This window comes from Shinella sp. R2-11, assembly GCF_055330205.1.
This window is the reverse complement of record NZ_JBVAPC010000001.1, coordinates 781,284-893,424: the sequence shown is the minus strand read 5'-3', so window position 1 is coordinate 893,424 and position 112,141 is coordinate 781,284. Positions and strand designations below refer to the sequence as shown.

Below are 112,141 nucleotides of genomic sequence, written 5' to 3'. Positions count from 1 at the left end.
TTCCTGGCCCAGAATTCGCCGAACTCACCCTGCGCGCGCAGCTTCACATCGCTGAGGAAGACCGGCAAGACCCATGTGTCGGGCGATCCATAGACACATTCCCTGAGCGGAGCCCATTCGGATTCCACATGGATCTGATTTCCGGCGGAAACCGTCGCGGCCTGGGTCGAAACAGCCATGCATTCCTCCACACATTGCATGGAGAGAAACGTTCACCGAAATCGAAGCGCGCAAAAGCGCAAAGGACGCAATCATACTTGCAGAAAATGAAAGTGAAGGAAGATCATCGCTGGCGGAAGCAGTCGAGCATGGCCCGGATCGCGCGCCGCTTCGCCGCGTCGCGCCGATAGGCGAAATGGAACTGGACGTCGATGGGCGTGTGCCGTGTCTTGATTTCGACCACATTCCCCTCGCCTGCGCTCTTCACCAGATGCGACGGCAAAAGCGCGCAGCCGACACCCGCCAGCACCGAGGCCAGGATGGCTTCGAGCGTGCTGCCGCGGGCGACAACCTGGAGCGGATATTCGCGCTCGAATGGCTTGAAAATGTCCGTCCGGTAGTCGCGCGCGATATAGGGCACACGCGGCTGCGTCTGGCCTTGCGGCCGCTGGTCGATATCGATAGCAAGATCGAAATAGGGTGAATGTCGGGCGATGTAGAGCTGGTGCGTCTCCACGAAAGCCGGTTCGTAGACCAACTGCCCCAGCCCTTCGGGTTGTGCCGTGATACCGACATCCAGCTTGCTATCGCGCACATACATGTCGATGATCGAAACCGTGTGCATGCTGACGCTGACCTGCATATCGGGGAACAGGCGATGCATCCTTGCAAGCGCCGCCACTATTCCCGCGTTCGGATTGGTGGTCACGCTGTCGATCGTGCCGAGCATCAGGGTGCCGCCGAGGGACTGGCGCGTGTTCTCCACGGTTTCCTCGAATGACTGGAGCGAAGAGCGCAGGCCGACCGCCGCCTGATAGACGTCTTCTCCCTGCGGCGTGAGCGAAAAGCCGGACCGCCCGCGCCGGCATAATTCCAGGCCGAGCCGCGTTTCGAACGACGTCAGGTCGCGGCTGATGCTGGAAAGGCTCACGCCAAGGCGATAGGCAGCGGACGACAGCCCGCCATGCTCGACAACGGCGAGGAAAGTACGCAGATGGCGCAGGTCGTAGCTGGATGTCAGGAAACGGGCCATTTGAATTCTCACTTGCGTAAAACAGCAAGTAAACTATCCATGTTGTCCCTTTCTCCGCAATATCCGACCGGTTAGGCTTCAGGCGGCACGCTTGCGGGGCTTCAAGAGCAGCACATTTGTACAAGGATCAGATCGTCAATGGCCGGCTTCACGATAGACACCCAGCGCATGCTCGCGGACCTGGATACGCTGCGCAGCATCGGCGCGGTGAAGACCGGCGTCGTGCGCCCGGCCTATTCCGAGGCCGACCGGCTGGCGCGGATATGGCTGGCGAAGCGCATGGAGGAGGCGGGGCTGGACGTTTTCGTCGATGCCGTCGGCAACGTCTTCGGCCTGCCGCCCGGAGACGAAAGATGCATTCTCGTCGGCTCCCATTCCGATACCCAGCCCGAAGGCGGCTGGCTGGATGGCGCCTACGGCGTCATAGTCGGCCTCGAGATCGCCCGTGCATGCCTCGAACAGGGCGGGCCTGCGGTTGCCTGCGTATCTTTCCAGGATGAGGAAGGCCGTTTTTCAACGCTTACCGGAAGCCGGTACTGGGCGGGCCTGATGTCGCTGGAAGAGGTCGACGAATGCAGCGACGACACGGGGTTGCGTGTCGGGCAGGCGCGTCTGGAGCGCGAGGGGCTGCCTGCGGCGCGCGACGTTCCCCCAAGCCGGTTCTCGGCGTTCCTGGAAATCCATATCGAACAGGGGCCGGTGCTCGATACAGCCGGTGAACGCATCGGCGTCGTGGAAAACATCGTCGGCATCCGCACCGAGAAGATGCGTTTCCTCGGGGAACAGAACCATGCGGGCACGACGCCGATGCATCTGCGCCGCGACGCGTTCCAGGGCCTGAACCGGTTCGTTTCCACGGTGAACGAGCGGCTTGCCGGCGTGGCCACCGCCGCGACCGTATGGACGGTCGGGCAGGTCGATCTTCATCCCAACGCCAATTCGATCGTTCCCGGCCGGGTGGATTTCACGATCCAGTGGCGCGACGCCGATGATGCGCGGCTCGACCGGATGCAGGAGATCATTCACGCCGCTGCGCGCAAGACCGCCAGCGCCCTTGGTCTGGAATGGCAGCGCTGCGGCTGCGATCTGATTGCGCCGACACAGGCGGATGCGACATTGGTGGAGGCGCTGGCAAAAGCCGCCGAACGCCTGGCCCCCGGTCTCTGGCGCCGTATGCCGTCGGGCGCCCTTCACGATGCGGCCAATGTATCGAACGTCCTGCCCATGGCCATGCTCTTCGTGCCCTCCAAGGGCGGCATCAGCCACAACTTTCTGGAAGACACGGACAGGGCGGACCTGGCGCTGGGCGCTGAAGCGCTCGCCGCAAGTATCGCAAGCCTTGGATAGAAAAGGACTTTCCTTCCGACACCACTTGGCTTCCTGAGCGGCGCCGTCGGCAAGGAATTTCAGGTCTTTCAGCGCCGAAAATCTCGTGGGCGGACCGGACGGATCCCCCTGAGCCATATCGTTATTCACCTCGCTGACGGCAAAGTTCTGAGCCTCAGGGGAAAGCGGCCGGCGGTTGCGGCAGGCTCGGCGGGCGGCTATCGTGCCGCACAAACCCAAAACAGGAGACACGCCGACACATGATCAAGCGCATCAGCCTCGTTCGCCGCAGGGACGGCATGAGCCGGGAAGAGTTCTTCGCCCACTGGACGGGGCCGCATGCCGAGATCGTCAGGGACCTGCCGGGCGTCCTCGGCCTGCGCTTCGGCAAGGTGCAGGACTGGATGCCGGAGGCGGCGGCCTGGGACGGTGTCGGGGAAGTCTGGTTCGCAAGCGTCGAGGCCGCGCAGCGCGCCTTCGCGAGCGAACCCCATGCCGCCCGCCTTGCCGAAGACCGCAAGAAATTCCTCGGCGAAGCGCAGTCCTGCTTCGTCGAGGAGCATACCGTGGTGGCCCCGCCCGAGGGGCGGTAGCCGCCGCTAGGGCATGAAGAACTGCTTCGGCAGCAGGTAGGGATAGTTCGTCGTGGGGTCGATCTCGATCTTCATGATCGGCGCCATCCATTCGCCCCAGCGCCTGTCGACGGGGTCCTTGGCGAGCTTCGCCTTCGTCGCCTCCAGGTCGTCCGTCTCGAAATAGCCGAACAGCGTCAGCCCGTGGCGGAAGATGTTGTAGTTCCTGATGCCCGCGGCGCGCAGGGCCTCGATCATCTCCGGCCAGATCTCGTCGTGCCGCTTCCTGTATTCCTCCTCGTAGCCGGGGCGAACCTCCAGCACCCATGCATAACCCGCCATGTCAGGCCTCCCTCTGCCAGTTGCGGAAACAATCGCGCATCGCGATGGTTTCGGTCAGCACGTCCTCGTTGCGCGTGTTCATGTAATCCTGGTGCACATATTCGATGGCGAGCGCGCCGCCATAGCCGGCATCCCGCAGCGTTCCGAACATCGCGGGGAAATTCAGCGTGCCCTCGGCGAGCTTCGCCTGCAGCACGCCCATGCGCGCCTGTCGCAGGTGCACATGCACGGCGTGCGGCGCGAGGGGGTCGATCTCCTCCTGCCGGTAGCCGAGACAGGCGAAATGCGCGTAGTCGAGGGCAAGGCCGACGCCCGTCTCGTCCACCAGCCGGCGAACGAGCGCCGGGCTTTCGGCAAGGCTGTGCACATGCGGCTCGATGCAGAGCCTGGCATCGTATCCCTTTGCCAGCGCCTGCATCGCCTTGAGGCTCTGGATGCTGACGTCTGCCGCCGCCTCGCGGCTCTGGCCGGGATTGACGACACCCGGCAGGATGAAGACCGTCTCGATCCCGGCCTTGTCGGCGAAGGCGAGGACGCGTTCCAGATCCTTCAGGTTCGCCTCCAGCGTGCCGGGCAGCGCGAGATTGCGGCCTTCGAGGCCTTCGCCGAACAGGTGGTAGTAGTTCGCGACCGGCAGGCCGAGGCCCTTGAGGCGCGCCACGACGCTGTCGGGCTCGTGAAGGATGGCGCGCTTGTCGAGCGCGGAGCGATAGAAGAGGCCGACATCGATCGACGGAAGGCCGATGGCCCGCGCGATGCCGGCGACCTCTTCGAGCGTGCAGGCCGGAAAGGACCATGAGGTGACGGAGAGCCGCATGTCAGCCTCCCACCGTTTCGGCCCGGCCGGAGGCCGCGGAGCGATACATGGCGTCGAGCGCCTCCGTTACCCGCGCGCCGACCTCGGCATCGGCCGGGTTCTCCACGGCGCGGCCGGCGCAAAGCTCGGCGAAGCGCTGGACCGGCAGGGCGCCGTCATAATCCGCCTCGCCCGGCGCGAAGGCGGCGCTGTCCTCGTCTCCGTCGAAACGGGAGATTTCGAGCCGGCCCCGGCCGCTCTCGCTGGCAAAGAAGATCATGCCCTCGGTGCCATAGATGCGGATATCGAAATGCAGGCCGCGCTGCTTGGGGACCGTCGAGGCGCCCGAGAGGGAAACGGTCGCGCCCTCCGTCGTGCGGCCGACCGCCGCGTCGTAGTAGTCGACGCCCGCAGGCGACTTGCCGTCGAGGCAGTAGAGGCTCGCAAAGCGGATGTCGGCGACATGCACCAGCCAGCCGAGCGCATGGGACAGTTGCCCCCAGCCGTAGCCGCCCGCCCGCGCCGGATCGGCCCAGGTGGAGGCGGGCGGGCGGATGGCGTGGTCCTTCGTCTCGGCCATCGGGGCACCGGCGAAGAGGTCGTCCAGCGCCGAGCCCATCTGGCAGACGGCATGGCGCACGCTGCCGATGCGGCCCTGCCGCACGGCCTGCGCGGCCTTCTGCGTGAAGCGGGTGAAGCTCATGGCGGTCGGCACCATCACCTCGCGCCCGGCCCTTGCGGCGGCTTGCGCGATCGCCCGCCCGTCGGCCGCCGTCGTGGCCATCGGCTTCTCCACGAGGACATGGGCGCCGGCCGCAAGGCCCGCCAGCGTCGGCGCGGTGTGCGCGACGTGCGGCGTGGAGACGATCAGGCCGTCGAGCCGCTCGGCGGCCAGCATGGCGCCGAGATCGGTGTAGCGCCCGGCAATGGCGAACTGCGCGCCGACGCTCTCCACCCTTTCGCCATCGAGATCGCAGATGGCGACGAGGTCCGCGTCGGGATGCGCATTGAGGGCGGGGATGTGATTGATGGTGGCCCACCAGCCGATGCCGACGATTCCGATCCGCCCTGCCATCATTCTTCCTCCGCTTTGATGCCTTGCTTGATGGTCGATCGATAGACGTTGCGCATATGCGCCTCCGCCGCCCGCGCTGCGGCCTCCGGGTCGTGCGCCTTCAGCGCGTCGAGGAGCGCCCTGTGGTCGCGCAGCGACTGCTCGAGCACACCGGGCGTTTCCGAGGCGCGCTTGCGGAATTCGAGGCCGAGCACGTTGAGGCTCTCGCCGATGCGCTTGAGGACGGCATTGCCGGCGGCGATCCAGATCAGCTCGTGGAAGGCGAAGTCGGCGTTGCGGAAGGCGATGGGGTCGCTCACCGTGTCCTGCTGCTTTGCAAGGCTCTCCTCCAGCTTCGCCAGCGCCTCCGCGGTGATGCTGACGGCCGCGCGGCGCGCGACGTCGGCCTCGATCAGCATGCGCACGTCGTAGAGTTCGGCGATGTTGGTCTGGTCGAGCGAGAGATAGAACTGGATGGGACCGAGCAGCGAATCCGGGCTGAGATCGCTGATATAGGCGCCCCCGCCCTGCCGGGTGCGCACCACGCCGAGCACGGTCAGGCCGCGCATCGCCTCGCGCACCGAGGGGCGCGACACGTTGAGCGTCACCGCGAGGTCCCGCTCGGGCGGCAGCGCGTCCCCCGGCTTCAGGACGCCGGCCTTCACCATGTCGAGCACCCGCCGCACGACGAGTTCCGCCACCGATTCCCTGACGATCGGGGCTTCGAAATCCTTGGCCGAGAGTGGCGATTTCATGTGCTTGCCTCCGATTTTGCCTGTCTGCCGAGGCTTATCCTGATTCGGGGAACGATCACCGAGGCGATCAGCAGGATGCCGATCACGCCGGTCTGGATGTGGCCGGTGATGTTGGCGAGCGCCATGCCGTTCCTCAGGTTCAGCACGATGAGGATGGCAAGGCCCGTGCCGACCAGCGTGCCCGCGCCGCCGAAGATCGACACGCCGCCGAGCAGGACGATGGTGATGATGTCGAGCTCGAAGCCGAAGGCGACGTCGCCACGCACGGCGCCGACCCGGGCGGCGTAGAGCAGGCCGGCGAAGGCCGAGATAACGCCGGAGCCGATGAAGAGGATCATCTTGTGGCGCGCCGTGTCGATGCCGGCGAATTCGGCGACCTCGCGGTTCGAGCCGATGACATAGGTCTTGCGTCCGAAGCCGGAATGCTCGAGCACGATGTAGAGCAGCACGAACAGCACCGCGAAGGAGACGAGCGCGAAGGGCAGCGGACCGATCAGCCCCTGCTGGCCGAGCGCGTTGAACCAGGCGGGAAACGCATTAATGCCGCGATCCTCGACGAGGACACGGGCAAGGCCGCGGAAGCCGATGAGCGTGGCCAGCGTGACGACCAGCGAGGGCAGGCCGAGCGCGGTGACGAACCAGCCGTTGACCGCCCCGCCGACGACGCCGATCGCCAGGCAGATCGCGATGGCGAGGCCCGCATCGACGCCCTGTTGCACCATCCAGCCGAAGGCGCAGGCCGAAAGCCCCATCATCGAGCCGACCGAAAGGTCGATCTCGGCATTGATGATGATGAAGGTCATCATCAGCGCGACGATGACTTTCTCGATCGATAGCTGGAACAGGTTGACCTGGTTGCCGACCGTCAGGAACTGCGGCGAGGTGCTGGCGCTGACCGCGACGATCACCATGAGCACGAGGAGGAGGAAGCCTTCCCAGCTTCGCAGGCGCTTCATCATGCCGAGGCTTCCTTCTTCTCGAGCGCGATCCTGTGGGCGCGCGCCGCCCTGAGGCTTGCCAGGCGACGGTTGAAGATCGTGTCGGTCGCGACCGAGACCAGGATCAGCGCGCCGAGAACGGCCTCGCGCCAGAACTCGGAGACCATCTGCCAGCGCACCAGGCTCGTCTCGATGAGGTCGACGAGGATGGTGCCGAGGAAGGCGCCGATGACCGTGCCCGAACCGCCGAAGATGTTGACGCCGCCGACGACGGCGGAGGCGACGGATTTCAGCTCGAAGCCGAGGCCGGCGACCACGGTGATGTTGCCGAAGCGGGCAAGGAACATGAAGCCGGCAAGCCCGGCCATGACGCCTGACAGCACGAAGGCCGTGAAGACGACGCGCTGCGCGTTTATGCCGGCCATGTGGGCGGCTTCCGGGTTGGAGCCGACGGCGAAGAGCTGGCGGGCCGGCCGGAAGCGACTGAGGGCAAGATGGACGAGCACGACGAGGGCGAGCGCCGCGCAGAAGCCGGCGCGGAACTGGAAATCGCCGATCGAGAAGAGCTGCATGTTGGGGAAATCGGTCAGCCATTGCGGAAGCTGCTCGGTGGCGATCGACTTGGCGCCGGAATATTCGACGAGGAGCGACCGGTAGATCGCCATCGTCGCGAGCGTGACGATGATCGACGGCACGCGGGCATAGGCGACGAGCAGGCCGTTGACGACGCCGAAGGCGCCGCCGACGAGCGCGGCATAGAGAACGAGCAGGACCGGATGGAGATCCGGCAGGCCGGCGATCAGGCTGCCGGTGGCGAAGGCGGAAAAGCCGATCACCGCGCCGACCGAAAGGTCGATGTTGCGGGTGAGGATCACCAGGGTCTGCCCGGTCGCCACCAGCGCCATCACCGCGACCGAAGAGGAGATGCGGTTGAAGAGCCGGCCGTTCAGGTAGTTCTCGATCTGGCTGGAAAAGAAGGCGACGAGCAGCGCGATGACGCCGACAAGGACGAGAAGGCGCAGCGCCTGCGGGCTGACGCGGTGGAGAAGGCCCTGCATCACGCCGCCTCCCTCTGGCCGGTGGCAAGAGCCATGATTTTCTCCTGATTGGCCTCGGCATGGTCGAGAATGGCCATCTGCCGGCCCTCCCGCATGACGAGGATGCGGTCGCCCATGGCCAGCACTTCCGGCAGGTCGGACGAGATGACGAGCGCCGCGCCCCCTTCGGCGACGAAGGAGCGGATCAGATCGTGGACCTCCGCCTTCGCCCCGACGTCGATGCCGCGGGTCGGCTCGTCGACGATCAGCAGGTCCGGCTTCATGTTAAGCCACTTGGCGAGCATGACCTTCTGCTGGTTGCCGCCCGACAGCACGCCGACGGCGATCTCCGTGTCGGGGGCGCGGATGTTCAGCCGCTTGCGAAACGCATTCGCCGTCTCCCGCTCCCGGCCCCTGTCGATGAGGCCGAGCGGCGAGAGATACTGCGAGAGGGTGGCCAGCGTCATGTTCCAGCGGATCGGCAGCGCCATGGCGAGGCCGAGCTTGCGGCGGTCCTCGGAGACATAGGCGATGCCCGCCTCGATGGCATCGCGCGGCGAGCCGACGACGAGCGGCCGGCCCTTGTAGCGGATGGCTCCCTCGGTGGCCTTGAGCACGCCGAACAGGGCAAGGGCGACATCGGTGCGGCGGGCGCCGATGAGCCCGGCCATGCAGAGGATCTCGCCGCGGTGGAGATCGAAGCGGATGCCGTCGAACACGCCCGAAACGCCGAGGTCCTGCGCCGAAAGGAGGACTTCCTCGCGCGCCGTCGAGGGCATCTTGGCGAAATAGTTGCCGACCTCGCGCCCGACCATCTCGGAAACGAGCGTCTTCGGATCGGTCTGCCCGATCGGCTTGGTGGAGATGTGCCGCCCGTCCCGGATGACGCTGACGCGGTCGGCGAGCTCGAAGACCTCCTCGAGGCGGTGGGAGATGTAGACCACCGACACGCCCTCGCCCGCAAGGCTGCGGGCGATGCGGCGCAGCTCGCTGGCCTCGTGGGCGGAAAGCGAGGCGGTCGGCTCGTCCATGATGAGGACGCGCACGTCCTGGCTGAGGGCGCGCGCGATCTCGACGGCCTGCTGCTCGGCAAGCGTCAGCCCGGAGGCGATGCGGTCCACGTCGAGCGACATGCCGATGCGGGCGATCAGCGCCTCGGCCTTGCGGCGCATGGCGGCGCGGTTGAGGAACAGGCCCTGGCCGGTCGAGGAGATGAAGATGTTCTCGGTCACGTCGAGATCCGGGAACACCATAGGTTCCTGGTAGATCGCCGCGACGCCGAGCTGGCGGCCGGCCCTGGAGCCGGACAGGGTCACCGGCCTGCCGTCGATCTCCACCCCGCCTTTGTCGGGCTGGTAGATGCCGGTCATGATCTTGATCATGGTCGACTTGCCCGCGCCGTTCTCGCCGACGATGGCGTGCACCTCGCCGGGATAAAGGTCCAGCGACATGTCGATGAGGGCCGCGGTCATTCCGAAGGTCTTGGAGACCGCGCGAAGGGCAAGGGCGGGGCTTTGCGTCATGCTGGGATCCGATCGGGCTGTAGACGGCGGCCGGAAAGCTCCGGCCGCCGTGCGGGCATCACTTGGCCGCCGCTTCCACATTGTCCTTGTTGTAGACGGTGAACGGCCCCATCAGGATGCGCTTGGCGCCCGGACGGCCGGCATCGGCCTCGATCGTGTAGTCGCCCATGCGGCCGGCGGTGAAGGTCTCGCCGATCTCGCCCTTGAGCTGGCCGGTGGCAAGGCCGTAGGCGGTGTAGTAGGTGAGGTAGCCGAGGTCGCGGAAGTCCCACAGGGCGAATTCCGGCGCGCAGCCGTTCTTGGTATAGGACACCATTTCCGACGGCAGGCCGAGGCCCGACACCTTGATCTTGTCGCAAAGCCCCTCGTCCTGCATGGCCTTGGCAGCGGCCTGGATGCCGACCGTGGTGGGCGACATGATCAGCTTGAGGTCGGGATGCTTGTCGACCAGCGCCAGCGCGCGGTTGTAGCTGACCTCCGACTGGTCGTCGCCGTAGACAACGTCGACGAGCTTGATGTCGGCGTATTTCGGATCCTTGGCGAGCGTCTCCTTCATGGAGGCGATCCAGGCGTTCTGGTTCGCCGCGTCGGGGCTTGCCGACAGCACGGCCATCTCGCCCTTGCCGCCGAGGATCGAATGCGCCATGTCGGCGAGCACGCCGCCGATGGAGCCGAAGTCGACCTGCGCGACGGATACGTCCTCGCCCTCGCCGGACGGGATCGGGCTGTCCCAGGTGACGATCTTCGTGCCCTTGGCCTGCGCGGCCTTGGCGGCCGGCACGATCTGGTCGCCGGCATTGTTGGAGAGCATGACAGCGCTTTCGCCCTGCGTGCCGGCGGTCGTCACCATCTCGATCTGGCCGGCGACGGAGTTTTCCGGCGTCGGACCCTGGAACAGCAGCTTGCCCTTGTTATCCAGCTCCTTGTGCGCTTCCTCGGCGCCCTCGTTGGCCTGGTCGAACACAAGGATGCCGAGGAACTTCGGCAGCAGCACCATATTGGTGGTCTTGCCGGCCTCGAGCTTGATCGCCTCGGCATAGGCGAGGCTCGTGCCGCACAGCATGAGCGCGGCGGCCGCACCCAAAAGGCTTTTCATTTTCATGGCTTCCTCCCAGTTTTAAACCGCGATCCCATATCGGGGTTTGAAATTCTGCTCCGGCCTACCGGCCGACCGGCCTGCGGGGTCCCTCGCCGCGCAGCGCCCGCGCGACGTCCTCCGCCACCAGCCCCTGCAGGCGATCGATCGCCGCGTCGGAATACCAGGCCGCATGCGGCGTCAGCAGCACGTTCGGCGCGGTGCGAAGCGGGCTGTCGGCCGGCAGCGGTTCCACGTTGAAGACATCGAGCGCGGCGCCGCCGATGGTGCCCGCCCTGAGCGCTTCGGCCAGATCGTCCTCCACGATCAGTTGCCCGCGCGCCGAGTTGACGATGATGGCATGCGGCTGCATGGCCGCGAGATTGGCGGCATTGAAGAAACCCGTCGTTTCCCGTGTGGCGGGCGCATGGAGGCAGAGCACGTCCGCCTCGCCCAGCAAGGTGGCGGTGTCGACCCGCCGGACGCCGAGGGCGGCGGCATCGGCCTCCGAAAGCATCGGGTCCGAGGCGATGAAGCGGAAGCCGAGGCCGGCAAGCCGCTGCTGGACCGCGCGGCCGATCTGGCCAAGGCCGAAGAAACCGAACACCGTGTCCGCGAAGGGCTTCATCGGCCGCGCCGTCTGCGCCGCCGCCCACGTGCCGGACCGCACCGAGGCATCAAGGGCGGGCAGCTTGCGCAGGAGCGCGAGCGCGGCGCTGACGGTGTGCTCGGCCACCTCGTCGGCGCAGTAATCGGGCACGTAGCCGACGCGCAGGCCATGGTCGCTGGCCGCGCCGAGGTCGATATTGTCGTAGCCGACGCCGTAGCGGATCACCGTTCCGCCCGGCTTGAGCGCGGCGGCGGCAGCGGGGCCGAACGGGGCGAACTGCACGAGCGCCACGTCGGCGCCGGCGACGGCGGCGGCGACGTCCTCGGCCGTGCGGCACTGGAAGGCCGCGAAGTCCGCCCCTGCCCGCCTTGCCGCGGCCTCTTCCCTGTCGAGCTTCGGGAAGGTGTAGTCCGTGACGACGACGCGGGCGTTCATGGCGCGCTCTCCAGATAGTCGTGAATGATCTCGCCGGCCACGAGCGTGAAATCGGCCCGCCAGTAGAAGCCGCGCAGCGGCTCGACGACCGGCAGGCGGTAGACGGGAAGCTGGGCGTTGGCACGCAGCTCCACCGTGCAGGGCCCTTCCCAGGCCTCGTGCACCGTGACCTCGGCAAGCCGGCGCGAGGTGAGCTGGCGGATCGCCGGCCGGCCGTCGATATGGTTGACGGCCTTCAGGTTGAGGTTGGTGGCGAAATCGAAATAGGGCTTGAGGGCGGCGGCCTCGACCGGCTTTTGCTTGTAGGGCAGCGTCGCGGTCAGGACGTCGATGCCGTTGCGTTCGACGCGGCCGACGATGAGGTCGCCGCGCATCTCTATGGAGGGCATGCCCAGCTTCTTCGGCTGGCCGTGCACCTCGCGGCCATGGGCGACGCCGATATCCGAGGACAGGACCAGATAGGGCGAATAGGCGCCTGAGGCCTTGCCCGGCAGCTCGGCGCCGAACATCACGTTCGCCTCGGAATAGGGACCGAGCCAGTCGGTGTCGTTCATCTTGTAGATGTGCACGCAGGCGACGTCGCCGGTGGGCTGCAGCGGCGGCGGCAACAGGAAGGCCAGGGCCTCGGGATCGGTGCGCCAGTAGAGCGTCATTACTTCCACGTTGCGGAAGCGGAACGGGAAGGGCGGGATCATCGGCGCATCCCACGGCGTGGAGAAATCGCCCTTGCGGATGTCGTCCTCGCTCGGGCGCGTCACGCCGTATCGTGTCTCGTTCGTCATGCCGCAAGCCCCCTCACCACGTCTTCCCTCACCTCGATGCCCAGCCCCGGCGCCGACAGCGGGCGCATCCAGCCGTCCGCGTGCCAGATCTTCTCGGCCACCAGCTCGTCCTGCACGACGACCGGGAACGGCTTGAGCTCGAAGATCTCCACATTGGGCGAGGCGAAGGACAGGTGCAGGCTGGCCGCGGTGGTGATCGCCGTCGACCAGGCATGCGCGTTGACCTTCTTGCCGTAGCGGCTTGCCAGCGCATCGACCTTCGCAAAGCCGGTGATGCCCTCGACCCGCGCGGGATCGACGCCATAGATGTCGATAGCGCCGATGAATTCCATCTGGCGGCGATAGCCGGCCTCGGTGAACTCGCGCTCGCCGGAGGCGATGCGGATCGCGGTGCCCTGCCGCAGGCGGCGGTAGCCGTCGTCGTCGGTCGGATAGAGCGGCTCCTCGTACCAGTCGACGCCGAGCTCCTGCAGCCGGTTGCCGACCGAGATCGCGGTCTCGACGTCCCAGCGCACGCCGTTGCCGATATCGATGAGGATGCCGGCATCCGGCCCGAGGGTGGCGCGCAACGCGCGGACGAAGCCGACGTCGCGGTCGGGATCGCCGCCGATGTCGCTCTCGCCCTTCTTGGCGAAGCCGAGCTTGGTGGAGCGGAAGCCGGCGGCGAAGAAGCCCTCGACCTCCGCCACGCAGGCCGCCTCGCCCTTCTTGTTGACATGGGCGGAGGCGTTGGCAGGAAGCCGCTCGTGCCGGCAGCCGCCGAGAAGCTCATGGACGGGCTTGCCCGCGATCTTGCCGGCGATGTCCCACAGCGCCATGTCGATGCCGGCGATCGCCAGCGAGGCGATGCCGCCCTCGCCATACCACCAGCAGTGCCGGCGCATCTTCTGCCAGCAGGCCGCCGTATCGACCGCCTCGCCTTTCAGGAGCGGATAAAGACCCTCGCTGACGATGAGGGCGACGGCCCGGCAGGCCTCCGGCCACATGGCGATGCTCTCGCCCCAGCCGACGATGCCGTCCGTGGTCTCGACGCGCACGAGAACCGTGCGGCGCACCGTGCCGAAATCGTTCGGATCCGGATAGGCGATCGCGATCGGCTCGATCAGCGCTATTGCAGTCATTCTCCACCCCGTCGCGCTGAGAGAAGGTTTGACAACACCCCTCGCCCGCTTTAATTTTGTAATTGGTCAGTCCAATTAACATCGCTATAAATCGAAGGTCAACCCGGAATGTTCAATCTGTCTCCCGTCGCGGTTCCCGATCTCTCCGGCCGGTCGATCCTCGTGAGCGGCGCCGGCAAGGGGATCGGCGCCGAACTGGTGCGGCTTCTCGATGCGGCGGGCGCCCGCATCTTTGCCGGCGTCCATGCCGCCGATACGGTGGAGGACCTGCCTGCGCGCGTGACGACGCTCGCCCTCGACGTCACCAGCCAGCCGGCGGTGGATGCGGCCCTTGCGGCGGTCGAGAAGGAGGCGGGCCGGCTGGACGTCCTCGTCAACAATGCGGCGACGATCTCGACCATCGCGCCGCTGGCCGCCCTGCCGGCCGCCGCGCTCGCCCACGCCTTCGAGGTGAATGTCGTCGGCGCGCACCGGCTGACGCTGGCGGTCCTGCCCTTGCTGCGGGCGTCGCGGGGAAAGATCGTCAATGCGGGAACCGGGGCGGCGACGACGCCGATGGAGGGCTGGACGGCCTATTGCTCGTCCAAGGCCGGCCTGCAGATGCTGACCCGCATGATGGCGCTCGAACTGTCCGGCGACGGCGTGAAGGCCTTCTTCCTCGGCATCCCGCCGACGGACACGGCCATGCAGGACAAGATCCGGTCCTCCAACCTCAATCCGATCAGCAAGATACCCAAGGAGAGGCTCGTCCCGGCCGTCGTCCCCGCCTCCTGCATGGCCTGGCTTTGCGGCCCCGGTTCGGACGGGCTGGAGGAGGTCCTGCTGGATGTGCGCCAAGACCTCTTCACCCGCCAGATGGACCTGGCGGGCAAGGCCTGATCCGACGCGTGCCTCATGCAATGCTCGATTTCGTAGGGGGCTCCTTCGTAGTCGAGCATTGATGAATGGGATTCCTGGCTCCGCGCCGCCGACGACTTCGCCAGCCAAAGGCAATTATCCGGGCAATGCCTTAAACGCGACGGAAGTCTGTCGATAAGGCTCGCCGCCCTGATAGAAGAAAGTCGGACGTGGATATAATCCTATGTCTGCGCCGCGCACGGCCATAACCGGGCGAGAACCAAAATCCCGCAAGGGGAGCATGCTCAATGAAACATTTTCTCATAACCATTGCCTCCACCTCGCTTTTGCTCTCCGGGCTCGCTCTTGCTCAGGACGGCAAATCGCCGCGACGTATACCGAGCGACAAGCAAAGCTGGACCAAGGCAGTGAATACGCAACTGCAGCGCCGAAGTGCCTATGTAGCGTCCAAGGCGCGTATGCAGGGCATCGAAGGCGAGCTCAAGCTGAAGCTGGGCTTCAAGCTCTCATCCGACGGGCAGGTTTCCAACATCCGCATCATCGAGTCGTCAGGCAACGAGGCGGTCGACAAGATCGCAAGTGAAATGCCTCAGATGGATATTCCTTTCCCGGACTTTACCCCCGACATGGGGAAGAACCCCATATCGCTCGTCGCACCGATCATATTGCATCTCGAACCGGAGCAGCCGGTTGAAGAAGGTATGGCACCGCCGATTGATCCAGGTTCGCACCCCCAGGACTTCAGAAATCCGAGCGGGTCTGAAATCCAGGGGCAGTGATCAAGGTATCGTAGCCGGCATGAACGACGCTCGCCGTCACGATGATTGCAGTGCGAGCGTCAAGATCATCGGCGTGCAGCGCCGTGTGCTGGCATCGGACGGGCCCGAAGCCTCATGCTTCCAGCGGTATTTCAGCCCGGGGATCTGCGTGTGACCAGCAGAGCGACCGTCACCATGCCGCCCGCAAGCAGGAAGGTGACGCGCAAGCCGCTGGCGATGGCCACGGGCGAGGCCAGACCGAGATCGTCCGTCCCGGCGGCGAAGGCGAAGACGGCTCCCATTGCGGAGGCGCCAGCGATCAGACCGGTATTTCGCGACAGGTTCAGCAGGCCCGAGACACTTCCCCGGCGCTCCCTGGGAACGTCCGCCAGTGCTGTGGTGTTGTTGGCGGCCTGAAAGAGCTGGTAGCCGGGCGCCAGGATGGCGATGCCCAACGCGTATCCGACGACGCCGATCGCCTGCGGTAGAAACGACAGCACAAGCGCTCCGGCAATGAGCAGGATCAGCCCGCCGGCGAGCACCCTTCCCGCACCCCAGGCATCGACCGCCCTGCCGGATGGGATGCCGCTGACGATCGAGGTCACCGGACCGATCGCCATCACCAGACCGACCGCCAGCTCCGTCAGGCCAAGTCCGAGACCGAGATAGAAAGGGCCGACAACCAGCGTCGTCATCATGACGGCGGCAACGAGAAGATTGGCGAACAGGCAGGCAAACGAAACTCCTGCCCCCAGCGAAAGCAACCCCGAAGGGCGATCCATCGCCCTTGGCGTATCCGGCGGCAGCGCGATGGCGGACAGGATCAAAGCCAGCATCGCCAGCGGGACCTGCACCAGGAAAATCCCCTGCCAGCCCGCCATCGTCAGCAGCAGGCCTCCAAGCGAAGGGCCGAGTGCCGTCCCGAGCGCCGATACCGTGCCGAGCAGACCCATCGCCTGCCCGATACGATCCTCGCTTGCCGTCTCGCGCACGAGGGCCATGGTCAAGCTCATGAGGAAAGCGGCTCCGACGCCCTGAAGCGCTCTCGCGCCCACGAGAAACCAGAGGTTCGGCGCAACGGCGCAGAGCAACGCCGCCGACGCGAACAGGCCGAGCCCCACGAGCTGCATACGCCTCAGCCCATAAGCATCGCCAAGCCGGCCGGCGATGACGACCGAGATCGTCAACGCCGCGAGATAGGCAATGACGACCCATTGGACATGCTGGAACGACGCAGAGAATGCCCCGGTCAGCGCCGGCAGCGCGATGTTGGCTATGCTGGTGCCGAGGGATGCGAGCAGCATCGAGAGCGCCAGCGCCGCCGTGACCATCCTGTTTGCCCTGTCCGACGTGCGTGATTCCGACTGCTCCATGTCCCTGCCCTCTTGCCTCAAACGCTGTTGGAGAGCAGTCTACGAATTCAAGTCAACTTGAGGTCAAGCATGAAGTTTCTCGACATTGGCGAGGTCTCGGCAGGCTCGGGCGTAGCGCCCTCCGCATTGCGGTACTACGAGGAGATCGGCCTGATCTCATCCGTTTCCCGGCATGGACTGCGGCGGCAATTTCCGCCCGAGGTGCTGTTGCAGCTCAAGCTGGTGGCGATGGGAAAGGCAGCGGGCTTCTCGCTGGAGGAGATTTCCGGAATGTTCGGCAGCAACGGGTCGCCGAACCTGTCGCGCGCGCTGCTGCATGACAAGGCGGACGATCTCGACCGGCAGATTCGCCAGCTCATGGCGCTGCGCGACACATTGCGCCACGTCGCCGACTGCCCGGCTCCATCCCATATGGAATGCCCGACCTTCAGGCGGCTCGTGGAGGTCGCGGGAAAGCGTGGCGGCAAGCGAGCAAGAAGAGGCGGGGCGAGAAAAGTCGTTCCTTAAATATGGTGACGGACAGCGGCCTTGCCGCAAGATCATGGGGACCGCGAACGACGTCCTGCCGCATCCCTTTGGCGGTGCCCTGTCAACGCTGTTCGCGACGAAGGCGCTGTGTTTCCTGATGGAGGTGATCCCGGCGCCGCGCGAGCGCATCCGTCGATCGGCGGCGGTGCCCGCTCAGGCGGTCTCGGTCATTCGCGGCGCGGCCTCTTGCCGGGCACTCTATCGAACCGACAGCATCCGGGCAAAAAGCGGGGAAAGACGCCGACAGATGGCGTCCGGATCGTGCTTCTCTGCGTAGATGGCATCGTCGACGACGCCGTGCATGCCGTCGAAGATCATGAGCGCGGCTGCGCGTATGTCGGGGAGCGTCCATGCTCCAGCCTCGATACCTTCGGCGAGCAATGCCGAGAGCTGCGCGATGACGATCTCCTTGTCCTTCGGGTTCCGGTTGCTGGGTCGGAATTCGTGGAACACGACGTCGTGCAGCTTGTAGTTGGCGACATAGGCAGAGACCGTTCCGCGCAGCCATGCCGCGAAGCGGGCCGGATGATCGTCGGGCGGACATTGCCCGATCGCATCCGCCACCGCGTTCGTGAAATCGCGAGAGAAGCGCTCGCGCAGCGCCAGGATCACGTCCTCCTTGGCCGCGAAGTAGTGGTAGAAGGTGCCCTTCCCGACGCCCGCCTTCTCCACGATGTCGTTGACGGTCGTCGCCTCGATGCCCTTATCGATGAACAGCCCGGCGGCCGCCGACATCAGATCGTCCACCCGGACCTCTGCGGGAAGGATCAGGCGCTTGCGGGCCGGACGAGCCCGCGCCGCACCACCGGTTTTCGCCCTGACCGCCATTAAAAATCTCCACGCCTGAATCGACCCTCGGTCGATAGTTGCCATATTACGACGGTTCTGGAAAGACTTACATGATTGACCGACGGTCGGTCTATCTGCATTAATGCCCGGGAATCAAAAAGATCGGGTGCATCATGCCTTCTTCCCGCAAGCCATTCGCCGTCGCCGCCGTCTATCTCGGAACCTTCATGGCAACGCTCGCGATCAGCATCGTCAGCGTCGCCCTGCCCGCCATCCAGGCCGATCTCGGAACAAGCCTTTCCGGCCTGCAATGGGTGGTCGGCTCCTATACGCTGTGCCTGTCGGCGTTCATGCTCTCGGCCGGCCCGCTCGCGGACCGCTATGGCCGCAAACGCACATGGCTGGTCGGGGTCGCCGTCTTCACGATCGGATCCATGATCTGCGCGGCCGCATCTTCGCTCGCGATGCTGATCGTCGGCTGCGCCCTCCAGGGCATCGCCGGCGCGCTCGTCATTCCTGGCGCGCTGTCGATCCTGACGCAGGCTTTTCCCGATCCGGGCGAGCGCGCTCATGTCATCGGCGGCTGGTCATCCTTCAGCGCGGTCTCGCTGATCCTCGGGCCGATGCTGGGCGGCCTGCTGGTCGATCATGTCGGCTGGCCGAGCATCTTCCTCGTCAACCTGCCGATCGGCATCGTCACGGTCTGCCTCGGCCTGTGGAGCGTCGAGGAGAGCGCCCATCCCGACCATGCTGCCCTCGATCCGGCCGGCCAGGCGCTGAGCATCGTCTTTCTGGGCGCACTGACCTTCGGACTGATCAATGCGGGCCATGCCGGCTGGCTTGCAGGCGCGACCACGCTCTCTCTTGCCGCTTCGCTATTCGCTCTCTTCCTCTTCATCCTCGTCGAGCTTCGCGCCGAACGGCCGGTCCTGCCCGTCGACCTGCTGCGGCAGCCGGCATTCGCCTCCGCCAATTTCGCCTCCTTCGTGCTTGGCTTCTCGGGCTATACGAGCCTGTTCCTGTTCTCGCTCTTCCTGCAACAGGGTCAGGGCTGGACCGCGACGGAAGCCGGCTGGCGCATGGCCCCGGTCTTCGCCATGATGCTCGCCGGCTCCGCACTGTTCGGCAGGCTGACCCGGCGCTTCGGGCTGCATCGGCTGATGATCGCAGGCTACGTTCTGCTCGGTGCGGCAATGCTGGCGATGACAGGATTTTCGCCGCTGACGCCCTACTGGATCGTCGCGCCGACCTTTGCCCTGCTCGGCATCGGCCTGGGCCTGGCCGTCCCCGCCACCGGCGCGGCGGCCATGGAAAGCGCGCCGCGCGAACGGACCGGCGCAGCATCGGCGACGATGAACGCGCTACGCCAAGGCGGCATGACCATCGGCATCGCGCTGCTCGGCACGATCATGAGCGGAAGGGCTGTGGCCTCGCTGGAGGACGCACTCGCAACGCTGGGCAGCGGCGATGCCCCTGTCCTCGCCGCGGTAGCGATCCAGCGCCACGAAATGCCCGCGGGCATGAGCATCGCACTGGATGCTTTCCGTATCATGCTGCAAGAGGCTTATTCGCAAGGCTTCGCAGTCGCGGCGGGCGTAGCGGGCATTCTCGGTCTTGTCGCCGCGCTGACGCTGGTGGTCTTCGTTTCTCGCTCAGCCGGACGAAAACGCTGACCTCCTGCCCCAAGTGAACGTCATGCCGAGGATACTCACGGCGGGCCAGTGAAATCCTCGCGCTTGGCACGGCGCGGCTTCAACGATACCCCGCCACGCATCGTCTGAAAGTGGCTGCATCCCGATCTCTTCGACAATCTCGATCCGGCGGGAATCCGGACGAGGTCAACGATCGCCTTCTCGCTGTGCCGATGCAAGGCACTTACTGGAACGGACTTGACGGAAGTCGCACAGCAAGGCGGCCCGTGCTCCGCCTTCGAACGTCGGGCACATAGGTGGAAATTCCACATCGCCTAACGCAAGCACTTCGGCCGTTTGTCGATACCGGCCGCCGCACGCCAAGACAGGTTCGACGCTCCCTCGTTCGGCAATTTCCAGCCCTCAAGTCTTGCAAGGATAAAACTTACCTCCCGCCGCCCAAGACTATGACACGCGGATCCTCCGCACGGTGCCCGGCTACCTGCTGGCGCAGACCTCGCTGCCGCCGTGCTGGCCGCAACCATGCCGGCGCCATCGACCATCCTCGTTGCCGGATGTGGCACGGGCAGCAAAATCCTCGCCATTGCCAGGGCCTTGCTGGGCGCCTGCATCACCGGCGTCGATCTTTCGCCTGGCATAATCGCCGCCGCGCGCCGGCGCATCGACGATACCTGTCTTTCCGGCCGCGTCCGTCTTGAGACCGCGACGGTCGACGCGCTGGACGACAGGCCGGACCACGACGCCTGCATAGTCTCGATGATGTTGCACTTCATCGCCGACGACGGCGGCAAGGGCGCCTTCCTCCCGGGCATCCACCGCCGGTTGCGCCCTGACGCAAGGCTCGCGCTGATCGATCCTGCCGCGGACGAAGGCCGTGCGCCAGCTTGCGGCGAACGGGCTCGACGCCGAGGTTGCAAGGCGATTTCATTTCGTCCCGTTGCAGCGCGATGGAACGTAGAGGGGGGCGAGGTCGGTCGTGGTCTGGTTCAGGGACCTGATCAGCTCCTCATCCTTCCGGCTCGGCTCCGGCCGTCCGTAGAAGAAGCCCTGGACCTCGTCGCAGCCTTCTTCGAGAACGCGGTGCAGGTGCGCTTCCGTCTCGACGCCCTCCGCCACGGTCGTCACGCCGAGACGCTTGCCGAGATCGGCAATCGCGCCGACCACGGCGGCCGATTCCGGCCGCTGGATCGCATCGCGGACGAACGAGCCGTCGATCTTGATCTTGTCGAAGGGAAAGGCGCGCAGGTGCGTGAGGGAGGAATAACCGGTTCCGAAGTCGTCCAGCGCCACGCGCACGCCCATGTCGCGCAGGCGACGCAGGTCACCGATCCCGCCATGTTCATCGTGCAGCATGGCGGTTTCGGTCACTTCGACTTCCAGCCGTTCTGGCGACAGACCGGCGCGCGTCAGCGCGTCCAGGACAGTGTTCGCGATCGTTCCCTTGCCGAGCTGGGCAGCCGAGACATTGACCGCCACGCGCGCGCCGTCCTCCCATTCCGCCGCGTCGCGGCAAGCGGTGTCCAGAACGAAATCGCCGATCTGGTCGATCAGGCCGCTCTGTTCGGCAACGGGTATGAACTCGGCCGGTGAAATCCAGCCGCGCTCCGGATGGTGCCAGCGGATCAGGGCCTCGCGCGCCGTGACCTTCTTCGTGTGGACATCGATGATCGGCTGATAGAAGACGAACAGCCCTTCCCGGGTCTGCAAGCTGTCGCGCAATTTCGCCTGAAGGCGCATGCGCTCCTGAATCCTGCTTTCCATGTCTTCCGAGAAGACGCGCCATGTTCCCTTCCCGGCGGCCTTGGCGGCATAAAGCGCCATGTCGGCGCGGGCGAGCAGGGACTCGCCGGTATTGCCGTGGCTCGGGGCAATCGCAATGCCGATCGACGCGCCGATCTGGATGTTCCGGCTGTGCTCGAGAGCGTAGGGTGCCGACACGGTCTCGATGATGCTGGTGGAGAGCTGTTCCAGCGCGCGTATCCGGCCATGGGGCACGAGCACGGCGAATTCGTCGCCGCCAAGCCGCCCGATCGTCATGGCCGGATCGTCACAGGTGGCGTGCAGCCGTTCGGCGACCTGCCGCAGAAGCTCGTCGCCGACGCGATGTCCCCGCGTATCGTTGACGAGCTTGAAGCCATCGAGATCGATAAACAGAAGACCCGGACCATCGCCGGGCGCGGCGATGGTGGTCTCCATTCGCTCCCCGAACGTGACGCGGTTTGCAAGGCCGGTCAGCGTGTCGTAGTGGGCGAGCTGATGAATGCGCCTTTCCGCTTCCACCTCCTGGGTGACGAGCGCCCATGTGAGCATCGGTCCGAGATAGCTGCCATCGTCGGCCATGATGGCCGCCACCTTCACGTCCAGCACTTCCGGGCCGAGATTCATGCGCCCGTGGAACGGCAGGTTGGCGGGATCGGAGAGAATGCGGCGCTGATGCTCCGGGTTCTTGTGGAAGACGTCGATCGATGAGCCGATCAGATCGTCAGCCTTGATCGGCATCAGATGTTCGACGCTGCGGATCAGGTTCTTCGAGGTTTCGTTGACATAGGTGATGGCGAGGCTGTCCGGATCGATGGTCATGACGGCGACCGGCATATTGTCGATCATGCGTAAAAGACGGCTCTGCTCCTCCTGTTTCCGGCGCGCCTCGGTCTGCGTGTTCACCATGCGCGCGAAGGTGTGATAGTTGATGTTGAGGACCACCAGCATGCCGATCGAGACGAGGGCAATGTTGATCGACGTGGCGATGAAGGTCGGTTGCCCGGTGGCAGCGAAGAAAGCGATGAAGGCGCCATTGACGATCAGGGCCACGATCAGGGCGGCCGAACGAAGGTGCATCAGGCTGAAGATGCAGGAGATCACCGTGATGGCCATGTAGAATGCCAGATGCGAACGGGCATAGGCATCGCCATAGGGAAAAAGGAGGAAGGACCAGGCGGTGAAGGCGACGGCAATGCCGCAGGCAAGATAATTCACCTTTCTCAGGGCACGCAAAGCCTCTTCCGGCGTCGGATCGACGTGGCGGGACTTGCGCCAGTGCAGGACGCGAACAACGCAAACGAGCGTGAGCAGGGCCGGAATCCCTGTCGTCAGCCAGAACGGGGCGATCGCCATATATGTCGCGGCGGCGGCCCACGTGCTCGACAGGAGAATGAAATACATCAGCGGCAACTGCCGCGAAAACGCGCGATATTGCGCTTTGAGCAGTTCCGGATTGCCCTTCGGAACCGACATGAATGCACGGATGACAATTACCGCCTGCTTCACTGACGCTCTCCCTTCCGCCTGAACGTCGGGAAGGCGACCAGTGGGCCTGTCTCAAGACCCAGGGAAAGGAGCGGGGAATAGAGGCGCGGATGCATGAAGGCGGCTCCAGCAGCTTGGTGTTCTAAAAGCTCGGTTGACCGAACCCGCCTTCATGCCGGAGCGATAATGTCCTATCTGTTCGGTCAGGCTAAAGTAGCGATGCTTTCTTTATGCTTTCGAATGCTTGCCTGAAGTTGGAGGTGCTTTCTCATGAAAATTTGCGCTTATTTTACGCAAATCCTCCCGGCCAGCCGGCAGGGCGCGAGGGATTGCGCAGAATCAACGCGGCATTTTCAATTCAAGGCTTATCTCCGATCGGTCGGCATCGCCTACAGGTTGATTATTCCGCTTCGGATCGCGAAGATCGTCATGTCGATGGCGGTATGGAGATCGAGCTTGCGCATCGCCGATGTTCGATGTGTATCGACGGTCTTGATGCTGACATTCAACCTGTCGGCAATGGCGCGGTTCGTTGCGCCCGTCGCCACCAGGCGAATGACTTCGATCTCCCTCGGGGTCAGCATGTGCAGTTCGTTCTTCGGCCGCGCCCCGAGCGGCGGCCGGCCGAGCGCCGCCGAGACATGGCTTCTGCCCGCGACGATGGCGTCGATGGCGGCAAGGAGCGCTGCATCCTCTTCGGTTTTCAGCACGTATCCGCGTGCCCCCGCCTGCACGGCTGCGGCGAGGACCCTCTCGTCGGTATGCATCGTGTAGATGAGGACGCCGATGCCCGGCAGGTCCCGGCAGAGCTGGCGGGTCACTTCGAGACCGTTGAGCACCGGCAGGGCGTAATCGAGAATGACGAGATCGGGCCTCAATGTATGTGCGAGCCGGAGCGCATCCTGCCCCGTCTCGGCCTCCGCGCAGACGCTCAGGCTTGGGCGCTGCGACAACATTGCCTTGATTCCGGTTCGAATGAGCGGGTGGTCGTCTACGACGAGCACCCGCAAATCCCGCCGCTCGGCGATGTCCATGTCATCCGTCACGGGTCATGCCTTCATCCAGCTTCGGCATGATTTCTAAACGAGATTGCAGCGGCAGGCGAATGCAAACCTTCGTCCCTTGACCGGGCTGGCTGGCGATGTCCATCCGTCCTGCGCTCTGCTGCACGAATTCCTGCACCTGGCTGAGGCCCATCCCGTGCCCTTCCTGGTCCTCTCTCGTCGTGAAGAACGGGTCGAAGGCCTGACGCTGCACTTCATCCGTCATGCCGGTGCCCTCGTCCTCGACGCTGATTTCCACCCAGCCGGCCTCGTCCGGTTTCCCGCTCTCCTTCACCGCGCCGACCCCTATGGTAATCCTGCCACCATAGGGCATGGCATCGCGGGCGTTCAGCACCAGATTGATGATGGCGGCCTGGAATTGCGCCCTGTCGACACGGCACGGGTTGTTCTCCTCAGAAAGAACCGTCCTGATTTCCACGCCAGGCCCCGCAGCCTGCCGGGCGATCGGCAGGACCTCCCTGACGAGATCGCACACGTCGGCGTGCTCAAGATGAAGGTCGGGATTTCGTGCATATGTCAGCAGGCGGTTGACGAGCGTCCTCCCCGCATCGAGCGTCGTGTCGATCTCGGCCAGAAGCCGCACTGCCTCCCTCCTGTCATCGACGATTGGACGCAGGACGACCGTGGCCGAGCGGATGATCCTCATGAGGTTCCCGCAATCATGGGCGATGCCGCCGGCAAAGCGCCCAAGCGCTTCCAGCCTCCGGGTCTTCTCAAGGCGCAGGCGCGCAGCCTCCTCGCGCCGGCGGCCGCGGCGGGCCAGCCATTCGAGAAGGACGAGCAGGGCGAGCAGAATGGCGGCTCCAATCGACACCACGAGAGCGTGGGCACGCCACGGCCGCATGACATAGTCTTCGTCGAGCGTCACAAGCACGACAATCGGCACTCTCTCCAGCCGCTGATAGCCGAGGATGCGAGGCACACCGTCAATGGGGCTCCTGTTCCAGCCGACGCCGGGATTGCGGACGGCGAGAAGGCTGCGAAACGGTTCGCTGTCTGCGAACGACCGGCCCATCGCCTGTTCCACCGCCGGCGAGCGCGCAAGCAAGGTGCCGTTGTCCAGGAACAGCACGGTCGTTCCCGCACCGACGGAAAGCTGCCGGTAGAAGCTTTCGAAATAAAGCGGCTCCACCGCCGCGACGACGATACCTATGAACCGGCCATCCGCACTTTCGATGCGCCGGCTCATGCTGATGAACCAGACCCCGCGAGAACGGCTCTTCAAAGGCTTGCCAATGTGGAGCCCGAGGGACCTATCCGTCTGATGGACCTTGAAATATTCCCGGTCCGCCAGGCTGACATGCGGCGTGGAGGGAAAATCGGTATCGTGAATAATGTAGCCGTCACGGTTGATGACGAAGATCGCGCGAACGAAAGGCATATCCGATAGCCTTCGATGAAGGTTGGCACGGAACATGACGTCATTGTCGCCAATCGCCGGATTTCTCTCCAGCTCCGTTGCGATATCCTGAAGGTTCACGTCGACCGACTGAAGCGTTCTCGCCACCTGCTCCGAAATGAGGTGAACCAGGTTGGATGCGTTGTCCTCCGCAGCACTCACCGCTTCGCCATGGCTACGCCAAAGTTCGTAGGAGAGGAGAAGCGCAATACACAATCCGAGCACCAGAGCGGGCCAGGATTGCAATATTCGCCGCGCGGACAGCCCGAATAGCCTTGAAATCCATGTGAACCGTAAGAGCATGTTGGTTATTCTAGTTTTCCAGTTCTTGCCTCCCAGCATCTTTGAATCACGTCTTCGATGTCACGCTATTGCGCGGCAATTGCTGGGATGAAACATAGCGTGAGCTTTGCCGGACCGCTTCGTTCCGGATCGCACAGCTATACCATCGCGCATAAACGGACAGGTGCGCATACTGTGCACGCCAGCCCTGCGGCGGCATGGCGCAGGCGCGGATCCTCGCAGGTTCTGCCGCTGGCGCCCGCCTCAACATACCGCTTGCCGGCATCGTCTTCGCCGCAGCCGGGTTTCCGCTTCATTTTCCCTCCTCCAGCCGTCCAGCCGCATCTTGTCCGAAATCGCCGTTGACCGGCGCGCTACATTTTCTATAACGGCTTCATTCACCCCGGACCCGGTGAAACTCCGGGTGGCTCTTCTGGCCGCCGATCCGCCAGACAACGCAAAGCATCAAACCTGTTCACAAGGCCGGACGCCATCCGGTCTGGATGCGCTTCTTTGCGGACTTTTCCATGTTCAACCTGACGACCTACAAGCGCGAGTGGTTCTCGAACATTCGTGCCGACATTCTCTCCGGCATCGTTGTCGCGCTCGCTCTCATTCCCGAAGCCATCGGCTTTTCCGTCATTGCTGGCGTCGATCCGAAGATCGGGCTCTTCGCCTCCTTCGCCATCGCCTGCGTCTCCGCCTTCGCCGGCGGCCGGCCGGGCATGATCTCGGCCGCAACGGCGGCAACCGCCGTGCTGATGGTCACGCTCGTGAAGGAGCATGGCCTCGAATACCTCTTCGCCGCCACGCTGCTGATGGGCCTGATCCAGATCTGTGCCGGCTTCCTGAAGCTCGGCCGCGTCATGCGCTTCGTCTCGCGCTCGGTCATCACCGGCTTCGTCAACGCACTGGCAATCCTGATCTTCATGGCGCAGCTGCCCGAGCTCATCGGCGTGCCGGGATTGACTTATGCCATGATCGCGGCCGGCCTCGCGATCATCTATCTCCTCCCCTATGTCACCAGGGCCATCCCCTCGCCGCTGGTCGCCATCCTCGTCCTGACCGGCATCGCCTGGTGGGGCGGCCTGGACCTGCGCACGGTCGGCGATCTCGGCGAACTGCCGTCGGCGCTGCCCATCTTCGCGCTACCGCAGGTGCCGCTGACCTTCGAGACGCTGCAGATCATTTTCCCCTATTCCATGGCGCTTGCCGCGGTCGGCCTGCTGGAATCATTGCTGACGGCGCAGATCGTCGACGACATGACGGACACGCCGAGTTCGAAGAGCCAGGAATGCATCGGTCAGGGCGCCAGCAACATCGCCTCCAGCCTGATCGGCGGCATGGGCGGCTGCGCCATGATCGGCCAGTCGGTGATCAACGTCACATCGGGCGGCCGCGGGCGACTTTCCACCTTCGTGGCGGGCGCCTTCCTGCTGTTCCTCATCCTCGTGCTGGACGATCTCGTGCGCATCATCCCGATGGCCGCGCTGGTCGCCGTGATGATCATGGTCTCGGTCGGCACCTTCTCCTGGCGCTCGATCCTCGACTTGCGCCGCAATCCGCTCTCGTCCTCCGTCGTCATGCTGGCAACGGTCGCAACCGTCGTTGGCACGCATGACCTCGCCAAGGGCGTGCTCGTCGGCGTTCTGCTCTCCGGCGTGTTCTTCGCCGGCAAGGTCGCAAAGCTCTTCCACGTCCGCTCGGCGCTGAGCGCGGACGGCACGGAGCGTACCTATCACGTCGATGGCCAGATCTTCTTCGCCTCGGCGGAGAGCTTTACCGCGGCCTTCGATTTTACCGAAACATTGCGCAAGGTGACGATCGATGTCACGCAAGCGCATCTCTGGGACATCACCGCCGTCGGCGCGCTCGACAAGATCGTCCTCAAATACCGCCGCCAGGGCGTCGATGTGGCCGTCATCGGCGTGAACGAGGCAAGTGCCCACATGCTCGACCGCTTCGCGCTCCACGACAAGGAACATGCGGCCTTCTCCGCGCCGGGCGGACACTGAAATGCAGAGGCCCGGAGTATCTCTCCGGGCCTGATAATCCAGGGTGTTGAACGACCTTGAGGCCCGTTTCGGCTCCGGGCGCTTCGCTGCCGGGTAGAAGTTCACGTGGCGGCGACGCGGGCGGCAGAGCTTCCCTCCCCCACCTGCCGCCAAGCTTCACGGACCCCGCGTATCAGCACGACATCCTGCCTCAGCTACACATGATTCAAACGCGCGATGCGTCTCCATTGGCAAGCGCGACCTCGACCAGATAATGACCACGGCGTGTTGTCCGTGACGGATAGAGTTCGGCCATCTTCTGATCGTGCGGGATAAGGACACGGCGTATGTCGTTGCCGACGGTCTTCATGATCTCATCGGTCACCAGCAGCAGCTTGGTGTTGCTGCCGTAGGACAATCCGTTGGCCACGTAGAAGGGATCGTCCGGCGTGCCGCCGTGAATGTTGTCGTGCCGATAGATGAGGTCGCCCGTGTAGATGTAGCAATCCTCGCTCACGGCCTTTCCGTCATTGCGCACGACGACATATTGCGAATAGGCCGTATGCGTATCGGGCGCGACGCGCAGGTCGATGTTCGGCAGGATGTCGTCGGCGTCGCCGTCGATGCCGAGCAGGCGGCCTTCCCGCGCGAGCTGCACGGCTTCCATCATGTCGTTCGGATCGGTTGCGCCCATCAGCCAGCGGAACTTGCGGTCCATGGCCATGATCTTGACCCAGGCCGCTAGCTCCTCCGACTGGATCATGAACGTCGCGTTCGGGAAGAGCGACAGGCCGCCCATGTGGTCGAAATGCGCATGGGTCAAGATGACGTAGTCGATCTCTTCCGGCGTGACGCCGATTTCGCCGAGCACGTCTCTCGGATGCGCCCATTTCTGCACGTTGAACTTTTCGACGAAGGCCTTGCCGTGCGATTCCGCGTTCAGGCCGCAATCGAGCAGGATCGTCTTGCCGTGTCCCTTCAGCAGCGTGTAGGCGTAGGGCAGCACCTGCGTGCCGGCATTGTGGCGGCCGAAGATGAGCGAGCTCGTCGCCGCATCCGGCACTTCTGCGAAATTAAGAATCCAGATTGAATATTCGGCCATGTCGTCCTCCGCTGTTAGCCGGCTTGATGTGCAGGGCACAGCAAGATTGTTGAAAATCGACGGTCTCGAAGCCGGGCATCGCACGCGATGCCGCTTCCATGTCGCGCCAGGCCGAGCGCAGGGACGGCAGCGGGTCTGCCGCCGCGACCAGTCCCGCCAAGCGGCCGTCGATATGGTCCAGCGATGCCGTGAGCTTGCCGAGGGCATCGGTGAGGTGATGATGAAAATGCGCCGCGACCGCCGGCGGCCGGAGCCGCCGATAGGCGGCCTGCGCGCTCTCCAGCCTCGCCCTTGCCGCGAGGCGGCTTTCGACGTCGAGCACATGCCGCGACTTGAGCATTTCCAGCGACATCAGCAGCCCTGCGAGCCGCGTCGCGACCTCGTGCAGGGCGTCGAACACCCGCTGCGCCTCGGTGACATAAAGGCGCGTTGCCTCGCCGTGCCGGTCGGCGGCCGTCATGGCGTGGCCTGCCGGCCGAGAATCATGTCGGCCGCCTTCTCGGCGATCATCAGCGTCGAGGCATTGGTGTTGGCCGAGGGCATGGACGGCATGATCGACGCGTCGCAGACACGCAGGTTCTCGATGCCGTGGAACCTCAGTTCATGATCGACCACGCTGTCTGGCCGATCCCTGGGGCCCATGCGGGCGGTGCCGATCATGTGGTAGACGGTCGTTCCCTTCTCGCGGGCAAAGGCGAGAAGTTCATCATCGCCTTCCAGCTCCGGCTTCGGGGACGTCTCGGCCTCGACATACCTTGCCAGCGGCGGCGCGCGGAACAGCTTGCGCGCGATGCGCATGCCGCCGAGAAGCGCCTTCTGGTCGCGCTCGTCCGTCAGGTAGTTCGGCTGGATCGACGGCGCCTGGAAGACATCGCTGCTCTTGACCCGGACATGGCCGAGGCTTTCCGGCCGCTCCTGCCAGACGCCGAGCGTCAGGCCCGGATGCTTGTCGAGAAGGCCGACAACACCCTCCCGGAAGCTGGCCGGCGCGCAGGCGAATTCGAGGTCCGGCCGGTCGAGCGACGGGTCGGAACGGGTGAAGATGTGGACGAGCGACGGGCTGATGGCGAGCGGGCTCGGCAGCCCGACCAGCCAGCGGGCGACCTGCACGGCAAGCGCCGGCCCCTGGACCTTGGCATTGATCGTCGGCGCCCCATGAATTCTCGACACCATGCGCACCGCATAGTGATCGCGCAGATTGGCGCCGACGCCCTGGATGTCCCGCAGCACCGCGATGCCGGCCGCCCTCAGCACGTCGGCCGGTCCGAGCCCGGAAAGCTGCAGCAGCTTCGGCGTGTTCAGCGCCCCGGCCGTCAGCAGCACCTCGCGGCGGGCGCGGACCGTCCGCGACGTGCCGCCCTGGATATAGCGCACCCCGCGCGCAACGCCGTTCTCGATGACGATCGACGTGCACTGCGCATGGGTACGGATCGAAACGTTCGGCCGGCGCTTCGCCTTGGACAGGAATGCCCTGGCAGCACTGACGCGCTTGCCGCGATGGATCGTGCGCTGGAAGAAGCCGACGCCTTCCTGCGTCGCGCCGTTGTGGTCGGGATTGCGGGGAATGCCGATCGCCACCGCGGCATCGATCAGCGCGTCGCTGACCGGGTTGTGCCAGTCGAGATCCGAGATCGGCAGCTCGCCCTCCGTGCCGCGGTATTTCGGATCCGGGTTTCCGAGCCGCCGCTCGGAGCGCCGGAAATAGGGCAGAATATCCTGGTAGCTCCAGCCCGGATTGCCGGCCGCGGCCCAATTGTCGTAGTCGACCGACTGGCCGCGCACGTAGTTCAGCCCGTTGATCGAACTCGACCCGCCGAGGACGCGGCCCTGCGGCAGCGAGAACGAGCGGTTGTTGACGCCCGGACCGGGCTCCGACTGGAAATTCCAGGTCAGAGTCTTGGAATAGATGTTCTTGATGTAGCCGGCCGGGATGTGGATCAGCGGGTTGATGTCCCGCGGCCCGGCCTCCAGGGTGCAGACGGAATGACCGGCGGCGCTCAGGCGCTCGGTCAGGACGCAGCCCGACGTCCCTGCCCCCACGACGATGTAATCGAAGACGTCTTCGCTATCAGTAACCATGATTTTCCTCCCCGCAGCTTTTGACGAAGCCGCGGCCCCTTTTCAAAAATGATCCGGCGCGAGGCGCCGGGCGATCAGGAAATTCCTCCGAGGCAGACGTATTTCAGCGACAGGAAATCATCGAGACCGTATTTCGAACCCTCGCGCCCGAAGCCCGATTGCTTGACGCCGCCGAAGGGGGCGACCTCGGTCGAGATCAGGCCCGTATTGACGCCGACCATGCCGTATTCGAGCGCCTCGGCCACTTTCCAGACCTGTTTCAGGTCATTGGCGTAGAAATAGGAGGCGAGCCCGAACTCGGTGTCGTTGGCAAGCGCGATCACTTCGCCCACGTCCTCGAAGCGAAAGATCGGCGCGAGCGGTGCGAAGGTCTCCTCGCGCGCGACCTTCATCCCTGATGTCACGCCGGTGACGATCGTCGGCGCAACGAAGGTCCTGCCGAGGGGATGGGGCTGGCCGCCGGTGACGATGCTGGCGCCCTTGGCCACCGCGTCGTCGATATGGTCCTTCAGCTTCACCATGGCCGCCTCGTTGATCAGCGGGCCGAGCTCGGTCGCCTCTTCGAAGCCGTCGCCGACCTTCATCTCCGACACGGCCTTGCCGAAGCGGCGAACGAATTCGTCGTGGATGCCCGACTGGACATAAAGGCGGTTGGCGCAGACGCAGGTCTGGCCGTTGTTGCGGAACTTCGACTGGAGCGCACCCTCGACCGCCGCATCGACATCGGCGTCGTCGAACACGATGAAGGGCGCATTGCCGCCGAGTTCGAGGCTGAGCTTGAGGATTTTCTGCGCGCCCTGCGCCATCAGGATGCGCCCGACTTCCGTCGAACCGGTGAAGGTCAGCTTCTTGATGATCGGGTTGGTGCAGACCTCGGTGCCGAACTCGCGCGCACGTTTGGTCGGCAGCACGCTGAGCAGGCCTTTCGGCAGCCCTGCCCGCTCGGCGAGCGTTGCAAGGGCGAGCGCCGAAAGCGGCGTTTCCGCGGCCGGCTTGAACACCATCGAGCATCCGGCGGCGAGCGCCGGCGCAAACTTGCGCGCCACCATCGCCGAGGGAAAATTCCACGGCGTGATCGCCGCGACGACGCCGACCGGCTGCTTCAGCACGATGATGCGCTTGTCGCGATGATGGCCGGGGATGGTGTCGCCATAGATGCGCTTGGCCTCTTCGCCGAACCATTCGATATAGCCCGCGCCATAAGCCACCTCGCCCATTGCCTCGGCAAAAGGCTTGCCCATTTCGGCGGTCAGGATAGTGGCGAGGTCCTTCTGGTTCGCCATCACGAGATCGTACCAGCGGCGCAGGATTACGGCGCGCTCCTTGCCAGTCGCCAGCGCCCAGAATTTCTGGGCCTTGTCCGCAGCCGTGATCGCGGCACGGATTTCCTCAAGGCCCATGTCCGGCACCTGCGCCAGGACCTCGCCGGTCGAGGGGTTCCTGACGTCGATCGTCTGGCCGTTGGCCGATGTCACCCAATCGCCGGCAAGCAGGGCCTGCTCGCGGACAAGCGTCGGGTCGGAGAGGCGGGAGAGAAGGTATTGCGCTATCATGTCTGCAGGTCTCAGATCTGGTTGCGGATGTGCGGGGCGCGGGCGTAGATCGCCACCATCGGAATGATCAGCAGGCCGACCACGGCCTGCTGCGAGGCAAAGCTCAGGCCGAGGCCGACCAGGATCGAGGTCAGCACGGTCAGGACCAGCACGCCGAGAACGGTGGCGCCATAGCCGCCGGCGCCACCGAGCAGCGACGTGCCGCCGATGACGACCGCCGCGACCGTGGTGAAGAGGTAGGGATCGCCGACGCCGACGAAACCGCCGCCGGAAAAACCGAGCAGCAGCATGCCGGCCGAGACCGAGGCCACGCCTGAAATCGCATGGACGGCGACCCAGAGCTTGCGCTCGGAGATCTGCAGCCGCGCCGCCGCGACACGGCTTCCGCCGAGCGCATAGATGCCGCGGCCGAACCAGGTGCGGTGCATGGCGAGGATCACGACGGCCGCCAGAATGGCCCAGATCAGGATCACCGGGGGCATGGGAATGCCGAGGGTGGTGCCGTTGAAGGCGGCGAGGTTGCGCAGCCAGTCGGGAATGGTGGCGAAGACCGTCCCGGCATAGATGGAGCCGAGCGTCGTATAGATCTGCGTCGCGCCGACCACGGCGAAGCCGACGGCGAGCGACATGATCAGCGCCTGCCCCTGGATCCTGAAGCTCATCAACCCGTTGATCGCGCCGACGAGCGCACCGAGCAGGAGGATCAGCGCGATCGCCACCGCCGGCGGCAGGCCGGACACCAGCAGGCTCGGCAGCAGGATGTTTGCCGAACCGATGACAAAGGGTATCGACAGGTCGAGCGCGCCGAGCAGGGCGCAGAGCGTCTGCCCCAGCGAGGCGATCCCGAGGAACGAGGCGAGCAGCAGGATCGACCGGGCGTTCTGCATCGAGACGAAGCCCGGCACCAGCACGGCACCGGCGACGGCAAGCACGGCCAGGAGGCCGGCGCCGATGGCGAGCGATCTCTGCAGGCGGATGCCGGAGGCGGAGCGGCCCGGGGAAAGCGTCGTGTCGGCGGTCTTTTCCATGTCCTTCCTCATGCCTTGCTCGCGGACGGAGACGTGAAGAGGTTCACCAGAAGAGAACATGCGAGGATCGCTCCGAAGGCCATCTGGGTGACGTAGCCCGACAGCGAGCCGAAATTGAACGTTCCCAGGAGGTAGTTGATGAGGAACATGTTGACCGCGCCGAGAGCCGCGCCGATCGCGCCGCCACGCCCGCCGGAAAGGCTCGCGCCACCCAGCACCAGTGCGGTGACCGCCTGAAGCGTATAGGTCGAGCCCTGGGTCGGATCGCCGGAGGCGATGAGAGCGGTATAGCTCAGCGCCGCCAGGCCCGCGAACATGCCGCCGATGGCAAAGGCGATCAGGCGGACGAGATCGACATTGATGCCGGCCGTGTAGGCCATGCGTTCGTCGGAGCCGACCATGCGCAACTGGCGATGGAAGCCGGTGCGGGTGATCGCGACCCAGGCCGCGAAGGCGACCAGCGCGAGCAGGAAGATCGGCGAGATCACCTGTGCGGCGCTGGCGGCGCCCCAGTTCATGATCCAGTCGGGCGCCACGCCACCCGGCCGCGACATGATCATCAGGTTGACCCCGCTCAGGACCAGATAGCCGGACAGCGAGACGATGATCGGCGCGATGCGGACATAGATGACGATCAGCGCCAGCAGGACCTGCCACAGCGCGCCGGCGAGAAGGGCCCAGCCGATGAACAGAACCGGATGCGTGATGCCCCTGGCAGACAGCCAGGTAATCAGCGTGACGTTGAGGAAGCCGATCAGCGGGCCGATCGACAGGTCCACCGCCCCTCGCCCGGACATGACGATGGGCGTGAGCGCCATGGTCGCGAAGAACAGCGGCGCTGCGACAAGGATGCCGTTGCCGATGCCGGACGGCGTGAACAGGTTCGGCGAGCGGATCGCGGCGATCGCGAGCAGCACGACGACGAGCGTAAGGGGGACGGCAAGCGACCCGAGTTTCTGGAACGTCCTGGTCGCGGTCATTGTGCCACCTCATGTACTGCTTCGAGTTCGACATGGGCCCCTGGCGGCTGCCCGAACATGGCGCCGAGGATTTCCCGCTCTTCGATGTCATCACCGCTCAGCGACCGGAACAGCGACCCGTTGACGAAGACATCGACGCGATGGGCAAAGCCGAAGAATTCCTCGATCTCGCTGGAGAGGTACACGACGGCACCGCCGCTCTCGGCAAAGCGCTGCAATTCCCGGTAAAGGTCGCGCTTGGTGCCGATGTCGACGCCGCGCGCCGGGTCATTGAGCACGATCACCCGCGGCGTGTCGGCGAAGGCCCGGGCGATCAGCACCTTCTGCTGGTTTCCGCCGGACAGCGAGGTGATGCGGTTGCCGGACGAGCCCATGCGGATGGAGAGCCGCCGCGCCTCGTCCTCGAACAAGGAGCGCGCGCGTCCGGCATCGATGGTCCCGAAGGCGCCGAGCTTGCGGCGATAGATGCCGAGGGCGAAATTGTCGAAGATGCTGAGCTGCGGGAAGATGCCCTCGCGCTTGCGGTCCCCCGACACCCAGGAAATATGATTCCGCCAGGCAGCCTCCAGGCCGTCGATGCTTTCCATCCCGCCGTCGCGGCCGCGGCACGAGACATCGCCGGAGGACGGCTGCAAGATCCCGGCGAGAATGCGGGCGAAGTGCTCCTGCCCGTGCCCGTCGAGGCCTGCCAGCCCGACGATGGTTCCGGGCTGCAGCGAAAAGTCGAAAGGCGCCGCCGCTTCGGACATGCGGATGTCCCTGGCGAGGATGATGGGCTGATCATCGGCATTGTCGCGCAGGCGCACGGTCGGCGCGGCGCTCAGCGTGCGGCCGGCCTGCGTCATCATTTCCAGAAGCCGGGCTTCGGTGATCTCCTCGCGCTGAAGCACGCCCACGGCCTTGCCGTCGCGCAGGATCGTGGCGCGGTCGGCAATGCTGACAAGCTCGGCAATGCGGTGCGTCACCAGCAGGATGGTATTGCCCGCATCGCGAAGGCGGGTGATTTCGGCAAACAGCCGCTGGGTCGCCTCAAGGTCGAGCGCGGCGGAGGATTCGTCGAAGATGAGCACGTCCGGCGACCGCAGGATGGCGCGGACGATGACGATCCACTGGCGCACGCTCAGCGGCAGGCCGCCGGCGCGCGCATCGAGATCGACGGCATATCCGACGCAGCGCGTCATGATCTCGCCGGCCTCGCACAGCTTGCGGCTGCGGCTCTTGCCGGTGCCGACCAGCCCTTCGCTGCCGACATAGAGATTGTCGAGGACGCTCGCCTCGTCGGCGATCAGCACTTCCTGGAAGATCGCCGCGATGCCGCGGTCGCGCGCCTGGCGCGGCGTCGAGATGCTGGCGCCGAGCACCTCGCAGTCACCGCTGTCCGGCACCAGGACGCCGGAAATGATCTTCGCCAGCGTGCTCTTGCCGCTGCCGTTCTCCCCGACGATCGCGTGGACTTCGCCCTTGCAGGCTTCGAAGTCGCAATCCGTCAGGGCGCGGGTTTCCCCGAAGCGCTTCGAAACGTTGCGCAAACGGATTGAAATCGTGCCCGCCATGCTTGCTCCAGTTCATCTGTGGCCGCGACAGGACGACCGGGCCTGCCTGAAGGCCCGGTCGCGCGGTCCGGTTACTTCGGGTTGGCGAAGAACTGCGTGGCGACATCCTTCGGCCACCAGGCATCCGCCGTCGGCTGTACCCAGCCGGTGGAGTTGAGGTCGCAGTCCTCCGGCAGCGCCGCCTTCACGTCTTCGATCGTGTAGGGCAGCACCGGGCGCAGCATGGACTGGATCTTCGGCCCCTCACCGCCCAGCGTGCGCAGCATGACATCCCAGACCTGGTCCATTTCGCGGGCCGGCGGCCAGATGTGGAAGGACTTGGAAATCCAATCCGGGTTCTTGCGCCAGTAGCAGGCGGCCGATGCCTCGCCGCCGAGCGTGATCGGCACCATCGGACGGCCGGATTGCAGCATGGCGTTCAGGACGCCGTTTTCCTGCGCGGCCTGGGTCAGGATGCCATCAACCTTGGCCGGGTTGATCGCCAGGAACTTCTGCAGCTCGGTCTGCGCGACCTGATCGGTCCACTTCCCGGCCACTTCGCCGATGATCTTGATATCCGGATAGCCCTCCAGCGCCTTCTTGGCGCCGGAATCGAAGGCGTCGGACGAGGCCGTGCCGGGAACGCCGGAGACGAGGACGACATTGCCCTTGCCGCCCATCTCGTCGGCCAGCCATTTGGCCATGTCGAAGCCGCCCTGCATGTGGTTGGCGGCGACGTTGATCGAATAGGGCGAGGTCGTGTAGCCGGAATAGGCGAAGACCGCGACGCCCTTAGACCAGGCATATTCGATGGTCGGATTGAAGGCCGTGACGTTCGAGCAGCAGATGATGATCGCATCGACATCGTTGTCGATCATCTGGCGCATCTGCTGAATCTGCACGGCGTCCTTGAAGTCGGCCTGCGTGACGACAAGCTCCGACACGAGGCCGGCCTCCTTGGCTGCCGGGGCCAGCTTGTTGACGATCTCGTCGAGAGCCGTGGCCTGCCAGGTATTGCCGGCATAGGTCGAGGCATAGCCGATCTTCCACGGCGGGCCCTTCTTGGCCTTGAAGTTCGCCAACGGCGATGCGCCGACCGGGATCTGGCTGTCGACCATGCTGTAGACGCTGCGGATATTCTCCGGCAGCGTATCAAGGCCATCCGCCTGCGCGCTGGCAGCCGTCATCATTGCCGCGACGGACACCGCCGCAGCCAGGGATTTCATCTTCATGTTACTTTCTCCTCCTCTAGAACCCTTTATGTCCTGGACTGAACCTCTTCCAGGATCGGCAGCAGATATTCGCGGAACTTCGTGTAGTCCTCGGTGACGGGGAAATGGCCGAGATCCTTCATCGCCCAGAACTTCGAGCCCTTCACCAGCTTGGCGAGCGCTTCGGTCTCCTTCGGCGATGTATTGGGGTCGTATTCGCCCGTCAGCATGTAGAGCATGCATTTCGACGTATCGATCGCACGCGCCTCGTCGTCGGACATGTTGTGATCGTAATAGTAGTAATAAAGGTCACCGGCGAAGATGCCGGGGCCGCCGCAACTGTATTCCCACTGTATCTCGCGGACGTTCTTCTCCGGCGAATAGGGCGAGATGTTCAGCATCATCGCGGCGCCGATCGACGTGCGGTTGACGTTCGGGTTGTCGAATTCCTTGCGGATGCCGGCCATCCCGACGTCAACATATTCGACGGCCGAGCGTAGCGCGCCTTCCACGGCAATCGTGGCGCGGTAGCGATCCGGGTGACTGGAGGCGATATCCACCGCTAGGTGCCCGCCCATCGAGCTTCCCATGTAGACGGGCCGGTCGAGCCCGAGGGCATCGGACAAAGCGTTCGGGAACGCCATCATCCGGCTCTTGGTCATGTTGTATTCCTGCTCCCACCAGTTGACGCCGTAGGGCGGCAGGGACTTACCGTGATAGGGAAGATCGAAGGCGATGACGCGGAAGCGCGAGGTGACCGCCTCGTCGCAGAGCAGATGGCGGTACTGGCGGCCGTCGGAGCCCGCCGTGTGACCGACGATTAGCGGAATGCCGGAGCCGGCTTCCTCGTAGTATACGCGGTATTCGATGCCCTCGACGGTGAGATAGACGTAGCGTCCCGTAATCGGATCGTGCCGGGTCATGATCAGGCCTTCCCGTTGTAAAGCTGGCGCAGCAGCGTCGTCATGCGGTTGAGTGCGGGCAGATAGGCGAAGGTCTCGTTGGCGACGTTGATCCTCATGCCGTGCTTGACGGCGGCCGACTGGATGCACTGGTAGAAGGGACGCGGCTTCCACTGCAGAAGCTCATGCCACTGGTCGGCGCCTCCGCCGACGATGATGGTGGCTTCCGCATCCGGCACGAGCGTGCCGTCGGTGATGCCGGCGAGCGCGCCATTGGCGAAGCTCAACGCCCACGACTGGGTGCCGAAATCAAGGCGGATAACGCCGGTCAGGTAGCGGGTTTCGCGGGTGAACTCGAAGTCGCCGCGCGCGATTTCGGCGAATGCCGATCTGTCGATTTTCTTCATGATGGTCTCCTCCCTCTTCACTTACTCGCTCAGCTCGTCGAGAACCTGCTGGGCGCTTCTGAAGCTGTCGATCGCTGCCGGCACGCCGCAGTAGATGGCGACCTGAAGGAAGATTTCGGTGATCTCATCGCGGCTGAGCCCGTTGTTCAGCGCGCCCCGGACATGGGTGCGAAGCTCGTGCTGGCGGTTGAGGGCCGAGATCATGCCGAGGTTAAGGATCGATCGCTCGCGGCGGCCGAGGCCCGGGCGATTCCATATCTCGTCCCAGCAATATTCGGTGACCAGCTTCTGCATCGGCCAGCTGAAGGCGGTGGCCTTGTCCAGGGAGGCATCCACGTAGGAATCTCCCAGCACCTCGCGCCGCGTCTTCAGACCGCGGTCGAACGCTTCGCTGCGTTCGCGCGCGCCTTCCCCTTCGAAGTGGCGATCATCGCCCGCCCCGTTTGGCATGCCTGTTCCTCCGTTTAGGTGTTTTCCGGCTGGCCGAAGCTAGCCGACCTGCCTTTTGAGATAATCGTAGAAGCGAGTGTGATCGACGGCGCCGCCGAGCGTGCGCGCCGCATCGTCCCAGAGATCCGCGGTCTGCGTCAGCCCCTGCTGACTGAGCCCGAGAGAAACCGAAAGATTGGCCGCGGTGCGGATGTCCTTCGCCATCAGCCCGAGCGCAAAGCCCGAACCGAAGGTGCCGGAGAGGATGAACTGGTTCATCTTGACCTCCGTGGCGTTGTTCTTTCCGCTGGATGCGTTGAGCACCTCGACGACCTTCGCCTCGTCCAGCCCGAAGGCATTGCCCAGCAGGACGGCCTCGACGGCGGCGATCACGCCGGCACCAGAAACGTAGTTGTTGATCGCCTTCATCGCATGGCCGGCACCGACCGGACCGCAATGGAAGATTTTGGCCGACATGGCCGCGAGCACCGGCCTGGCGGCAAGGAAATCGGCGTCCGCGCCACCCGCCATGACCGCAAGCGTGCCATCGACGGCGCGCTTGACGCCGCCGGATACCGGAGCATCCACCACGCGAAGATGACCGGATACGGCCTCCGCCAACGATCGCGTTTCTTCCGGCGCGGAAGAACTCATTTCAAGAATGAGCGCGCCATTGGGAGCTCGAAGGTAAGCCTCCCCCTCGACGAGGACATTGCGAACGACCTTGCCATTGGACAGCATCGTGATGATGACGTCGCTGCCTACTATGGCATCGGCGGCGCTCTTCGCGGCCTGCCCACCTTCGTTTACGAGTTTCTGCAAGGCCTCGGGAGACAGATCGAAGCCGGCAACCTCGTAGCCGGCCTTCAGCAGATTGGTTGCCATAGGCAAACCCATCTGCCCAAGCCCGATAAAGGCGATACGCGTTGCCGTCTGCATCAAAACCAGTCCTCCCGATTGCTGGAGCTGTGATTAGCAGATTGTCTGACAAACTGTCAAAGAAAAATGTTGCCGATATCTCTTTTTTCTAAGGCCCCCGCGATGAGACCGATTGGCACAAGTACCATAAAACACCCTGTTGCAGATAAATTATATCAAAAAAACAATACTATATGGATTTTTAGTGTTTCTCGTAATATGGACGCTTTAAAACCTCATACCCGTGACAGCCTTGCACGACCCAGCGACTCGGATTAGCTTTAAATCAGACAATCGTACCGTTCCCTTGAATTCAATCGGCAACGCTGCTTAGTATGGGGCGACAACGATACAGGACTGACAATGGCAGATTCGGAACTGCAGATTGCACGACAGAGCGCGTCACTGCGGATACAGGTGGAAGACAGGATCAGGCAGGCCATCGCCAATGGCCGTTTCAAGCCTGGCCAAAGGCTCGTCGAACGCGAGCTCTGTGAAATGATCGGCGTGGGACGGACCTCCGTTCGCGAGGCGCTGAGGCAACTCGAGGCGGAGGGGCTGATCACCAGCTACCCGCACAAGGGCCCCGTCGTCAGCACCATCACCTATGACGAGGCGGCGCAGCTATATACCGTGCGCGCACTGCTGGAGAGCTTTGCAGGTCAGCAATTTGCCGAGAACGGCACCCATGAGGACATGGCCACACTGCAGGCGGCGGTCACCGAGTTCGAGGCTGCGGCCGAAAGCGGTGTCGGAAGCCGGCTGATCGAAGCGAAGAATGCCTTCTACGACTGTCTGATGGACGGCAGCAAGAATGTGTTCGTCCGCCAGATGCTGACGTCCCTGCACAATCGGATCAACCTGCTGCGTATGACCTCCATGACCCAGCCGGGCCGCCTTCGCCACAGCATTGCCGAGATCAAGGAAATCGCCGACGCGATCAGCCAACGAAACGGCCCGCGCGCTGCAGCCGCCTGCAAACACCATATCGACATGGCCGCCAAGGTCGCGCTTGCCTATCTGCGCGAAAATCCACCCGCAGATCCGGCATGAAAGACATTGTCTGATTATCTGAAAATGCAACCCACCTTCACGGACAATTAGCTGCATAGCCTCACACTGGCAGTCCATTTTCCCGACGAGGCGGGAATCCGGGCCAAGGCTACGGCGCGCAAGGCCTTTCTACATGCGCTTGACGCAAGTTGTCCGGCTCATCTCTCAAGCATATTTCAGATGTGGCATGGGCTGGATCGACGGCAATCCGCAGAAGGGCGCTTTTGTCTGGAGATACCTCGCGCAGCTCGTGCTGCTTGCGATCACGCGCTGGTTCTCGCAAGACCCGTGTGAGCCTTGCGAGTTTTGTGGACGCGGGCGATAGGCCCTGGATCAAGCTAGTCGAACCCCATGCCCCCGTGACGGGACAGAGAGTGTGGCGTGGCTTCTTGCATCGTACCGGCCGGCCGGATCACCTCCCTCAACCGCCATAGGGCATGAGGCCGACGGGCGATGTGCCGGAATAGTTGGCATAGACGGTCTTCTTGCGCAGGAAGGCTTCGAGGCCATGGACGCCGTCGTCGCCGCCCAGCCCGCTGTTGCGGTAGCCATTGTGGAAGCCCTGCAGCGATTCCGGACCGACGCGGTTGATATAGACCTCGCCGAAATTCACGTCGTTGACGGCGCGCATGATCCTGCTGAAATCGTTGGTGAAGAGATAGGCCGACAGGCCGTAGCGGCTGTCGTTGGCGACGGCCAGCGCCTCTTCGAAATCGGCGACCTTCATGATCGGCACGACCGGGCCGAAGATCTCGTCGCGCATGATCGGCATGGCCGGCTCGACGCCGGTCAGCACCGTGGGCGTCAGCCAATAGCCGCCGGCCACGGGCGGCGTGTCCGGGCGGCCACCCTTCAGCACGGCCTCGGCGCCCGCGCCGATCGCCTCTTCCACGATGCGCTCGACCTTCTCCAGCTCCCGCGCGGAAACCTTCGGGCCGAGATCCGTCTGCTCGGATAGCGGATCGCCGAGGCGCAGCGAACGGCTCGCGGCGACGAACTTCTCCACGAACTGGTCGTAGACGCGGTGGTGCACCAGCGTGCGCTCGTTGCAGATGCAGACCTGGCCGCAATTCATGTAGCGCGAGGTGACGGCGGAGCGGACGGCAAGATCGATATCGGCATCGTCCATGACGATGAAGGGGGCCTTGCCGCCGAGTTCCAGCGACACGGGCACGAGATTGGCCGAGGCAGTCGCCATGATGCGCTTGCCGGTCGGCACGCTGCCGGTCATGGTGATGAGGTTGACATCGGGGTGCGAGGTCAGCGCCTCGCCAATCTCCGCGCCGCTGCCCGTGACGATGTTGACGACGCCCGCCGGCACGCCGGCCTTCTCGAACAGGCCCGCCATGTAGAGCGCCGAGAGCGGCGTCTCCTCATGCGGCTTCAGGACGATGGTGTTGCCCGCGATCATCGACGGGGCGACCTTGCGGCTGACAAGCGCTGCCGGATAGTTCCACGGGATGATCGCCGCGACGACGCCGACCGGCACGCGCTGGATCCAGATCTGCTCGCCGCGCGCATCCGAGGGCAGTATCTCGCCCTGGATGCGGCGGGCGAATTCCGCATAGTAGGAGAAGAAGCCAGCCGCGCCGCCAATCTCGCCGCGCGCCTCCAGGATGGGCTTGCCCTGCTCCTGCACGACGATGCGCGCCAGTTCCTCGGCATTCTCGGTGATCAGCGCGGCGATGCGCTGCATGATCGCCGCCCTTTCGAGCGGGGCCATCGCCGCCCAGGCGGGCTGGGCCTTGCGCGCGGCGGCCAGCGCCTCATGGGCCTGCTCCCGGCTCGCTTCGCCGACCACGGCGAGCACCTTGCCATTGGTCGGGTTGAAGACCTCGCGGGAACCGCCGCGGCCCTCGACCCGGCGCCCGTCGATCAGCATCGTGTTCGGATTGTCACTCATTGCATTCTCCCTGGAACTGGTGTCGCTCATGCGACGGCTTGGCGGGTAGCCGGGCGGGCGAGGTCGAGCGCGTAGTCGATCGCCTCCAGCAGGCTACTCGCCTGCGCCTTGCCCGTGCCGGCGATGTCGAAGGCCGTGCCGTGATCCACCGAGGTGCGGATGATCGGAAGGCCGAGCGTGACGTTGACGCCGCTCAGCGCCGTCCACTGGCCAGTCGCCGTGTCGACGCCGAAGCCGAGCAGCTTGACCGGGATATGCCCCTGGTCGTGATACATGGCGACGACGGCGTCGTACTGGCCGGCGCGCAGCTTGACGAAGACCGTGTCGCCCGGCACCGGCCCCTCCACCTTCAGGCCGCGCGCCCGGTACTCCTCCACCAGCGGCGCGGTGATGTCGATGTCGTGCCGGCCGAAGATGCCGCCCTCGCCGGCATGGGGATTGAGCGCGGCGACGGCGATGCGCGGCTCTGCGATGCCGAGCGCCCGCAACGTTTGATGCGTGAGATCGATGACCCGGCCGATGCGCTGCGGCGTCGCCTTCTTCGGCACGTCCTCCAATGCGCAATGGGTGGAGACATGGGTGACGCGGAAATTGCCGTGCGCCAGCATCATCACGCTGTCGCGGACGCCGGTGAGGTCGGCGAGAAGCTCAGTATGGCCGGCATAGTCGTGGCCGGCGAGATGCAGCGCCTCCTTGCTGAGCGGGGCGGTGACGATGGCGGTGACGGTGCCGGCAAGCGCCTGCTCGACGGCGATGCGCACCGCCTCATAGGCCTGCTGGCCGCATTCGGCGCTGACGCGGCCGATCTCGACGGGATGGGAAAGCGGCGTCGTGGGCAGGATTGCCGCCGGCGGGGCATCCGCGATTCCGTCCACGGAGATGACCGGCGGCGCGGTCGCGCCGAGGCGGCGGGCGGTCTCCTGCAGCGTGCCCGCGTCGCCGACCAAAAGCAGCCGCAGATCGCCCTGCTCCAGCCGGCCGGCGAAGGCATCCAGCGCCTTGATGCATATCTCCGGGCCGATGCCGGCAGGATCGCCGACCGTGACGGCTATGGTTCTTCTGTCCATTGTGTCTCTCACTTGATTATCAGGATCTTCGAGCGGTCGATCGTCAGGAAAACGGCGGCGATCAGCACCGCGCCCTTGATGATGTTCTGCAGGTAGGGGTCCATGCCGATCATGTTCATGCCGTTGGACAGGATCGCGATGATCATCACGCCCAGCACCGTGCCGCGGATACGGCCGATGCCGCCGGTAAGCGGCGTGCCGCCGACGACCACCGCCGCGATCACGTCGAGCTCCAGGCCCTGGGCGAGCTGCGCCGTCGCGGCCATGGTGCGCGCGGCCTGCAACAGGCCGGCAAGGCCGCAGAGCGTGCCGCACAGAACGAAGACGCCGAGCTTCACCCGGTTGACGGGGATGCCGCTCAGGAGCGCCACCCGCTCGCCGCCGCCGACGGCGCGCACCTCGCGGCCGAAGACCGTATGGTTGAAGACGATTGCCACCACGGCGAGCGCGGCAAGCGCGATCAGCACGGAATGGGGAAGGCCGAAGCTGCGCGACGCATAGACCTGCAGGAAGCCGGGATCGGAGATCGAGACCGGCGCGCCACGCGTATAGAGCAGCACGACGCCGCGATAGATCACCAGCGTTCCGAGCGTGACGATGAAGGAGGGGATCTTGCCATAGGCGAAGAGCGCGCCGTTGAGGAGCCCGCAGGCAAAGCCCACCAGCACTGCCGGCACGATGGCGAAGGCCCCCATGCTGCCCGAGGCGGCGGCAGCCGCAAGGGCGCTCAGCGCGACGGTGGAACCGACCGACAGGTCGATGGAGCCGTTGACGATGACGAAGGTCATCGCCAGCGCCGCCACCAGCAGCACCGTGCTCTGCTGCAGCACGATGAGGCCGTTGCCGACAGTGAGGAAACGGTCGGACAGCAGGGCGAAGATGACGCAGAGCGCGGCAAGCAGCAGGATGGGAAACAGGTCCCGGATGCCGGGCAGGCGCCTTGCGCCCGCGGATGCCACGACCGGGGTTTTTGCTACATCATCCACTTTACAACCTCCTCCTCAGAGGGCCTTGCGCCGGGCGCGAAGCGATGCGAGATCGCCCCCCGGCGCGTGACAATGATCTCGTCGGCCACGCCGATCAGCTCGGCGAGGTCTTCCGTCACCATGAGGATCGTCATGCCCTCGCCGGTAAGCTCGCGCATGAGGCGGTAGATCTCCGCCTTGGCGCCGACATCCACGCCGCGCGTGGGATTGTTGAGCAGCAGCATGCGCGGCCGGGTGGCGAGGCACTTGCCGAGCACGACCTTCTGCATGTTGCCGCCGGAAAGCGACGAGGTCGCCGCGTCGCGGGCCGCCGTCTTGATGCGCAGCCGGGCGATCATCTCGTCGGCCACGCGGCGTCCCGCGGTCCGGTCGACCAGACCGCCCGCCGTCCTTGGGCGCACCGCCATCGTCAGGTTCTCCTCGATGGGGAATTCCGGGATCAGGCCCTCGCCGGTGCGGTCGCCCGGCACATAGGCGATGCCCTGCCGCCAGGCGTCGCGCGGATCACCCGGGCGGAACGGCTGCCCGCCGAAGCGCATGGTCCCCGACAGGACCGGCTCGGCGCCCATGACCGCCGCCAGCATGGCATCGCCGCCCGAGCCCTTGAGGCCGCCGATGCCGACGATCCGCCCGGCCGGCACCGCAAGGGAAACCGGGCCGAGGCCGGAGCGCGTGACGACCTCCTCGAAAGCCAGTTCGGCAAACGCCTCCCCTTGCGCCGGCGCGGAGGCGGGCGGGAAGATACCGCCGTCGAATTCGCGCCCGACCATCAGCTCGTGCAGGCGGCTCTCGCTCATTCCGGCCGCCTCGAAGCTGCCGACGAGCGCACCGTCCTTGAGCACGACCAGCCGGTCGGAAATGTCGAAGACCTCGTTGAGGTGATGGGAGACGAAGGCGACGCCGTGGTCCTGCTCCCGCAGGTTGCGGATGACCGCCAGCAGCCGGTGCGCCTCGCGGTTGTTGAGGAAAGCCGTCGATTCGTCGAAGAAGACGAAGCGCGGATTCGCGGCGAGCGCGCGCGCCACTTCGATTATCTTCAACTGGCCGAGATCGAGGCTGTCGATGTCGGCCAAGACGGAAATGCCGGAGTCCAGCCGGTCGAGGATCGCCTGCGCATCCGCCTTCAGGCACTTCCAGTCGATGAGACCAAAGCGGCGGTAGGTGCGAAGCCGGTCGAGCATGACGTTCTCGGCGACGGTGAGCGAACGGTTGACGTTGAGTTCCTGGAAGACCAGTGCCACGCCCCGGGCTTCCGCCTCGGCAAGGCTCTTCGGCGCGTAGGACGCGCCCTCCAGGGTGACGGTTCCCGTATCCCAGGGAAAGACGGCAGCGAGTGCCTTGAGCAGGGTCGACTTTCCCGCGCCGTTCTCACCGACGAGCGAGACCACCTCGCCGCGGCTGAAATCGACGGAGACGCCCGAAAGGGCCCTGGAAGCACCGAAACTCTTGGAAATGTCGCGGGCGGATAGCATGAAGCCTCCCGGCCGGCCGAAGCGGGAGGAGAGCGCGCGGGCGCCCTCCTCCCCGGCGGGCTTTACTTGCTGTACTTCATCTCGAAGACCGCGCTCTCGGCATCCTTGTTATAGGTCTGCGAGTGCGCCTTGAAGTCGTAGACGGGAACACCGCCCGGGAAATCGGCCTTGAACTGGGCCACGCGGTCCTGCGTCAGCGGCAGGAGTTCGAGCTTGATGTTCGCCTTATCGGCCGGAACCTTGTGATCGTTCAGGAAGTCGTACATCGTCACCAGCGCGAAGCCGCCCTGAAGCCAATGGCCGCCGATGTCGAAGAGAAGCTGGCCAGCCTCCACCGCATCGATATTCTCGGGGTTGAGGTCCATGCCGACGACGATGATGTCCTTGCCGGGCACCTTGCCCGCGCCGGTGATGGCCGCCATGACGCCCGTTGCCGTGCCGCCGTTCGCGGCCCAGACGCCCTGGACGTTGGGATTGCCCTGCCAGAGGCTTTCGAACACCGTCTGCGAGGTGTCGCGCACGAAATTGCCGTCGACCTCGCCGACGACCGTCACTTCCGGATGGGCGTCGAGCGCATCCTGCAGGCCGGCCCGGCGGTCGATGGCGACGGACGTGCCGGCCGTGCCGTTGACGACGGCGATGTATTTCTTGCCGTCGGCGGCCGGCTCAAGCGCGGCGAAGAGCGCCTCGGCCATCTGCTTGCCGGCATCGCGGTCGCTCGGGCCGATGAAGGCGATATAGTTCGGGAACTGCTCCGACTGCGGCGCGAAATCGGCATAGGTATCGGTCAGGATGACCGGGATGTTGCTCTGGGCGGCAAGCGTCAGGCCGGGCACGGCCGTCGCCCAGTAGGGCGTGAAGATGATGCCGTCGACGCCCTGCGCCACCAGGTCTTCCAGGCTCTTGATCATCTGGTCGGGCTTGTTGTCGGCATTGAGCACGACGAGGTCGACGCCAAGTTCGCCCGCACCCTTCTTCATGAAGTCGACATAGGAATTCCAGAACTGCGCGTCCAGCGTCGGCACGACCACGCCGATTGTCGGCTCGTCCGCGGCCTGGGCCGGCGCGACGACGGCTGCGGCCGCCAGCATCAGGCCAGCCGCCATCGACTTGAGAAACGATCTCATACTCTCTCCTCCACCTTGATCTCCCTGACGGAATCTGGCGTGCGCCGATACCGGCATCATGCCCTTCCGCCCTCAATATGCACCCAAAAGCTATCAAGTTTTTTCAGTCCGGCAAGCTCTATTTGACATCTTTTGGATTCTTTCTGGAATTTTTTGGAATATCTTGACGAGGCGGGGCATCACTCCCTACCCTCGCGGCAACAAGGAGGATTCCCGCCGCATGCTGCCCGCCAAACGACGTGCCCGTATCATCGAGCTGCTGCGCACCGAGCATGCGGCATCGCTGCGCGACATGGCCGAGACGCTCGCCATCTCGCTTTCCACCCTGCGCCGCGACGTCGAATATCTGTGCGAGACCGGCCTCTTGCAGCGCACGCACGGCGGCGCGCTGCTGGAGCCCGCCGCGCTGAAGATGCTGGAGCCCTCGCCGGAGATCGCCTCGGCCATCGCCAGCGCCGAGAAGCAGGCCATCGGCCGCCGCGCCGCCGCCATGATCCAGCCCGGCCAGACGGTGATCTTCGACAGCGGCACCACGACGGCCGCCGCCGCCGCATCCGCGCGCGAGCGCAACGTGCCCTTCACCGCCGTCACAAACGATCTCGCCATCGGCTCGATGCTGTCCGGCAACGCCGCCATTCATACGACCGTCACGGGCGGCTATGTTCGGCCCGGCTCCTCGACGCTGCTCGGGGCCGGCGCGATGCAGACGCTGTCGCGGCTGCGCGCCGACATCGCCTTCATCGGCACGCATGCGCTGACCGGCGAGACCCTTTCCGATACGTCGATCGAGCTGGCGGAGATCAAGAGCACGATCCTGCGCGCCGCCGACCGCATCGTGCTGCTCGCCGACAGCGGCAAGTTCTTCAGCACCTCGTTCTGCACCTTCGGCCGGCTGGTCGACGTCCATCTCGTCATAACCGACGACAAGCTGCCGCCCGAGCATGCCGCCGTCATCCGCGCGCTCGGCGTTCCGGTCGAGACCGTCGAAAGCGCGCCGGCCGGTCTCAGGGGCGTGGCGTGAGCCGTCTGCGGCTCATTGCCGATGATCTCACCGGCGCGCTCGACAGCGGCTGCGCCTTCGCGGGCGCGGACACCCCGGTGCGGATCGCCGTTCCCGGCCGGCCGCTGCCGGCGGGAGAGCGGGTCGCCGTCAGCACGGAATCACGCGACATGGAGGAAGCGCAGGCGGTGGCGGCCGTCGCGGCCGCGGTGCGCGCCTTCGGCGCGGAGAGCCCGGACACCCTGTGGTTCAAGAAGATCGACAGCGTGATGCGCGGCCATCCCTTCGCCGAAACCCGGGCGGCGTTCGAAGCCGGCGGTTTTTCCGCCTGCGTCTTCGCTCCCGCCTATCCCGAAATGGGACGCATCACCCGCGACGGCCGGCAATACAGGGTCGACGGCGCGGGCGAGCCCGTATCCGCAGGGCCGGATTTCCGGCAGGCCTTTGGCCCGCTCGGCCCCACACTCACCATCATCGACGCCGAGCGGCAGGAAACGTTGCGCGCGCATGTGGCCCGCCTGCGGCTGGCACGCGCGGCCGAGCGGACGTTGTGGGTCGGCGCGGGCGGGCTTGCCGCGGCCCTTGCGGGCGCACGCGTGCCGGCCCCGTTTCCCCCGCTGCGCGGCGTGATCGTCGGCACTCGCCATCCCGTCACGCGCATGCAGGTCGAGCGCGCAATCGCGGACGGCACGGTTGCCGAAGCCCCGGCCGGCGAAGGCGTCGCCCGGCTGCTCGCGCCGGCCTTCACCGCCGCCAGCGCCGCCGAGACGCATGCCCTGCTGCGCCGGCACCTGCATGAGATCGACCTCGGCGCCGCGGACGCAGCGTCGCTCCTCGTCACCGGCGGCGATACGCTTTCGGTCGTCCTCGACGCAACGGGGGCGGAGGTTCTGGACTGCATCGGCGAGGCGGCGACCGGTGTTCCGGTCTCGCGCATCCGGGGCGGACGCGGGGATGGCGTCACCATCCTGTCGAAGTCCGGCGGCTTTGGCGATACGGATCTTCTCTCCCGGCTGGCGGCGCGGCGCGGGGAGGCATAGGCGGGGCAACCCTGCCGACGGGAACCGGCCCTCAGCCGGCATCGAGCGCAAGAGGCGGGCCTTTGCTCGCGTCTTGCGGCCGGATATCTATGCCCTTAATGTTCGGACGACGATCTGTTATGGTCGAATCGCGGCGCCAGCGCCGTTTACGGATCGATGTCCGTGATGTCGGTTCTCATCCGCGTAGGCATGTTGAAAGTCTGAAAGATGATCCCTGCCGAGGTTGTGCGTGATCTTTCCCTGATCGCCGAGATCGTCAATATGGGGGAAACCCCGGAAAAGCTCAGCAAATCCTGGATAGGCGACCTGATCGACTGCTACGGCATCACCTACAAGCCGGCGATAACCGACGCCGACCGCGACGACCTGTTGCGGCTGGCCGACGAGTTCCGCATCATCTTCTCCATGCAGGCGGACGACCTCGCGGATTTCTCCAACAGGGTCCTCGAAAAGATCCGCTTCTCGCCCCGCATTAAGAACCACGGCGGCTTCGGCTGGCACATCCATTATTTCGACGAGGATTTCTCGTTCGGCGGACGCACCCGCTCGAATGCCGCCATGTCCATCATGTCGCTGATCGTGCATGAGGAAGCCTCCCGCCTCAAGACCTGCAAGGCCATCACCTGCAGCAAGGTCTTCGTCGATACGACGCGCAATTCCTCCAAGGCCTATTGCGACGTGAAGACCTGCGGCAACCGTGCGCATGTCGCCCATTTCCGCGCCCGGTCGCTGAAACCGGCGCTGCAGGGCTAGAACCCGGTCAGCAATTCGATCTTCGAGCCGTCCATGAAGCGGGACAGGCGGAATGCGCGCGGATCGACGATCGGCGTGCGGCCGGTGACGATATCGGCCATCAGCCTGCCGGCGCCCGGCCCGATGCCGAAGCCGTGGCCCGAAAAGCCCGTGGCGATGTGGAAGCCGGGAAGGCTGTCAACCGCGGATATGACGGGGATCGCATCCGGCGTGACATCGATATAGCCCGCCCAGCGCTGCGCGACCTTCGCCTTTTCGAACACCGGATAGGCCGCCTTCAGCCTCGCAAGCGCGGTGTCCACCATCCTGACGGACGGTTTCGGATCGAGCACGCGGCAATATTCGAAGGGGCTCGGCTCGTCCAGCGCCCAGCGATTGGGGATGCGCGCCTCGTCGAGGAAGCGCCATCCGAAGCGGAAGGCCAGCGCGCGCCATTCCTTGCGATAGGCGGGCAGGAAATCGAGCGCATGGCGAAAGGCCTTCGGCACGATATCGACGATGTTGCCGTGGCCGGAGGCGACCGTGTAGCCGCCGTCCTCGCGCCGGCGTAGCGCGAAATCGTCGCCCCAGACCGCCGGCCCCGGCCCGCCCTCCAGCGGCTCGGTGCGCAGCACCGAATTGAGGACCTTCAACTGCGGCAGGTGGAGGCCGAGCGTGCCGGCAAACAGGTTGGACCACGCCCCGCCGGCCAGCACCACGGCCTTGCAGGCGATGGGCCCGCGCTCGGTGACGACGCCGCTGACGGCGCCGGCGGCGGTTTCGATGCCGCGCACGGCGCATTCGGTCAGTACCGCCGCGCCTCTTGCACGCGCGGCTTCGGCGATGGCGGGCGCGGCTCTCTGCGGCTCCGCCCTTCCGTCGATGGCCGTATGGAGACCGCCCTTGAGAGCCATGTTCCAGCCCGGAAACATCTCGCGCAGCCCGGCGGCGCTCAGCAGGCGGCACCGGAACGGATAGCCGTCGAGATTACGGCTCCAGCGCTCGTTCGCGGCGCATTCCGCCTCGCTCGCGCAGGTGAAGACGATACCGGCGCGGCGATATCCGAGGTCCCGGCCGGTGCGCTGGCCCAGCGTCTCCCATATCCGCAGCGCCTCGGCCATCAACGGCACCTCGCGCGGGTCGCGCATCGAGATGCGCACCCATCCCCAGTTCCGGCTCGACTGCTCGTGCCCGATGCCGCCCTTCTCGCAGAGCGCCACGCGCAGCCCCATATCCGCGAGTTCCAGCGCCGTCGACGTGCCGATGATCCCGCCGCCGATCACGACGACGTCCACCTCCTTCGGCAGTTCGGCATCTCCGTGGACAGGCACGACATAGGGTCCGGGCATCGAGGCGCTTCCATCTTTCCGGCGGTTGATCGAAATCCGGGCGTGCCCATCAGACGGAATGAGAGGGCAGGTCGAAAGCACCGTGCCGCCCGCGCAACGTCACCCGCAGCTCCGGCCGCTCGGCCAGGACGACCGGGATATCGAGACCGAGGGCCTCGTAAAGGGGCCGGATCTCGTCGCATAGCGGATGAGCGACCACGAAACGCTCCAGGCTGCACCCTTTCGGCGCTTCGGCGGAGGGGTGATTGGGCGTATCCCATTGAGACACGAGCGGCAATGCAATGCCGAAGCGCGTGGGCTCGACGGCGAGATAACGCCATTCCAGCATCTCGCCGCGCAGCGTCCGGCGGCTGCCGGCGCGGATTTCGGCGGACAGGCCGAAGTTCTCCAGAACAGCCTTCGCCGCATGGATGTCGTCCGTCGACACGACGAACAGGTCCATGTGATAGCCGGGCTGGGCGGCCATGCGTGCCCCGTTGCCGATCACCGGCTGGTCGGGATCGGGCGCGTCGATGGCGAGATAGAGACCATCGGCCAGCGACAGGAGTGCGTTGCGCGTTCCCATGCCCGGATGCGAGCCGCCGGGCGCGGCGCGAATGCCGCTCCAGGCTTCCACGGCGTCGACGGCGTCATCCAGCGAGGGGGCGGACCAGGCGAAATGGTCGAGTTTCATGTCTTTCTCCAGATCGGTAGCGTCACAGGACGTTTTGCGGGGCGGCGAAGAAGCGCTCGCGGAACCGCTGCAGGCGGAAGGGTTCGAGCGGGATCGTCGTCGCGCCTGTGTCGATCAGTTCCGCAAGCGTATCGCCCACGCCCAGCGATATGCCGAAGCCGTGGCCGCTCATGCCGGTCGCGATCACCAGATTGCCGCGATCGCTCACCTGGTCGAGAACCGGCACGCCATCCGGCGTGATATCGATGCGACAGGCCCATGTCTCGACAAGCGCCATGTCGTCGGTGATGCCGAAGGCGGCCTTCGCGGCGGCGCGGCTGCTTTCAAGCACGCCGCCACTGGCCGGAACCTGCGGGACGCGCAAGGCCTCGTAGCGGTCGGGCACGCCGGAGAGATAGGCGCTCACCATCCTGCTGTCGTCCCGGAAATGGCGGCCGATATTGACGCGCGTGCCCTCACGGCTTGCAAACAGCGTGCGGACATAGCGCGGCGCGTAGCGCAGGCTGCGGAACGCCGCGTCATAATCGAGCGGCCCCTGCAGGCCGGGCGCGATGGTGAGGCCTCCGTCGTGGCGCGGCCGCACGAGCGCCTTGTCGAAGATGGTCGGTAGGGCGATTCCATGATCGAACGGCGCGGTGCGGCCCACCGAAACGCGCAGGTCCACCTGCGGAACGGAAATTCCGTAGCGGCGCAGGAAGACACTACTCCACAGCCCCGCAGCGACGACGACCGTTTCCGCGCGCACCTCGCCCTGCTCGGTGACGATCCCCGCCACCTTGCCGGCCTGCATGAGCAGCCCCTCGACCAGGCAGTTTTCCCTGACATCGGCGCCCTTGCGGGCCAGCGCCCGCGCGATGGCCGGGGCAGCGAGGCTGGGCTCGGCCCGGGCGTCGCTCGGCGTGTAGAGGCCGCCGAGGAACGGCGCCTGCAGGCCGGGATTGACGGACCGGATGCCGGACGAGGCGACAAGCGTGCTGTCCACGTCGAATTCGCGGGCGATCTCCAGCCAGTCGCGCATCCGGCCGAGCTTGTCCTCGTCCGAGGCGAGCGCGATGATGCCGCTGGCGCGGAAGCCGGTGACGTCGCCGATCTCCGCGTCGATGCGGTTCCACAGATCGAGGCTGCGCTTGATGAGCGGCATTTCGCGGCGGTCGCGGCCCTGCTTGCGCACGAAGCCGGAATTCTTGCCCGACTGCTCGCCCGCGATCCGTCCCTTCTCGTAGACGCCGACGGAAAGGCCCCTGCCGCTCAGATACCAGGCGATGGCGCATCCGATGATGCCTCCGCCGACGATTGCGACATCAACACGCTTCAGTTGTTTGGATGACATTTTCTCTTTCCGGCGGGAGCGATCAGAGGATCTGATCGAGGAACAGTTTCAGGCGGTCGGACTTCGGATTGTCGAAGATCTCGGCGGGGGTGCCCTGCTCGATGATGCGGCCCCGATCCATGAAGACAACGCGGTCGGCGACGCGGCGGGCAAAGCCCATCTCGTGCGTGACGACCGCCATGGTCATGGGGCTGCCATCCGCGGCGGGGCGGCGGGCAAGGCTTTCCATGATCTCCAGCACGCCCTTGACCAGCTCCGGGTCGAGCGCGGATGTCGCCTCGTCGAAGAGCATGATCCTCGGGCTCATGGCGAGCGACCGGGCGATGGCGACACGCTGCTGCTGGCCGCCCGACAGGCGGGCCGGCAGCGAATCCAGCTTCTCGCCGAGCCCCACGCTGCGGAGCGCGCGGATGGCGATCTGCCGGGCCTGCTCGTGGTCGATATGGCGGACCTGCTCCAGCGCGAACATGACGTTGCTGAGGGCCGACATGTGCGGGAACAGGTTGAAGCTCTGGAACACCATGCCGACATCGGCGCGCAGGGCGTTCAGCGGTCCCTCCCTGGTCGGGAAGGGCTGGCCGAAGATGTCAAGCGTGCCCCCATCCACCGGCTGGAGCCCGTTGATGCAGCGCAAAAGCGTGGACTTGCCCGAGCCGGACGGCCCGATCACGCACACGACCTCGCCGGTCCTGATCTCGAAGCTGACATGGTCGAGGGCGCGGAAATGGCCGAAATCGACCGTCAGGTCCTTCGCCTCCACCAGCACCTCGCCGGCAGCGGCGGCCCGGCGCGCCGCCTGTGGTACAGGCAGAGCCGGCGTTTCCGCGCTTTCGGCGGCGGGGGCGGCGGCTTCCGCCTGCCGCCTGCGGGCGAAGAACGCGCGCAATGCCGCGGGCAAAACGGGCCGGCCGTTGCGCATTTCCCTGTCGAGATAGTTCACCAGATGCGTCATCGGGACGGTGATAACGAGATAGGCGATGCCGACGGCGACCAGCGGCGACAGGTTGCCGGTGCGCTGGGAAATGTCCTGGCCGATGCGGTAGAGCTCGCGCTCGCTCACCATCAGGCCGAGCACGAAGATCAGGCTCGAATCCTTGATGATGTTGATGAACTGGTTGGTCAGCGCGGGAATGACCCGGCGGATGCCTTGCGGGAAGATCACGCGGTACATTGTGCGGTGCTTGTCCAGCCCGAGCGAGCGGGCCGCTTCCGTCTGGCCCCTGTCGACGCTCTGGATGCCGGCGCGCAATATTTCCGCGATATAGGCGCTGGCAACGATGCTGATCGCGATGATGCCGTAGGGATAGGGATTCTGCCCGAAGGGCCGGAAGCCGGCGAAGGGCAGGCCCTGCCCGACGATGAAGATCGTGACGATGGCCGGCAGGCCGCGGAAGACATCGATATAGACCTTGGCGGCGACGCGCACGACCGTCACCTGCGAGATCGCCATCAGCGACAGGGGCGCGCCGATGATGATGCCGATGATCGTCGAATAGAGGGAGATGGTGATGGTATTGTAGTAGCCGACGCGCAGGATATCGGGGACCACCTGCAACATGTAGGAGAGATTGAAGAATGTATCGAGAATCCCTGACATGTGGTCTCCTGCGGGAACGGGCATCGTATCGTACGACGGCCCCGCGCGGGCGTGGCCGTCGTAGTGCGAGGATCAGCGGGTCGGCATGAAGTCCGGGCCGGGCAGCGTGGGAACGCTTTCCCCGACCCACTCCTTGTAGATCTTCGCGTAGGTGCCGTCCTCGATCATGTCGGCGATCGCCTTGTTGACGGCGGCCAGCAGGTTCGGGCGATCCTTGGCCACGCCGATGCCGGCCGGCTGGTCGTCGTTGGGGATGGAGACCACGACCGAGAGCGGACGCTGCGAGGACGCGACATAGGTCGCCGCCAGCCCACCGTCGAAGAAGGCCGTGTCGACCTGGCCGGACTGCAGCGAGATGAGGAGCGCGGCCGAATCCGGGAATGGAACGATCTGCGTGTCCTTGTAGGTCTCGTTGGCATAGGTCTCCTGGATGCTCGCGGCGATGACGCCGAGACGCTTGCCGGCAAGGCCCGCCTCGTCCTTGATGCCCGAATCCGAGGGCGTCAGGATCGTGTAGGAGCCGACGAAATGCGGGCTGGAGAAATTGATGATCTCCTTGCGCGGGATAGTGATGGAGTGCGAGCCGGCCGAGATATCGCAGACATGGTTGGCGACCGCCGCGAAGATGCCCTCGAAGACGGAGATGCGGTATTCCGCCTTCAGGTCCAGCCGCCGGGCGATGTCCTTCGTGAAGGACACTTCATAACCCTGCATTTCGCCATCGATGACCGACGACATCGGCGCATTCGCATCGGTGACGCAGACGGACAGCGTGCCGGGATTGTTCAGTTCCAGATCCGTGCCCTGAGCGAGAGCCTGGCCGGACCAGGCGACCAGGATCGTGCCGGCTGCGAGACGAAGAAGTCCATTGCTTGCCATGTGCGTATTCCCCTTTTTGATGGCGTGCGTTGGCTGCTGCGGCCACGGCCTCGACCGTGCGAGCGGTCACAACGTAACATCAGTAATTAGCGTGTCAACATTTGATAATTACATTGCGCTGCCGCTTTCCCGGGACCTCGTACGGCCTGCAGAGCAGCGCGCGGGCCGGGGCTGGGCGGCCTCGAAGCAGCCGTGGGAAAAACAACATGTGGCTGGTGCAAGTGACGAATAGCGGAAGTTGACAACGTCGCCGGGGATGACCTATGCGTTACCCACGGTAATGGATTCTGCCGGGCATCACGCCGAACCGCTTCCCAGACGAAGCTGATGACTCCTACTCAACGCGAGCCACGCGAAGGAGTAGAGTCGTGCCCGGAATTCATCTCTCATGTTTTCTGAACCTGCCTGCCGGCTTTGACGGAGCGTCCTTCGCATGACGCCCGCATCGATCTTCGGCCTTCGTCTTCAGCAGATCCGCAGCCTTGCCAAATGGATCGTCATCGTTGTTCCGATGGCGATTGCCGTCGGGTCGCTGGTCGCCCTGTTTCTCTGGAGCCTCGACCGGGCGACGGCGCTGCGCTTCGAATTCCCTTGGCTCATCTACTGCATGCCCGTCGCGGGCTTCGCGATGGTCTGGGCCTACGGCAAGTTCGGCAAGGCCGCCGAGGGCGGCAACAATCTCATCGTCGACCAGATCCATGAGCCGGGCGGCGGCGTGCCGCTGCGCATGGCACCCTTCATCCTGGTGACCACCGTGCTGACGCATCTGGTCGGCGGCTCGGCAGGGCGTGAAGGGACGGCCGTCCAGCTCGGCGGCAGTCTGGCGAGCGCCTTCGGCAAGCTATTCGGGCTGACCCCCGGCGATATCCGCATCCTGCTGATGGCGGGCATCGCGGCGGGCTTCGGCGCGGTTTTCGGAACGCCGATCGCCGGTGCGATCTTCGCGTTGGAAGTCCTCACCATCGGCCGGATGCAGTACGAGGCGCTGCTGCCGTCCCTGCTCGCCGCCGTCGTCGCCGACTGGACCTGCCACGCCTGGGCAATAGGCCATGTCCATTATTCGATTTCCTATCTGGGGGGCGCAGGCGAAGGGATGGCCTTCCATCTCGATGCCCTCCTGATGCTGAAGGTGGTGATTGCGGGAGTGGCCTTCGGACTGGCCGCGCATCTGTTCGCGGAACTCTCCCATCTCGCATCGTCCGCCTACAAGGCGATCCTGCCCTACGCGCCGCTGCGGCCGGTGCTGGCAAGCGCCATTCTGATCGGTCTCGTCCATCTTCTCGGCACGCGCGAATATCTCGGTCTCGGCGTCTGGTCTCCAAACCCCGAGGACGCGACGATCCTCGGCTTCTTCAATCCCGACCATGTCGACTACGGCAGCTGGGCCTGGAAAGGGCTGTTCACCATCGTCACCCTGAGCGCCGGCTTCAAGGGCGGCGAGGTCACGCCCCTGTTCTTCATCGGAGCGGCCCTCGGAAGTGCGCTCGCCGGCGTCCTGGGCGCACCCCCGGACCTGTTCGCGGGCCTCGGTTTCGTGGCCGTCTTCGCAGGCGCGACCAACACGCCGCTCGCCTGCATGATCATGGGCATCGAACTCTTCGGGGCCACGCATTCCGTCTATCTCGCGGTCGCCTGCTTCGTTGCCTATCTCTGCAGCGGCCATTCCAGCATCTATCTCTCGCAACGCGTCGGCGTGCCGAAGACCGCGGCCGGCAACGACATCCCCCCGGACATTTCCATCCGCCACATGCGCGCCATGAACGCCCAGGCCATGGGCGACCTCATGAGTCGGGCGCGCCTGCGCAGCCTCCGCACAACCGCAAACCTCCAGGAAAGGCCCATCGTCATGACCAGCCACAAGCTCTCCTCCCGCGAGGTCGGGATGGTTCGCATCTACATGAAGCCGCGGGAAAAGGCGGTCGGCCAGGGCACATGGTTCGGCGGCGGCAGGCCGCTCTACCGCGAACTCGTGATGCAGGCGAGAGCGTCCGGCATCATGAATGCCGTCGCCCACCATACCCATTTCGGCTATTCCAACAGCGGCAAGCTGCAGGACGAGGGTTTCGAGATCCCGAACCCGGACCTGACCATGTGCGTCGAACTCATCGCCGACCGCGGGCAGCTCGAACATTTCTGCCGGACCCACGGCACGCTCTTGAAGAACAAGGTGATCATCTACAAGCACATCGAGCACTGGGACGTTCTCGGCCACGAGATAGCGACCGAAGAAGCCTTGAAGGAAACAACGCTCTAGGAAACGTCACTCAAGTCGGCCGCATTACGGGCAACGGGCACGTTCCCTTAGCGGAGCCGTGCCAGCGCATCGGCGATGCGGTCGATGGCCAGCGTGAGATTGTCGCGCGAGGTGGCGAAGGAAAGGCGGATATAGGGCTCGACGCCGAAGGCGGCGCCCGGCACCGTCGCGACCTTGCCCTCCGTCAGCAGATAGGAAGCGAGCGCCGTATCGTTGGCGACGACCGTGCCGTCCGGCGCGGTCCGGCCGATATAGGGCGCGCATTTCGGGAAGAGGTAGAAGGCTCCTTCCGGTGCACGCACCTCAAGGCCGGGGATCGCGCCAAAGCCCCTGGCGACGAGTTCGCCGCGCGCCCGGTATTCGGCGACGGCCGACGTCACGAAGTCCTGCGGGCCGTTCAGTGCCGCCGCCGCCGCGACCTGCGTGACCGACGAGGGGCAGGTGGTGCTCTGTGACTGCATCTTGTTCAGCACCCTGGTGAGGTCCTTCGGTCCCGCCGCATAGCCGAGCCGCCAGCCGGTCATCGCATAGGCCTTCGAGACGCCGTTGATGAGGAGCGTGCGGTCGCGCAGATCCGGGCAGGCATTGGCGAAGGAGGTGAAGGGCACGGAGCCGCAGACGATGTGCTCGTAGATCTCGTCCGACATGATGGCGACATGGGGATGACGGGCCAGCACCTCGCCCAGCGCCTTCAACTCGTCGGCGGCATAGATAGCGCCGGTCGGGTTGGAGGGTGAGTTGAAGAGGAACCAGCGGGTCTTCGGCGTGATCGCCGCCTCCAGCCGTTCCGGCGTGATCTTGAAGGCATCCTCAACGCCGCAGGGCACGATGACCGGCTTGCCGCCGTGCAGGATCACGATATCCGTGTAGGACACCCAATAGGGCGCGGGCACCACGACCTCGTCGCCCGGCTCCAGCGTACCGAGGAAGGCGTTGAACAGGATCTGCTTGGCGCCGTTGCCGATGGAGATCTCGTCCATGGCATAGTCGAGGCCGTTCTCGCGCCTGAATTTCCGGACGATGGCCTCGCGCAGTTCCGGCAGGCCGTCGGGCGCGGTGTAGCGCGTGATGCCGCGCTTCATCGCATCGACGGCGGCGTCCACGATATGGGCGGGCGTATCGAAATCCGGCTCGCCGAGCGAGAGGTCCACCACGTGCTCGCCCCGCGCCCGCATCGCCTTGGCGGCGGTGGAAATCGCCATGGTGGGCGAGGACTTGATGGTGGAAACCCGTCGGCTTTCAAATGCGATCACGGTCGTGCTTTCTCTTAATTGCCGCAAGGGCGGCCTGTTCTTCAATGGTTCAGGATCTGGCCGAGGAACGCCTTGGCGCGCGGCGATTGCGGGTTCGAGAAGAACTCGTTCGGCGGTGCGCTTTCGATGATCTGGCCACCATCCATGAAGATGACGCGGTGGGCGACGGCGCGGGCGAAGCCCATCTCGTGGGTCACGCAGATCATCGTGATGCCGTCCTCGGCGAGCGAGATCATCGTATCGAGCACTTCCTTGACCATTTCCGGATCGAGGGCGGAGGTCGGTTCGTCGAACAGCATGACCTGCGGGCCCATGCACAGCGCCCGGGCAATCGCCACGCGTTGCTGCTGGCCGCCGGAAAGCTGGGCAGGGTATTTGTTCGCCTGCTCGGCGATGCGCACCCGCTCCAGGTAGCGCATCGCGGTTTCCCGCGCCTCCTTGTCGGAAACGCGCTTCACCCGCTTCGGCGCCAGCATGCAGTTTTCCAGCACCGTCTTGTGCGGGAACAGGTTGAAGTGCTGGAACACCATGCCGACATCCCGGCGGATATGATCGGCATTCGTGCCCTTCTTGCCGAGCTCGATGCCGTTGACGGAGATGCTGCCGCCCTGCGTCTCCTCCAGATAGTTGATGCAGCGGATCAGCGTCGATTTTCCCGAGCCAGAAGGGCCGCAGAGCACGATATGCTCGCCCTTCTTCACCTCCAGGCTCACCTTCTTGAGAACGTGAAGAGGCCCATACCACTTGTCGACGTCCACCATTTCAATCGTCTTGTCTGCCATTGGCGTCTCCTTTTGCAGTATGGGCCGTCTGATGCTTACTTGGCCGTGAAGGTGATACCGTCCATGGCTGCCGGCATGTCGGGGAACGGCGCGCCGAAGTGCTTCTGGTAAAGCTCGTTCAGGCTGCCGTCCTTCTTGTGGCGGGTCCAGAAATCACCTGCCCATTCGCCCAGTTCCTTGGACTTCGGGCTGACGGCGATGCCTTCATATTCGGTCGACAGGACGATCTTCTGCTCATACTTGCCGGGCGCGGCCTTCTCGACGCCGCCGAACTGGTGGCTGTAGCTACCGAGATATTCGACCTGGCCGGACAGCAGGGCCTGTACGGCGGAGGACGCGTCGTCAAAGCGCTGGATGGTCGCGTCCGAGGGTGCCGCTTCCGTGACGGCCTTGTCCATCGAGCTGCCCTTCTCGACCGCGATCGTATGCCCGGAAAGCTCCTCGATCTTCGAGACGCCGTCCTTGGGGCCGTAAATCGCGGCATTGATCTCCGCATAAGGCGCGATGTACTGCACGACCTTCGCGCGGTCCGGGTAGATGCCCATGACGCAGATCAGCATGTCGACCTTGCCGGTCATCAGCTGCGGAATGCGGTTGGCGCTGGTGATCGGCACATAGGCGACATCGACGCCGAGTTCCTTTGCCATCATCCGGGTGATGTCGATGTCATAGCCTTCGTTCTTGCCGTCGGCGTTGATGTAGCTGAAAGGCGGCTGGTCGGTGACGATGCCGAAGGTGATCGTGCCCTTCTGCTTGATCTCCTCCAGGGTCGCGGCCTGCGCCGCACGGATGTTGGACATGCCGGCGGCACCCGCCACGAGAGCGACGCTGGCGAGAGCGAGGAAGCTGCGGCGGCCCAGGCCATTTTTCAAGGATACCATTCTGTTCACCTCTATATTGTTGATCGGCATAGCAATTCTGGTCAGCGTGCCGAGTTCGCCGATTTCTTAGCGTCCGAAGGACATCTTCCTTTCCAGCCGGCCGCTCAAAAGCGAGAGGGGCCAGCAGATCGCGAAATAGACCGCGCCGACGATCCCGAAGACGAAAAGCGGCTGGAAGGTGTTGTTGGAGATGATCTGGCCGGCGCGCGTCAGCTCCGTGAAGCCGATGATGGCGACCAGCGAGGTGCCCTTGACGAGGCCGACCATGAAGCCGATCGTCGCCGGCAGCGAGATCTTGAAGGCCTGCGGCAGGATCACGTCGATCATCCGGTGACGGTAGGGAAGGCCGAGGGCGCGCGCCGCTTCGGTCTGGCCGCCCGGCACCGCCTCGATGCCGCCGCGCCAGATTTCCCCGAGAAAGGCGCTGGTATGTGCCGTGAGGCCGATGGCGGCCGCGACCCAGGCGCTGACATCGAGCCCCACCAGCGCGACGCCGTAATAGAAGACGAAGAGCTGCATCAGGAGCGGCGTTCCCTGGAACACCTCGATATAGAGATAGGCGAACCACCGCGGGATGGCATAGCTGCTCGTCCGCATCAGGGCGACAAGGACCCCCACAATGCCGCCGCCGACGAAGGCGACGAGCGACAGCAGGACCGTCCACCTGAGGCCTTCGAAGAGCATCCACAGATCGTTGACCGAAAGTTCTCTGATCATGGTCCCGGCCTCACTTGATCGGATAGGAGAAGTAGATGCGGCCGAACAGCCGGAGCAGTGACGACAGGCAGACGGAAAGCGCGAGATAGATCCCTGTCACGACGAAGTAGACTTCGAAGCTGCGGAAGGACTCGGCCTCGATCATCTGCGCGGAATAGGTCAGCTCCGGCGCGGAGATCGACGCCACGACGCTCGAGGTCAGCAGGAGCAGCACGAACTGCGAGCAGAGGCCGGGATAAACCGAGCGGACGGACGGTTTGAGGACGATATCGAAAAAGATCTGCCGGCGGTTGAGGCCGAGCGCTTTCCCAGCCTCGATCTGCCCCTTCGGCAGGCCGTCGACGCCGCCGCGCAGGACTTCCGCGATATAGGCCGCGGTGTTGATCGTCAGCGCGGTGATCGCCGCCGCCGAGACCGAGAACTTCAGCCCGACGGCCGGCAGGCCGAAGAAGATGAAGAAGAGCTGCACCAGGAAGGGCGTGTTCCGGATGACTTCGATGAACACCTGCGCGGAAAAGCGGGCCGGCCAGACGTCGCTGCGCCGCATGACCATCACCACGATCCCGAGTACCAGCGCAAGGGCACTGGAAATCCCCGTGTAATAGAGGGCGACCAGGGTACCGTTCAAAAGGGTGCGCCAGGCATCCCATACCGCAGAGAAGTCGAATTCGTATCCCATATCCGTGCTCGCCATTCCCTCTGTTTCAGACCCGCCGGAAATTCCGCCGCCTCAACGGTCGATTTCGAAATCCGCGTCGACCTCGACCGCGACACCGTGCGGCAGCGAGCCGACGCCGATGGCGGTCCGGGTATGGCGCCCCCGCTCGCCGAAGATCTCGACGATGAGATCCGAGGCGCCGTTGATGACGGCGGCGTGCGCGCCGAAATCCGGCGCGGCATTGACGAAGCCGCGCACGCGCGAGCAGCCGGCGACGCGGTCGAGATCGCCATCCAGCGCGGCGTGAAGCTGGGCGACAATGTTCAGCGCGCAGACCCGCGCGGCCTCTCTCGCCTCCTCAGGCGAGATCGTATCGCCCACCTTGCCGACGAAGCTCATCTTGCCGTCCACCCGCGGAACCTGACCGGAAACGAGAAGGCTGGAGCCGATCCGCTTCGTCGGAATGTAGGTCGCCGTCGGGGCAGATGCGCCCGGCAGGGTGATGCCCAGGTCTTTCAATCGGTCTGCTACGGAGGCACTCATCTTTTCAATCCTGTTTTCGTTCAGCCGAAGAAGGTCCTGAGGACGACGCTGACGGCGCCCTTGTCGTCGAGGCCGAAAATCACGTCATGCTTGTCGATCGTCGTGCAGGGATGGTTCACCCCGAATTCGATCACGTCGCCAAGCGCCACGGCCGGTTCGGGCACATGCACGAAGGCGTGCTGGTCGTTCAGCCTCATCACCACCGCGCCCTCGCCGAGCACGGCAAGACGCTTTCCGCCGCGCCAAAGGGCGAGTGGCGTCGGAACGCCCTGATCATGGGCGACATCCCGCATCCCCACGCCGCAGATGACATCGTTGGGCCCGTTGGCCGACAGCACCTCCGCCCAGAGCCGCAGTGTCGGTTTGAACGCACCGGCGATGCGGCTGCTGACTTGGGGGCCGAGCAGCCCACGTCCGACGATGGCGCCGAGACGGGCGCGGATCGGCCCATTGTCGCTGAAGAAGCAGGCCCCGCTCCTGAGAAGCAGCGTCGCGCCGCCGTCTTCGTCGAGGATGTCCCGGCAGCGCGTGATCACATGGTCGAACAGGCTCGATCCGCCCATCGACAGGATCAGAGGCATGCCTGCGCCGACAAGCTGCCGCACCGCCTTGAGAGCGTAGGAGACACGGGCGAAGAGATCGTCCAGCGCCGCGGCAAGCTCCGCTTCGACCGGGCGGTTCGCCGTGCCCTCATAGGCGGCGACACCGGCTAGGCTGATCCGCCGCTCCTTCAGGTCGCCGATGGCGGTGAGCAGACGGTCCAGCTCCGCGTTCGAATTCACCCCGCCCCGGCCGCAGCCGACTTCGACCAGCAGCTTGAGCGGCGGCAGGCCCGCATCGTCGCCCCAGGCTTCCGCAAGCCCGGCAACGAGTTCGGCGGAGTCCACGAAGAGATGGATATCCGCCCGCGGAAAGGCGCGGAGCAGGCGGGCCAGCCGCACGGCGGCGTAACGGCCGCCGATCTCGTTGGCGATGAGAAGCTTGCGCAAGCCGCGGCGCAGCATCACCTCGGCCTGCCGCAGGTCCGCGACCGAGACGCCCCAGGCCCCGCTTTCCACCAGGTCTTGCGCCAGAACGGGCGACATCGGCGTTTTCGCATGCGGAGCGATCTCGCAACCGAACGCCCGGCAGACCGCAAACATCGCCGCCTTGTTGTCGACATAGGTCGGCAGGTCGAGCGAGAGGAGCGGCAGGCTCATCGCGCCGTCCGCCGGATGCCACCCCTGCCCTTTTACCGCGGCGGAATCCGTCACGGTCGTGCCGATCGGGATGCCGCGCAAGCCGGGGGACAGTTCAAACCGACCCATCTCCGCAGCCAAGGTCTCGATTGCTTTCATCGCCATGTCCTTCAATCCGCGATGACGTATTGATCGAGACGGTCACGCTCGCGCGTCTCGCCGGGCCGCTCGGCCGGGTTGCCGTAGCCGCCTCCGCCGGGCAGCTCGATTACCAGGCGCCTGCCTTCCGGCACGAACTGGCGGCCCTTGGTCTTCAGCCGCGTGCCGTCGTCGAGATGGACCCGGCCGGCCGCACCGTCATGTCCGCCTTCGCGGCCGCGCGCCGCGTTCTCCACACGGTCGAACATCGCGTTGAAGTAGAACTCATGGCCGTGCGTCGGCGCGATCTCGACCACCTGGCCAAGCCCGCCGCGCTGGCGGCCCTCGCCGCCCGAACCGTCGCGCAGTTCCTTGCGCCAGACGATGATCGGCCCGACATGTTCCGTCGCCTCGACCGACATGCTGTGCACGCCGCTCGGGAAGGCCGTGGCGTTGAGACCGTCGAGCGTCGGCCGTGCGCCGCTGCCGCCGGAATTGAACATCAGGATTTCCGTGCGGTGCAGGTCCAGGCCGTTGGCGACCTTGCCGCCGGACGGACGGGCGCTGAGATGGATGTTCCAGAGCGCACCAGCCCCTTCCGCAGGCACCGTGTCCGGCAGCATCTTGTGCACCGCGCCGAGCACCGTATCCGGCACGAAGTGGCCGAGCACGTGGCGAACCGCGACCGGCGCGGGACGCTGCGCATTGAGGATGCAATTGTCGGGCGCGACGATCCTGAAGGGCTTCAGCGAGGCCGCGTTGTTGGGGATTTCCGGCGCCAGCGAGCATTTCAGGCCATAGGCGGCATAGGCGGTCGTGTAGATCAGCGGCACGTTGATGCCGAGCGGGCTCGGGCCGGAGGTACCGTCGAAATCCGCGATGATCTCGCCCTTGCGCACATCGAGCTTCACCACCATGTCGATCGGCGTGCCGTAGCCGTCGACGCGCATGGTGTTGCGATAGATACCCTGCGGCAGTTCGGCGATGCGATCGACCGTCGCCTGATAGGAATGGTCGAAGATGAATTTCGCCAGATCCTCGATGTCGTCGATCTCGAATTCGGCGAGCATCTCGATGAGGCGCTTGTGGCCGGTTTCGTTGCAGGCAGCCAGCGAATAGAGGTCGCCGACGACCTGGTCGGACTCGCGCACATTGTTGCGCACGATATTGATGAGATCGCGGCTAACCGTGCCCCGTTCGGCGAACTTCATGATCGGGATGAAGATGCCTTCTTCATAGACTTCGTTGGCATCCGGGCCGAAGCCGCGGCCGCCGACATCCACCACATGGGCGGTGCAGGCGAAGAAGCCGATCAGCCTCCCCTTGTGAAAGGAAGGGCTGACCACCGTGAAATCGTGCAGGTGGCCGGTACCTTTCCAGGGGTCGTTGGTGATGTAGACATCGCCCTCGAAAAGGTTGTCGCGGCCGATCGTCTCGATGAAGTGGCCGACGGCCTCGCCCATGGCGTTTACGTGGCCCGGCGTGCCGGTCACTGCCTGCGCGACCATTTCGCCAGCGATGTTGAATACGCCCGCCGAAAGGTCGCCCGCCTCGCGGACCGAGGTGCTGAAGGCCGTGCGCACCAGCGTCAGGGCCTGTTCCTCGACGACGGAAATGAGACGGTTCCACATGATCTGGAGACGCATCTCGGCGATGGCATCGCGCTGCTTCGTCATGGTCGTGTCCTTTACGCGTTCTTGGGCGTTACGAGCAGGCAGCCATCGGGCTGCATGATCGCTTCATAGGAGGAGGAGATGATCGTGGTGGTCTCACGCTCGACGATCGCGGCCGGGCCGGAAACATAGTCCCCGGCGGAAAGCGAGATGCGCTCGACGATGCCGGAAGATAGATATTTTCCGGCGCGCGCATCGAACATATCGCGCTGTGCCGACACCGGGGCCGCCTTGCCCTTCGCCGCCCGCATCACGGGCGCCGCCGAATGGATCGGCGAGCTCGCGCGTAGCGACCAGCTGATGATCTCAGCATCGAGGCCGTCGATCGCGCGGCCGAAATAGGCGGCATAGGCCTCCTCGAAGGCTGCCCGCAACGCCGGGCCGTCTGCATCGCTGTAGGACTTGATGTCGACGACAACGGGGATCTCCCAGCCCTGTCCGACATAGCGGACATAGGCGATGCACTCCATCTCGACCTTCGCATCCGGGTCTGCGGCATGGACGAAGCGCTTGGCCTCGTCCTGTAATTCCTTGAGCACCGCGTTCACCTTGACCGCATCGAACCGGGCGAAGCGGATATAGGCGCTGCGAACGGATTCGAAGGCGATGGGCGCGCGCAGGAAGCCGATGGCCGAGCCGACGCCGGCGCCCGGCGGGATGAGCAGTTCCTTCATGCCGAGCTTCTCGCAAAGGCGCGAGGCATGCAGCGGCGCGGCGCCGCCGAAGGCGATCATGCTGTATTCCGCAAGCTCCTTGCCGTTCTCGACCGCATGCATGCGGGCCGCATTGGCCATGCTTTCATCGACCACCTCGCAGACACCGAAGGCGGCGGCATTGTTGTCGATGGAGAGCTTTTCGCCGACCTCGCGGGCAAAGGCGGCTTCAGAATGTGCTGCGGCGAGCCTGATCGAACCGCCTGCGAAATTGTCGGCATCGAGCCGGCCGAGCAGCAGGTCGGCATCCGTAACAGTCGGCTTGTCGCCGCCGCGGCCGTAGCAGGCCGGGCCTGGCTCGGAGGCGGCGCTGTGCGGCCCGACGCGGATCTGCTTCATGCCGTCGACCGAAGCGATGGAGCCGCCGCCCGCGCCGATCTCGATCATCTCGATGACCGGAATGGAGATCGGCATGCCGCTGCCCTTCTTGAAGCGGTAGGTGCGCGCCACCTCGAAGGTCTTGGCGGTTTTCGGCGTGGCGTCGTCGATCAGGCAGATCTTTGCCGTCGTGCCGCCCATGTCGTAGGAGAGAACGCGGTCGAGGCCGTAGCGCTTGGCGACCTCGGCGGCGAAGATGGCCCCGCCCGCCGGGCCCGACTCCAGCAGGCGCACCGGAAATTCCGCGGCGCTTTCAATGGTGATGATGCCACCGCCCGAATGGATCATGAAGACCGGGCAGTTCGCGCCGGCTTCGCGCAGCTTGTCGACGAGGCGGTTGAGATAGGATGCCATCAGCGGCTTGACATAGGCATTGGCGCAGACGGTGTTGAAGCGCTGGAATTCGCGCATCTGCGGCGAGACCTCGCTGGATAGCGAAATCGACAGGCCGGGGATCGCGGCAAGCAGGATGTCGCGCACCTTCCGCTCGTGCACATCGTTGACATAGGCATGCATCAGGCCGATGGCGACACTCTCATAGCCGCCGTCCCGGATCGTCTCGGCGAGCGCGGCCACCTTCTCGTCATCGAGCGCATGCAGGATCTCTCCCGATGCGCTGACGCGCTCCGCGACGACGAAACGGTCGCGGCGCGGGATCAGTGCCGGCGGCAGGACGATGTTCAGGTCGTACAGCTCGAAGCGGTTCTCGGTGCGCATCTCGATGACATCGCGAAAGCCTTCGGTCGTCACGAAGGCGGTCTTCGCGCCGCGACGTTCTATCAGCGAGTTGGTGGCAAGCGTCGTCCCATGGATGATCGTCCCGACCTCCGAGAAGGGAAGCGCGGCATCTTCGAGAACAATGGTGATGCCCTGGATGATGGCCGCCTCGGGGGCGGCGTAATTCGTCAGGACTTTCGTCGAGAAGATCCTGCCGCGGTATTCCATCGCGACGTCGGTGAACGTCCCGCCGATATCGACGCCTATCCTGGCCTTTTCGCTGTCCATCTATCCATGCCCTGTGCTGGAAAACAAATCCGTTGACACGTTCAGCCGCGGTTCCCGTTTTACTTATGCGTGTATGATCGCTTTGCGGCTAAGATCGTATCTTGAACGTGATAGAGATATGATCACCTGTCAAGAGGATTGTTTTCGATGGTGCAAAAATATAGTCTGCTGACCCAACGGTCCTTCAGCACAATCCCATTGCCGAGGCCGAACGATAACGACAACGGGACGGGAAGACAGGAATGTCGAAAGATATGACGACAAGCGGCGACACGGCAGCCCCACCAGCCGGCACGAAAAAGAACACGCTAACGCTGAAGACGACGCACGCGCTGAGGGAACGGATCCTCGATGACGCGACCAAGGTCGGCGACAAGCTTCCGACGGAAAAGGCGCTGGCTCAGGAATTCGGCGTCAGCCGCACCGTCATTCGCGAGGCCGTCGCGGCCCTTCGCGCCGATGGCCTCCTCGAGGCGAAGCACGGGGTCGGCGTCTTCGTCTCCCAGAAGACCGAAAACGGCGGCGTTTCGGCGGAAGCCGTTGGAAATCTTCATTTTTCAGCGTCCATGCTCGACATTCTCGAATTGCGCATGGCCGTGGAAATCCATGCCGCAGGCCTGGCCGCCGCACGGCGATCCTGGGCGCAGGAAGCAAAGATCTGGGAGGCCGCAAGCCGCTTTCGCGAGGCCCTCGCACAGAACGAACCCACTGAACAGGCCGACTGGACATTCCACCGCGCCATCTCGGAAGCCACCAACAACGAGGCCTTCGTGGAATTCTTCGATCGCCTTGGCCTTGCGATCCTTCCCCGCCGCGCCCTGGAAGGAACGAAACGCGGATCGCTCATCACCCCGCAATATCTCGAAAAGACGGCTGGCGAGCACAATGCGATCTGTGAGGCGATTGCCCGCCAGGACGTCGAGGCGGCGCGCGAAGCCATGAAGAATCATATCGGCAGAAGCCAGATGCGCTACCGCGGCCTCATGGTCCAGGCCGGGAAATCGACGGAGAATGCCGATAACGGCCTTGACGGACAGGGATAAGATATGATGACTATACCGAAGTGATCTTATGACGCTTCGGTTGTGCGAGGAATCCTTCCTCCGGCCCCGGGCCGGATGCCTTGCTGATATCGACCAGGCATAGGACGCGTCCGCTCTCTTGCAGCCGCCGCCCGCAGGGCCAAGGCGATGCTGCATGAGGCGTCTGGAACCTGTGTCCGGCAAGCCGCCGGCGATCAAGGAAGCACGGCCATGTCCTCGAATGCATCTCCCATCGAAACCGACGTCGTGGTCATCGGCCTCGGCGCCATGGGCGCTTCGGCCCTTTACCAGCTTGCCAGGCGCGGCGAGCGCGTGCTCGGCATCGACCGTTTCGTCCCGCCCCATGCCAACGGCTCCAGCCATGGCGGAACACGCGTGACCCGCGAGGCCGTGGGCGAGGGTCCGGCCTATGTGCCGCTCGCCATGCGCTCCCATGAGATCATCGCGGAGCTGGAGGCCGAATTCGGCCGCACCTTCCTCGTGAAATCGGGCACCCTCATCGTCGGCTCGCCGATGACCGGCGCAACGCCGCTTCACGGCGCACAGGACTTTCTGGCCAGCAGCATCGAAATGGCGGAACGCTTCGGCATCGAGCACGAAATCCTCGACGCCGATGCGTTGCGCACGCGCTATCCGCAGTTCCGGAAATTCCGCGATACCGACCGGGGCTATCTGGAGCCGAACGCCGGCTACATGCTGCCGGAAGCACTGATCGAAGCACAGGTCGAGGGCGCTAGGACCCATGGCGCACAAATCCTGACCGACACGACCGTAGAGAAGATCGACCAGATCGACGGCAAGGTCATCGTCGAGACGAGCGGCGGCACGGTCCACGCGAAACGGGCCGTGGTTGCAGCCGGCGCCTGGACGCGCCGCCTGCTCGGCGCGCCCTTCGACAGGCTGCTGACGGTCACGCGCCAGACGATCCACTGGTATGACGCGGACGATTTCACGCCCTTCTCCCCGGAAAACATGCCGGTCTTCATCTGGTTCGTCACCGATCGGCTCGAGGATTATTTCACCGGCTTCCCCGTGACGGATCCCGGCGAAGGCGTGAAGATGGTCGCAAGCCGCGACACGCCCGACTTCGACCACGAACAGGGCACGCCTGCGGCCGAGCGCTGGGAGACGGAAGACTTCTACACCCGGCATGTCGGCCCCAACATGGTGGGCGTCAAGCCCGACATCGTCAACAACGCGACCTGCCTTTACACCAACACGCCCGACAACGGCTTCATCATCGACAACCACCCGGAGATGGACAAGGTCATCGTCGTCTCCGCCTGCTCGGGGCATGGCTTCAAGCATTCGCTCGGCATCGGCGAGGCGGTGGCCGAAGTCATTCACGACGGCAGGAGCAGGATCGACCTCTCGCCCTTCAATCTCGCCCGCTACCTGTAAGGCGACCGCCATGGATAACCTTCAGGACAGAGTGGAAGAAGCAGCGGTGCTGATCCGCGACTTCGTGCTGCGCACGCCTTTGTTGGAGAGCGACACGCTCAACGACGAACTTGGCCTGCGCGTCCTCATCAAGGCCGAATGCCTGCAGAAGACGGGATCGTTCAAAGCCCGCGGCGCGCTGAATTTCGTGCTGCGCCGCCGCACGGCGCGGGATGCGCATTTCGTCGGCTTCTCCTCCGGCAATCACGCGCAGGGGCTCGCCTATGCGGCGCGCATCGTGGGCGCGAAAGCGACCGTGCTGATGCCGGCCTCCGCGCCGGCCCGCAAGATCGCCGGCACGCGTGCCCTCGGCGCGGACGTGGAGATCCTCGCGGATTTCTTCGCCGTCCGGGACCGCCGGGCAGGCGAATTCATCGCGGAAGGCGCGATCTTCGTGCCGCCGTTCGATCATGAGGACATCGTCGCCGGCCAGGGAACGGTCGGGCTGGAAATCGCCGCGCAGGCCGCGAGGCGGAAAATCCGGCCGGACGCCCTCTTCGTTCCGGCAAGCGGCGGCGGCCTTCTCTCCGGCTCGGCGAGCGCGGTCCGGCACGCCTTTCCGCGCTGCCGCATCGTCGCAGTCGAGCCGCGCGGCTTCGACGATTTCGCACGGTCGGTCGCGGCCGGCGAGCGCATGGCCAACGAAGCGGGCGCAGGCACGCTCTGCGACGGCCTCATGTCGCCGCAACCCGGCAAGATGCCCTTCGAGATCGTCAAGACGCTCTCGCCCGATTTCGACACCGTCTCCGACAGCCAGGTGGCGAATGCGGTCCGGACCCTGTTCGAGCGCTTCAATCTGGTCGCAGAGCCGAGCGGAGCGGCGGCATTCGCCTCCATGCTTTCGCAGGCGAAGGCGATGCAGGGAGCGACGGCCGTCGTGGTCGTCTCCGGCGGCAATGTCGATCAAAGCCTCTTCACGCGCCTTCTCGGCGAGCCTTCATCCCACATCTGAAAATGCAAGGAAGACGAACATGCTCTACGATCGCATCCTGTTGACGGGCGCTGCTGGCCTGCTGGGCACCGAATTGCGCAAGCGCCTCGCCCCCAAGGTAAAATTCCTTCGCTCCACCGATATCGCCGCCATGTCCGATCCGGCACCCAACGAGGAGCTGGTCACGGCCGATCTCGGGAATCTCGCCGCGGCCGAAAGCCTCGTGAAGGATATCGACGCCATCGTGCATTTCGGCGGCCTGTCGAAGGATGCGGATTTCGCCTCGATCTGCCGCGTCAACATCGTCGGTTTCCAGAGCCTCTACGAGGCCGCCCGCCTTGCCGGTGTCAAGCGCGTCGTCTTCTCCAGTTCCGTCCATGCGATCGGCTTCTATGACCAGATGCACGTTATCGGGACGGACGTGCCCGCAAGGCCCGATTCCAACTACGGCGTCGCCAAGGCCTTCGGGGAAAACCTCGCTCAGCTCTACTGGGACAAGCACGGTCTCGAAACCGTATCCGTGCGCATCGGCTCGTGCGAGCCGAAGCCGAGCACGCGCCGCCATCTCCTGACGTGGCTCTCCTTCGACGACATGTGGCAGCTCGTCGAGCGCTCGCTGAGCGTACCGCGCGTCGGCCATACGATCATCTACGGCGCCTCCGACAACAGTGCCACCTTCTGGGACAACCGCCTTGCCTCCCATATCGGCTACCGGCCGAAGGACAGCGCGGACGCCTGGCAGTCCGAGATCCATGCCGCCGATCCCCATCCCGGCCGCGAGGACATCGTCAACCGCCTTCAGGGCGGCATCTTCGCCAAGTGACGGAGGCTTTGCAATGAACATCGGATTCATAGGCCTCGGCGTCATGGGCGCGCCGATGGCGGGGCATCTTCTCGATGCGGGCCATACCGTCCACGCCTCGATAAACCGCGCGCCCGCGCCGGCCGGCCTTCTCACCAAGGGCCTGCAGGTTCAGGCAAGCCCGCGTGAGGTCGGCGCGCGCTGCGAGGTGGTCATCGCCATGCTGCCCAACACGCCCGACGTGGAGCGCGTCCTCTTCGAGCAGGGGCTCGCGGAGGCACTCGCCGCCGGCAGCCTCTTCATAGACATGAGCTCCATCGATCCCGTGGCGACGAAGAAATTCGCCGGGAAGCTGCGGGAAAAGGATGTCCTCTATCTCGACGCCCCGGTCTCAGGCGGCGAAGTCGGCGCCAAGAACGCCACGCTCTCCATCATGTGCGGCGGGCCGGCCGAAGCCTTCGAGCGGGCGATGCCCCTGCTGCAGGCCATGGGCAGGAACATCACCCATGTCGGTGCGGAGAATGGCAGCGGCCAGACCTGCAAGATCGCCAACCAGATCGTCGTCGCCCTGACGATCGAGGCCGTCGGCGAGGCCCTCGTCTTCGCGCGGCAATCGGGCTGCGATCCCGCAAAGGTCCGGGAGGCGCTGATGGGCGGCTTTGCCGCGTCCCGCATTCTGGAGGTGCACGGCCAGCGCATGATCGACCGCGCCTTCCAGCCCGGCTTCCGCATCTCCCTCCACGCCAAGGACCTCGATCTCGCCCTGAAGGCGGCCGGCGAGAACGGCATCCCCCTACCCGGCACCGCGCTCTGCCGCCAGTTGCTGGCCTCGGCCAGGGCGAATGGCGACTGGGAGAAGGATCATTCCGCGATCGTGAAATCGCTGGAGCGGCTTGCCGGCGCGGACCCACAATGAGATCGGGAGGCTGACGCCTTGCAGATGGAAAAGCGCCTCACCGCCGGCGGATGAAGGTAGGGCGTGGGATCGTTCCGCTCCATCATCGTGAACGGAACCGGCCGCGCCTTTCATCCAGCACCGTGGACCTCCTCCTCGACCTGGGATCACGAACCGGAACGGCAGAGACCGGCCTTTCCGCCGCGCAAGCGGGAAGGCGAGCGGGCATGCACGACCGCGTAGCTTCGCCTTTCACCGATCACATCGAAAAGGGTGCCTATCAGAATCTACCGGAAGCACGGCTTTCGGCCGACTACGGTAGGCAAATACCGCGCTGACAGCACGCCCGGGGCCCGCGCTGGGCGTACCGGGATATAGACGTCATATGTCGCCATCAATTTTGTTCCTTGAGCATACAGCTTGAGCTTCGCCAATGGCTTCATACCACCCTAATCATCTTGGCAAAGCCTCTGAATACCCGCAGATTTTGCGAGCACACTGGCCCCACATAAAGATATTATCTCTCTTCAAGTTTCCACATAGAGATATGATCACATATTGACTTGCATGGCCTTGCTGGTAATCTCGCGCACAGTATTCAAATCGGAGACACAGAAATGACCCCTCAGGAACTCAAGGCCGCCCTTGGCTCCGGCCTGCTCTCTTTTCCCGTCACGCATTTCGACGCGGAGGGCCGCTTTGCAGAGGAGAGCTACAAGGAGCATGTGGCCTGGCTGGCGAGCTACAAGGCCCCCGTGCTCTTTGCGGCCGGCGGCACCGGCGAGTTCTTTTCCCTGAGGCCGGACGAGATTCCGGGCATCGTCTCCGCCGCCAAGGACGTCGCTGGCAAGACGGCAATCGTTTCCGGCTGCGGCTATGGCACGGAAATCGCGGTCGATATCGCGCGGTCGGTGGAAAAGGTCGGCGCGGACGGCATCCTGCTCCTCCCCCACTATCTGATCGATGCGCCGCAGGAAGGCCTTTACGCGCATATCAAGAAAGTCTGCCAATCGGTCGGCTTTGGCGTCATGGTCTATAACCGCGACAACTCAGTGCTCCAGGCCGATACGCTTGCGCGGCTATGCGACGAGTGCCCGAACCTCATCGGCTTCAAGGACGGCACGGGGGATATCGGCCTCGTGCGCCAGATCACCGCGAAGATGGGCGACAGGTTGATGTATCTCGGCGGCATGCCGACGGCCGAGCTTTTCGCCGAAGCCTATCTCGGCGCGGGCTTCACGACCTACTCGTCGGCCGTGTTCAATTTCGTTCCCGCCCTCGCCAATGAATTCTACGCCGCGCTGCGCGCCGGCGAACGGGCGACCTGCGAACGCATCCTGAAGGACTTCTTCTATCCGTTCATGGCGATCCGCAACCGCGGCAAGGGCTATGCGGTTTCCGCGGTAAAGGCCGGTGTCCGGATTCAGGGCTTCAAAGCCGGGCCGGTCCGTTCGCCCCTGACCGACCTCACCCCGGACGAGGTCGGCATGATGGAAGCGCTCATCGCATCCTATCGCCGCTGATGCGCGCATCGGCGTCCGGCACGAGCCGAACGCCGCCCTCTCCCTGCGGCAGCCCCATCCTGCTTGATAGTGAGAGAACCACAGCGGAACGATCGAAGGAGAAGGCAATGAAACCGAACAGGCTGAAACGGATCTGGACCGAGGGGCGGTGCGCGCTCAACGGATGGCTCTCGATACCGAATGCCTTTTCCGCGGAGATCATGGCCGAACAGGGCTATGACAGCATCGGGATAGACCTCCAGCACGGGATCATTGATTATCAGGCCGCCGTCGGCATGCTTCAGGCGATGCGGGCGAGCGACGTCGTGCCGATCGTCCGCGTGCCGTGGCTCGACCCTGCCCACATCATGAAGGCGCTCGATGCTGGGGCTTACGGCATCATCTGCCCGATGATCAACAACCGGTCCGAGGCCGAGCGTCTCGTGTCCTATGTGAAATACCCGCCGGCAGGCGTGCGGAGCTACGGTCCCTCGCGCACCGTCTTCTCCGCCGGGGACAATTACTTCGTCGAATCCGAGGAGCAGATCATCTGCTTCGCCATGATCGAGACGGCCGAGGCCGTGGACAATCTGGCCGAGATCGTCGGCACGCCCGGCCTCGACGGCGTCTATATCGGGCCGGCGGATTTGACGATCGGGTTGACGGGCAAGACATATCCCCCGGGTTTCGACCGCGAGGAACCGGAGATCGTCGATGCGATCCACCGCATCCTCGATGCGGCCCATGCGGCCGGCATCAAGGCCGCCCTCCATTGCGGCACGCCGGCCTACGCGGCCAAGGCAGCCGGCTGGGGCTTCGATCTCGTCACCGTCTCCAACGACGTGCGCCTGCTTGCGGGAGCGGCCAAGGCGAATGTCACCGCATTCCGAAGCCTCATGAAGGAAGAAGGAAGCCATGCGACGAGCTCGAGGCACGGATATTGACAAGATATTGGATAGCCTCGTGGCTACCGGAGTAGATGCTTAACGCCCGAAGCGGGCCCGCTTGTCTTTCTGCTCTGAACACGTAGCCAACAACTTGGCTCGCACCTTATCCCTTTCACGCTAGCCCCCCTGCGGCGACATGGGAACGCGGCGGAAGAGCGCGCGGGTGCGTGCCGCCTGGAGCGGGCCCAGCGGGGCATTGGCCGCCGCGCAGAGATAGAGCTTTTCCGAAAGACGGCGATTTTCCAGCTTAGCGAAGCGGAAGCGGCCCTCGGCGACGCCGGCCGCCGCATCCAGCCAGGTCAGGAAGCTGATGCCCTTGCCCGCCGCGACATATTCCATGATGAGGGCGATGGAATTGCTGCGCAGCGCGATGCGCGGCTCGGCGTGGATGCGGTAGACCTCCGCGTCGAGCCGCGGCCAGACCGAGAGGCTGGTATCCGGCAGGCAGAGCGGACGGCCGAGGCAGCTTTCGATGCGGAACGGCGGCTCACCCGACGGCGCCAGCGCCGCCGCATAGACCACGCCGAGATCGTAGCTCCGCTCGTCATAGACGCGGAGCTCCGGCAGGCGCGGCACGTTGAAGGCGAGCAGCGCGTCGATCTCGTTGCGGCAGAGCTGGCCGACCAGCGTGCCGGTGTCCCCCACGGAGACCTTCAGCGCGGACAATCCCGTCTCCGCCTCCAGCCCCGGAAGGATATAGGGCACCAGGCATTCCATGACACCAAGCCGCAGCGTCCCGGCCCCGTCACCGCCGCTCTGCTGCAGGGCGGCGCGGAGCGCGCTTTCGTCGTCCAGCCAGCGCTCGGCCTGGGTCAGCAGCACCTGCCCTTGCTCCGTCAGTTGCACACCCTGCGGCATGCGGACGAAGAGGCGTGCGCCAAATGTCTGTTCGAGGATCTGCATCTGGCGGCTGAGGGCGGAGGCGGAGAGGTTCAGCTTTTCCGCCGCGCGGCGGATCGAGCGCTCGCGCGCCACTTCCACGAAGGTGAAGAACTCCCGCGAGAATGCCGACACAGCCGCCTCCCTGTGCAGTTTTTTCGCACACTATGCGCAATTCATTCTAATTGGCGCAAGCCCCCTTCTCGCGCACTCTGAATGCGGGAGTTTCACGCGTTGAGGAGGAGTGACGCATGCTCGACAGACAGAATAGGGGACAGGCAACGGAGATCGATCTTCGCAATCTGCGCGAGACGATGAAGATCGCGGAGGAAAGCCGGGCGGCGGGCAACCATCCGTTCGGCGCCTTGCTGGCAGGGCCGGACGGCGCGGTGCTGCTCACCTCCGGCAACACGTTCAAGGACGACAAGGGCGTCGGCCATGCCGAGATGAACGTCGCGCGCGACGCTGCAAGGACCTATTCGGCGGAATTCCTCGCCGAATGCACGCTCGTCACCTCGGTGGAGCCGTGCTGCATGTGCGCGGGCGGCACCTACTGGGCCGGCATAGGCCGCCTCGTCTACGGCATGACGGAAAAGCGCCTGGCGGAACTGACCGGCGACAACCCGGAAAACCTGACCATGGACATGCCCTGCGAGCACATTTTCGACGCCGGGCAGCGCAAGGTGGAGGTCGTCGGGCCCGTCCCCGCTCTCGAAGGGGAGATCGCGAAAGCGCATGAGGGCTTCTGGTGAAAACCGGAAGCCGCCGTCCTTTCCCTTCCCTTCAGGAGTTCAGCCCATGTCCCGACAAGCGGACCATGGCGCGGCTGCGGCCGGCGCCAACCAGACTGCACGACACGTCCATCCCGTCGACGAGATCCTGCCGCCCGCCCGCATGGCGGTGCTCGCGCTCCAGCACGTGCTCGTCATGTATACCGGTGCCATCGCCGTTCCCTTCATCATCGGCAGCGCGCTCAGCCTCACGCAGGCCCAGATCGCCTATCTCATCCAGGCGGACCTCATCACCTGCGGCCTCGCCACGCTGATCCAGACCGTCGGCTTCTGGCGCTTCGGCGTGCGCATGCCCTTGATGCAGGGCATCACCTTCGCCGCGATCTCGCCGGTCATCGCCATCGGAAGCAATCCGGCGATCCTCGAAGCCGGGCCGAATGCCGGCCTGCAGGCGGTCTATGGCGCCGTGATCGCGGCGGGGCTCTTTGCCATCTTCATGGCGCCGCTTGGCCGCTACATCGTGCGGGCCTTTCCGCCGGTCGTCGTCGGTGCGGTGCTGACGGTCATGGGGCTCAGCCTCCTGCCGGTCGCGATCCAGTATGCCGCCGGCGGTTTCGTGCCCGACGCGGGCAAGCCGGCCTATATCGGCCTTGCCTTTCTCGTGCTTGCCGTCATCGTTCTATTGAACGTGTTCGGCCGCGGCTTCATCAAGAATATCTCGGTCTTCGTCGGGCTGGTCGTCGGCGTCGTCTTCGCCGCCGTTCTCGGCATGCTGGATTTCAGCGCGGTCAAGGATGCGGCGCCGCTGGCGATCGTCACGCCCTTCCACTTCGGCCTGCCGACCTTCCATCTCGTGCCCGTCCTGACCATGTGCCTGGTGGTCGCGATCACCTGGGTCGAATCCGTCGGCGACACGATCGTCGTCGGCGAGATGGTCGGCCGTCCCGCAACGGAACGGACCATCGCCGACCTGCTGCGGGCTGACGGGCTTTCGACGATGCTCGGCGGCATCCTCAACTCGTTCCCCTACACGGCCTTTTCCGAGAACGTGGCGCTGGTGAACATCACGGGCGTTCGCAGCCGCTGGACGGTGGCGCTGGCGGGCGGGTTCCTCATCGTGCTCGGCCTCTCGCCGGTGCTGGCCACGGCCATCGCCTCGCTGCCCAAGCCTGTGGTCGGCGGCGCCGGGTTCGTGATGTTCGGCACGCTGGTCGTCGTCGGCATGAAGACCCTGCAGAAGATCGACTTCGACACGACCTTCAACAACTTCATGGTCGTGGGGCTGAGCGTCGCCATGGCGATGATTACCATCGTCAAGCCCGACTTCTTCCAGTTCATGCCGGAATGGTCGCAGGTGGTCTTCCACTCCCCTGTCATCATGGGGGCCGTCACCGCCATCGTCATGAACGCCGCCCTCAACGGGCTGCGCATGCAGGGACAGGTCGCCATGGCCCACTAGGCTCTCTCCCCCGGAGCCGATGTGGCGCCTGTTGAGGGCCGAGGCCGAGAGGTCCCGGCCCTCAAGCCGTCTTTCACCGGCACTCAAGGCGAGGGTTTCGTCGATTGAAGGTCAGGCGGATGGTGTGCGGAAAAAGCGGTATTCCGTTTCCTGCACGCGGATCTCGCCGGGCCTCAGCACCGCATCCGGGAACCCGGGCCGGTTGACGGCATCCGGCCAGACCTGCGTTTCCAGGCATAATCCGGCGGCCGGCCCATAAACCTCTCCTTCCAGACCCGGAACAGGGCATCGAAGCATTGGGGCGGTGAAGAACTGCACGCCCGGTTCAGTCGTCGCGACCTCCATCCGCAGGCCGGTGGGTGCGGAGACCCAGGCGATGGGGCGCAGAGGCATGCGATCGGGCGAAAGGCAGAAATTGTGGTCGAACCCGCCGTCCAGTTCCTTGAGCCGCTCGCCAAGCAGGGTATCCGCGCGCAGGTCGAAGGGCGTGCCGGCGACGGCCTGCGGCGCGCCGAGGGGGATCTTGCTGCCATCGACGGGCAGATAGGCATCCGCGGCGATGCAGACGGTGTGATCCCGGATGTCCGGCCCGCGCCCGAGATTGAAATAGCCGTGGTGGCACAGATTGACCGGGCACGGCGCGTCGCTCCGGCTCTCGTAGCGGATGGCGAGCACACCCGCCTCCGACACGCGGATCGTGCAGGTCGTCTCGACTGCGCCGGGAAAGCCGGCATTGCCGGCCGGATCGCGGATCCAGAGTTCGACATGGTCGGGCGTCAGCGCGCGGATCGCCCAGGGCGACCGGCCCATGCCGGCGCTGCCGCCATGGATATGGTTCACGCCGCCGGGCTCGTTGCGCTCCAGTTCGTAGGCCTTGCCGTCGAGGACGAAGCGGCCGCCGGCAATGCGGTTTGCGCAGCGGCCCGGCGATGCGCCGAAATTGCGGGAATGGGCGAGGTAATCCTCCATGCTGTCAAGGCCAAGCACCAGCGGCCGCCCATGCCTCTCGAAACGAAGGTCCCTGACGACGGCGCCATAGGTCAGGATCTCGGCCCGGAGCGCGCCCCGGCCGATCCTGACAGCTTCGACGGCCCGGCCGTCGGGAAGACGGCCGAAGAGCGAGGGCCCTTGTTCCTGCGGGATCATGGCGTCACCTTTGCCTGTCGCTGAAGTCGAGCGTGCTCCTGACCGCCGCCCGCCAGCCGAGGACGCGCCTTTGCCGCTCGCCCTCCTCCATGGCGGGAACGAAGCTCCGGTCGCGCTTCCAGCTTCGCGAGAAGCCCTGCATGTCCGGCCACGCCCCTGCCGCATAGCCCGCCAGCCACGCGGCGCCGAGCGCCGTCGTCTCGTTCACGACGGGGCGGTCCACCGGCACGTCGAGAATGTCGGCCAGCCGCTGCATCGTCCAGTCGCTCGCCGCCATGCCGCCATCGACACGCAGGAAGGTCTCGCCCGTGCGCGGCCAGTCCTGGCGCATCGCCTTCAACAGGTCACGCGTCTGGAAACAGACCGATTCCAGCGCGGCCTTGGCGAGTTCCGCGGGGCCGGTGTTGCGGGTGAGACCGAAGAGCGCGCCGCGCGCATCGGGGTTCCACCAGGGCGCGCCGAGCCCGGTAAAGGCCGGGACGAGGTAGACGTTCTGGCTCTCGTCCGCCGCATCGGCGAGCGCGCCGGAGCGGTCCGCCCGGTCGATGACGCCGAGCCCGTCGCGCAGCCATTGCACCGCCGCGCCGGCGACGAAGATCGAACCCTCCAGCGCATAGTGCATCCGGCCGTCGATGCGGTAGGCGATGGTCGTCAGCAGCCGGTGCTGCGAGACCACCGGCTCCTCGCCGATATTGAGGAGGGTGAAGCAGCCCGTGCCGTAGGTCGACTTCACCATGCCGGGCGCGAAGCAGGCCTGGCCGATCATCGCGGCCTGCTGGTCGCCGGCAATGCCCCGGATCGCGATACGGCCGCCGAACAGGGCCGCGTCCGTCTCCCCGAAATCGCCGGTGTTCCCCACGATCTCCGGCAGGATGGAGCGCGGTATGCCGAAGAGCGACAGCAGGCTGTCGTCCCATTCGGCCGTCGCGATGTTGCACAGCATGGTGCGCGAGGCGTTAGTGACGTCGATCACATGGCACCGCCCGCCCGTCAGCCTGTAGACGAGCCAGCTATCGACCGTGCCGAAGGCAAGGTGTCCCGCCTCCGCCGCCGCCCGCGCGCCGGGCACATGCTGGAGCAGCCAGGCGATCTTGGTGGCGGAGAAATAGGGGTCGAGCAGGAGGCCTGTCCTGCGGCCGATATCCTGCTCCGCGCCGTCGGCGCGCAGGCGCGCGCAGTGCTCGGCGGTCCGCCGGTCCTGCCAGACGATGACGCGGGAGACGGGCGCGCCCGTCCGCCGGTCCCACAGCACGACCGTCTCGCGCTGGTTGGTGATGCCGATGGCCGCGATCTCGCCGGCCGAGACGCCGGAGGCGCTCAGCGCCGTGCGGGCGGTCTCCACCGCCGTGCGCCACAGGTCCTCCGCGTCATGCTCGACCCAGCCCGATTGCGGGAAATGCTGCGGGAATTCCTGCTGGCCGCTGCCGGCATTGCGGTATTCCCGGTCGAACACGATCGCCCGCGTGGACGTCGTGCCCTGGTCGATGGCTAAGACATATCCGCTCATGGCCGCTCCCGCTCAGCTGGTCGCCGTCTTTCGTTCTCTTCCGGCGAGGAACGCCGTCAGGGCAGCCACCTCGTCCGGCGTGCAGCGCAGGCCGAGCTTGGAGCGCCGCCACAGGATGTCCTCGGCCGATTTCGCCCATTCCGTTTCCACGAGATGGCGGATCTCGTTCTCGCCGAGATCGGCCGCGACGATCCGGCCGAGGCTGCCCTCCGGCCCGAGGATATCGAAGGCCTTCGTGCCGTAGTTGCGGGCGAGCCGGCGGATCGTCGGCCTCGCCACGGAAGGCGCATGGGCCGCAAGCCGCCCGACCAGCGCCTCGAACCCGTCGACGGGAAAATCCCCACCCGGCAGGGTCGCGCCGGCGGTCCAGCGCGGCTTGCGCGCGCCGAGATATTTCTCCGCAAGATCGACGACCTCCTCGGACAGGCGCCGATAGGTGGTGATCTTGCCGCCGAAGACGTTGATCATCGCGCCGCCCGCCGCATCGCCCTCGGCCTTCAGCACGTAGTCGCGCGTTGCCTCCTGCGCGCTCCCGTCCCCGGTCTTGTAGAGCGGGCGGATGCCGGAATAGGACCAGACGACATCCGAAGGGGCGATCTGCCGGTGGAAATATTCGCTCGCGGCGGCGCAGAGATAGGCCGTCTCCTCCGCGCTGATCGCCACCTTCTCCGGCTTGCCGGGGAAATCGCGGTCCGTCGTGCCGATCAGCGTGAAATCGCCCTCATAGGGAATGGCGAAGATGATGCGCTTGTCAGCGTTCTGGAAGATATAGGCCTTGTCGTGATCGAAGAGTTTCGGAACGACGATATGGCTGCCCTGGACGAGGCGGACATTCGCCGCCCTCGCCCCGCCGGCGGAAAGCCCGATCACCTGGTCCACCCAGGGACCGGCGGCGTTGACCACGAGCCGGGCGCTGACCGTCCGGCGCGCACCCGTGTCCCGGTCGGCGATCTCGGCGGAAAAGCCACCGCCCTGCCGCTCGACGCGCACAACCTCGCTGCGGGTCGATATCTGCGCGCCGCGGTCGGCGGCATCGCGGGCGTTGAGCGCCACCATGCGCGCATCCTGCACCCAGGCATCGGAATATTCGAAGCCCCTAGCATAGGCGTCCTTCAGCGGCTTGCCGGCCGCATCCGTCTTCAGGTCCAGCACCGTCGTCGCCGGCAGGCGCCTGCGCCCGCCGATATGATCGTAGAGGAAGAGGCCGAGCCGGAGCAGCCAAGCGGGGCGCAGCCCCTTGTGGTGCGGCAGCACGAAGCGCAGCGGCCAGATGATGTGCGGCGCCATCGCCCACAGCACTTCCCGCTCCATCAGCGATTCCCGCACCAGCCGGAACTCGTAGTGCTCCAGATAGCGCAGGCCCCCGTGGATGAGCTTGGTGGACGCCGAGGAGGTGCCGCTGGCGAGATCGTTCATCTCGACGAGCAGCACCTTGTAGCCGCGCCCGGTCGCATCGCGCGCGACGCCGCAGCCGTTGATGCCGCCGCCGATGACGAGGATGTCATAGTCGAAGGCCATGTCAGAGCCCCGCGACACAGACATATTTCAGCTCGAGGAAGCCCTCGATGCCGTATTTGGAGCCCTCGCGGCCGAGGCCGGACTGCTTGACGCCGCCGAAGGGCGCCATCTCGTTGGCGATGAGGCCCGAATTGACGCCGACGATGCCGGCCTCCAGCGCCTCGGCGACACGCCAGACGCGCGCCATGTCCCTGGCGTAGAAATAGGAGGCGAGGCCGTATTCGCTGTCGTTCGCCATGGCGATGACCTCGTCCTCGTCCTTGAAGGAGATGATCGGGGCGAGCGGGGCGAAGGTCTCCTCGCTCGCGACCTTCATCGCCTGCGTGACGCCGACGATGACGGTCGGCTCGTAGAAGGTGCCGCCAAGCGCGCTGCGCTTGCCGCCCGCCACCAGCCTGCCGCCCTTGTCCAGCGCGTCGGCCACATGTTCCTCGATCTTGGCGACGGCCTTGTCGTCGATCAGCGGGCCCTGCGTGGTGCCGGCCTCGGTGCCGCGGCCGAGCGTGATGGCGGCAACCTTCGCCAGCAGCTTCTGCGTGAAGGCTTCCACCACGCTTTCCTGCACATAGATGCGGTTGGCGCAAACGCAGGTCTGGCCGGCATTGCGGAATTTCGAGATCATCGCGCCTTCCACGGCCGCGTCGAGGTCGGCGTCGTCGAAGACGATGAAGGGCGCGTTGCCGCCGAGCTCCAGCGACAGGCGCTTGATGCCGTCGGCGGCCTCCTTCATTAGCCAGCGGCCGACGCCGGTCGAGCCGGTGAAGGTGATCTTGGCGATCTTCGGGTTATGGCAGAACTCCGTGCCGATCGGCCGCGCCTCGCCGGTGACGACGGAGAAGACGCCCGCCGGCACGCCGGCACGCTCGGCAAGCACGGCAAGCGCCAGAGCCGAAAGCGGCGTCTGCGAGGCCGGCTTCAGCAGCATGGAGCAGCCGGCGGCAAGCGCCGGGCCGGCCTTGCGGGTGATCATGCCGTTCGGGAAGTTCCAGGGCGTGATGGCGGCGCAGACGCCGACCGGCTGCTTCAGCACCATGATGCGCTGGCCGGGATTGGCGCCGGGAATGATGTCGCCGTCGATGCGCTTGGCCTCTTCGGCGAACCATTCGAGATAGGCCGCGTTGGAGACAACTTCGCCCCGCGCCTCGGCGAGCGGCTTGCCCTGCTCGGAGGTCAGGATCAGGGCGAGGTCGTCGGCATTGTCGAGGATGAGCTGGAACCAGGCATTGAGGACCTTGGCGCGCTCCTTGGCGGTGCGCTTCGCCCAGAGCTTCTGCGCCGCTTCGGCGGCGTCGATGGCACTCGCCACCTCCTCGCGCGAGAGCGAGGGAACCTCGGCGATCACGGAACCGTCGAAGGGATCGGTGATGGCGAAGGTGCGGCCATCGGCAGCCGGGACCCAGCGTCCGCCGACGAAGGCCTTGTCGGTGAGCAGGCTTGCATCCTTGAGCGCGGTTTTGAGCGAATGCGTCATGAGAGATCTCCGAAAAGCTTGAGGAAGGCGGGCGCGGCAAGCGAGATGCCGGACAGGAACAGGAGGCAGAAGGCGACGCGGCGAAGGCCCGTCGGGGTCAGCGGCGGCGGATAGCGGCGGGCAAGCGCCGTGAAGGCCATCACGACGGGAATGCACAGCAGCCCCCACCAGAAGGACGCGGACGGCATGTCGCCCGCCAGGGCAACGAGCAGCAGGCGCAGCACCGCATTGACGGCGAAGACGGCGACGAGCGTCTCGCGGATCGCGACCGGGCGCAGCGGCTGGCGGTAGAAATGATAGACGAGCGGCGGCCCGGCGGTGGAGAAAAGCCCGCCCATGACGCCGGCGACGGCCCCGAAGAACGCAAAGGAGGCAGGCCCCGAGGGCTCTTCCAGCGGCGCGGGCTTCAGGAGAAGCTGGATGCTGGAGAGCACGATGATCGCGCCGAGCACCAGCTTGAGCCAGTCGAGCGAGGAGGAGAACAGCAGGCCGAGCAGCCAGTAGCCGACGACGAGGAAGGCAAGGCTGACGAAGATCACCAGCAGGAACTCGCGCCGGGCGATATCGCGCCAGCCCCTGGCCAGCACCTGGCCCGCATTGACGATGGCGAGCACGCCGACCAGCACGGCGGCATCCGGCAGGGGCACCACGCCCGTCAAGCCGACGCCGCCCATGAACAGGAGGCCGAGCGCGAAGCCGGTCAGCGTCTGCACATAGGAAGCGCCCGCCGCGAGCAGCAGCAGGACGGCAAGGCTCATCGCATCCATGTTCAGAACGTCCCGATGCCCGAGAACAGGTCCGCGCGCGCCGCGCCCTCGCGGTAGAACACGGCAGGACGGCCGAGCGGGGCCGGAACGGTCACCTTGCGGCCGCCCTCATGGGCCTCGCCGCTCCAGACATGCACCCAGCGCGCGCCCTTCGGCAGATAGACGCTGCGCTGTTGCTCGCCCGCCTTCCAGACGGGGGCGACCAGCAGGTCCGCACCGTAGAGATAGGCGTCCTGGATGGCATAGGTGGCACGGTCGTCCTCATGGTGCAGGAAGAGCGGGCGCTGGACGGGCAGGCCCGTCTCAGCCGCCTCGGCCGAAAGGCTTTTGAGGTAAGGCGCGACATGCACGTAGATCGCCGTCATGCGAGCGAAATGGGCGAGCACCGCCTCGTCCTGGTCGATCTGCACATTGTCGCGCGGGCGGTTGCCCTCGTGGCTGCGCATGACGGGCGTGAAGGCGGCCATCTCGGCCCAGCGCATCAGGAGCTCCGGCGTGCGGACATTGCCGAAGAGGCTGGTATAGCCGCCGATATCGGAGTGGTGATAGGCATTGCCGAGAAGGCCGGAGGAGAGAGCGCCGGACATGACGGTGACGAGGCCGTCATGGCGGGAGAAATCCACCGACTGGTCGCCGCCCCACAGGAGCGGGCAATGGGCCTGCACGCCGGTATAGCCGGCGCGCATGAAGAACAGCGTGTCGCCGGTCTTGCCGCGACTTTCAACGGCCCTGGCGTTCACCTCGGCCCAGAGCGTCGGCCAGGCATTGTGCATCAGCTTGGCGTCGATGCCGTTGGAAAGCTTCACGTCGATCGGCAGATATTCGCCGAAATCCGCCATCCAGCCGGAGAGGCCGTAATCCAGCATGTTCTGGCCGATCACCCGTTCGGCGAACCAGGCGGCCGCGGCCGGATTGGTGAAATCGACCACGCCGCAATCGAACTCGCCGAAATCGACCAGCGCGGTCTTGCCCTGCGCATCCGTCGCGAAATAGCCCTTGGCCTCGGCCTCCGGGAAGAGCGAGCCGTCGACGCAGAGATAGGGGTTCACATAGCCGAGGAAGCGGATGTCGTCGTCGGCAAGCTCGGCGATCTTCTGGCGCAGATGCGGATAACGCTCCTCGTTGCCGACCCAGTCCCAGAAAAGCCGCGCGCCGAAGGAGGTGTGGCGCAGGCCCACCCAGTCCTCGCACCACAGGCCCGAGACCTTAACGCCGGCGGCACGCATCTTCTCCAGCCGCTCGAAGGAGCCCTTGCCGTCCTTGAGGCCGACGATCGCGCCCCGGTAGATCCAGTCGGGCAGTTGCGGCTGGCGGCCGAAGCGCAGCGAGAGCTTGCCGACGAGGTCGCGGAAGGTATCGGCGGCGAAGAACTCGATCTTCTCCGGCACCTGCCAGATTTCCACCTCATGGAAACCCTCGTGGCGGAAGTCGAAGACGGCATAGGCGGTCGTGTCGACATGCAGCGCATAGCGGCGGGAGGAGATGAACGTCGGCTGCGGATAGTTGGTGTTGTAGTAATCGCCGCCGGCCTTGCCCGTCACGTCGGACTGGAAGGTGATCTCCGTCGTCTTGTCGCGGCCGACACCGGGCTCGGACGTCCAGAGCGGAAAGCGGCGGCCGCGCATGTCGAAATAGGACATCTGCTCGCCGCCACCCCAGACATGTTCGCCTTTCTCGGCGACCGTGCGCAGCCAGATACGGTTGACGGAGGCGTCGGGCGCGGCAAGCCGCAGGCTGTCGCCATCGACCGTCAGCACGAGGCGCACCGGCTGGCCGGGCGCGGCGGAAAGGCGGATCGTGCCGCCATCGACCTCGGCATGGGCGAGCGCAACGCGCTCGACCACATAATCCTCAATGTCGAAATTGCCGCGATACATGTCCATGCGCTCCTCGCCGTGGCCGGCGAAGAAGGCTGGGCTATCGGTCGTGTGGCGCAGGATTTCGCGGCCGTCGAGGGAAAGCGTGAAGCCGTTGGCGGTCTTTTCGAGGAGCATGGCGAAACCCTTCAGTTCTGCGTAAGGCCGGCATCGACGATGAAGTTGGCGCCCGTGCAGCCATTGCTTTCATCCGAGCCGAGGAAGAGCGCGAGGCGGGCGACATGGCCGGCATCGAGGCGGAATTTCAACGATTGCAGGTCGATGAATTTCTGGCTTTCCTCCGGCCCGGCCCAGAGCGCCTTCTGGCGCTCGGTGACGATGGCGCCCGGCACGATGCAGTTGACGCGGATGCCGTCGGGGCCGAGATCGCGGGCGAGCGTGCGCGTCATGCCGTTGATCGCGGCCTTGGCCGTCGTGTAGCCGACCATGACCGGATTGCCGCGCATCCACGATACGGAGCCCATCATGACGACGGAGCCCCTGCCCTTCTCGCGCATGCCCCTGGCGACGGCCTGCGTCGCGAAGAACTGGTGGTCGAGGTTCAGCGCCAGCATGCGCCGCCAGTAATCCGGCTCGACTTCGTCCATGCGGTGGCGGTCGTCCTTGCCGGCATTGTTGACGAGCACGTCGACCGCGCCGTGCTTCGCCTCGACCTTCGCCACGGCAGCGCGGAGCGCCGGAATATCGGTGAGGTCGCAGGCATGGAACTCCGCGCCCGTCGCTTCCGCCGTCGCCTTGCCGGCCTTCCCGTCGATATCGAGGAAGGAAACCTTGGCGCCCTGTGCGCGGAAGGCAGCCACCATGGCCTCGCCGATGCCGGAAGCGCCGCCGGTGATCAGCACGTTACGGCCTTCGAGCGAATGATAGCGGACGGTATCGTAGGTCATGGCAGGCCTCAGCGGGCTGGATTGAACAGGGGCCGGGCAAGCCCGGCGACGTCGGCGCGCATGGAGAAGAGCGCGCCGGAGAGAGGATATTCGGCAAGTTCCTCATCGGGCCGGCCGATGGAGGCGCTGGTGCAGTAAAGCGTCTTCAGGTCAGGCCCGCCGAAGGCGATCATGGTCGGGCATCTCGCCGGCACCGGATATTCGGCGAGAAGCGTGCCGTCCGGCGCATAGCGCTGCACGCGGCCACCCTCGAAAAGCGCCGTCCAGTAGCAGCCCTCGGCATCGACCGCCCCGCCGTCCGGCCGCCCCTTGTCGGTTTCGGAGCCGAAGCGGGCGAAGACCTGCCGGTTCGTCGCCTCGCCGGTCGCGGCATCATAGTCGCAGGCATAGAGCGTGTAGCGCAGCGTATCGGAATGATAGAGCCGCTTGCCATCCGGCGAGAAGGCGACGCCGTTGGAGGTGAGCAGCCCGCCGGCAAGGCGCGTCAGGCCGCGATTGTCGTAGCGATAGAGGCTGGCGATGCCCTTTTCGCGGGTCTCGTCCACCGTGCCGGCGACGAAGCGGCCGGCCGGATCGACGCCGCCGTCGTTGAAGCGGCTGATCGCCTGGTCCTCGGGATTGTCCGCAAGCTTCCTCCGCAGCGTGCCGTCCGCATCGATGAGCCAGAGGCCGGAGCGCAGGCCGGCGATGAAGCCGCCGCCCTCGGCAAGGCCGATGCAGCCGACTTCCTCCGGCAGCTCCATCGTGCCGAGCGATCCCGTTGCCGGGTCGAGGCGGTGGATGCGGCAGCGCTTGATATCGACGAAATAGAGCACCTGTTCGGCGACCGACCAGAGCGGGCATTCGCCGAGCGCGGCCGTAAAATCGAGAACGGGGGCAAAGCCTTGTTCCACTGCGCCGCCCTCAGTAAGCCGCCATCGGCGTGGCGGGCGCCTGCGCCGTACCCTTCAATTGGCCGAGCCATTCACCCGCGCGGCCCGTCATCAGGGCGATGTCGGAGGCGATGGCGGCATAGTCGTAGCCGTAGCCGATGAAGCGCTTCACCATGTCCGGGTTCGGGCCGACGATGCCGACCGGCTTGCCGGCCGCATGCGCATCCTTCGCCGCCTTCTCGATCAGCGCCTGCACCTCCGGATGGGCGATATTGCCGATATGGCCCATGGCGGCCGAGAGATCGCCCGGCCCGACGAAGAGCGCGTCGATGCCCTCGACGGCGGCGATCTCCGGCAGGCGCTCGATGGCTTCCGGCGTTTCGAGCTGCACGATGGTGCAGATGTCGTCATTGGCGGTTTTCAGGTAGTTCGGGATCGTGCCGAAGCGCGAGCCGCGATGCACTGCGGCAACGCCCCGGATGCCGTGCGGCGGATAGCGCGTATAGGACGCGGCGGCCTTGGCCTCTTCCGCATTCTGCACGAAGGGCAGCATGACGGTGCGCGCGCCGGCATCGAGCGCCCGCTTGACCAGCACCTGGTCGTTCCACGCGAGCCGCACCACGGCATCGGCCGGCGTACAGCCGATGGCGCGCAGGATATGGGCGAGATCGGTGAACTCGACCGGCACATGCTCCATGTCGACGACGAGGAAATCGAAGCCGCCGTAACCGAGCGCCTCGGCCGTCGCGGGCGCGGCCGCCATCAGCCAGGTGCCGAGCGGGGTGGCGCGGCCCTTGTCGGAAAGCCAGGATTTGAAGGGATTGACCGTGCTCATCGCGTCGTCCTCAAAAGATTACGGGATCCGGCACGGGTTGCGTGCCGCTCAGGAAATCGAAATCGCAGCCCTCGTCGGCCTGGCTGACATGGCGCTGGTAGAGCGCCGCGAAGGAGCGCTCATAGACCGGCGCGGTCGGCTTCCACGCGGCGCGGCGGCGGGCAAGCTCTTCCTCGCTCACCTCCATGTCGATGGTGCCGGCCTTGACGTCGAGGCGGATCAGGTCGCCGGTTCGCACCAGCGCCAGCGGCCCGCCGACGGCGGCTTCCGGCGTCACGTGCAGGATGCAGGTGCCGTAATGGGTGCCGCTCATGCGCCCGTCGCAGATGCGCACCATGTCGCGCACGCCCTGTTTCAGCAGCTTCTTCGGGATCGGCAGGTTGCCCCATTCCGGCATGCCCGGCGCACCGACCGGGCCGGCATTGCGCAGGATGATGACCGTATCCTCGGTGATGTCGAGATCGGGATCGTCCAGCGTGCGGTTCATGGTTCGCGGATCGTCGAAGACGATGGCCGGGCCGACATGCTGCAGGAATTTCGGATTGGCGGCCGAGGACTTCATCACCGCGCCACGGGGCGCGAGATTGCCGCGCAGGACTTCCAGCGTCTTGCCGCGGGAAAGCGGCACGACGGGATTGTCTTCGCCGCGGATCACCTCGTCGTTCCAGCAATCGGCCGCGGCGATATTCTCGCCGAGCGTCCTGCCGTTGACCGTCGGGCGGTCGAGATGGAGATGATGGGAGACCTTGCGCAGGAGCGCGTTGAGGCCGCCCGCGAAGTAGAAGTCCTCCATCAGCCATTCGCCCGAGGGGAAGACGTTGGCGAGAACCGGCACCTTGGCCGCCATCGCCGCCATGTCGTCCAGCGAAAGCTCGACGCCGACCCGCTTGGCCATGGCGACGAGATGGACGGCGGCGTTGGTGGAGCCGCCGAGCGCCATATAGGCGACAAGGCCGTTGAGGAAACTTTCCCGGTTGAGGAGCGTCGAAGGCTTGCAATCCTCCCAGACCATCTCGACGACACGCTCACCGCAGGCCGAGGCCATGCGCGGGTGGCCGGAATCGGTGGCGGGAATGGAGGAGGCGCCGCTCAGCGTCATGCCCATCGCATCGACGATCGACGTCATGGTCGAGGCCGTGCCGATGGTATTGCAGGTGCCGGCCGAGCGCGTCATGCGGCTTTCGAGGTCCACCCAGTCGTCGCGGGTGATGTTGCCGGCCCTCAGCTCGTCCCAGTATTTCTTGGTATGGGTGCCGGCGCCGGTCTTCATGCCGCGCCACTGGCCGTTCGACATCGGCCCGGCCGGGCAGAAGATGACCGGGATATCCATCGAGAAGGCACCCATCAGCAGCGCCGGCGTGGACTTGTCGCAGCCGCCGAGCAGCACGGCCCCGTCGATGGGGTGCGAGCGTAACAGCTCCTCGCATTCCATGGCGAGGAAGTTGCGGTAGAGCATAGTGGTCGGCTTGACCATGACCTCGCCCACCGACAGCGCCGGCAGCTCGACAGGATAGCCGCCCGCCTGCCAGACGCCGCGCTTGACGGCTTCGGCCCGGTCGCGCAGATGCGCATGGCAAGGGCTGATTTCGCTCCAGGTGTTGATGATGCCGATCACGGGCTTGCCCATGAACTCCTCGCGGCGCATCCCCATCTGCTGGGTCCGCTGGCGATGCGCGAAGCCGCGCATGTCGTCGGAGGCGAACCAGCGCTGGCTGCGCAGTTCGGAAATGTCGCGTCGTTTCGTCATCCCTTGATCCCCCCGGCGGTCAGGCCCGAAACCACGCGTTCCTGGAAGATGACGATCAGCACGGCGACCGGGACGATGCCGACGACGAGCGCGGCGGAGATGACCGGCCAGGGGAAGGCGAACTCGCCCTGGTAGAGCTGGATGCCGACGGGAAGCGTGCGCAACGACGGATTGGAGTTGAAGGAGAGCGCCAGCAGGAACTCGTCCCAGGCATTGACGAAGGCGAGGATGCCGGCGGTGAAGACGCCCGGCGCGCAGAGCGGCACGACCACCTTGAAGAGCGCGCCCATGCGGGTGCAGCCGTCGATCATCGCCGCGTTCTCGAGATCACGCGGGATGCCCTCGAAGAAGGAGACGAGCATCAGCGTGCAGACCGGCAGCGACAGCACCGTATAGGGCAGCACCAGCGCGATCCAGGTGTTGAGCAGGTTCAACGTACGCATGATCTCGAACAGCGGCACGAGCAGCGTCACCAGCGGGAAGGTCGAGACGGCGATGATCAGCGACAGGATGAGGCCGCGGTAGCGGAGATTCAGCCGTGCCAGCGCATAGGCCGCCAGCACCGCGACGATCAGCGTCAGGCAGGTGGAGAGCAGCGCCACCATGAAGCTGTTGAACAGGAAGAGATGCAACGGTTGGTCGGAGAAGGCCTGCATGTAGTTGGCCAGCGTCGGGGCGTGCGGCACCCAGGTGATGGGCTTTGCGGTCAGCTCGGCTTCCGTCTTCAGCGACGTGAAGAGGATCCACAGCGCCGGGAACATGCCGTTGACGATGAGCACGGCGCCGGCGATCAGGCGCAGCGGGCGGCCGGACAGGAAGGAAGACATTCCGGGAGATGCGACGGCACTCATGGCTTACTCCTTGGTCCGGATGGCGCGCAGATAGACGGCGGTCACGCACATCGACAGGGCGAACATCACGACGGCAAGCGCCGAGCCATAGCCGAGGTCGAGGAAGGAGACCGTGTTCTGGTGGATGTACATGGCGAGCGTGGACGTCGAGGTGCCGGGGCCGCCGCCGGTCATCATGTAGGGAATGTCGAAGGTCTGGAGCGCGGTGATGGTGCGGAAGATCAGCGCGACGACGATGGAGGGTTTGAGGAGCGGCAGCGTGATCTCGAAGAACTGGCGGATACGGCCGGCGCCGTCGACATCGGCGGCTTCATAGAGCGAGCGCGGGATCGTCTGCAGGCCGGCGAGGATGATCAGCGCCATGAAGGACGAGGTCTTCCAGACGATCGTCAGACAGATGGCCGCGAAGGCCCAGTTCGGCGAATTGAACCAGATGATGCCCTCGAAGCCGAGGCGCATCAGCACATCGTTGACGACGCCGTATTCCGAATGGAAGAACCAGGCGAAGATCAGGCCGGCGAACGAGAGCGGCAGCGCCCAGGGGATCAGCAGGGAAAGGCGCACCGGCCACTGCACACCGAAGGGGAGGTTCGCGAGCAGGGCCAGTGCCAACCCGACCAGGAGGGCGCCGGGCACGGTGATGAGCGTGATGAGGACGGTGTTCCAGGTGGTTTCCCAGAAGACCGGATCGTCGAGCATGAGGCGGTAGTTTTCGAGGCCGACGAACTCCGCCGGCAGGCCGGAGGTGAGCGACAGGCTGAAGAAGCTGGTATAGCCGAGGCGCAGCACCGGATAGACGATGATCAGCGCGAGCAGGATCGCCGCCGGCGCGAGCAGGACCACGGCGAGCGCCCGATCTCCGAGATCGAGCCAGCGCGTCCAGGCCGGCGGGCCGCGGTCGGCCGGGCTTGCGGCATTGAAGGTGGAGGTTGTCGACACGGGGCAGCTCCCGACGGTTCAGAGCAATCCCTGCGCGGCCGCAGGATTACGGCCATTGCGCTGGGAACGGCGTGAAAACAAAGGATGGGCGCCGGAAGGATCCTTCCTTCCGGCAGTCACGATCAGCGCAGGATGCGCTTCAATCGCGCCTCGATCTGGCTTGCGCCGTCTTCCGGCGTCGTGACGCCCGCGAGCACGGCGTTGACGGTCGTGCGGATGACTTCGCTCACCTCGTTGTAGCGCGGCGTCACCGGACGGGCCTTGGCGGTCTCGACCACCTGCAACGCATCGGCGAACCACGGCACGGCCTTCAGGACCTCGTCGTTCTTGTAGGCGTTGGCGAAGGTCGGCAGCAGCGAGCCGTTGGCCGCCATGAAGACCGAGACGTCCTCGCTGGAGAGGTATTCGACGAGCTTCTTGGCCTCGTCCTGATGGGTGGAATAGGCCGAGACGCCCCATTCCCAGCCGCCGAGGCAGCTTGCCTGTTCACCGCCGCCGAGGGTAGGCAGGCGCGTGACGCCGACCTTGCCGTTGACAGCGGAATCCGGACCCTGGAAATGCGTCCATGCATAGGACCAATTGACCGCGAAGGCGGCGCTGCCGGCCTGGAATTCCTTGCGCGTGTCGTCGGTGGCGACCTCCGCGATGTTCTTCTTGGCGACGCCGGTGTCGACGAAGCCCTTCCACAGCGACAGCGCCGTGACGGCGGCGTCGTGGTCGAAGGTCAGCTTGCCGTTCTCGACAAGGTTCTTGCCCTGGCTCCAATAGGGCAGCAGGAAGGTGCAGACCGCGCCCTCGATGGCCTTGCCCTGGAAGGAGAGACCCTGCAGGTCGGGGTTCTTCTCGCCCTCGGCGATCGTCTTGGTGGCCGCCGCCAGCTCGTCCCAGGTCTTGGGCGGGGCGATGCCGTATTTGTCGAGCAGATCCTTGCGATAGTAAAGGAACATGGCGTCGGCGAAGGCCGGCAGGGCGACGACCTTGCCGTCCACCGTATTGGCCTCGGCATAGGCCGGCAGGTAGACCGACATGTCCTTGCCCTCGAAGTCGGAGGTCCAGCCGGCGGCGGCATATTGCGCCGGGCGGATGACGTCGAGCATCAGCACGTCGAGGTTCGTATCCTTGGCCGACATGACGGTGTTGAGATACTGCGCCTGTGCTTCCGAGGTGTTGCCGCCGGTCTCGATCGCCACCTTGACGCCGGGATTGGCCGCTTCGTACTTGTCGAGCACCTTGCGCCACACTTCGGGCTGGTGCTGGCTGGAAACGAAGACCTTCAGGTCCGTATCGGCAAAGGCCGGGACCGCGAAGACGAGCATGCTCGTGGCGGCGAAGAGGCTCGCCGTGATCCTGATGTTCATTTTATCCTCCCGTGGATGATCAGTTGATGACGCGTTCGCTTGCGGCATCGAAAAGATGGATTTTCGAAGGGTCGACGCCGATGCGGATTTCCGCGCCCGGCTCCGGTCGGGTCTCCGGCGGCATGCGGGCGGTCAGCACGTCGCCGCCGACCGAGAAATGCACCAGCGTGTCGGAGCCGAGCGGCTCGACGACCTGTACGCGGGCGGAGATCGCGGCGGCCGGATCGGCAGTCGCGCCGAAATGCTCCGGCCGGATGCCGACGATCACGTCGCGGCCCTCAAGGTTCGTCTCGCGCCCGGCGCGCACGGAAGACAGCGCCAGCCTGTTGCCATCGGCGAAGGAGAGACAGCCCGCCTCGACGCTGGCCCTGGCGAAGTTCATCGCCGGCGAGCCGACGAACCCACCGACGAAAACGCTCTGCGGCCGGTTGTAGACCTCGTCCGGCGTGCCGACCTGCTCGATATCGCCGCCCTTGAGGATGACGATGCGGTCGGCCAGCGTCATCGCCTCCACCTGGTCGTGCGTGACATAGATGATCGTCGTGCCGATCTGCTGGTGCAGGCGCTTGATCTCGGTGCGGACCTGGCCGCGCAGCTTGGCGTCGAGGTTGGACAGTGGCTCGTCGAAGAGGAACACCTTGGGGCGACGCACGATGGCGCGGCCCATGGCGACGCGCTGGCGCTGGCCGCCGGAAAGCTGGCCGGGACGGCGCTCCAGCAGGTGACCGATGCCGAGCATCTCGGCAGCCTCGCTGATGCGACCCTCCGCCTCGGCGGCCGGGACGCCATGCACCTTCAGGCTGAAGCCCATGTTCTCGCGCACCGTCTTGTGCGGATAGAGCGCGTAGTCCTGGAAGACCATGGCGATGTCGCGTTCGCGCGGCGGCAGCCGGTTGACCAGCGTCTCGCCGATGCGGATCTCGCCGTCGGTAATGCTTTCGAGCCCCGCCACCATGCGTAGCGTCGTGGACTTGCCGCAGCCCGAGGGGCCGACGAACACGACGAACTCGCCGTCGGCGATCTCGAGATCGACACCCTTCACGATACGCAGCGTACCGTAGCTCTTTTCCAACTTGCGAAGGCTGACTGAAGCCATTCCTCTCTCCCAAAAGCCACCGGCTCCTCCGGCTCGATGGCGGCAATAATAGCGCTACGATTTATGCGATGCAAGATGGCCTTATAAAAATGTTTTTTGCCGCAAAGACAACGAAAGGAAAACGAAAATCGATTAATATGCCTTTATTTTCAGCATATTATCAATTTCAAGGCATAGGATTTCCGTTGCGATCAGAACAGAACTGTGCTATCAATATGATAATAGCGCTACGGAGTTACCATGGACGCCGCAAGACGGAAACCGCCCCGCAACCGCCGCAAGATGCAGTCCGTCACGATGTCCGACGTCGCCGGGCTCGCCAATGTCTCGCCCTCCACCGTCTCGCTCTTCCTGCGCAAGCCGGAAGCCGTCTCGGCGACGGCAAGCCAGGCGATCAGCCGGGCGATCGACAAGCTCAACTACGTGCCGAACCTCATGGCCGGGGGGCTCGCGGCTGCTTCCTCCCGCGCGGTCAGCATTCTCGTCCCCTCGGTGCGCAACGCCTTCTTCGCCGAGACGGTCTCCTCCATGCAGGCGGCGCTGAAGAAGCAGCGACTGCAGCTCATCCTCGGCCATACCGAATATGACGAGCACGAGGAGGAGGAACTGGTGCGCATGGCGCTGTCCTGGGCGCCGGCCGCCATCGTCCTGACCGGCCTGTCGCACAGCGCGGCGACGCGCCGCCTGCTCGCCAATGTCACGATCCCGGTCATCGAGATCTGGGAGCTGGGCGGCCCGCAGATCGATACCGCCATCGGCTTCCATCACGATCAGGTCGGCGTCGCGGTGGCGGAACATCTCATCCAGCAGGGCCGCCGCAACCTGCTTTTCCTCGGCGCACGCATGCACCAGGACCGCCGCGCCAAGCAGCGCTGCGACGGCTTCCTGCGCGCCGCCAAGGCTGCCGGCGTGAGCGCACAGGTCGTGGAACACCCGGATACGGCGTCGGCGGAAATCGGATCGATGCTGCTGGTCGAAGCCCTGCGGCTCCACCCCGAGACCGACGGCATCGCCTGCTCGAACGACCATATCGCGCTCGGTGCGCTCTTCGCCTGCGAGCGGCTGAAAGTCGCCGTGCCCGAGCGGCTTGCCGTGGTCGGCTTCGGCGACCTCTCCTTCAGCGCCGCCTGCAACCCGCCCCTCACCACCATCCGCCCCTCCGGCGACCTGATCGGCCGGGAGGCCGCAAGGCTGATCGAGGAGCACCTGGGCGGCGAAAGGCCGGACGGACCTCGCGCGATCGACACCCGCTTCACATTGCAGCACCGCCGCAGCAGCTAGGCCTCCTTGTCGGCATGCAGACTGGCGGGTGCGGTTGGGGTTGGAGCGCGCGGGCGCCGGACGGCCGGCGCTCCTTTTCCTCCCCTGTTCGGCGTCACCCGGCCCCTATGGTGAACAGCGGCTGTCCCAGCCGCGCTTCATCCACCTCGATGCCGAGGCCGGGGGCCGTCGGCGCGGAGCCGAAGCCGCCGGCGGAGCGCGGCGTGTGGTGCGCCAGATGCCCGTCCGTCCAGTCATTGAAGAACGGCGTCATCAGGAGCGATTCCGGCCGCGTGGTGGCTGCGACATGCGCGGTCGCCGCGGTGATGATGTCGCCGCCCCACATGTCCTCGACGGAGACCGCCATGTTCAATTCCTGGAGGAGGTCGCGCGCCTTCACGACATTGGTGAGACCGCCGAGCTTTCCGAACTTCAGGTTGATCGAGACGGCGTTGGCTTCGTATTTCGCCCGATAGACCTCGTCGTGGTTCACGATGGATTCGTCGAGCACCAGCGGAACCGACGATCCGCGGTGAGCGAGAATGCAGTCGGCGGTGCTGCGGCAGGGCTGCTCGACATAGACGGCCAGCCCGTCGAGCCCCTGCAGCGCAAGCTTGGCAGCGGCAAGCGACCAGCCGCCATTGGAATCGGCGACGATCACCGTCTCGGAATCTCCAGCTTCCACGCTCGCTCGCGTGCGGGCAATGTCATCGAAGGGATTGTTGCCGACCTTCAGCTGGAAACGATTGATCCCGGCCCGGCGGCGCTCGCGGATGAATTCCGCCATTTTCTCCGGGCGATCCAGCGGCACGGCCTCGTAGATCGGAAAGCGCTCGTTCAGAACACCGCCGATGAGCGCTGAAACCGGCCGGTCCAGCGATTTTCCAAGAATATCCCAGCAGGCGATGTCGATCGGGCTTTTCGCAAACTCCTGCCCCATCAGCGTGCCGTTCATGATGCGCGCCACCTTTCCGATATTGGTCGGGTCCGCTCCGATCAGTGCCGCGCCGAGATCCCTCAGCGCCGTGCGGATGCCGTCCGGGAAGGTGGGGAGATAGACTTTACCAAGCGTCGTGATCTCGCCCCAGCCGACCAGCCCTTCATCGGTCCTGATGCGAACGACCGTACCGTCCTCGGTGCTGGCCACGCGATCCCCGGACATGACGTAGGTGCCGTGGGCATAGCCCACTTCGTATTTGAAGACGTCGACGCCTGTGATTTTCATTCGGATCTCCTAGTTTTGTATATTTTATACAATATGCCTTTCGAAGGATCAAGCCGGCCATTGCCGAACCGGATCGGTCCCGCATCGGGTTGAATTAGAGGAGGGTTGGCGGCGGTCTGAACAGCCCGCCTTGGAGCGTCATTGTATAGAATTCCGGGGCCACGCTATAAGCATATGGGTTTACATCGAGAATCGCGCCATGCCCCCTGTCGGGAAGAGCCTCAAGCATAAGACGATGGCATCCGCAGCCGCGGAGGAAATCCGCCACCGTATTCTGTCGGCCGCATACCCGCCAGGCTTTCAGCTGCGCCAGGACAGCCTTGCCGCCGACCTCGGCATGAGCCGCATCCCGATCCGCGAGGCCCTGGTCCAGCTGGAGAGCGAGGGACTGCTCAAGATCCTGCCGCACCGCGGCGCGATCGTCATGCAGCTCACCGCGGAAGAGATAGAGGAACTGTTCAACATGCGGCTCCTTCTGGAGCCCTTCCTCTTCAGGCGCTCGGCGCCGTTCCTGACACGCGAGGACCTGAAGGCGCTAAAACAGATACAGGCGCGCTATGAGACGTCGATCGATACGCTCGACATGGACATCTGGAATGAACTCAACACCGAATTCCACATGTTTCTCTACCGGCATGCGCGGAGCCCCCGCATCGTCCAGACGGTGCAGACATTGCTGGTGGAATGCGACCGTCATACGCGCATCCAGCTATCGTCCATTCTCGGCGACCGGGAGCGGGCCGTTGCCGAACATGCGGAGCTGCTGCGCCTGTGTGAAACGGGCGACTTCGAAGAGGGAGCCCGGCTCATGTATCGGCACATCGACCATATCCGCGACGGCCTGGTCGCGCTCCTCGCCAATCAGGCGGGCTGATCCGGCAGGATCGTCTCACAGTGACTTCCGCAAACGACATTCGATGCATTCATCGCAATCCGGCGATGTCGTCGTAGCAACGCTGCATCCTACCAGCGCAGCAGGCGCCGGCCGAGAAACGCACCGGCGGCGGTGACGGCGGCGATGGCGACCGTATACCAGGTGGCAAGGAAGAGCGGGCTGTCGTCCGGGCAATGCCAGGCGTAGATCGCCGCGGCGATGGCCCCGGCCGCAAGCCCGGCGGCGGCACCGGCGCGGGCCGGGTTTGCCGGCGCACCCTTTTTCAGCGCCCAGAAGAGGCCGGCGAGCGGGGCGAGCGAGAGAACAGGCACGAAGAACAGGCAGAACAGCGCGTTACGGCCGACGAGGCTCGCCGGCCAGGCGTCCGCCGGCAGTGCAACGAGCTCGGCAACGACCGCGACGGCGACCATCAGCGCCGGCACCGCGAGCAGGAGTGCCGGAAGCCGTGTTTCTTCCCCCGGCCGGCCGATGCGCATGGCGAGCCGCGCGGCGAGGATGGCAAGCACGAGGGTGACGGTGATCTTGAAGAGCACGCGCGCGGTCTCGAAGACGCTTCCCATATTGTGCCTGAGACCGACGGTGGCGACGAGCAGCAAGGCGGAAAGGACAATGCCCGCGCCGAGCGCGACGGCGAGCGCGCGGCCATAACGCAGGCCGACCGGGGCATCTTGCGCCATCAGGGTGATCAGGTCGTCGGTCTTCATGTCATTCGCTCCGGTAGAGGGCGGCCAGCGATTTCAGCGCCCGGTGAAGGGCGACGCGCACCGCGACCTCCGTCATTTTCAGCCGCGCCGCCGTCTCGCGGATTCCCTCTCCCTCGATGGAAATCGAGCGGACGATGTCGCGCTGCGGCTCCTTCAGCCGGGCGAGCACGGTCTGCGTATCGATCCGGTCGGCCGCCTCGTTCGTCTCGTCCGCCGCCTCCAGGAAATCGGAGACGTTGTCGATCGGCACGCTTGTCTGCCGGCCCCGACGCCGCAGGCTGTCGATCAGCTTGTTGCGCACGAGCGTCGTCAGCCAGGGGCCGAGCGGACGGGCGGGATCCCAGGTACCGCGCTTCAGGTGGATGGCGAGCAACACCTCCTGCACCACATCCTCCGCCTCGCTCGGCGGCGCGCCGTAAAGGCTGCAGCGCCGCCGCGCCATGGCGCGCAGATGCGGCGTCACCGCGACCAGGAAACGGCTATAGGCCTGCGCATCGCCCTTGACGGCAAGGCGCAGCCAGTTCGCCCATTCCTCTTCGCGCGCCAACTGTGTCACTGCTTCCTACCCTACGCCGGGCAACACGATTTTGTTACCGCACGCAAGAAAAGAATTCCGCAACGCGCGCAAGCCACTGATCTGCAAGTTCTTTTTCCGATATCGCCAATCCTTCGGCAAGGCTCCGCCGGGCAGAAACCAGCACGGGACCTGTAACGAAGGTGCCGCGCTCTCCGTAGCCCGCAATGCACAGCCAATGGGGCTGGCCACAAACGGAGACAAAGATGAAGACCACGATCGCCACCCTCGCCCTTGCCGGTTCGCTCGCTTCCGCGCTCGCCGCCGTCGCCACCCCGGCCGCCGCCGATGACGCCAGGGAAAAATGCTACGGCGTCGCCCTCAAGGGCCAGAACGACTGCGCCGCGGGCGCCGGCACGACCTGCGCCGGCACCTCGAAGATCGACTACCAGCAGAACGTCTTCAAGCTCGTTCCGAAGGGAACGTGCCTGTCGATGAAGACGCCGGCCGGCCACGGCATGCTGGAACAGGGCATGGCGCCGGCCTGAGGCCCGCATCCGCCCTGCCGGACGGCGCCTTCGCGGCGCCGTCGCTTCCCCTTTGAAAGGTTTCGCCATGATCCCCTCCGCCCTGCCCCGCCGCGCCGGCGCCGGTTTCAAGCCCGAGCATTTCGCAGCCATCATCGCCGAACCGCAGCCCATCGGCTTCTTCGAGGTCCATGCGGAGAACTACATGGGCGCCGGCGGCCCGCCGCATGCCCAGCTCGGCCGGCTGCGGGAGGACTTCGCCCTCTCCATCCACGGGGTCGGCCTGTCCATCGGCTCCATGCAGCCGCTCGACCGCGCCCATCTCGCCCGGCTGAAGACGCTCTGCGACCGCTACCAGCCGGAGAGCTTTTCCGAGCATCTCGCCTGGTCGACGCATGACAGCGTCTTCCTCAACGATCTCCTGCCGCTGCCCTATACGCAGGAGACGCTGCGCCGCGTCGCCGGGCATATCGACGAGGTGCAGGACGCCCTCGGCCGGCAGATGCTGCTGGAAAATCCCGCCACCTACGTCCTCTTCGCGGAAAGCACGATCGAGGAGACGGCCTTCCTCGCCGAGATCGCGCGGCGCACCGGCTGCGGCTTGCTGCTCGACGTCAACAACGTCTTCGTCGCCGCGACGAACCACAATCTGAACCCAAGCGACTACATCGCCCGCTTCCCGCTGGAGGCGGTGCGGGAAATCCACCTCAGCGGCCATTCGGAAACGGTGGACGAGCGCGGCGCGCCGCTTCTCATCGACAGCCACGACACGCCGGTCAGGGATCCCGTCTGGGCGCTTTACGCGGCGGTCATCGACCGGACGGGGCCGGTGGCGAGCCTCATCGAATGGGACAATGACGTGCCGGCCTGGCCGGTGCTGCGGGACGAAGCCGCCGCAGCGCAGCGCATGCTCGACGCGGCCGAGCGCAAAACGGCGGCCTGAGCCATGTCGGACGCCACCCAGAGCGCTTTCGCCGCCGGCCTCCTCGATACCGCGCCGCCGCCCGCTGGCGTCACGGCCTGGAATTCATCCTCGCCGGGCCGGCGCTACGGCGTCTACCGCAACAATGTGGTGGCCAGCCTGACCGGCGCCCTTGCCGCGCGCTTCCCCGCGGCCGAGCGCATCGTCGGGGCCGCGTTCTTCCGGGCGATGGCCGGGGCCTTCATCCGCCTGCATCCACCGCGTTCGCCGCTGCTTCTGGCCTATGGCGAGGATTTTCCGGATTTCGCGGAAACCTTCGAACCGGCGCGGGAGATCGCCTATCTCGCGGATGTCATGCGCCTCGAAGCGGCGCGCACCCGCGCCTATCATGCGGCCGACGCCGCACCGCTCGATCCGCAGGCCCTCGCCGGCATCGAGCCCGATCGGCTGGGCGGTCTCGTCCTCGTTTCCCACCCCTCCCTTTCGATCGTTTCCTCGCCCCATCCGGCGGTGACCATCTGGGCGATGAATGCCGGCGAGATGCCGGTCGCCCCCGTTCCGGACTGGCGCGGGGAAGGCGCGCTGGTGGTCCGTCCCCGCATGGTTGTCGATGTCGTGCCGCTTCCCCCGGCCGGCGTGTCCTTCTTCCGGCATCTGGCGTACGGCTACACCCTGGCCGAAGCCGCGTGCGCCGCCATGGAAGCCGATGCCGCCTTCGACCTTTCTGAAAATCTCGCGATCCTGCTCCGCACCGGAGCCTTCACCACCATCGGAAGGGACCAAGACGATGAAGACCGCGACTATGCCTGACCTTGCCCCGCCGCTGCCGCAGCGCCTCCTCGAACAGGCGATACAGGCTCTCGAGCGCATTCCGAACGATCTCATAGCCGTGATCGCCCGCCTTTCGATCGCCGGCGTCTTCTGGCGCTCCGGCGAGACGAAGCTGGACGGCTGGTCGGTTTCCGACAGCGCGGTCTACCTTTTCGAGAACGAATACAGGCTGCCGCTGATCGATCCCTGGCTCGCCGCGCACCTTGCCGCCTTCACCGAGCATTTCTTCCCGGCCCTTCTGGTCATCGGCCTCGCCAGCCGTTTCTCCGCGCTGGCGCTGCTGGCGATGACGCTGGTGATCGAGATCTTCGTCTATCCGGATGCCTGGCCGACGCATGGCACCTGGGCCGTCTGCCTCCTCTTCATCGCGACGCGGGGACCGGGGCGTCTGTCGATCGACGCCCTTATCGCCCGGCAGGTCCGCAACCGGCGCGGATCCGGCGCCTGACGAACTGCAAAGAGCGCCCGCCGCGAAAAAAAGGGTGTCACTCCTACCGGACTCGTGCAAGAACGGCGTCTCGATGGCATGGCCCTGCCGGGGCCTGCCGCCTGGTCCAGAGCAAGCCGAAGCCCAGCATGGCCGACTTATACCGCAAATCGAAACTGCTGCGGCGCTCCCGTGTCTTCTGGGGGTCCTTCTCGCTCTGGCGCCCGCGCCTCGTCTTCTGGTGCGGGGCGCTCGCGACGGGCGTGATCAGCGTCGGCTTCGCCAAGCTCGCCGACCTCGCCCAGCATGTCTTTACGCATGTGACCACGGCCACGGAATGGAGCTTCCTGCTGCCGCTCCTCCTGACGCCGGCGGGCTTTGCACTGTCCGCCTATCTCGCCGCCCGGTTCTTTCCCAATTCCCAGGGCAGCGGCATTCCGCAGGCGATCGCCGCGCGGCACCTGAAGGACGACGAGGATCGCGGCAGGCTGCTCTCCCTGCGCATCGCCTTCGGCAAGATCATGCTGACCGTGCTCGGCCTCCTTTCGGGTGCGTCCATCGGGCGTGAGGGACCGACGGTGCAGGTCGGAGCCTCCATCATGCTGGCCGTCGCGCGCTTCGGCGGCATGGCGCAGGCGCGGGGCCTGATCCTCGCCGGCTCGGCCGCCGGCATCGCCGCCGCCTTCAACACGCCGCTCGCCGGCATCGTCTTCGCCATCGAGGAGATGAGCCGCACCTACGAGGCGCGCGCCAACGGTTTCGTGCTCGCCGCCGTCATCCTCTCTGGCCTCGCCGCGCTCGGCATTTCGGGCAGCTACCACTATTTCGGCTCCACCTCGGTCGCGCCCGCCGACATGCGCGACTGGTGCCTCGTCCTCGTCTGCGGCATCGGCGGGGGCGCCCTCGGCGCGGCGTTCAGCGGCCTTGCCCTGCATTTCGGACAGCGCATCCGCCGCTGGGCCCAGCCCGCGCCGGTGAAGCGCATGGTGCTCTTCGCCCTTGCCTGCGGGCTCGCCATCGCCGTCATCGGCGTCGTTTCCGGCGGCCGCACCTTCGGCACGGGCTATACCGAAGCCAGGGGCGCGGTGCAGGGCGAGGCCCTTCCCCTCCTCTTCTTCCTGGAGAAATTCGCAGCCGGCTTCCTGTCCATGCTCTCCGGCATACCCGGCGGCATCTTCGCCCCGTCGCTTTCCGTCGGCGCGGGCCTCGGCAGCACGGTCGGCTCGCTCCTCGGCACCAGCGTGGCGCTGGCCGCCGTCCTCGGCATGGCCGGCTATTTCGCCGGCGTCGTGCAGGCCCCGATGACCGCCTTCGTCATCATCCTCGAAATGACCGGCGACCACGACGCCGTCATCCCGCTGATGGCCGTTTCCATGCTCGGCTACCTCACCTCGCGCATCCTTTCCCGCGAACCGCTCTACCACGGCCTCTCCCGCGTCTTCATCGCCGCCGCGATCCGCGCCCGGCGCGCCGCCGAAAAGGGCTCGCAGGAACCTCGTCCCGTGTCCGGTGACGACTAGCGCGGGGACAGCCATGCCTGCGCAGCAAAAGCTATGTGGCGATCATGAGAAAAAACTCCTCGTCTGAGCACGCCGCCCTATATAGGCTGGCCATAGCCAGCAAGCGTCAGCATTGATGCAAACCAACGGGGAGATCTACATGTCATCCATAGGCGCAACCCTCGACGCTCGGGGCATGCCGACCAATCTGCGCCGGTCGGTTTCCAATACCATCAAGGGATCGGCCGGCAATCTGGTCGAATGGTACGACGTTTACGTCTATTCGGTGTTCGCATCCTCGTTCGAGCATCATTTCTTCAGCCCCGAAGACACGAATGCCAATATCTACATCTGGGCCATCTTCGCATTGACGTTCCTCATGCGCCCGGTCGGCTCGTGGTATTTCGGCCGCTTTGCCGACCGCTACGGCCGCCGCACGGCGCTGACCCTGTCGGTGACGATCATGTCGATATGTTCCTTCGCCATCGCGATCACCCCGACGCAGCTGACCATCGGCGGATTTGCCGCCGTCATCCTGATCGTGTGCCGCCTGATCCAGGGTTTCGCCACCGGCGGCGAATACGGCACCTCGGCCACCTACCTGACCGAAGCGGCCGTGCCCCGGCATCGCGGCTTTCTGGCATCGTTCCACTACGTCACGCTGGTGGGCGGCCATGTGCTCGCGCAGGCGCTGTTCCTGGCGCTGCTGCTGGGAACCTCGCACGATGCCATCAGCGAATGGGGCTGGCGGCTGGCATTCCTGATCGGCGGCGTCGGCGCCCTCGTCGTCCTGTGGATGCGCCGGACGATGGATGAATCCATGAGCCACGAGGCATTGCAGTCGATCAAGAAGGGTGAAACGGCCGGTTCCGGTTCCATGACCGAACTGTTCCGCAACTACTGGAAGGAACTTCTGGCCTGCTTCCTCGTGACCATGGGCGGGACGGTCGCCTTCTATGCCTATTCCATCAACGGCCCGAATATCGTCAAGGCAAGCTTCTCGGACAGCAGCCCGATCACGGGCTCGGTGGTCTCGCTGATCGCGCTGATCATCCTCATGGTGCTGCAACCCGTCGGCGGCTATGTGTCCGACCGTGTGGGCCGCCGCTCCCTGCTGGTTTTCTTCGGCATCGGCGGCGTGCTGTTTACCTGGATCTTGTTCTTCGTGCTGCCCGGCGTGACCAACGGCTTCCTGTCCTTTGCCATCCTCACGCTGGGTTTCGTCATCCTGACCGGCTACACCTCCATCAATGCGGTGGTCAAAGCGGTCATGTTCCCCACGCATATCCGCGCGCTGGGCGTGGGTCTCGGCTATGCCGTCGCCAATTCGTGCTTCGGCGGAACCGCGCCTGTGCTCTACGCCGCAGCAAAAAGCAGCGGACATGTCCTGTTGTTCGTCGTCTACGTGACCGTGCTTATCGCCGCCTCGCTGCTCGTCTACCTGTTCCTGCTCAGGAATCACGGAGCAAACTGGCTCGATGCCCCGGATGAGATGCGCCGGCGCAAGGAGAGCAAGGAGCACAGGGTATTCCCGATGGGAGTATGATGTTCGCAATCCTCGCCTGTGGAGGTGCCTTGCGCTTCCGCAGGCGAATTCGCCGGCCTACGGCTAGCCGTACCGGCCCGATGCTGGGACATGCGCCGCAAACGCGACGGCGACGTCGTTCTCGGTGACCTGCTGCACCGCCTTGTGGATGGAGGCCTGGATGGTTTTCCCGCCCAGCATCACCAGCACCACCGTTTCCTTCGGCGGGCAGCCGGGAAGATGGCAGGAAAGCTCGTTGACCGAGACGACGGCCTCGTCGGGCAGCGCCAGCCGATGGCGCGTCCATTGCTTGATGGCGCGGGCCCTGTCGACAACGCCGGCCGTCCCGCGCGCCAGCGGGTTGACGAAGGCGCGGCTCATGCCGACCTCCGCTGCGTCTTCGCAGGGCGCGGCGCGACGGCCGCGAAGAGGTCCCGGATCGGCTTGGCGGGCATGTTCCGCCCGATCAGCACGACGCGGGTGCGGCGGTCTTCCGTCGGCCAGCGGTCGAGCCGCTGGAGCGGATAGAGCCGGTGCTGAACGGCATGGGCGACGACCGGCCGCTCCGGATCGTCCGCCACCGCGAACAATCCCTTGAGCCGCAGGAGGCCGGAGCCGGCATTGCTCGTGACCAGTTGCAGGAAGGCCGTCAGGGAGCCCGGATCGAGCGGCATGTCGTGATCGAGGCTGATCGCCTCTACTGTATCTCCATGGCGGTTCGGATCGTGCGTGTGTCCGCCGTGCAGGCCGAGGGTCTCCATGGCGAGCCAGCCCGGCACGTCCTCCACCTTGTCCTGCGTGGAATAGGGACGGTCGCCGATCAGGTCTTCGAGGCGGAAGCCGGGATCGTGCCGGTCATGGATGACCGCGGCCGGATTGAGGCCGCGCACCGTATCGGCAAGGGGCTTGGCCCCGGCAAGATCGGTCTTGGTCAGCACGATGTGATCGGCGAAGGCGAGCTGCTTCCAGCCTTCCATGAAGGTATCGAGCGTCGCGCGGCCCGCGATCGCGTCGAAGGCGGTGACGACGCCGGAGAGATAGAACTGCCGCGCCACGATATGGTCACGCAGGCCCATGGCCGGCGCGCCGCCGGGAATGAGGCTGTTGATGATCGGCGCCGGGTCGGCAAGGCCGGTGGTCTCGATGATCACGCGGGCGACGGGCGGGATATCCCCGACGCGGCGCGCCTCGTGCAGCTCATGCAGCGAGACGCGGATATCGCTCGTCGCCGTGCAGCAGATGCAGCCGGTCGTGGTGCGGAAATAGCCTTCCGTGCCGGTGCGCACCAGATCGTGGTCGATCGGCACCGAGCCGAACTCGTTGACGATGACGGCGGTGCCCGCCATGCGCGGATCGGCGAGAATATCGTTGAGCAGCGTGGTCTTGCCCGAGCCGAGAAAGCCTGTGAGCAGCGTCACCGGCACGGGATCGTAGAGAGGCGCCATGTCGTCTCCGGGCTTCGTCGTTTGGCGGGTTGCCCCGCCCGGCCTTCGGCCGGACGGGGCGATGGGATCAGCTTCCGAGCACGGCCGCCCTGATCGTCTCGACATTGTGGTGGAACATGTCGATATAGGTCGAGGCCGGGCCGTCCTCGCCGGAAAGCGCGTCGGAGTAGAGCGTGCCGCCCACCTTCAGGCCCGTCTCGGCGGCGATCTGCTCGATGAGCCGCGGATTGGTGATGTTCTCCACGAAGATCGCCGAGGCCTTGTCTTCCTTCACCTGGTCGACGAGCTTTGCGACGTCTGCGGCGGAGGCCTCCGCCTCGGTCGACACGCCCTCCGGCGCGATGAACTTCAGGCCGTATTCGTGCGCGAAATAGCCGAAGGCGTCATGCGAGGTGATGATGGTGCGCTTGTCGGCCGGAAGCGCCTCGATGGCTGCCTTCACCTCCGTCTGGAGTGCGGCGAGCTTGGCGAGATAGGCCTCGGCATTGGCCGTGTAGGTCGCGCAACCGGCCTTGTCGGCCTCGCAGAAGGCATCTGCGATGTTCTTCACGTAGATTTCGGCATTGGGGATCGACTGCCACGCATGGGGGTCGAATTCGCCGTGGTGATGGTGGCCCTCATGGTCGTGGCCGGCTTCGGCCTTCTCGTCATGATGGTGCTCTTCCTCTTCCGCCTTCAGCGGCTCGATGCCCTTGGTCAGCTCGACCACCGGCGCCTTCGTGCCGCTGGTCTCGATCAGCCGCTTCATGAAGCCTTCCAGCTCCAGGCCGTTGACCAGGACGACATTCGCCTTCTCCAGCGCCGCCGCGTCGGCCGGGCGCGGCTCGTAGACATGGGCGTCGCCGTCGGGGCCGACGAGCGTCTCGACCTCCACGCTGTCGCCGCCGACATTCTTCGCGAAGTCGGCGATGATCGAGAAGCTGGCGACGACGTCGAGATCGGCGGCCGAGGCCGTCGAGACGAAGCCGCCCAGCGTGAGAAGGCTTGCAGCGGTTGCGATGCGGAACGTCCTGAACATGGAAATCTCCTTTTGATTGTCAGGCTGTCTTGTGCCGGCGGGAGACGAGGAGGCTCGACAGCATCCCCCTCCTGCCGACCAGGGCGGAAAGCGCATAGACGACCCCGGCCGTCAGGATGATGGCGGGTCCGGAGGGCATCGATGCGCGATAGGAAAGAACGAGGCCGCCGAGCGAGGAGAGGATGGCGATCGCGGTGGCGATCAGGCACATCACCCCGACCCGGTTCGACCAGAAGCGGGACGCGGCCGCCGGCAGCATCATCAGGCCGACCGACAGCAAGGTACCCAGCGCCTGGAAGCCGCCAACGAGGTTCAGCACGACGAGCGTCAGGAACAGGAAATGCACCGGCGCGCCGATGCGGCTCACCGACCGCAGGAAGAGCGGATCTAGGCATTCGGCGACGAGCGCGCGCCAGAAGATCGCCAGCGCGAGGAAGGTGGCCGCCGCGATGACGACGATGAGGCCGAGCGCCGCGTCGTTCAACGCCAGCACCGATCCGAAGAGGACATGCATGAGATCGATGCTGGAGCCGCGCCACGAGACGAGCAGCACGCCGACCGCCAGCGAGATCAGGTAGAAGGCCGCCATGGAAGCGTCTTCCTTCTGGACGGTGAAGCGCGAGACCGCGCCCGATCCGAGCGCGACCAGAAGGCCGACCACCAGCCCGCCGATGGTCATCGGAACGATCTCCAGGCCGAACAGCAGGAAGCCGACCGCCGCCCCCGGCAGGATCGCATGGGACATGGCGTCGCCCGTCAGGCTCATGCGCCGGAGCATCAGGAAGACGCCGACCGGGGCGCAGCTTGCCGACAGAAGGAGCGAACCCAGCAAGGCGCGCTGCATGAAGCCGTAGCGGATGAACGGCTCGAGGACATAGTCAAACAAGACTGCCCGTCCTTTCGGCGTGGAGTTCGGCGGGAGCGGGCTGTTGCGCCGACGCGTCATCGGGCATGCACCAGCCCGCCTCCTCGTCCCATGCTTCCTGGAAGCGACGCGCCCGCCGCAGATTGTCCGCCGTCAGCACGTCCTGCGTCGACCCGCACGCGACGAGCTCGCGCGCCAGCAGCATGGTCCTCGGGAAATGCCGCCGGACGAGATCGTGATCATGCAGCACGCAGAGCACCGTGCGGCCCTCCGCCACCCATCGCTTCACCAGAAGGAGGAGGTCCTCGACGGTGCGGCCGTCCACGGCGTTGAAGGGTTCGTCGAGGAGGATGAGATCGGCGTCCTGCAACATCGTGCGGGCAAAGAGCGCCCGCTGCATCTGCCCGCCGGAGAGGCTGTCCAGCGGCCGCGCCTCGAAGCCCGTCATGCCGACGGCAGCGAGGCATCTCGCGAGATCTTCCCTGTCCGCACCCGTGATCCGGCCGAGAAGCCCCCTCCTCTGCCAGAAGCCGAGCGACACGAGATCGACGACCCGGGCGGGAAAGCTGCGGTCCAGTTCCGACTGCTGCGGCAGGTAGGCCAGCCGGTTGCAGCGAACGGAGCAGCGCCCGCCGATCGGCGCGAGGATGCCGGCGATCGCCTTCATCAGCGTCGACTTGCCCGAGCCGTTGGCCCCGACGATGGCCGTCAGGCTGCCGGGGGCGATCCCGGCCGTCAGGTGGTGAACGGCCGGATGGCCGTCATAGCCGAGGGTCAGATCCTCGAGATTTAGGCAATTGCCCGTCATGGCCGCTCCGGGGTTGACATTGTCCGCTCTTGTAATGTTATTACGTACCAAGAATTTTGGTAATGTAATAACGTTTATCTCGCGGAGCGCAAGCCCCAACATGGATCAGCCGTTCAGCTTCGATCGATCAAAAGGAAAGCCGTGGCGCGACAGGCCCCGCCGTCCCGGCTGCGCCGCGGGAGAATGTCCACGCGATGCGGCAGGCATTCCGCCTGCGCATCCACATCCCCGGACCCATAGCAGCAACGGAAGGAACTCCATGAGCCTGACATTCACCCGCAATCGCCTGATGGCCGCCGCCGCGGCCTCGCTCATGCTCACCGCATCGGGCGCCCTCGCCGACGAGGACCACGAGACGAAGGAAGCCTGGCGGCTGTTCGTCGCCGACCACACGCAGCCGGTGGTCCGCGCCATCGACCTTGAGAGCGGCAAGGAACTCGGCCGCTACGATCTCAAAGGCTATGCGGCGCTGACGGCCAGCGCATCCGGCCGCACCGTTTTCGCCGCGCAAGGCGAAGCCAACGTCATCCATGCCATCGGAACCGGCATCGCCCTTTCCGACCACGGCGAGCATCGCGATATCGAGGTCTCCGATCCCGGCCTCCTGCCGGTGACCTTCGAGGGCGAGCGGCCCGCCCATGTGGTGCCGCACGGCGACGAGGCGGTGCTGTTCTACGACCGCGGCGGCAAGGCCGAGATCGTCAGCGAGAGCGCGCTGCTCGACGGCAGGCGCGAAGTGCGCACGATCGATACGACCGCCCCGCATCACGGCGTCGCCGTGACGATGGGCAGATATGTCCTGGTGTCGGTTCCCGATACCGGGGCGAAGGTGAAGCCGGACGAGCTGCCGCCGCGCGTCGGCCTGCGGGTCCTCGACGAGAACGGCGAGCAGGTGGGCGACGTCGCCACCTGCACCGACCTTCATGGCGAGGCGACGTCGGCGCGGCTCGTCGCCTTCGGCTGCAAGGAGGGCGTGCTGATCGCCCGGCCGGGCGGGATGGACGGCCCGAAGCTGGAGATGCTGACCTATCCGGACAGCCTGCCCGAGGGCCATGCCAGCACGCTATTGGGCGGCAAGGCCATGCAGTTCTTCCTCGGCAATTACGGCGAGGACAAGCTGGTGCTGATCGACCCCGACGGCGACGCGCCCTATCGCCTCATCGAGCTTCCGACGCGCCGCGTGGACTTCGCGCTCGACCCGGCCGATCCGCGCAACGCCTATATCCTCACCGAGGACGGCAACCTGCATGTGCTCGACGTCATCAGGGGCGAGATCGCGCGCAAGGGCACGGTGACCGAGCCCTACAGCAAGGACGGTCATTGGCGCGATCCGCGTCCGCGGCTGGCGGTGGCCGACGGCAAGGTCGCCATCACCGATCCGCGCCATTCGCTCGTGCGCCTCGTCGATCCTGAAACGCTGAAGGAGACGGGCACGATCTCGGTCGAGGGCCAGCCCTTCACCATCGTCGCCGTCGGAGGCTCCGGCGCTTCGCACTGAGGCGCCGCCGGGACCCGGAGCCGAGGCGGCGGTTCCGGGTCCCTTCCCGTATCCCATCCCGGAGAAGATCGATGTTGCAGGCAGCGCAGGTCCACGATCCGAAACTGACCAGGAACCAGAGCCTCGTGCTTTCCGTGCTAGAAGCCTCGGGCCAGCCGCTCAGCGCCTATGGCATATTGGACCGTCTGCGCGAGCACGGGCTGAAGGCGCCGCTGCAGGTCTACCGCGCGCTGGACAAGCTGCTGGAAATCGGCCGCGTCCATCGCCTGGAGAGCATGAACGCCTTCGTGGTCTGCTGCCATTCCCTCCACAGGCAGCTCCACCCCCGCATCACGGCATTCGAGATTTGCGAAAGCTGCGGCAAGGTCAGCGAATTCCACGACGAGAAGGTCGAGGGCGCCCTGGCGCGGCACGCCAGAAGCAGCGGCTTCAAGATCAGGTCCACCACGATCGAGGTGCACGGACTGTGCGCCGGCTGCCGCTGATCCGGCAGGCATTTCCCATTGCAATTACCAGAAAGAGGCTCATCCCCATGAACCAGAAACTCCCTGTCACTGTCCTGTCCGGCTTCCTCGGCGCCGGCAAGACGACGCTGCTCAACCATGTCCTCACCAACCGCGACGGCCTGCGGGTGGCGCTCATCGTCAACGACATG

Annotated in this window: 104 protein-coding genes, 1 pseudogene, 1 riboswitch and 1 other annotated feature (2 of these 107 only partly in view); of the genes and pseudogenes, 33 read left to right on the top strand and 72 right to left on the bottom strand. The window is 65.4% G+C overall.

Annotated features, from left to right (window positions below; genetic code table 11):
* Both ACZ1A1_RS04185 and ACZ1A1_RS04180 read right to left on the bottom strand, forming a co-directional pair.
* Positions 1-179 carry the beginning of a dimethylarginine dimethylaminohydrolase family protein gene (locus tag ACZ1A1_RS04185; RefSeq protein WP_463618900.1) on the bottom strand. It extends 832 nt beyond the left edge of the window, so only the first 179 of its 1,011 coding nucleotides appear in the window; its start codon is at positions 177-179; its stop codon lies off the left edge, out of view.
* A 104-nt stretch (positions 180-283) separates the two neighbouring features.
* Positions 284-1,192 (bottom strand): LysR family transcriptional regulator, encoded by a 909-nt coding sequence (locus ACZ1A1_RS04180; protein ID WP_463618899.1) that lies wholly within the window; start codon positions 1,190-1,192, stop codon positions 284-286.
* Positions 1,193-1,330: 138 nt separating this feature from the next.
* On the opposite strand from ACZ1A1_RS04180, the gene ACZ1A1_RS04175 reads away from it, so the two are divergent.
* Both ACZ1A1_RS04175 and ACZ1A1_RS04170 read left to right on the top strand, forming a co-directional pair.
* Complete coding sequence (locus ACZ1A1_RS04175; RefSeq protein ID WP_463618898.1) at positions 1,331-2,539, top strand: hydantoinase/carbamoylase family amidase; 1,209 nt, start codon at positions 1,331-1,333, stop codon at positions 2,537-2,539.
* Between the two features lie 239 nt (positions 2,540-2,778).
* On the top strand, positions 2,779-3,111 hold the full coding sequence (locus ACZ1A1_RS04170) for an EthD domain-containing protein (RefSeq protein ID WP_463618897.1): 333 nt from the start codon (positions 2,779-2,781) through the stop codon (positions 3,109-3,111).
* A 6-nt stretch (positions 3,112-3,117) separates the two neighbouring features.
* Here ACZ1A1_RS04170 and ACZ1A1_RS04165 read toward each other — a convergent pair whose 3' ends face one another.
* From ACZ1A1_RS04165 to ACZ1A1_RS04115, 11 genes are read right to left on the bottom strand one after another with little or no spacing between them, the layout of a single operon-like run.
* Positions 3,118-3,432 (bottom strand): L-rhamnose mutarotase, encoded by a 315-nt coding sequence (locus ACZ1A1_RS04165; RefSeq protein ID WP_463618896.1) that lies wholly within the window; start codon positions 3,430-3,432, stop codon positions 3,118-3,120.
* A 1-nt stretch (position 3,433) separates the two neighbouring features.
* Positions 3,434-4,249, bottom strand: a complete 816-nt coding sequence (locus ACZ1A1_RS04160) for a sugar phosphate isomerase/epimerase family protein (protein ID WP_463618895.1) — start codon at positions 4,247-4,249, stop codon at positions 3,434-3,436.
* 1 nt (position 4,250) lies between these two features.
* Entirely contained in the window at positions 4,251-5,306 is a 1,056-nt protein-coding gene (locus ACZ1A1_RS04155) for a Gfo/Idh/MocA family protein (protein WP_463618894.1), read from the bottom strand.
* Positions 5,303-6,037, bottom strand: a complete 735-nt coding sequence (locus ACZ1A1_RS04150) for a FadR/GntR family transcriptional regulator (protein ID WP_463618893.1) — start codon at positions 6,035-6,037, stop codon at positions 5,303-5,305. The genes ACZ1A1_RS04155 and ACZ1A1_RS04150 overlap by 4 nt, the downstream gene beginning before the upstream one ends.
* The gene (locus ACZ1A1_RS04145; RefSeq protein WP_463618892.1) at positions 6,034-6,996 is read right to left on the bottom strand and encodes an ABC transporter permease; all 963 of its coding nucleotides are present in this window, start codon (positions 6,994-6,996) and stop codon (positions 6,034-6,036) included. The genes ACZ1A1_RS04150 and ACZ1A1_RS04145 overlap by 4 nt, the downstream gene beginning before the upstream one ends.
* A complete protein-coding gene (locus ACZ1A1_RS04140; protein WP_463618891.1) occupies positions 6,993-8,033 on the bottom strand; it encodes an ABC transporter permease in 1,041 nt (346 codons plus the stop codon). The genes ACZ1A1_RS04145 and ACZ1A1_RS04140 overlap by 4 nt, the downstream gene beginning before the upstream one ends.
* Entirely contained in the window at positions 8,033-9,535 is a 1,503-nt protein-coding gene (locus tag ACZ1A1_RS04135; protein ID WP_463618890.1) for a sugar ABC transporter ATP-binding protein, read from the bottom strand. Before ACZ1A1_RS04135 ends, ACZ1A1_RS04140 begins: the two co-directional genes overlap by 1 nt.
* Before the next feature lie 58 nt (positions 9,536-9,593).
* Complete coding sequence (locus ACZ1A1_RS04130) at positions 9,594-10,637, bottom strand: rhamnose ABC transporter substrate-binding protein (protein WP_463618889.1); 1,044 nt, start codon at positions 10,635-10,637, stop codon at positions 9,594-9,596.
* Positions 10,638-10,695: 58 nt separating this feature from the next.
* On the bottom strand, positions 10,696-11,655 hold the full coding sequence (locus ACZ1A1_RS04125) for a C-terminal binding protein (protein ID WP_463618888.1): 960 nt from the start codon (positions 11,653-11,655) through the stop codon (positions 10,696-10,698).
* Positions 11,652-12,437 carry an acetoacetate decarboxylase family protein gene (locus ACZ1A1_RS04120; RefSeq protein ID WP_463618887.1) on the bottom strand — a complete coding sequence of 262 codons (786 nt, stop codon included), beginning with the start codon at positions 12,435-12,437 and terminating at the stop codon, positions 11,652-11,654. The genes ACZ1A1_RS04125 and ACZ1A1_RS04120 overlap by 4 nt, the downstream gene beginning before the upstream one ends.
* Positions 12,434-13,558, bottom strand: coding sequence for a mandelate racemase/muconate lactonizing enzyme family protein (locus ACZ1A1_RS04115; RefSeq protein WP_463618886.1), 1,125 nt, complete (start codon positions 13,556-13,558; stop codon positions 12,434-12,436). Before ACZ1A1_RS04115 ends, ACZ1A1_RS04120 begins: the two co-directional genes overlap by 4 nt.
* Before the next feature lie 108 nt (positions 13,559-13,666).
* On the opposite strand from ACZ1A1_RS04115, the gene ACZ1A1_RS04110 reads away from it, so the two are divergent.
* Together ACZ1A1_RS04110 and ACZ1A1_RS04105 are read left to right on the top strand one after the other, a co-directional pair.
* Positions 13,667-14,437, top strand: a complete 771-nt coding sequence (locus ACZ1A1_RS04110) for an SDR family oxidoreductase (RefSeq protein ID WP_463618885.1) — start codon at positions 13,667-13,669, stop codon at positions 14,435-14,437.
* A gap of 266 nt (positions 14,438-14,703) precedes the next feature.
* Complete coding sequence (locus tag ACZ1A1_RS04105; protein ID WP_463618884.1) at positions 14,704-15,195, top strand: energy transducer TonB; 492 nt, start codon at positions 14,704-14,706, stop codon at positions 15,193-15,195.
* A gap of 131 nt (positions 15,196-15,326) precedes the next feature.
* On the opposite strand, the gene ACZ1A1_RS04100 is transcribed toward ACZ1A1_RS04105, so the two are convergent.
* Positions 15,327-16,547 (bottom strand): MFS transporter, encoded by a 1,221-nt coding sequence (locus tag ACZ1A1_RS04100; protein WP_463618883.1) that lies wholly within the window; start codon positions 16,545-16,547, stop codon positions 15,327-15,329.
* Positions 16,548-16,616: 69 nt separating this feature from the next.
* On the opposite strand from ACZ1A1_RS04100, the gene ACZ1A1_RS04095 reads away from it, so the two are divergent.
* Positions 16,617-17,054 carry a helix-turn-helix domain-containing protein gene (locus ACZ1A1_RS04095; RefSeq protein ID WP_463618882.1) on the top strand — a complete coding sequence of 146 codons (438 nt, stop codon included), beginning with the start codon at positions 16,617-16,619 and terminating at the stop codon, positions 17,052-17,054.
* 219 nt (positions 17,055-17,273) lie between these two features.
* Here the strand turns inward: ACZ1A1_RS04095 and ACZ1A1_RS04090 are convergent, their stop codons facing one another.
* Complete coding sequence (locus tag ACZ1A1_RS04090) at positions 17,274-17,903, bottom strand: TetR/AcrR family transcriptional regulator (protein WP_463618881.1); 630 nt, start codon at positions 17,901-17,903, stop codon at positions 17,274-17,276.
* 134 nt (positions 17,904-18,037) lie between these two features.
* On the opposite strand from ACZ1A1_RS04090, the gene ACZ1A1_RS04085 reads away from it, so the two are divergent.
* Positions 18,038-19,537 carry a DHA2 family efflux MFS transporter permease subunit gene (locus ACZ1A1_RS04085; protein ID WP_463618880.1) on the top strand — a complete coding sequence of 500 codons (1,500 nt, stop codon included), beginning with the start codon at positions 18,038-18,040 and terminating at the stop codon, positions 19,535-19,537.
* Between the two features lie 501 nt (positions 19,538-20,038).
* Positions 20,039-20,302 (top strand): annotated as a pseudogene (locus ACZ1A1_RS04080) (class I SAM-dependent methyltransferase); the annotation flags it as partial.
* A gap of 138 nt (positions 20,303-20,440) precedes the next feature.
* Here the strand turns inward: ACZ1A1_RS04080 and ACZ1A1_RS04075 are convergent.
* The 3 genes from ACZ1A1_RS04075 to ACZ1A1_RS04065 form a co-directional block, all read right to left on the bottom strand.
* On the bottom strand, positions 20,441-22,783 hold the full coding sequence (locus ACZ1A1_RS04075; protein WP_463618879.1) for a putative bifunctional diguanylate cyclase/phosphodiesterase: 2,343 nt from the start codon (positions 22,781-22,783) through the stop codon (positions 20,441-20,443).
* Positions 22,784-23,151: 368 nt separating this feature from the next.
* Positions 23,152-23,796: a response regulator gene (locus tag ACZ1A1_RS04070; RefSeq protein ID WP_463618878.1), complete on the bottom strand. Its 645-nt coding sequence runs from the start codon at positions 23,794-23,796 to the stop codon at positions 23,152-23,154.
* 1 nt (position 23,797) lies between these two features.
* Positions 23,798-25,567, bottom strand: a complete 1,770-nt coding sequence (locus tag ACZ1A1_RS04065; RefSeq protein WP_463618876.1) for an ATP-binding protein — start codon at positions 25,565-25,567, stop codon at positions 23,798-23,800.
* Positions 25,568-25,909: 342 nt separating this feature from the next.
* Positions 25,910-25,965: a sequence feature (sul1 is cis-regulatory element that is thought to sense ions involved in sulfur or methionine metabolism; They are found in Alphaproteobacteria), on the top strand.
* Positions 25,966-26,034: 69 nt separating this feature from the next.
* Here ACZ1A1_RS04065 and ACZ1A1_RS04060 point away from each other — a divergent pair.
* Positions 26,035-27,522, top strand: a complete 1,488-nt coding sequence (locus tag ACZ1A1_RS04060; protein WP_463618875.1) for a SulP family inorganic anion transporter — start codon at positions 26,035-26,037, stop codon at positions 27,520-27,522.
* A 205-nt stretch (positions 27,523-27,727) separates the two neighbouring features.
* Here ACZ1A1_RS04060 and ACZ1A1_RS04055 read toward each other — a convergent pair whose 3' ends face one another.
* From ACZ1A1_RS04055 to ACZ1A1_RS04000, 12 genes are all read right to left on the bottom strand, one after another.
* Positions 27,728-28,603: an N-acyl homoserine lactonase family protein gene (locus ACZ1A1_RS04055; protein WP_463618874.1), complete on the bottom strand. Its 876-nt coding sequence runs from the start codon at positions 28,601-28,603 to the stop codon at positions 27,728-27,730.
* Positions 28,575-29,063: a hypothetical protein gene (locus ACZ1A1_RS04050; RefSeq protein WP_463618873.1), complete on the bottom strand. Its 489-nt coding sequence runs from the start codon at positions 29,061-29,063 to the stop codon at positions 28,575-28,577. Before ACZ1A1_RS04050 ends, ACZ1A1_RS04055 begins: the two co-directional genes overlap by 29 nt.
* Complete coding sequence (locus ACZ1A1_RS04045; protein ID WP_463618872.1) at positions 29,060-30,682, bottom strand: GMC family oxidoreductase; 1,623 nt, start codon at positions 30,680-30,682, stop codon at positions 29,060-29,062. The genes ACZ1A1_RS04050 and ACZ1A1_RS04045 overlap by 4 nt, the downstream gene beginning before the upstream one ends.
* 74 nt (positions 30,683-30,756) lie before the next feature.
* Positions 30,757-32,235: an NAD-dependent succinate-semialdehyde dehydrogenase gene (locus ACZ1A1_RS04040; RefSeq protein ID WP_463618871.1), complete on the bottom strand. Its 1,479-nt coding sequence runs from the start codon at positions 32,233-32,235 to the stop codon at positions 30,757-30,759.
* An 11-nt stretch (positions 32,236-32,246) separates the two neighbouring features.
* Entirely contained in the window at positions 32,247-33,263 is a 1,017-nt protein-coding gene (locus ACZ1A1_RS04035) for an ABC transporter permease (protein WP_463618870.1), read from the bottom strand.
* A gap of 8 nt (positions 33,264-33,271) precedes the next feature.
* Positions 33,272-34,243, bottom strand: coding sequence for an ABC transporter permease (locus ACZ1A1_RS04030; protein WP_463618869.1), 972 nt, complete (start codon positions 34,241-34,243; stop codon positions 33,272-33,274).
* Positions 34,240-35,796, bottom strand: a complete 1,557-nt coding sequence (locus ACZ1A1_RS04025) for a sugar ABC transporter ATP-binding protein (RefSeq protein WP_463618868.1) — start codon at positions 35,794-35,796, stop codon at positions 34,240-34,242. Before ACZ1A1_RS04025 ends, ACZ1A1_RS04030 begins: the two co-directional genes overlap by 4 nt.
* A gap of 71 nt (positions 35,797-35,867) precedes the next feature.
* Positions 35,868-37,001 (bottom strand): ABC transporter substrate-binding protein, encoded by a 1,134-nt coding sequence (locus tag ACZ1A1_RS04020; RefSeq protein WP_463618954.1) that lies wholly within the window; start codon positions 36,999-37,001, stop codon positions 35,868-35,870.
* A gap of 32 nt (positions 37,002-37,033) precedes the next feature.
* Positions 37,034-37,909 carry an alpha/beta fold hydrolase gene (locus ACZ1A1_RS04015; protein WP_463618867.1) on the bottom strand — a complete coding sequence of 292 codons (876 nt, stop codon included), beginning with the start codon at positions 37,907-37,909 and terminating at the stop codon, positions 37,034-37,036.
* A gap of 2 nt (positions 37,910-37,911) precedes the next feature.
* Complete coding sequence (locus tag ACZ1A1_RS04010; protein ID WP_463618866.1) at positions 37,912-38,295, bottom strand: hypothetical protein; 384 nt, start codon at positions 38,293-38,295, stop codon at positions 37,912-37,914.
* 21 nt (positions 38,296-38,316) lie between these two features.
* Complete coding sequence (locus ACZ1A1_RS04005; protein WP_203320109.1) at positions 38,317-38,745, bottom strand: carboxymuconolactone decarboxylase family protein; 429 nt, start codon at positions 38,743-38,745, stop codon at positions 38,317-38,319.
* A gap of 39 nt (positions 38,746-38,784) precedes the next feature.
* On the bottom strand, positions 38,785-39,663 hold the full coding sequence (locus ACZ1A1_RS04000; protein WP_463618865.1) for an NAD(P)-dependent oxidoreductase: 879 nt from the start codon (positions 39,661-39,663) through the stop codon (positions 38,785-38,787).
* 342 nt (positions 39,664-40,005) lie between these two features.
* On the opposite strand from ACZ1A1_RS04000, the gene ACZ1A1_RS03995 reads away from it, so the two are divergent.
* Positions 40,006-40,695, top strand: coding sequence for a GntR family transcriptional regulator (locus ACZ1A1_RS03995; protein WP_463618864.1), 690 nt, complete (start codon positions 40,006-40,008; stop codon positions 40,693-40,695).
* Positions 40,696-41,116: 421 nt separating this feature from the next.
* Here ACZ1A1_RS03995 and aldA read toward each other — a convergent pair whose 3' ends face one another.
* From aldA to ACZ1A1_RS03970, 5 genes are all read right to left on the bottom strand, one after another.
* Positions 41,117-42,598 (bottom strand): aldehyde dehydrogenase, encoded by a 1,482-nt coding sequence (gene aldA, locus ACZ1A1_RS03990; protein WP_463618863.1) that lies wholly within the window; start codon positions 42,596-42,598, stop codon positions 41,117-41,119.
* 26 nt (positions 42,599-42,624) lie between these two features.
* Positions 42,625-43,665 (bottom strand): 4-hydroxythreonine-4-phosphate dehydrogenase PdxA, encoded by a 1,041-nt coding sequence (gene pdxA / locus ACZ1A1_RS03985; protein WP_463618862.1) that lies wholly within the window; start codon positions 43,663-43,665, stop codon positions 42,625-42,627.
* Between the two features lie 8 nt (positions 43,666-43,673).
* Complete coding sequence (locus ACZ1A1_RS03980; RefSeq protein ID WP_463618861.1) at positions 43,674-44,651, bottom strand: ABC transporter permease; 978 nt, start codon at positions 44,649-44,651, stop codon at positions 43,674-43,676.
* On the bottom strand, positions 44,639-46,123 hold the full coding sequence (locus tag ACZ1A1_RS03975; protein WP_463618860.1) for a sugar ABC transporter ATP-binding protein: 1,485 nt from the start codon (positions 46,121-46,123) through the stop codon (positions 44,639-44,641). The genes ACZ1A1_RS03980 and ACZ1A1_RS03975 overlap by 13 nt, the downstream gene beginning before the upstream one ends.
* Before the next feature lie 62 nt (positions 46,124-46,185).
* Positions 46,186-47,250 (bottom strand): ABC transporter substrate-binding protein, encoded by a 1,065-nt coding sequence (locus tag ACZ1A1_RS03970; protein WP_203316820.1) that lies wholly within the window; start codon positions 47,248-47,250, stop codon positions 46,186-46,188.
* Positions 47,251-47,470: 220 nt separating this feature from the next.
* On the opposite strand from ACZ1A1_RS03970, the gene ACZ1A1_RS03965 reads away from it, so the two are divergent.
* The 3 genes from ACZ1A1_RS03965 (at position 47,471) to ACZ1A1_RS03955 (ending at position 50,043) form a co-directional block, all read left to right on the top strand.
* The gene (locus ACZ1A1_RS03965; RefSeq protein ID WP_203316821.1) at positions 47,471-48,271 is read left to right on the top strand and encodes a DeoR/GlpR family DNA-binding transcription regulator; all 801 of its coding nucleotides are present in this window, start codon (positions 47,471-47,473) and stop codon (positions 48,269-48,271) included.
* Positions 48,268-49,290, top strand: a complete 1,023-nt coding sequence (locus ACZ1A1_RS03960) for a four-carbon acid sugar kinase family protein (RefSeq protein WP_463618859.1) — start codon at positions 48,268-48,270, stop codon at positions 49,288-49,290. The genes ACZ1A1_RS03965 and ACZ1A1_RS03960 overlap by 4 nt, the downstream gene beginning before the upstream one ends.
* Positions 49,291-49,497: 207 nt before the next feature.
* The gene (locus ACZ1A1_RS03955) at positions 49,498-50,043 is read left to right on the top strand and encodes a CGNR zinc finger domain-containing protein (protein ID WP_463618858.1); all 546 of its coding nucleotides are present in this window, start codon (positions 49,498-49,500) and stop codon (positions 50,041-50,043) included.
* On the opposite strand, the gene ACZ1A1_RS03950 is transcribed toward ACZ1A1_RS03955, so the two are convergent.
* The 5 genes from ACZ1A1_RS03950 to ACZ1A1_RS03930 all read right to left on the bottom strand — a co-directional run bounded on the left by ACZ1A1_RS03950 (position 50,040) and on the right by ACZ1A1_RS03930 (position 55,850).
* The gene (locus ACZ1A1_RS03950; protein ID WP_463618857.1) at positions 50,040-51,371 is read right to left on the bottom strand and encodes an NAD(P)/FAD-dependent oxidoreductase; all 1,332 of its coding nucleotides are present in this window, start codon (positions 51,369-51,371) and stop codon (positions 50,040-50,042) included. The two genes, ACZ1A1_RS03955 and ACZ1A1_RS03950, sit on opposite strands and share 4 nt — an antisense overlap.
* Before the next feature lie 49 nt (positions 51,372-51,420).
* Positions 51,421-52,044 carry a VOC family protein gene (locus ACZ1A1_RS03945; RefSeq protein ID WP_463618856.1) on the bottom strand — a complete coding sequence of 208 codons (624 nt, stop codon included), beginning with the start codon at positions 52,042-52,044 and terminating at the stop codon, positions 51,421-51,423.
* Between the two features lie 22 nt (positions 52,045-52,066).
* Positions 52,067-53,374, bottom strand: a complete 1,308-nt coding sequence (locus tag ACZ1A1_RS03940) for an NAD(P)/FAD-dependent oxidoreductase (RefSeq protein WP_463618855.1) — start codon at positions 53,372-53,374, stop codon at positions 52,067-52,069.
* Positions 53,375-53,396: 22 nt separating this feature from the next.
* Complete coding sequence (locus tag ACZ1A1_RS03935; protein WP_463618854.1) at positions 53,397-54,971, bottom strand: amino acid ABC transporter permease/ATP-binding protein; 1,575 nt, start codon at positions 54,969-54,971, stop codon at positions 53,397-53,399.
* A gap of 72 nt (positions 54,972-55,043) precedes the next feature.
* Positions 55,044-55,850: an ABC transporter substrate-binding protein gene (locus ACZ1A1_RS03930; RefSeq protein ID WP_203316827.1), complete on the bottom strand. Its 807-nt coding sequence runs from the start codon at positions 55,848-55,850 to the stop codon at positions 55,044-55,046.
* 267 nt (positions 55,851-56,117) lie between these two features.
* Positions 56,118-56,194, top strand: a riboswitch (Fluoride riboswitch).
* A gap of 89 nt (positions 56,195-56,283) precedes the next feature.
* Here ACZ1A1_RS03930 and ACZ1A1_RS03925 point away from each other — a divergent pair.
* Positions 56,284-58,104 (top strand): DUF190 domain-containing protein, encoded by a 1,821-nt coding sequence (locus tag ACZ1A1_RS03925; protein ID WP_463618853.1) that lies wholly within the window; start codon positions 56,284-56,286, stop codon positions 58,102-58,104.
* Positions 58,105-58,151: 47 nt separating this feature from the next.
* Here ACZ1A1_RS03925 and ACZ1A1_RS03920 read toward each other — a convergent pair whose 3' ends face one another.
* The 9 genes from ACZ1A1_RS03920 to ACZ1A1_RS03880 form a co-directional block, all read right to left on the bottom strand.
* Complete coding sequence (locus ACZ1A1_RS03920) at positions 58,152-59,306, bottom strand: pyridoxal phosphate-dependent aminotransferase (protein WP_463618953.1); 1,155 nt, start codon at positions 59,304-59,306, stop codon at positions 58,152-58,154.
* A 92-nt stretch (positions 59,307-59,398) separates the two neighbouring features.
* The gene (locus ACZ1A1_RS03915; protein WP_415214105.1) at positions 59,399-60,139 is read right to left on the bottom strand and encodes an amino acid ABC transporter ATP-binding protein; all 741 of its coding nucleotides are present in this window, start codon (positions 60,137-60,139) and stop codon (positions 59,399-59,401) included.
* A gap of 35 nt (positions 60,140-60,174) precedes the next feature.
* Positions 60,175-61,020 (bottom strand): transporter substrate-binding domain-containing protein, encoded by an 846-nt coding sequence (locus ACZ1A1_RS03910; protein ID WP_463618852.1) that lies wholly within the window; start codon positions 61,018-61,020, stop codon positions 60,175-60,177.
* A 66-nt stretch (positions 61,021-61,086) separates the two neighbouring features.
* Positions 61,087-61,734 carry an amino acid ABC transporter permease gene (locus tag ACZ1A1_RS03905; RefSeq protein WP_463618952.1) on the bottom strand — a complete coding sequence of 216 codons (648 nt, stop codon included), beginning with the start codon at positions 61,732-61,734 and terminating at the stop codon, positions 61,087-61,089.
* Positions 61,735-61,747: 13 nt separating this feature from the next.
* Positions 61,748-62,416, bottom strand: coding sequence for an amino acid ABC transporter permease (locus ACZ1A1_RS03900; protein ID WP_463618951.1), 669 nt, complete (start codon positions 62,414-62,416; stop codon positions 61,748-61,750).
* A 51-nt stretch (positions 62,417-62,467) separates the two neighbouring features.
* On the bottom strand, positions 62,468-62,938 hold the full coding sequence (locus ACZ1A1_RS03895) for a RidA family protein (RefSeq protein WP_463618851.1): 471 nt from the start codon (positions 62,936-62,938) through the stop codon (positions 62,468-62,470).
* A gap of 20 nt (positions 62,939-62,958) precedes the next feature.
* Complete coding sequence (locus ACZ1A1_RS03890; RefSeq protein ID WP_463618850.1) at positions 62,959-64,281, bottom strand: alanine racemase; 1,323 nt, start codon at positions 64,279-64,281, stop codon at positions 62,959-62,961.
* 5 nt (positions 64,282-64,286) lie between these two features.
* Positions 64,287-65,930: a hydantoinase B/oxoprolinase family protein gene (locus ACZ1A1_RS03885; protein ID WP_463618849.1), complete on the bottom strand. Its 1,644-nt coding sequence runs from the start codon at positions 65,928-65,930 to the stop codon at positions 64,287-64,289.
* An 11-nt stretch (positions 65,931-65,941) separates the two neighbouring features.
* A complete protein-coding gene (locus ACZ1A1_RS03880; protein ID WP_463618848.1) occupies positions 65,942-68,023 on the bottom strand; it encodes a hydantoinase/oxoprolinase family protein in 2,082 nt (693 codons plus the stop codon).
* A gap of 242 nt (positions 68,024-68,265) precedes the next feature.
* Between ACZ1A1_RS03880 and ACZ1A1_RS03875 the strand changes: the two genes are divergently transcribed.
* The 7 genes from ACZ1A1_RS03875 (at position 68,266) to ACZ1A1_RS03845 (ending at position 75,580) form a co-directional block, all read left to right on the top strand.
* Positions 68,266-69,066, top strand: coding sequence for a FadR/GntR family transcriptional regulator (locus ACZ1A1_RS03875; protein ID WP_463618847.1), 801 nt, complete (start codon positions 68,266-68,268; stop codon positions 69,064-69,066).
* Positions 69,067-69,276: 210 nt separating this feature from the next.
* Entirely contained in the window at positions 69,277-70,467 is a 1,191-nt protein-coding gene (gene solA, locus ACZ1A1_RS03870; protein WP_463618846.1) for an N-methyl-L-tryptophan oxidase, read from the top strand.
* Between the two features lie 10 nt (positions 70,468-70,477).
* Positions 70,478-71,458, top strand: a complete 981-nt coding sequence (locus tag ACZ1A1_RS03865; RefSeq protein WP_463618845.1) for a threonine ammonia-lyase — start codon at positions 70,478-70,480, stop codon at positions 71,456-71,458.
* Between the two features lie 19 nt (positions 71,459-71,477).
* Positions 71,478-72,260 carry an NAD-dependent epimerase/dehydratase family protein gene (locus ACZ1A1_RS03860; protein ID WP_463618844.1) on the top strand — a complete coding sequence of 261 codons (783 nt, stop codon included), beginning with the start codon at positions 71,478-71,480 and terminating at the stop codon, positions 72,258-72,260.
* A 13-nt stretch (positions 72,261-72,273) separates the two neighbouring features.
* Entirely contained in the window at positions 72,274-73,155 is an 882-nt protein-coding gene (locus tag ACZ1A1_RS03855) for a 2-hydroxy-3-oxopropionate reductase (protein ID WP_463618843.1), read from the top strand.
* A 596-nt stretch (positions 73,156-73,751) separates the two neighbouring features.
* The gene (kdgD, locus tag ACZ1A1_RS03850) at positions 73,752-74,657 is read left to right on the top strand and encodes a 5-dehydro-4-deoxyglucarate dehydratase (RefSeq protein ID WP_463618842.1); all 906 of its coding nucleotides are present in this window, start codon (positions 73,752-73,754) and stop codon (positions 74,655-74,657) included.
* A gap of 107 nt (positions 74,658-74,764) precedes the next feature.
* Positions 74,765-75,580: an HpcH/HpaI aldolase family protein gene (locus tag ACZ1A1_RS03845; protein WP_463618841.1), complete on the top strand. Its 816-nt coding sequence runs from the start codon at positions 74,765-74,767 to the stop codon at positions 75,578-75,580.
* A 120-nt stretch (positions 75,581-75,700) separates the two neighbouring features.
* Here ACZ1A1_RS03845 and ACZ1A1_RS03840 read toward each other — a convergent pair whose 3' ends face one another.
* Positions 75,701-76,597 (bottom strand): LysR family transcriptional regulator, encoded by an 897-nt coding sequence (locus ACZ1A1_RS03840; protein WP_463618840.1) that lies wholly within the window; start codon positions 76,595-76,597, stop codon positions 75,701-75,703.
* A 116-nt stretch (positions 76,598-76,713) separates the two neighbouring features.
* Between ACZ1A1_RS03840 and ACZ1A1_RS03835 the strand changes: the two genes are divergently transcribed.
* A complete protein-coding gene (locus ACZ1A1_RS03835; protein WP_463618839.1) occupies positions 76,714-77,214 on the top strand; it encodes a nucleoside deaminase in 501 nt (166 codons plus the stop codon).
* Positions 77,215-77,260: 46 nt separating this feature from the next.
* Positions 77,261-78,652, top strand: coding sequence for a nucleobase:cation symporter-2 family protein (locus tag ACZ1A1_RS03830; protein WP_463618838.1), 1,392 nt, complete (start codon positions 77,261-77,263; stop codon positions 78,650-78,652).
* A 111-nt stretch (positions 78,653-78,763) separates the two neighbouring features.
* Here ACZ1A1_RS03830 and ACZ1A1_RS03825 read toward each other — a convergent pair whose 3' ends face one another.
* The 14 genes from ACZ1A1_RS03825 to ACZ1A1_RS03760 form a co-directional block, all read right to left on the bottom strand.
* Positions 78,764-79,798 (bottom strand): aldose epimerase family protein, encoded by a 1,035-nt coding sequence (locus tag ACZ1A1_RS03825; RefSeq protein WP_463618837.1) that lies wholly within the window; start codon positions 79,796-79,798, stop codon positions 78,764-78,766.
* Between the two features lie 4 nt (positions 79,799-79,802).
* Entirely contained in the window at positions 79,803-81,305 is a 1,503-nt protein-coding gene (glpK, locus tag ACZ1A1_RS03820) for a glycerol kinase GlpK (protein WP_463618836.1), read from the bottom strand.
* A 12-nt stretch (positions 81,306-81,317) separates the two neighbouring features.
* Positions 81,318-82,823: a glycerol-3-phosphate dehydrogenase gene (gene glpD / locus ACZ1A1_RS03815; RefSeq protein WP_463618835.1), complete on the bottom strand. Its 1,506-nt coding sequence runs from the start codon at positions 82,821-82,823 to the stop codon at positions 81,318-81,320.
* 1 nt (position 82,824) lies between these two features.
* Positions 82,825-84,294, bottom strand: a complete 1,470-nt coding sequence (locus ACZ1A1_RS03810) for an NAD-dependent succinate-semialdehyde dehydrogenase (RefSeq protein ID WP_463618834.1) — start codon at positions 84,292-84,294, stop codon at positions 82,825-82,827.
* On the bottom strand, positions 84,291-85,061 hold the full coding sequence (locus tag ACZ1A1_RS03805) for a TSUP family transporter (RefSeq protein WP_463618833.1): 771 nt from the start codon (positions 85,059-85,061) through the stop codon (positions 84,291-84,293). The genes ACZ1A1_RS03810 and ACZ1A1_RS03805 overlap by 4 nt, the downstream gene beginning before the upstream one ends.
* Positions 85,062-85,063: 2 nt before the next feature.
* Positions 85,064-87,055 (bottom strand): alpha-glucosidase, encoded by a 1,992-nt coding sequence (locus ACZ1A1_RS03800; RefSeq protein ID WP_463618832.1) that lies wholly within the window; start codon positions 87,053-87,055, stop codon positions 85,064-85,066.
* A gap of 11 nt (positions 87,056-87,066) precedes the next feature.
* Positions 87,067-87,825: an SDR family NAD(P)-dependent oxidoreductase gene (locus ACZ1A1_RS03795; protein WP_463618831.1), complete on the bottom strand. Its 759-nt coding sequence runs from the start codon at positions 87,823-87,825 to the stop codon at positions 87,067-87,069.
* Between the two features lie 8 nt (positions 87,826-87,833).
* A complete protein-coding gene (locus ACZ1A1_RS03790; RefSeq protein WP_463618830.1) occupies positions 87,834-88,718 on the bottom strand; it encodes an SMP-30/gluconolactonase/LRE family protein in 885 nt (294 codons plus the stop codon).
* Positions 88,719-88,728: 10 nt separating this feature from the next.
* A complete protein-coding gene (locus ACZ1A1_RS03785) occupies positions 88,729-89,532 on the bottom strand; it encodes an HpcH/HpaI aldolase family protein (RefSeq protein ID WP_463618829.1) in 804 nt (267 codons plus the stop codon).
* 10 nt (positions 89,533-89,542) lie between these two features.
* Positions 89,543-91,279, bottom strand: a complete 1,737-nt coding sequence (gene araD / locus ACZ1A1_RS03780) for an L-arabinonate dehydratase (protein ID WP_463618828.1) — start codon at positions 91,277-91,279, stop codon at positions 89,543-89,545.
* Positions 91,276-92,130 (bottom strand): carbohydrate ABC transporter permease, encoded by an 855-nt coding sequence (locus ACZ1A1_RS03775; RefSeq protein WP_463618827.1) that lies wholly within the window; start codon positions 92,128-92,130, stop codon positions 91,276-91,278. Before ACZ1A1_RS03775 ends, araD begins: the two co-directional genes overlap by 4 nt.
* 3 nt (positions 92,131-92,133) lie before the next feature.
* Positions 92,134-93,069 (bottom strand): carbohydrate ABC transporter permease, encoded by a 936-nt coding sequence (locus ACZ1A1_RS03770; protein ID WP_463618826.1) that lies wholly within the window; start codon positions 93,067-93,069, stop codon positions 92,134-92,136.
* A 122-nt stretch (positions 93,070-93,191) separates the two neighbouring features.
* A complete protein-coding gene (locus ACZ1A1_RS03765) occupies positions 93,192-94,427 on the bottom strand; it encodes an ABC transporter substrate-binding protein (protein ID WP_463618825.1) in 1,236 nt (411 codons plus the stop codon).
* A 19-nt stretch (positions 94,428-94,446) separates the two neighbouring features.
* Positions 94,447-95,523, bottom strand: coding sequence for an ABC transporter ATP-binding protein (locus ACZ1A1_RS03760; RefSeq protein WP_463618824.1), 1,077 nt, complete (start codon positions 95,521-95,523; stop codon positions 94,447-94,449).
* Between the two features lie 240 nt (positions 95,524-95,763).
* On the opposite strand from ACZ1A1_RS03760, the gene ACZ1A1_RS03755 reads away from it, so the two are divergent.
* Positions 95,764-96,804, top strand: coding sequence for a LacI family DNA-binding transcriptional regulator (locus ACZ1A1_RS03755; RefSeq protein ID WP_463618823.1), 1,041 nt, complete (start codon positions 95,764-95,766; stop codon positions 96,802-96,804).
* A 94-nt stretch (positions 96,805-96,898) separates the two neighbouring features.
* Here ACZ1A1_RS03755 and ACZ1A1_RS03750 read toward each other — a convergent pair whose 3' ends face one another.
* Positions 96,899-98,008 carry a mandelate racemase/muconate lactonizing enzyme family protein gene (locus ACZ1A1_RS03750; RefSeq protein WP_463618822.1) on the bottom strand — a complete coding sequence of 370 codons (1,110 nt, stop codon included), beginning with the start codon at positions 98,006-98,008 and terminating at the stop codon, positions 96,899-96,901.
* A 235-nt stretch (positions 98,009-98,243) separates the two neighbouring features.
* On the opposite strand from ACZ1A1_RS03750, the gene ACZ1A1_RS03745 reads away from it, so the two are divergent.
* Positions 98,244-98,882, top strand: coding sequence for a GntR family transcriptional regulator (locus tag ACZ1A1_RS03745; protein ID WP_463618821.1), 639 nt, complete (start codon positions 98,244-98,246; stop codon positions 98,880-98,882).
* 89 nt (positions 98,883-98,971) lie between these two features.
* Here ACZ1A1_RS03745 and ACZ1A1_RS03740 read toward each other — a convergent pair whose 3' ends face one another.
* Positions 98,972-99,607 (bottom strand): NrsF family protein, encoded by a 636-nt coding sequence (locus ACZ1A1_RS03740; RefSeq protein WP_463618820.1) that lies wholly within the window; start codon positions 99,605-99,607, stop codon positions 98,972-98,974.
* 1 nt (position 99,608) lies between these two features.
* Entirely contained in the window at positions 99,609-100,163 is a 555-nt protein-coding gene (locus ACZ1A1_RS03735; RefSeq protein WP_463618819.1) for a sigma-70 family RNA polymerase sigma factor, read from the bottom strand.
* 224 nt (positions 100,164-100,387) lie between these two features.
* Here ACZ1A1_RS03735 and ACZ1A1_RS03730 point away from each other — a divergent pair, with 224 nt between their 5' ends.
* The 6 genes from ACZ1A1_RS03730 to ACZ1A1_RS03705 all read left to right on the top strand — a co-directional run bounded on the left by ACZ1A1_RS03730 (position 100,388) and on the right by ACZ1A1_RS03705 (position 105,873).
* On the top strand, positions 100,388-100,669 hold the full coding sequence (locus tag ACZ1A1_RS03730) for a BufA1 family periplasmic bufferin-type metallophore (RefSeq protein ID WP_313193746.1): 282 nt from the start codon (positions 100,388-100,390) through the stop codon (positions 100,667-100,669).
* A 67-nt stretch (positions 100,670-100,736) separates the two neighbouring features.
* Positions 100,737-101,591 (top strand): MNIO family bufferin maturase, encoded by an 855-nt coding sequence (gene bufB / locus ACZ1A1_RS03725; protein ID WP_463618818.1) that lies wholly within the window; start codon positions 100,737-100,739, stop codon positions 101,589-101,591.
* Between the two features lie 3 nt (positions 101,592-101,594).
* Complete coding sequence (locus tag ACZ1A1_RS03720; RefSeq protein ID WP_463618817.1) at positions 101,595-102,380, top strand: HvfC/BufC family peptide modification chaperone; 786 nt, start codon at positions 101,595-101,597, stop codon at positions 102,378-102,380.
* On the top strand, positions 102,358-102,849 hold the full coding sequence (locus ACZ1A1_RS03715; protein WP_463618816.1) for a DoxX family protein: 492 nt from the start codon (positions 102,358-102,360) through the stop codon (positions 102,847-102,849). Before ACZ1A1_RS03720 ends, ACZ1A1_RS03715 begins: the two co-directional genes overlap by 23 nt.
* Before the next feature lie 128 nt (positions 102,850-102,977).
* A complete protein-coding gene (locus tag ACZ1A1_RS03710; RefSeq protein WP_463618815.1) occupies positions 102,978-104,348 on the top strand; it encodes a chloride channel protein in 1,371 nt (456 codons plus the stop codon).
* Between the two features lie 139 nt (positions 104,349-104,487).
* Entirely contained in the window at positions 104,488-105,873 is a 1,386-nt protein-coding gene (locus ACZ1A1_RS03705; protein ID WP_463618814.1) for an MFS transporter, read from the top strand.
* A gap of 63 nt (positions 105,874-105,936) precedes the next feature.
* Here ACZ1A1_RS03705 and ACZ1A1_RS03700 read toward each other — a convergent pair whose 3' ends face one another.
* The 5 genes from ACZ1A1_RS03700 to aztA form a co-directional block, all read right to left on the bottom strand.
* A complete protein-coding gene (locus tag ACZ1A1_RS03700) occupies positions 105,937-106,233 on the bottom strand; it encodes a hypothetical protein (protein ID WP_463618813.1) in 297 nt (98 codons plus the stop codon).
* Positions 106,230-107,297: a CobW family GTP-binding protein gene (locus tag ACZ1A1_RS03695; RefSeq protein ID WP_463618812.1), complete on the bottom strand. Its 1,068-nt coding sequence runs from the start codon at positions 107,295-107,297 to the stop codon at positions 106,230-106,232. The genes ACZ1A1_RS03700 and ACZ1A1_RS03695 overlap by 4 nt, the downstream gene beginning before the upstream one ends.
* Before the next feature lie 67 nt (positions 107,298-107,364).
* Entirely contained in the window at positions 107,365-108,315 is a 951-nt protein-coding gene (aztC, locus tag ACZ1A1_RS03690; RefSeq protein ID WP_463618811.1) for a zinc ABC transporter substrate-binding protein AztC, read from the bottom strand.
* Positions 108,316-108,334: 19 nt separating this feature from the next.
* Complete coding sequence (aztB, locus tag ACZ1A1_RS03685; protein ID WP_463618810.1) at positions 108,335-109,201, bottom strand: zinc ABC transporter permease AztB; 867 nt, start codon at positions 109,199-109,201, stop codon at positions 108,335-108,337.
* On the bottom strand, positions 109,194-109,988 hold the full coding sequence (aztA, locus tag ACZ1A1_RS03680; protein ID WP_463618809.1) for a zinc ABC transporter ATP-binding protein AztA: 795 nt from the start codon (positions 109,986-109,988) through the stop codon (positions 109,194-109,196). The genes aztB and aztA overlap by 8 nt, the downstream gene beginning before the upstream one ends.
* A 259-nt stretch (positions 109,989-110,247) precedes the next feature.
* On the opposite strand from aztA, the gene aztD reads away from it, so the two are divergent.
* From aztD to zigA, 3 genes are all read left to right on the top strand, one after another.
* The gene (gene aztD, locus ACZ1A1_RS03675; RefSeq protein WP_463618808.1) at positions 110,248-111,486 is read left to right on the top strand and encodes a zinc metallochaperone AztD; all 1,239 of its coding nucleotides are present in this window, start codon (positions 110,248-110,250) and stop codon (positions 111,484-111,486) included.
* A gap of 71 nt (positions 111,487-111,557) precedes the next feature.
* Complete coding sequence (locus ACZ1A1_RS03670) at positions 111,558-111,971, top strand: Fur family transcriptional regulator (RefSeq protein WP_313193758.1); 414 nt, start codon at positions 111,558-111,560, stop codon at positions 111,969-111,971.
* Between the two features lie 47 nt (positions 111,972-112,018).
* Positions 112,019-112,141, top strand: the start of a protein-coding gene (zigA, locus tag ACZ1A1_RS03665; protein ID WP_463618807.1) for a zinc metallochaperone GTPase ZigA. The gene runs 1,083 nt beyond the window's last position; only the first 123 of its 1,206 coding nucleotides appear in the window; it begins with the start codon at positions 112,019-112,021; its stop codon lies beyond the right edge, outside the window.

Bases quoted from the DNA above. Each gene is read 5' to 3' on its own strand.
- ACZ1A1_RS04150 (WP_463618893.1), bottom strand. From the start codon at position 6,037: ATGAAATCGCCACTCTCGGCCAAGGATTTCGAAGCCCCGATCGTCAGG.
- ACZ1A1_RS04120 (WP_463618887.1), bottom strand. From the start codon at position 12,437: ATGACGAACGAGACACGATACGGCGTGACGCGCCCGAGCGAGGACGAC.
- ACZ1A1_RS04170 (WP_463618897.1), top strand. From the start codon at position 2,779: ATGATCAAGCGCATCAGCCTCGTTCGCCGCAGGGACGGCATGAGCCGG.
- ACZ1A1_RS03785 (WP_463618829.1), bottom strand. From the start codon at position 89,532: ATGAGCACGGTCAATCCCTTCAAATCCTGGCTTTCCGACAAGGGCCGC.
- ACZ1A1_RS03940 (WP_463618855.1), bottom strand. From the start codon at position 53,374: ATGTCATCCAAACAACTGAAGCGTGTTGATGTCGCAATCGTCGGCGGA.
- ACZ1A1_RS03755 (WP_463618823.1), top strand. From the start codon at position 95,764: ATGGACGCCGCAAGACGGAAACCGCCCCGCAACCGCCGCAAGATGCAG.
- ACZ1A1_RS03810 (WP_463618834.1), bottom strand. From the start codon at position 84,294: ATGACGCATTCGCTCAAAACCGCGCTCAAGGATGCAAGCCTGCTCACC.
- ACZ1A1_RS03970 (WP_203316820.1), bottom strand. From the start codon at position 47,250: ATGAGATCGTTTCTCAAGTCGATGGCGGCTGGCCTGATGCTGGCGGCC.
- ACZ1A1_RS04035 (WP_463618870.1), bottom strand. From the start codon at position 33,263: ATGGAAAAGACCGCCGACACGACGCTTTCCCCGGGCCGCTCCGCCTCC.
- ACZ1A1_RS04010 (WP_463618866.1), bottom strand. From the start codon at position 38,295: ATGAAGAAAATCGACAGATCGGCATTCGCCGAAATCGCGCGCGGCGAC.
- ACZ1A1_RS03765 (WP_463618825.1), bottom strand. From the start codon at position 94,427: ATGAACATCAGGATCACGGCGAGCCTCTTCGCCGCCACGAGCATGCTC.
- ACZ1A1_RS04160 (WP_463618895.1), bottom strand. From the start codon at position 4,249: ATGCGGCTCTCCGTCACCTCATGGTCCTTTCCGGCCTGCACGCTCGAA.
- ACZ1A1_RS04130 (WP_463618889.1), bottom strand. From the start codon at position 10,637: ATGAAAATGAAAAGCCTTTTGGGTGCGGCCGCCGCGCTCATGCTGTGC.
- ACZ1A1_RS04110 (WP_463618885.1), top strand. From the start codon at position 13,667: ATGTTCAATCTGTCTCCCGTCGCGGTTCCCGATCTCTCCGGCCGGTCG.
- ACZ1A1_RS03945 (WP_463618856.1), bottom strand. From the start codon at position 52,044: ATGAAACTCGACCATTTCGCCTGGTCCGCCCCCTCGCTGGATGACGCC.
- ACZ1A1_RS04180 (WP_463618899.1), bottom strand. From the start codon at position 1,192: ATGGCCCGTTTCCTGACATCCAGCTACGACCTGCGCCATCTGCGTACT.
- ACZ1A1_RS03955 (WP_463618858.1), top strand. From the start codon at position 49,498: ATGATCCCTGCCGAGGTTGTGCGTGATCTTTCCCTGATCGCCGAGATC.
- glpD (WP_463618835.1), bottom strand. From the start codon at position 82,823: ATGGCCTTCGACTATGACATCCTCGTCATCGGCGGCGGCATCAACGGC.
- ACZ1A1_RS04145 (WP_463618892.1), bottom strand. From the start codon at position 6,996: ATGATGAAGCGCCTGCGAAGCTGGGAAGGCTTCCTCCTCCTCGTGCTC.
- ACZ1A1_RS04020 (WP_463618954.1), bottom strand. From the start codon at position 37,001: ATGAAATCCCTGGCTGCGGCGGTGTCCGTCGCGGCAATGATGACGGCT.
- ACZ1A1_RS04030 (WP_463618869.1), bottom strand. From the start codon at position 34,243: ATGACCGCGACCAGGACGTTCCAGAAACTCGGGTCGCTTGCCGTCCCC.
- aztC (WP_463618811.1), bottom strand. From the start codon at position 108,315: ATGTTCAGGACGTTCCGCATCGCAACCGCTGCAAGCCTTCTCACGCTG.
- ACZ1A1_RS03720 (WP_463618817.1), top strand. From the start codon at position 101,595: ATGTCGGACGCCACCCAGAGCGCTTTCGCCGCCGGCCTCCTCGATACC.
- ACZ1A1_RS03715 (WP_463618816.1), top strand. From the start codon at position 102,358: ATGAAGACCGCGACTATGCCTGACCTTGCCCCGCCGCTGCCGCAGCGC.
- ACZ1A1_RS03900 (WP_463618951.1), bottom strand. From the start codon at position 62,416: ATGGGATACGAATTCGACTTCTCTGCGGTATGGGATGCCTGGCGCACC.
- ACZ1A1_RS03830 (WP_463618838.1), top strand. From the start codon at position 77,261: ATGTCCCGACAAGCGGACCATGGCGCGGCTGCGGCCGGCGCCAACCAG.
- ACZ1A1_RS03925 (WP_463618853.1), top strand. From the start codon at position 56,284: ATGACGCCCGCATCGATCTTCGGCCTTCGTCTTCAGCAGATCCGCAGC.
- kdgD (WP_463618842.1), top strand. From the start codon at position 73,752: ATGACCCCTCAGGAACTCAAGGCCGCCCTTGGCTCCGGCCTGCTCTCT.
- ACZ1A1_RS03835 (WP_463618839.1), top strand. From the start codon at position 76,714: ATGCTCGACAGACAGAATAGGGGACAGGCAACGGAGATCGATCTTCGC.
- glpK (WP_463618836.1), bottom strand. From the start codon at position 81,305: ATGAGCGGATATGTCTTAGCCATCGACCAGGGCACGACGTCCACGCGG.
- aldA (WP_463618863.1), bottom strand. From the start codon at position 42,598: ATGAGTGACAATCCGAACACGATGCTGATCGACGGGCGCCGGGTCGAG.
- ACZ1A1_RS03795 (WP_463618831.1), bottom strand. From the start codon at position 87,825: ATGACCTACGATACCGTCCGCTATCATTCGCTCGAAGGCCGTAACGTG.
- ACZ1A1_RS03800 (WP_463618832.1), bottom strand. From the start codon at position 87,055: ATGCTCCTCGAAAAGACCGCCAACGGCTTCACGCTTTCCCTCGACGGC.
- ACZ1A1_RS04025 (WP_463618868.1), bottom strand. From the start codon at position 35,796: ATGGCGGGCACGATTTCAATCCGTTTGCGCAACGTTTCGAAGCGCTTC.
- ACZ1A1_RS04015 (WP_463618867.1), bottom strand. From the start codon at position 37,909: ATGACCCGGCACGATCCGATTACGGGACGCTACGTCTATCTCACCGTC.
- ACZ1A1_RS04165 (WP_463618896.1), bottom strand. From the start codon at position 3,432: ATGGCGGGTTATGCATGGGTGCTGGAGGTTCGCCCCGGCTACGAGGAG.
- ACZ1A1_RS04085 (WP_463618880.1), top strand. From the start codon at position 18,038: ATGCCTTCTTCCCGCAAGCCATTCGCCGTCGCCGCCGTCTATCTCGGA.
- ACZ1A1_RS03975 (WP_463618860.1), bottom strand. From the start codon at position 46,123: ATGCTATCCGCCCGCGACATTTCCAAGAGTTTCGGTGCTTCCAGGGCC.
- ACZ1A1_RS04065 (WP_463618876.1), bottom strand. From the start codon at position 25,567: ATGCTGGGAGGCAAGAACTGGAAAACTAGAATAACCAACATGCTCTTA.
- ACZ1A1_RS03860 (WP_463618844.1), top strand. From the start codon at position 71,478: ATGCTCTACGATCGCATCCTGTTGACGGGCGCTGCTGGCCTGCTGGGC.
- ACZ1A1_RS04040 (WP_463618871.1), bottom strand. From the start codon at position 32,235: ATGATAGCGCAATACCTTCTCTCCCGCCTCTCCGACCCGACGCTTGTC.
- ACZ1A1_RS03805 (WP_463618833.1), bottom strand. From the start codon at position 85,061: ATGGATGCGATGAGCCTTGCCGTCCTGCTGCTGCTCGCGGCGGGCGCT.
- ACZ1A1_RS04115 (WP_463618886.1), bottom strand. From the start codon at position 13,558: ATGACTGCAATAGCGCTGATCGAGCCGATCGCGATCGCCTATCCGGAT.
- aztA (WP_463618809.1), bottom strand. From the start codon at position 109,988: ATGACGGGCAATTGCCTAAATCTCGAGGATCTGACCCTCGGCTATGAC.
- bufB (WP_463618818.1), top strand. From the start codon at position 100,737: ATGATCCCCTCCGCCCTGCCCCGCCGCGCCGGCGCCGGTTTCAAGCCC.
- ACZ1A1_RS04135 (WP_463618890.1), bottom strand. From the start codon at position 9,535: ATGACGCAAAGCCCCGCCCTTGCCCTTCGCGCGGTCTCCAAGACCTTC.
- ACZ1A1_RS03890 (WP_463618850.1), bottom strand. From the start codon at position 64,281: ATGGCGATGAAAGCAATCGAGACCTTGGCTGCGGAGATGGGTCGGTTT.
- ACZ1A1_RS03750 (WP_463618822.1), bottom strand. From the start codon at position 98,008: ATGAAAATCACAGGCGTCGACGTCTTCAAATACGAAGTGGGCTATGCC.
- ACZ1A1_RS04045 (WP_463618872.1), bottom strand. From the start codon at position 30,682: ATGGTTACTGATAGCGAAGACGTCTTCGATTACATCGTCGTGGGGGCA.
- ACZ1A1_RS03760 (WP_463618824.1), bottom strand. From the start codon at position 95,523: ATGGCTTCAGTCAGCCTTCGCAAGTTGGAAAAGAGCTACGGTACGCTG.
- ACZ1A1_RS03915 (WP_415214105.1), bottom strand. From the start codon at position 60,139: ATGGCAGACAAGACGATTGAAATGGTGGACGTCGACAAGTGGTATGGG.
- ACZ1A1_RS03740 (WP_463618820.1), bottom strand. From the start codon at position 99,607: ATGAAGACCGACGACCTGATCACCCTGATGGCGCAAGATGCCCCGGTC.
- ACZ1A1_RS04155 (WP_463618894.1), bottom strand. From the start codon at position 5,306: ATGATGGCAGGGCGGATCGGAATCGTCGGCATCGGCTGGTGGGCCACC.
- ACZ1A1_RS04005 (WP_203320109.1), bottom strand. From the start codon at position 38,745: ATGCCAAACGGGGCGGGCGATGATCGCCACTTCGAAGGGGAAGGCGCG.
- ACZ1A1_RS04095 (WP_463618882.1), top strand. From the start codon at position 16,617: ATGAAGTTTCTCGACATTGGCGAGGTCTCGGCAGGCTCGGGCGTAGCG.
- ACZ1A1_RS03670 (WP_313193758.1), top strand. From the start codon at position 111,558: ATGTTGCAGGCAGCGCAGGTCCACGATCCGAAACTGACCAGGAACCAG.
- ACZ1A1_RS04050 (WP_463618873.1), bottom strand. From the start codon at position 29,063: ATGACGGCCGCCGACCGGCACGGCGAGGCAACGCGCCTTTATGTCACC.
- ACZ1A1_RS03710 (WP_463618815.1), top strand. From the start codon at position 102,978: ATGGCCGACTTATACCGCAAATCGAAACTGCTGCGGCGCTCCCGTGTC.
- ACZ1A1_RS04090 (WP_463618881.1), bottom strand. From the start codon at position 17,903: ATGGCGGTCAGGGCGAAAACCGGTGGTGCGGCGCGGGCTCGTCCGGCC.
- ACZ1A1_RS03935 (WP_463618854.1), bottom strand. From the start codon at position 54,971: ATGTCAGGGATTCTCGATACATTCTTCAATCTCTCCTACATGTTGCAG.
- aztD (WP_463618808.1), top strand. From the start codon at position 110,248: ATGAGCCTGACATTCACCCGCAATCGCCTGATGGCCGCCGCCGCGGCC.
- ACZ1A1_RS03880 (WP_463618848.1), bottom strand. From the start codon at position 68,023: ATGGACAGCGAAAAGGCCAGGATAGGCGTCGATATCGGCGGGACGTTC.
- ACZ1A1_RS03730 (WP_313193746.1), top strand. From the start codon at position 100,388: ATGAAGACCACGATCGCCACCCTCGCCCTTGCCGGTTCGCTCGCTTCC.
- ACZ1A1_RS03930 (WP_203316827.1), bottom strand. From the start codon at position 55,850: ATGGCAAGCAATGGACTTCTTCGTCTCGCAGCCGGCACGATCCTGGTC.
- ACZ1A1_RS03775 (WP_463618827.1), bottom strand. From the start codon at position 92,130: ATGAGTGCCGTCGCATCTCCCGGAATGTCTTCCTTCCTGTCCGGCCGC.
- ACZ1A1_RS04140 (WP_463618891.1), bottom strand. From the start codon at position 8,033: ATGCAGGGCCTTCTCCACCGCGTCAGCCCGCAGGCGCTGCGCCTTCTC.
- ACZ1A1_RS03910 (WP_463618852.1), bottom strand. From the start codon at position 61,020: ATGGTATCCTTGAAAAATGGCCTGGGCCGCCGCAGCTTCCTCGCTCTC.
- ACZ1A1_RS03995 (WP_463618864.1), top strand. From the start codon at position 40,006: ATGGCAGATTCGGAACTGCAGATTGCACGACAGAGCGCGTCACTGCGG.
- ACZ1A1_RS04100 (WP_463618883.1), bottom strand. From the start codon at position 16,547: ATGGAGCAGTCGGAATCACGCACGTCGGACAGGGCAAACAGGATGGTC.
- ACZ1A1_RS04105 (WP_463618884.1), top strand. From the start codon at position 14,704: ATGAAACATTTTCTCATAACCATTGCCTCCACCTCGCTTTTGCTCTCC.
- ACZ1A1_RS04000 (WP_463618865.1), bottom strand. From the start codon at position 39,663: ATGCAGACGGCAACGCGTATCGCCTTTATCGGGCTTGGGCAGATGGGT.
- ACZ1A1_RS04175 (WP_463618898.1), top strand. From the start codon at position 1,331: ATGGCCGGCTTCACGATAGACACCCAGCGCATGCTCGCGGACCTGGAT.
- ACZ1A1_RS03845 (WP_463618841.1), top strand. From the start codon at position 74,765: ATGAAACCGAACAGGCTGAAACGGATCTGGACCGAGGGGCGGTGCGCG.
- ACZ1A1_RS03920 (WP_463618953.1), bottom strand. From the start codon at position 59,306: ATGGCGATTTCCACCGCCGCCAAGGCGATGCGGGCGCGGGGCGAGCAC.
- ACZ1A1_RS04055 (WP_463618874.1), bottom strand. From the start codon at position 28,603: ATGGCCGAATATTCAATCTGGATTCTTAATTTCGCAGAAGTGCCGGAT.
- ACZ1A1_RS03965 (WP_203316821.1), top strand. From the start codon at position 47,471: ATGCTGCCCGCCAAACGACGTGCCCGTATCATCGAGCTGCTGCGCACC.
- solA (WP_463618846.1), top strand. From the start codon at position 69,277: ATGTCCTCGAATGCATCTCCCATCGAAACCGACGTCGTGGTCATCGGC.
- ACZ1A1_RS03865 (WP_463618845.1), top strand. From the start codon at position 70,478: ATGGATAACCTTCAGGACAGAGTGGAAGAAGCAGCGGTGCTGATCCGC.
- ACZ1A1_RS03825 (WP_463618837.1), bottom strand. From the start codon at position 79,798: ATGATCCCGCAGGAACAAGGGCCCTCGCTCTTCGGCCGTCTTCCCGAC.
- ACZ1A1_RS03695 (WP_463618812.1), bottom strand. From the start codon at position 107,297: ATGGCGCCTCTCTACGATCCCGTGCCGGTGACGCTGCTCACAGGCTTT.
- ACZ1A1_RS03745 (WP_463618821.1), top strand. From the start codon at position 98,244: ATGGCATCCGCAGCCGCGGAGGAAATCCGCCACCGTATTCTGTCGGCC.
- ACZ1A1_RS03875 (WP_463618847.1), top strand. From the start codon at position 68,266: ATGTCGAAAGATATGACGACAAGCGGCGACACGGCAGCCCCACCAGCC.
- ACZ1A1_RS03855 (WP_463618843.1), top strand. From the start codon at position 72,274: ATGAACATCGGATTCATAGGCCTCGGCGTCATGGGCGCGCCGATGGCG.
- ACZ1A1_RS04060 (WP_463618875.1), top strand. From the start codon at position 26,035: ATGTTCAACCTGACGACCTACAAGCGCGAGTGGTTCTCGAACATTCGT.
- ACZ1A1_RS04125 (WP_463618888.1), bottom strand. From the start codon at position 11,655: ATGAACGCCCGCGTCGTCGTCACGGACTACACCTTCCCGAAGCTCGAC.
- ACZ1A1_RS03895 (WP_463618851.1), bottom strand. From the start codon at position 62,938: ATGAGTGCCTCCGTAGCAGACCGATTGAAAGACCTGGGCATCACCCTG.
- ACZ1A1_RS03885 (WP_463618849.1), bottom strand. From the start codon at position 65,930: ATGACGAAGCAGCGCGATGCCATCGCCGAGATGCGTCTCCAGATCATG.
- ACZ1A1_RS03950 (WP_463618857.1), bottom strand. From the start codon at position 51,371: ATGCCCGGACCCTATGTCGTGCCTGTCCACGGAGATGCCGAACTGCCG.
- ACZ1A1_RS04070 (WP_463618878.1), bottom strand. From the start codon at position 23,796: ATGGACATCGCCGAGCGGCGGGATTTGCGGGTGCTCGTCGTAGACGAC.
- pdxA (WP_463618862.1), bottom strand. From the start codon at position 43,665: ATGGACAGAAGAACCATAGCCGTCACGGTCGGCGATCCTGCCGGCATC.
- ACZ1A1_RS03700 (WP_463618813.1), bottom strand. From the start codon at position 106,233: ATGAGCCGCGCCTTCGTCAACCCGCTGGCGCGCGGGACGGCCGGCGTT.
- araD (WP_463618828.1), bottom strand. From the start codon at position 91,279: ATGACGAAACGACGCGACATTTCCGAACTGCGCAGCCAGCGCTGGTTC.
- ACZ1A1_RS03705 (WP_463618814.1), top strand. From the start codon at position 104,488: ATGTCATCCATAGGCGCAACCCTCGACGCTCGGGGCATGCCGACCAAT.